This window comes from Streptomyces sp. NPDC002328 (assembly GCF_042890065.1).
GTDB lineage: Bacteria > Actinomycetota > Actinomycetes > Streptomycetales > Streptomycetaceae > Streptomyces.
In genome coordinates this window covers 114,570-225,246 of the sequence record NZ_JBIARQ010000011.1, presented here as the reverse complement: position 1 = coordinate 225,246, position 110,677 = coordinate 114,570, and the positions used below count along the sequence as shown (strand labels likewise).

At 71.1% G+C, this 110,677-nt stretch carries 109 protein-coding genes, 8 tRNA genes, 1 other RNA gene and 1 pseudogene (2 of these 119 only partly in view); 60 read left to right on the top strand and 59 right to left on the bottom strand.

From position 1 onward, the window contains the following. The 3 genes in view from purL to purS are tightly spaced (each overlapping or abutting the next) and all read right to left on the bottom strand, a layout consistent with a single transcriptional unit that may run on beyond the window. On the bottom strand, positions 1-1,838 hold the 5' portion of the coding sequence (purL, locus tag ACFYX4_RS26430) for a phosphoribosylformylglycinamidine synthase subunit PurL (protein ID WP_389338190.1). Its footprint begins 421 nt before the window's first position; only the first 1,838 of its 2,259 coding nucleotides appear in the window; it begins with the start codon at positions 1,836-1,838; the stop codon falls past the left edge of the window. Further along, positions 1,835-2,539, bottom strand: coding sequence for a phosphoribosylformylglycinamidine synthase subunit PurQ (purQ, locus tag ACFYX4_RS26425; RefSeq protein WP_389338187.1), 705 nt, complete (start codon positions 2,537-2,539; stop codon positions 1,835-1,837). The genes purL and purQ overlap by 4 nt, the downstream gene beginning before the upstream one ends. After that, a complete protein-coding gene (gene purS, locus ACFYX4_RS26420) occupies positions 2,536-2,799 on the bottom strand; it encodes a phosphoribosylformylglycinamidine synthase subunit PurS (protein ID WP_360835218.1) in 264 nt (87 codons plus the stop codon). The genes purQ and purS overlap by 4 nt, the downstream gene beginning before the upstream one ends. A gap of 333 nt (positions 2,800-3,132) precedes the next feature. Between purS and ACFYX4_RS26415 the strand changes: the two genes are divergently transcribed. From ACFYX4_RS26415 to ACFYX4_RS26380, 8 genes are all read left to right on the top strand, one after another. Next, on the top strand, positions 3,133-3,450 hold the full coding sequence (locus ACFYX4_RS26415; protein WP_389338183.1) for an Lsr2 family protein: 318 nt from the start codon (positions 3,133-3,135) through the stop codon (positions 3,448-3,450). A 191-nt stretch (positions 3,451-3,641) separates the two neighbouring features. Then, a tRNA-Gly gene (locus ACFYX4_RS26410) sits at positions 3,642-3,713 on the top strand. An 80-nt stretch (positions 3,714-3,793) separates the two neighbouring features. Then, positions 3,794-3,866 (top strand) — tRNA-Gly (locus tag ACFYX4_RS26405). Between the two features lie 167 nt (positions 3,867-4,033). Beyond that, positions 4,034-5,059 carry an ABC transporter ATP-binding protein gene (locus ACFYX4_RS26400; RefSeq protein ID WP_389338180.1) on the top strand — a complete coding sequence of 342 codons (1,026 nt, stop codon included), beginning with the start codon at positions 4,034-4,036 and terminating at the stop codon, positions 5,057-5,059. 59 nt (positions 5,060-5,118) lie between these two features. Further along, positions 5,119-5,928 (top strand): ABC transporter permease, encoded by an 810-nt coding sequence (locus tag ACFYX4_RS26395; RefSeq protein ID WP_389338347.1) that lies wholly within the window; start codon positions 5,119-5,121, stop codon positions 5,926-5,928. A 29-nt stretch (positions 5,929-5,957) separates the two neighbouring features. Continuing rightward, entirely contained in the window at positions 5,958-7,265 is a 1,308-nt protein-coding gene (locus ACFYX4_RS26390; protein ID WP_389338177.1) for a sensor histidine kinase, read from the top strand. Continuing rightward, positions 7,262-7,870 (top strand): response regulator, encoded by a 609-nt coding sequence (locus tag ACFYX4_RS26385; RefSeq protein WP_389338174.1) that lies wholly within the window; start codon positions 7,262-7,264, stop codon positions 7,868-7,870. The genes ACFYX4_RS26390 and ACFYX4_RS26385 overlap by 4 nt, the downstream gene beginning before the upstream one ends. Before the next feature lie 23 nt (positions 7,871-7,893). Next, positions 7,894-7,966: transfer RNA gene (locus ACFYX4_RS26380), tRNA-Gly, on the top strand. A gap of 57 nt (positions 7,967-8,023) precedes the next feature. Here the strand turns inward: ACFYX4_RS26380 and ACFYX4_RS26375 are convergent. From ACFYX4_RS26375 to ffs, 6 genes are all read right to left on the bottom strand, one after another. Continuing rightward, positions 8,024-8,923, bottom strand: coding sequence for a phosphoribosylaminoimidazolesuccinocarboxamide synthase (locus tag ACFYX4_RS26375; protein ID WP_389338171.1), 900 nt, complete (start codon positions 8,921-8,923; stop codon positions 8,024-8,026). Positions 8,924-9,070: 147 nt separating this feature from the next. Beyond that, complete coding sequence (locus tag ACFYX4_RS26370; RefSeq protein WP_389338168.1) at positions 9,071-10,675, bottom strand: N,N-dimethylformamidase beta subunit family domain-containing protein; 1,605 nt, start codon at positions 10,673-10,675, stop codon at positions 9,071-9,073. 224 nt (positions 10,676-10,899) lie between these two features. Further along, complete coding sequence (locus ACFYX4_RS26365) at positions 10,900-12,786, bottom strand: hypothetical protein (RefSeq protein WP_389338344.1); 1,887 nt, start codon at positions 12,784-12,786, stop codon at positions 10,900-10,902. Positions 12,787-13,186: 400 nt separating this feature from the next. After that, positions 13,187-14,476, bottom strand: coding sequence for a phosphoribosylamine--glycine ligase (gene purD / locus ACFYX4_RS26360; RefSeq protein WP_389338165.1), 1,290 nt, complete (start codon positions 14,474-14,476; stop codon positions 13,187-13,189). Positions 14,477-14,598: 122 nt separating this feature from the next. Continuing rightward, positions 14,599-17,109 carry a DNA polymerase III subunit gamma and tau gene (locus tag ACFYX4_RS26355; RefSeq protein WP_389338162.1) on the bottom strand — a complete coding sequence of 837 codons (2,511 nt, stop codon included), beginning with the start codon at positions 17,107-17,109 and terminating at the stop codon, positions 14,599-14,601. 88 nt (positions 17,110-17,197) lie between these two features. Further along, positions 17,198-17,294, bottom strand: an RNA gene (gene ffs / locus ACFYX4_RS26350) — signal recognition particle sRNA small type. 72 nt (positions 17,295-17,366) lie between these two features. Between ffs and ACFYX4_RS26345 the strand changes: the two genes are divergently transcribed. Beyond that, positions 17,367-17,454: transfer RNA gene (locus ACFYX4_RS26345), tRNA-Ser, on the top strand. Positions 17,455-17,639: 185 nt separating this feature from the next. On the opposite strand, the gene ACFYX4_RS26340 is transcribed toward ACFYX4_RS26345, so the two are convergent. The 7 genes from ACFYX4_RS26340 to ACFYX4_RS26310 all read right to left on the bottom strand — a co-directional run bounded on the left by ACFYX4_RS26340 (position 17,640) and on the right by ACFYX4_RS26310 (position 23,096). Next, positions 17,640-18,344 (bottom strand): HNH endonuclease, encoded by a 705-nt coding sequence (locus ACFYX4_RS26340; RefSeq protein ID WP_389338159.1) that lies wholly within the window; start codon positions 18,342-18,344, stop codon positions 17,640-17,642. A gap of 47 nt (positions 18,345-18,391) precedes the next feature. Continuing rightward, positions 18,392-18,871, bottom strand: a complete 480-nt coding sequence (locus ACFYX4_RS26335; protein ID WP_389338341.1) for an AAA family ATPase — start codon at positions 18,869-18,871, stop codon at positions 18,392-18,394. A 406-nt stretch (positions 18,872-19,277) separates the two neighbouring features. Continuing rightward, a complete protein-coding gene (locus ACFYX4_RS26330) occupies positions 19,278-19,865 on the bottom strand; it encodes a DUF4240 domain-containing protein (protein ID WP_389338156.1) in 588 nt (195 codons plus the stop codon). Positions 19,866-20,064: 199 nt separating this feature from the next. Next, positions 20,065-20,469 (bottom strand): NUDIX domain-containing protein, encoded by a 405-nt coding sequence (locus ACFYX4_RS26325; protein ID WP_389338153.1) that lies wholly within the window; start codon positions 20,467-20,469, stop codon positions 20,065-20,067. A 39-nt stretch (positions 20,470-20,508) separates the two neighbouring features. Continuing rightward, positions 20,509-21,423 carry an FAD-dependent oxidoreductase gene (locus ACFYX4_RS26320; protein ID WP_389338150.1) on the bottom strand — a complete coding sequence of 305 codons (915 nt, stop codon included), beginning with the start codon at positions 21,421-21,423 and terminating at the stop codon, positions 20,509-20,511. A 4-nt stretch (positions 21,424-21,427) separates the two neighbouring features. After that, on the bottom strand, positions 21,428-21,997 hold the full coding sequence (locus ACFYX4_RS26315; RefSeq protein WP_389338147.1) for an isochorismatase family cysteine hydrolase: 570 nt from the start codon (positions 21,995-21,997) through the stop codon (positions 21,428-21,430). 25 nt (positions 21,998-22,022) lie between these two features. Further along, positions 22,023-23,096 carry a helix-turn-helix domain-containing protein gene (locus ACFYX4_RS26310; RefSeq protein ID WP_389338338.1) on the bottom strand — a complete coding sequence of 358 codons (1,074 nt, stop codon included), beginning with the start codon at positions 23,094-23,096 and terminating at the stop codon, positions 22,023-22,025. A gap of 284 nt (positions 23,097-23,380) precedes the next feature. On the opposite strand from ACFYX4_RS26310, the gene ACFYX4_RS26305 reads away from it, so the two are divergent. From ACFYX4_RS26305 to ACFYX4_RS26270, 8 genes are read left to right on the top strand one after another with little or no spacing between them, the layout of a single operon-like run. Then, entirely contained in the window at positions 23,381-23,848 is a 468-nt protein-coding gene (locus ACFYX4_RS26305; protein ID WP_389338144.1) for an NUDIX domain-containing protein, read from the top strand. A 3-nt stretch (positions 23,849-23,851) separates the two neighbouring features. Further along, entirely contained in the window at positions 23,852-24,499 is a 648-nt protein-coding gene (locus ACFYX4_RS26300) for a hypothetical protein (RefSeq protein WP_389338141.1), read from the top strand. Next, positions 24,496-26,295, top strand: coding sequence for a DUF4254 domain-containing protein (locus ACFYX4_RS26295; protein WP_389338138.1), 1,800 nt, complete (start codon positions 24,496-24,498; stop codon positions 26,293-26,295). Before ACFYX4_RS26300 ends, ACFYX4_RS26295 begins: the two co-directional genes overlap by 4 nt. 41 nt (positions 26,296-26,336) lie before the next feature. After that, positions 26,337-26,912: a phosphoribosyltransferase family protein gene (locus ACFYX4_RS26290; protein WP_389338135.1), complete on the top strand. Its 576-nt coding sequence runs from the start codon at positions 26,337-26,339 to the stop codon at positions 26,910-26,912. Further along, positions 26,909-28,066: a glycosyltransferase family 9 protein gene (locus ACFYX4_RS26285; protein ID WP_389338132.1), complete on the top strand. Its 1,158-nt coding sequence runs from the start codon at positions 26,909-26,911 to the stop codon at positions 28,064-28,066. Before ACFYX4_RS26290 ends, ACFYX4_RS26285 begins: the two co-directional genes overlap by 4 nt. Then, positions 28,063-29,199 carry a hypothetical protein gene (locus ACFYX4_RS26280; protein WP_389338129.1) on the top strand — a complete coding sequence of 379 codons (1,137 nt, stop codon included), beginning with the start codon at positions 28,063-28,065 and terminating at the stop codon, positions 29,197-29,199. Before ACFYX4_RS26285 ends, ACFYX4_RS26280 begins: the two co-directional genes overlap by 4 nt. Continuing rightward, positions 29,184-29,945 (top strand): SDR family NAD(P)-dependent oxidoreductase, encoded by a 762-nt coding sequence (locus ACFYX4_RS26275; RefSeq protein ID WP_389338125.1) that lies wholly within the window; start codon positions 29,184-29,186, stop codon positions 29,943-29,945. Before ACFYX4_RS26280 ends, ACFYX4_RS26275 begins: the two co-directional genes overlap by 16 nt. Beyond that, positions 29,938-30,531 carry a histidine phosphatase family protein gene (locus ACFYX4_RS26270; RefSeq protein WP_389338122.1) on the top strand — a complete coding sequence of 198 codons (594 nt, stop codon included), beginning with the start codon at positions 29,938-29,940 and terminating at the stop codon, positions 30,529-30,531. The genes ACFYX4_RS26275 and ACFYX4_RS26270 overlap by 8 nt, the downstream gene beginning before the upstream one ends. Before the next feature lie 39 nt (positions 30,532-30,570). Here the strand turns inward: ACFYX4_RS26270 and ACFYX4_RS26265 are convergent, their stop codons facing one another. The 4 genes from ACFYX4_RS26265 to ACFYX4_RS26250 form a co-directional block, all read right to left on the bottom strand. Continuing rightward, positions 30,571-31,470: a restriction endonuclease gene (locus tag ACFYX4_RS26265; RefSeq protein ID WP_389338119.1), complete on the bottom strand. Its 900-nt coding sequence runs from the start codon at positions 31,468-31,470 to the stop codon at positions 30,571-30,573. Between the two features lie 552 nt (positions 31,471-32,022). Next, positions 32,023-32,814: an IS3 family transposase gene (locus ACFYX4_RS26260; RefSeq protein WP_389338116.1), complete on the bottom strand. Its 792-nt coding sequence runs from the start codon at positions 32,812-32,814 to the stop codon at positions 32,023-32,025. Positions 32,815-33,251: 437 nt separating this feature from the next. Beyond that, the gene (locus tag ACFYX4_RS26255; protein WP_389338113.1) at positions 33,252-33,533 is read right to left on the bottom strand and encodes a type II toxin-antitoxin system RelE/ParE family toxin; all 282 of its coding nucleotides are present in this window, start codon (positions 33,531-33,533) and stop codon (positions 33,252-33,254) included. 4 nt (positions 33,534-33,537) lie between these two features. Beyond that, a complete protein-coding gene (locus ACFYX4_RS26250; RefSeq protein ID WP_389338110.1) occupies positions 33,538-33,819 on the bottom strand; it encodes a type II toxin-antitoxin system Phd/YefM family antitoxin in 282 nt (93 codons plus the stop codon). A gap of 621 nt (positions 33,820-34,440) precedes the next feature. Between ACFYX4_RS26250 and ACFYX4_RS26245 the strand changes: the two genes are divergently transcribed. After that, complete coding sequence (locus tag ACFYX4_RS26245; protein WP_389338107.1) at positions 34,441-34,935, top strand: carboxymuconolactone decarboxylase family protein; 495 nt, start codon at positions 34,441-34,443, stop codon at positions 34,933-34,935. A gap of 348 nt (positions 34,936-35,283) precedes the next feature. On the opposite strand, the gene ACFYX4_RS26240 is transcribed toward ACFYX4_RS26245, so the two are convergent. After that, positions 35,284-36,168: a sigma-70 family RNA polymerase sigma factor gene (locus ACFYX4_RS26240; protein ID WP_389338104.1), complete on the bottom strand. Its 885-nt coding sequence runs from the start codon at positions 36,166-36,168 to the stop codon at positions 35,284-35,286. A gap of 492 nt (positions 36,169-36,660) precedes the next feature. Between ACFYX4_RS26240 and ACFYX4_RS26235 the strand changes: the two genes are divergently transcribed. From ACFYX4_RS26235 to ACFYX4_RS26220, 4 genes are all read left to right on the top strand, one after another. After that, positions 36,661-39,090, top strand: a complete 2,430-nt coding sequence (locus ACFYX4_RS26235; RefSeq protein ID WP_389338101.1) for a helicase-associated domain-containing protein — start codon at positions 36,661-36,663, stop codon at positions 39,088-39,090. A 91-nt stretch (positions 39,091-39,181) separates the two neighbouring features. Continuing rightward, positions 39,182-39,397, top strand: a complete 216-nt coding sequence (locus tag ACFYX4_RS26230) for a type II toxin-antitoxin system VapB family antitoxin (RefSeq protein WP_389338098.1) — start codon at positions 39,182-39,184, stop codon at positions 39,395-39,397. Then, entirely contained in the window at positions 39,394-39,816 is a 423-nt protein-coding gene (locus tag ACFYX4_RS26225) for a PIN domain nuclease (protein ID WP_389338095.1), read from the top strand. The genes ACFYX4_RS26230 and ACFYX4_RS26225 overlap by 4 nt, the downstream gene beginning before the upstream one ends. Before the next feature lie 343 nt (positions 39,817-40,159). Continuing rightward, a complete protein-coding gene (locus ACFYX4_RS26220) occupies positions 40,160-40,339 on the top strand; it encodes a hypothetical protein (RefSeq protein ID WP_389338092.1) in 180 nt (59 codons plus the stop codon). 108 nt (positions 40,340-40,447) lie between these two features. On the opposite strand, the gene ACFYX4_RS26215 is transcribed toward ACFYX4_RS26220, so the two are convergent. From ACFYX4_RS26215 to ACFYX4_RS26175, 9 genes are all read right to left on the bottom strand, one after another. Further along, on the bottom strand, positions 40,448-40,729 hold the full coding sequence (locus ACFYX4_RS26215; protein ID WP_389338335.1) for a DUF3027 domain-containing protein: 282 nt from the start codon (positions 40,727-40,729) through the stop codon (positions 40,448-40,450). A gap of 121 nt (positions 40,730-40,850) precedes the next feature. Next, positions 40,851-41,378, bottom strand: a complete 528-nt coding sequence (locus tag ACFYX4_RS26210) for a DUF6584 family protein (protein WP_389338089.1) — start codon at positions 41,376-41,378, stop codon at positions 40,851-40,853. 304 nt (positions 41,379-41,682) lie between these two features. Continuing rightward, the gene (locus tag ACFYX4_RS26205) at positions 41,683-42,177 is read right to left on the bottom strand and encodes a DUF6928 family protein (protein ID WP_389338086.1); all 495 of its coding nucleotides are present in this window, start codon (positions 42,175-42,177) and stop codon (positions 41,683-41,685) included. A gap of 223 nt (positions 42,178-42,400) precedes the next feature. Further along, positions 42,401-42,724, bottom strand: coding sequence for a hypothetical protein (locus tag ACFYX4_RS26200; protein WP_389338083.1), 324 nt, complete (start codon positions 42,722-42,724; stop codon positions 42,401-42,403). A gap of 1 nt (position 42,725) precedes the next feature. Beyond that, positions 42,726-44,678 (bottom strand): copper resistance CopC/CopD family protein, encoded by a 1,953-nt coding sequence (locus ACFYX4_RS26195; RefSeq protein WP_389338080.1) that lies wholly within the window; start codon positions 44,676-44,678, stop codon positions 42,726-42,728. Positions 44,679-44,895: 217 nt separating this feature from the next. Continuing rightward, on the bottom strand, positions 44,896-45,693 hold the full coding sequence (locus tag ACFYX4_RS26190) for an SDR family NAD(P)-dependent oxidoreductase (protein WP_389338077.1): 798 nt from the start codon (positions 45,691-45,693) through the stop codon (positions 44,896-44,898). Between the two features lie 185 nt (positions 45,694-45,878). Further along, positions 45,879-46,352: a cupin domain-containing protein gene (locus tag ACFYX4_RS26185; protein WP_389338332.1), complete on the bottom strand. Its 474-nt coding sequence runs from the start codon at positions 46,350-46,352 to the stop codon at positions 45,879-45,881. 17 nt (positions 46,353-46,369) lie between these two features. After that, on the bottom strand, positions 46,370-46,963 hold the full coding sequence (locus ACFYX4_RS26180) for a GNAT family N-acetyltransferase (RefSeq protein ID WP_389338072.1): 594 nt from the start codon (positions 46,961-46,963) through the stop codon (positions 46,370-46,372). Then, the gene (locus ACFYX4_RS26175) at positions 46,956-49,193 is read right to left on the bottom strand and encodes a penicillin acylase family protein (protein ID WP_389338069.1); all 2,238 of its coding nucleotides are present in this window, start codon (positions 49,191-49,193) and stop codon (positions 46,956-46,958) included. The genes ACFYX4_RS26180 and ACFYX4_RS26175 overlap by 8 nt, the downstream gene beginning before the upstream one ends. Positions 49,194-49,271: 78 nt before the next feature. On the opposite strand from ACFYX4_RS26175, the gene ACFYX4_RS26170 reads away from it, so the two are divergent. From ACFYX4_RS26170 to ACFYX4_RS26155, 4 genes are all read left to right on the top strand, one after another. After that, complete coding sequence (locus ACFYX4_RS26170; RefSeq protein WP_389338066.1) at positions 49,272-49,994, top strand: siderophore-interacting protein; 723 nt, start codon at positions 49,272-49,274, stop codon at positions 49,992-49,994. A gap of 142 nt (positions 49,995-50,136) precedes the next feature. Continuing rightward, on the top strand, positions 50,137-50,733 hold the full coding sequence (locus tag ACFYX4_RS26165) for an HhH-GPD-type base excision DNA repair protein (protein ID WP_389338063.1): 597 nt from the start codon (positions 50,137-50,139) through the stop codon (positions 50,731-50,733). 92 nt (positions 50,734-50,825) lie between these two features. Then, positions 50,826-51,161 (top strand): hypothetical protein, encoded by a 336-nt coding sequence (locus ACFYX4_RS26160; RefSeq protein WP_389338060.1) that lies wholly within the window; start codon positions 50,826-50,828, stop codon positions 51,159-51,161. A 75-nt stretch (positions 51,162-51,236) separates the two neighbouring features. Then, positions 51,237-51,386 carry a hypothetical protein gene (locus tag ACFYX4_RS26155; protein ID WP_389338057.1) on the top strand — a complete coding sequence of 50 codons (150 nt, stop codon included), beginning with the start codon at positions 51,237-51,239 and terminating at the stop codon, positions 51,384-51,386. A 25-nt stretch (positions 51,387-51,411) separates the two neighbouring features. Here ACFYX4_RS26155 and ACFYX4_RS26150 read toward each other — a convergent pair whose 3' ends face one another. Continuing rightward, positions 51,412-53,034, bottom strand: coding sequence for a helicase HerA-like domain-containing protein (locus ACFYX4_RS26150; protein ID WP_389338055.1), 1,623 nt, complete (start codon positions 53,032-53,034; stop codon positions 51,412-51,414). Positions 53,035-53,140: 106 nt separating this feature from the next. On the opposite strand from ACFYX4_RS26150, the gene ACFYX4_RS26145 reads away from it, so the two are divergent. Together ACFYX4_RS26145 and ACFYX4_RS26140 are read left to right on the top strand one after the other, a co-directional pair. Then, positions 53,141-53,437, top strand: coding sequence for a type II toxin-antitoxin system VapB family antitoxin (locus tag ACFYX4_RS26145; RefSeq protein ID WP_004943146.1), 297 nt, complete (start codon positions 53,141-53,143; stop codon positions 53,435-53,437). A gap of 120 nt (positions 53,438-53,557) precedes the next feature. Beyond that, complete coding sequence (locus ACFYX4_RS26140) at positions 53,558-54,223, top strand: LytR C-terminal domain-containing protein (protein WP_389338052.1); 666 nt, start codon at positions 53,558-53,560, stop codon at positions 54,221-54,223. A gap of 139 nt (positions 54,224-54,362) precedes the next feature. On the opposite strand, the gene upp is transcribed toward ACFYX4_RS26140, so the two are convergent. Further along, a complete protein-coding gene (gene upp / locus ACFYX4_RS26135; RefSeq protein WP_389338049.1) occupies positions 54,363-54,998 on the bottom strand; it encodes a uracil phosphoribosyltransferase in 636 nt (211 codons plus the stop codon). Between the two features lie 99 nt (positions 54,999-55,097). Here upp and ACFYX4_RS26130 point away from each other — a divergent pair, with 99 nt between their 5' ends. The 8 genes from ACFYX4_RS26130 to ACFYX4_RS26095 all read left to right on the top strand — a co-directional run bounded on the left by ACFYX4_RS26130 (position 55,098) and on the right by ACFYX4_RS26095 (position 59,744). After that, a complete protein-coding gene (locus ACFYX4_RS26130; RefSeq protein WP_389338046.1) occupies positions 55,098-55,292 on the top strand; it encodes a hypothetical protein in 195 nt (64 codons plus the stop codon). A gap of 356 nt (positions 55,293-55,648) precedes the next feature. Continuing rightward, positions 55,649-56,167, top strand: a complete 519-nt coding sequence (locus ACFYX4_RS26125) for a hypothetical protein (protein ID WP_389338329.1) — start codon at positions 55,649-55,651, stop codon at positions 56,165-56,167. A gap of 104 nt (positions 56,168-56,271) precedes the next feature. Beyond that, positions 56,272-56,703: a tRNA adenosine(34) deaminase TadA gene (gene tadA / locus ACFYX4_RS26120; RefSeq protein ID WP_389338326.1), complete on the top strand. Its 432-nt coding sequence runs from the start codon at positions 56,272-56,274 to the stop codon at positions 56,701-56,703. 99 nt (positions 56,704-56,802) lie between these two features. Beyond that, positions 56,803-56,887, top strand: a tRNA-Ser gene (locus ACFYX4_RS26115). An 84-nt stretch (positions 56,888-56,971) separates the two neighbouring features. Further along, the gene (locus tag ACFYX4_RS26110; protein ID WP_360343015.1) at positions 56,972-57,148 is read left to right on the top strand and encodes a hypothetical protein; all 177 of its coding nucleotides are present in this window, start codon (positions 56,972-56,974) and stop codon (positions 57,146-57,148) included. An 18-nt stretch (positions 57,149-57,166) separates the two neighbouring features. Continuing rightward, positions 57,167-57,460, top strand: coding sequence for a Dabb family protein (locus ACFYX4_RS26105; protein WP_389338042.1), 294 nt, complete (start codon positions 57,167-57,169; stop codon positions 57,458-57,460). Between the two features lie 228 nt (positions 57,461-57,688). Beyond that, positions 57,689-58,564, top strand: a complete 876-nt coding sequence (locus ACFYX4_RS26100) for an RNA polymerase sigma factor SigF (RefSeq protein ID WP_389338323.1) — start codon at positions 57,689-57,691, stop codon at positions 58,562-58,564. Between the two features lie 268 nt (positions 58,565-58,832). Beyond that, positions 58,833-59,744, top strand: a complete 912-nt coding sequence (locus ACFYX4_RS26095) for an RNA polymerase sigma factor SigF (protein ID WP_389338039.1) — start codon at positions 58,833-58,835, stop codon at positions 59,742-59,744. Between the two features lie 309 nt (positions 59,745-60,053). Here ACFYX4_RS26095 and ACFYX4_RS26090 read toward each other — a convergent pair whose 3' ends face one another. Both ACFYX4_RS26090 and ACFYX4_RS26085 read right to left on the bottom strand, forming a co-directional pair. Further along, positions 60,054-60,251, bottom strand: a complete 198-nt coding sequence (locus tag ACFYX4_RS26090) for a hypothetical protein (RefSeq protein WP_389338036.1) — start codon at positions 60,249-60,251, stop codon at positions 60,054-60,056. A 62-nt stretch (positions 60,252-60,313) separates the two neighbouring features. After that, positions 60,314-60,955 carry a DUF7003 family protein gene (locus ACFYX4_RS26085; RefSeq protein WP_389338033.1) on the bottom strand — a complete coding sequence of 214 codons (642 nt, stop codon included), beginning with the start codon at positions 60,953-60,955 and terminating at the stop codon, positions 60,314-60,316. 216 nt (positions 60,956-61,171) lie between these two features. Between ACFYX4_RS26085 and ACFYX4_RS26080 the strand changes: the two genes are divergently transcribed. The 4 genes from ACFYX4_RS26080 (at position 61,172) to ACFYX4_RS26065 (ending at position 65,710) form a co-directional block, all read left to right on the top strand. After that, positions 61,172-61,693 (top strand): MarR family winged helix-turn-helix transcriptional regulator, encoded by a 522-nt coding sequence (locus ACFYX4_RS26080; protein WP_389338030.1) that lies wholly within the window; start codon positions 61,172-61,174, stop codon positions 61,691-61,693. A gap of 13 nt (positions 61,694-61,706) precedes the next feature. Beyond that, positions 61,707-64,271: an MFS transporter gene (locus ACFYX4_RS26075; protein ID WP_389338027.1), complete on the top strand. Its 2,565-nt coding sequence runs from the start codon at positions 61,707-61,709 to the stop codon at positions 64,269-64,271. Between the two features lie 91 nt (positions 64,272-64,362). Next, complete coding sequence (locus ACFYX4_RS26070) at positions 64,363-65,184, top strand: YceI family protein (protein WP_389338024.1); 822 nt, start codon at positions 64,363-64,365, stop codon at positions 65,182-65,184. Between the two features lie 55 nt (positions 65,185-65,239). Continuing rightward, positions 65,240-65,710, top strand: a complete 471-nt coding sequence (locus ACFYX4_RS26065; RefSeq protein ID WP_389338021.1) for a PPOX class F420-dependent oxidoreductase — start codon at positions 65,240-65,242, stop codon at positions 65,708-65,710. A gap of 40 nt (positions 65,711-65,750) precedes the next feature. On the opposite strand, the gene ACFYX4_RS26060 is transcribed toward ACFYX4_RS26065, so the two are convergent. The 9 genes from ACFYX4_RS26060 to ACFYX4_RS26020 form a co-directional block, all read right to left on the bottom strand. Further along, a complete protein-coding gene (locus tag ACFYX4_RS26060; protein WP_389338018.1) occupies positions 65,751-66,512 on the bottom strand; it encodes a TetR/AcrR family transcriptional regulator in 762 nt (253 codons plus the stop codon). Positions 66,513-66,652: 140 nt separating this feature from the next. After that, a complete protein-coding gene (locus tag ACFYX4_RS26055) occupies positions 66,653-68,209 on the bottom strand; it encodes an MFS transporter (RefSeq protein ID WP_389338015.1) in 1,557 nt (518 codons plus the stop codon). A gap of 125 nt (positions 68,210-68,334) precedes the next feature. Continuing rightward, positions 68,335-70,560 (bottom strand): ArnT family glycosyltransferase, encoded by a 2,226-nt coding sequence (locus tag ACFYX4_RS26050; RefSeq protein WP_389338012.1) that lies wholly within the window; start codon positions 70,558-70,560, stop codon positions 68,335-68,337. After that, the gene (locus ACFYX4_RS26045) at positions 70,557-72,122 is read right to left on the bottom strand and encodes a glycosyltransferase (protein WP_389338009.1); all 1,566 of its coding nucleotides are present in this window, start codon (positions 72,120-72,122) and stop codon (positions 70,557-70,559) included. Before ACFYX4_RS26045 ends, ACFYX4_RS26050 begins: the two co-directional genes overlap by 4 nt. A 14-nt stretch (positions 72,123-72,136) precedes the next feature. Further along, positions 72,137-73,798 (bottom strand): sensor histidine kinase, encoded by a 1,662-nt coding sequence (locus tag ACFYX4_RS26040; protein ID WP_389338006.1) that lies wholly within the window; start codon positions 73,796-73,798, stop codon positions 72,137-72,139. Continuing rightward, positions 73,795-74,535, bottom strand: a complete 741-nt coding sequence (locus ACFYX4_RS26035) for a response regulator transcription factor (RefSeq protein WP_389338003.1) — start codon at positions 74,533-74,535, stop codon at positions 73,795-73,797. Before ACFYX4_RS26035 ends, ACFYX4_RS26040 begins: the two co-directional genes overlap by 4 nt. A 189-nt stretch (positions 74,536-74,724) precedes the next feature. Then, the gene (locus ACFYX4_RS26030) at positions 74,725-75,201 is read right to left on the bottom strand and encodes a hypothetical protein (RefSeq protein ID WP_389338001.1); all 477 of its coding nucleotides are present in this window, start codon (positions 75,199-75,201) and stop codon (positions 74,725-74,727) included. 31 nt (positions 75,202-75,232) lie between these two features. Next, entirely contained in the window at positions 75,233-76,105 is an 873-nt protein-coding gene (locus ACFYX4_RS26025; protein WP_389337998.1) for a DUF2797 domain-containing protein, read from the bottom strand. Further along, on the bottom strand, positions 76,026-76,463 hold the full coding sequence (locus ACFYX4_RS26020) for an HGxxPAAW family protein (RefSeq protein ID WP_389337995.1): 438 nt from the start codon (positions 76,461-76,463) through the stop codon (positions 76,026-76,028). Before ACFYX4_RS26020 ends, ACFYX4_RS26025 begins: the two co-directional genes overlap by 80 nt. Positions 76,464-76,601: 138 nt before the next feature. Here ACFYX4_RS26020 and ACFYX4_RS26015 point away from each other — a divergent pair, with 138 nt between their 5' ends. Continuing rightward, complete coding sequence (locus ACFYX4_RS26015) at positions 76,602-77,117, top strand: MarR family winged helix-turn-helix transcriptional regulator (RefSeq protein ID WP_389337992.1); 516 nt, start codon at positions 76,602-76,604, stop codon at positions 77,115-77,117. 724 nt (positions 77,118-77,841) lie between these two features. On the opposite strand, the gene ACFYX4_RS26010 is transcribed toward ACFYX4_RS26015, so the two are convergent. The 3 genes from ACFYX4_RS26010 to ACFYX4_RS26000 all read right to left on the bottom strand — a co-directional run bounded on the left by ACFYX4_RS26010 (position 77,842) and on the right by ACFYX4_RS26000 (position 78,614). Next, positions 77,842-78,138: a hypothetical protein gene (locus tag ACFYX4_RS26010; RefSeq protein ID WP_389337989.1), complete on the bottom strand. Its 297-nt coding sequence runs from the start codon at positions 78,136-78,138 to the stop codon at positions 77,842-77,844. A gap of 125 nt (positions 78,139-78,263) precedes the next feature. Beyond that, positions 78,264-78,336, bottom strand: a tRNA-Arg gene (locus tag ACFYX4_RS26005). A gap of 187 nt (positions 78,337-78,523) precedes the next feature. Further along, positions 78,524-78,614: transfer RNA gene (locus ACFYX4_RS26000), tRNA-Ser, on the bottom strand. Between the two features lie 168 nt (positions 78,615-78,782). On the opposite strand from ACFYX4_RS26000, the pseudogene ACFYX4_RS25995 reads away from it, so the two are divergent. Beyond that, positions 78,783-79,310, top strand: a pseudogene (locus ACFYX4_RS25995) (SSI family serine proteinase inhibitor); the annotation flags it as partial. Positions 79,311-79,670: 360 nt separating this feature from the next. Beyond that, a complete protein-coding gene (locus tag ACFYX4_RS25990; RefSeq protein ID WP_389337986.1) occupies positions 79,671-84,395 on the top strand; it encodes a PAS domain-containing protein in 4,725 nt (1,574 codons plus the stop codon). A gap of 137 nt (positions 84,396-84,532) precedes the next feature. Here ACFYX4_RS25990 and ACFYX4_RS25985 read toward each other — a convergent pair whose 3' ends face one another. From ACFYX4_RS25985 to ACFYX4_RS25960, 6 genes are all read right to left on the bottom strand, one after another. Next, positions 84,533-86,188, bottom strand: a complete 1,656-nt coding sequence (locus ACFYX4_RS25985) for a long-chain fatty acid--CoA ligase (protein ID WP_389337983.1) — start codon at positions 86,186-86,188, stop codon at positions 84,533-84,535. 143 nt (positions 86,189-86,331) lie between these two features. Further along, positions 86,332-86,880 carry a SigE family RNA polymerase sigma factor gene (locus ACFYX4_RS25980; RefSeq protein WP_389337980.1) on the bottom strand — a complete coding sequence of 183 codons (549 nt, stop codon included), beginning with the start codon at positions 86,878-86,880 and terminating at the stop codon, positions 86,332-86,334. 853 nt (positions 86,881-87,733) lie between these two features. Then, positions 87,734-88,900, bottom strand: a complete 1,167-nt coding sequence (locus ACFYX4_RS25975) for a lipid-transfer protein (protein ID WP_389337977.1) — start codon at positions 88,898-88,900, stop codon at positions 87,734-87,736. Next, on the bottom strand, positions 88,897-89,331 hold the full coding sequence (locus ACFYX4_RS25970; protein WP_389337974.1) for a MaoC/PaaZ C-terminal domain-containing protein: 435 nt from the start codon (positions 89,329-89,331) through the stop codon (positions 88,897-88,899). The genes ACFYX4_RS25975 and ACFYX4_RS25970 overlap by 4 nt, the downstream gene beginning before the upstream one ends. After that, positions 89,328-90,290 carry a bifunctional MaoC family dehydratase N-terminal/OB-fold nucleic acid binding domain-containing protein gene (locus tag ACFYX4_RS25965; RefSeq protein ID WP_389337971.1) on the bottom strand — a complete coding sequence of 321 codons (963 nt, stop codon included), beginning with the start codon at positions 90,288-90,290 and terminating at the stop codon, positions 89,328-89,330. Before ACFYX4_RS25965 ends, ACFYX4_RS25970 begins: the two co-directional genes overlap by 4 nt. A 197-nt stretch (positions 90,291-90,487) precedes the next feature. Beyond that, complete coding sequence (locus ACFYX4_RS25960) at positions 90,488-90,802, bottom strand: hypothetical protein (RefSeq protein WP_389337968.1); 315 nt, start codon at positions 90,800-90,802, stop codon at positions 90,488-90,490. A gap of 379 nt (positions 90,803-91,181) precedes the next feature. On the opposite strand from ACFYX4_RS25960, the gene ACFYX4_RS25955 reads away from it, so the two are divergent. Then, positions 91,182-92,063 (top strand): bifunctional DNA primase/polymerase, encoded by an 882-nt coding sequence (locus ACFYX4_RS25955; RefSeq protein WP_389337965.1) that lies wholly within the window; start codon positions 91,182-91,184, stop codon positions 92,061-92,063. A gap of 161 nt (positions 92,064-92,224) precedes the next feature. Next, on the top strand, positions 92,225-92,530 hold the full coding sequence (locus ACFYX4_RS25950) for a hypothetical protein (RefSeq protein ID WP_389337962.1): 306 nt from the start codon (positions 92,225-92,227) through the stop codon (positions 92,528-92,530). A 108-nt stretch (positions 92,531-92,638) separates the two neighbouring features. On the opposite strand, the gene ACFYX4_RS25945 is transcribed toward ACFYX4_RS25950, so the two are convergent. Beyond that, a tRNA-Ser gene (locus ACFYX4_RS25945) sits at positions 92,639-92,725 on the bottom strand. A 185-nt stretch (positions 92,726-92,910) separates the two neighbouring features. Then, positions 92,911-93,366 (bottom strand): ATP-binding protein, encoded by a 456-nt coding sequence (locus tag ACFYX4_RS25940; protein WP_389337960.1) that lies wholly within the window; start codon positions 93,364-93,366, stop codon positions 92,911-92,913. A gap of 111 nt (positions 93,367-93,477) precedes the next feature. On the opposite strand from ACFYX4_RS25940, the gene ACFYX4_RS25935 reads away from it, so the two are divergent. From ACFYX4_RS25935 to ACFYX4_RS25920, 4 genes are all read left to right on the top strand, one after another. Then, the gene (locus tag ACFYX4_RS25935; protein WP_389337957.1) at positions 93,478-94,665 is read left to right on the top strand and encodes a tyrosine-type recombinase/integrase; all 1,188 of its coding nucleotides are present in this window, start codon (positions 93,478-93,480) and stop codon (positions 94,663-94,665) included. Continuing rightward, on the top strand, positions 94,655-95,527 hold the full coding sequence (locus ACFYX4_RS25930) for a hypothetical protein (RefSeq protein WP_389337953.1): 873 nt from the start codon (positions 94,655-94,657) through the stop codon (positions 95,525-95,527). The genes ACFYX4_RS25935 and ACFYX4_RS25930 overlap by 11 nt, the downstream gene beginning before the upstream one ends. Positions 95,528-95,746: 219 nt before the next feature. Continuing rightward, positions 95,747-96,811 carry a tyrosine-type recombinase/integrase gene (locus ACFYX4_RS25925; RefSeq protein ID WP_389337950.1) on the top strand — a complete coding sequence of 355 codons (1,065 nt, stop codon included), beginning with the start codon at positions 95,747-95,749 and terminating at the stop codon, positions 96,809-96,811. Beyond that, on the top strand, positions 96,808-97,257 hold the full coding sequence (locus ACFYX4_RS25920) for a DUF6262 family protein (protein WP_389337947.1): 450 nt from the start codon (positions 96,808-96,810) through the stop codon (positions 97,255-97,257). Before ACFYX4_RS25925 ends, ACFYX4_RS25920 begins: the two co-directional genes overlap by 4 nt. Before the next feature lie 2 nt (positions 97,258-97,259). Here the strand turns inward: ACFYX4_RS25920 and ACFYX4_RS25915 are convergent, their stop codons facing one another. Together ACFYX4_RS25915 and ACFYX4_RS25910 are read right to left on the bottom strand one after the other, a co-directional pair. Further along, complete coding sequence (locus ACFYX4_RS25915; RefSeq protein ID WP_389338320.1) at positions 97,260-97,625, bottom strand: hypothetical protein; 366 nt, start codon at positions 97,623-97,625, stop codon at positions 97,260-97,262. Between the two features lie 86 nt (positions 97,626-97,711). After that, on the bottom strand, positions 97,712-98,014 hold the full coding sequence (locus ACFYX4_RS25910) for an ATP-binding protein (RefSeq protein ID WP_389338317.1): 303 nt from the start codon (positions 98,012-98,014) through the stop codon (positions 97,712-97,714). Here ACFYX4_RS25910 and ACFYX4_RS25905 point away from each other — a divergent pair. The 8 genes from ACFYX4_RS25905 to ACFYX4_RS25870 all read left to right on the top strand — a co-directional run bounded on the left by ACFYX4_RS25905 (position 97,907) and on the right by ACFYX4_RS25870 (position 104,544). Next, positions 97,907-98,233 carry a hypothetical protein gene (locus ACFYX4_RS25905; protein ID WP_389338314.1) on the top strand — a complete coding sequence of 109 codons (327 nt, stop codon included), beginning with the start codon at positions 97,907-97,909 and terminating at the stop codon, positions 98,231-98,233. The two genes, ACFYX4_RS25910 and ACFYX4_RS25905, sit on opposite strands and share 108 nt — an antisense overlap. Continuing rightward, positions 98,230-98,436, top strand: coding sequence for a hypothetical protein (locus ACFYX4_RS25900; RefSeq protein WP_389337944.1), 207 nt, complete (start codon positions 98,230-98,232; stop codon positions 98,434-98,436). The genes ACFYX4_RS25905 and ACFYX4_RS25900 overlap by 4 nt, the downstream gene beginning before the upstream one ends. After that, entirely contained in the window at positions 98,437-99,843 is a 1,407-nt protein-coding gene (locus ACFYX4_RS25895) for an FtsK/SpoIIIE domain-containing protein (RefSeq protein ID WP_389337941.1), read from the top strand. A 53-nt stretch (positions 99,844-99,896) separates the two neighbouring features. Continuing rightward, positions 99,897-100,628, top strand: a complete 732-nt coding sequence (locus ACFYX4_RS25890; protein ID WP_389337938.1) for a DUF2637 domain-containing protein — start codon at positions 99,897-99,899, stop codon at positions 100,626-100,628. A gap of 151 nt (positions 100,629-100,779) precedes the next feature. Continuing rightward, the gene (locus ACFYX4_RS25885) at positions 100,780-102,243 is read left to right on the top strand and encodes a replication initiator (protein WP_389337935.1); all 1,464 of its coding nucleotides are present in this window, start codon (positions 100,780-100,782) and stop codon (positions 102,241-102,243) included. Beyond that, complete coding sequence (locus ACFYX4_RS25880; RefSeq protein ID WP_389337932.1) at positions 102,240-102,446, top strand: helix-turn-helix transcriptional regulator; 207 nt, start codon at positions 102,240-102,242, stop codon at positions 102,444-102,446. The genes ACFYX4_RS25885 and ACFYX4_RS25880 overlap by 4 nt, the downstream gene beginning before the upstream one ends. Before the next feature lie 202 nt (positions 102,447-102,648). Next, complete coding sequence (locus ACFYX4_RS25875; RefSeq protein ID WP_389337929.1) at positions 102,649-103,161, top strand: hypothetical protein; 513 nt, start codon at positions 102,649-102,651, stop codon at positions 103,159-103,161. A 375-nt stretch (positions 103,162-103,536) separates the two neighbouring features. Further along, a complete protein-coding gene (locus ACFYX4_RS25870; RefSeq protein ID WP_389337926.1) occupies positions 103,537-104,544 on the top strand; it encodes a hypothetical protein in 1,008 nt (335 codons plus the stop codon). A gap of 646 nt (positions 104,545-105,190) precedes the next feature. Here the strand turns inward: ACFYX4_RS25870 and ACFYX4_RS25865 are convergent. After that, positions 105,191-106,852, bottom strand: a complete 1,662-nt coding sequence (locus ACFYX4_RS25865) for a S1C family serine protease (RefSeq protein ID WP_389337923.1) — start codon at positions 106,850-106,852, stop codon at positions 105,191-105,193. 304 nt (positions 106,853-107,156) lie between these two features. Between ACFYX4_RS25865 and ACFYX4_RS25860 the strand changes: the two genes are divergently transcribed. After that, positions 107,157-107,993, top strand: coding sequence for a glycerophosphodiester phosphodiesterase (locus tag ACFYX4_RS25860; RefSeq protein WP_389337920.1), 837 nt, complete (start codon positions 107,157-107,159; stop codon positions 107,991-107,993). Between the two features lie 186 nt (positions 107,994-108,179). Then, positions 108,180-108,818, top strand: a complete 639-nt coding sequence (locus tag ACFYX4_RS25855) for an ATP-binding protein (RefSeq protein WP_389337917.1) — start codon at positions 108,180-108,182, stop codon at positions 108,816-108,818. On the opposite strand, the gene ACFYX4_RS25850 is transcribed toward ACFYX4_RS25855, so the two are convergent. After that, the gene (locus ACFYX4_RS25850) at positions 108,744-109,139 is read right to left on the bottom strand and encodes a hypothetical protein (protein ID WP_389337914.1); all 396 of its coding nucleotides are present in this window, start codon (positions 109,137-109,139) and stop codon (positions 108,744-108,746) included. The two genes, ACFYX4_RS25855 and ACFYX4_RS25850, sit on opposite strands and share 75 nt — an antisense overlap. An 88-nt stretch (positions 109,140-109,227) precedes the next feature. Here ACFYX4_RS25850 and ACFYX4_RS25845 point away from each other — a divergent pair, with 88 nt between their 5' ends. Then, positions 109,228-110,193 (top strand): DUF5926 family protein, encoded by a 966-nt coding sequence (locus ACFYX4_RS25845; protein WP_389337911.1) that lies wholly within the window; start codon positions 109,228-109,230, stop codon positions 110,191-110,193. A 276-nt stretch (positions 110,194-110,469) separates the two neighbouring features. Here ACFYX4_RS25845 and ACFYX4_RS25840 read toward each other — a convergent pair whose 3' ends face one another. Next, on the bottom strand, positions 110,470-110,677 hold the final stretch of the coding sequence (locus ACFYX4_RS25840) for a hypothetical protein (protein WP_389337908.1). The gene runs 635 nt beyond the window's last position; the window shows 208 of its 843 coding nt (coding positions 636-843); its start codon lies off the right edge, out of view — the gene reads right to left on this strand; the stop codon is at positions 110,470-110,472.

Here is a 110,677-nt window from a genome sequence, read left to right as displayed (position 1 = left end):
TGGACGACCTGGGACCAGGCCGAGCCGCCGAACTCCTCGCGGGTGTCGCCGAGGAGGTAGATCAGCTGGCCCTCCTCCTGGAAGGCGACCGGCGTGCGGCGGGCCACGTCGTCGATGACGCCGAGGACGGCCACGACCGGCGTGGGGTGGATGGCGACCTCGCCCGTCTGGTTGTAGAGCGAGACGTTGCCGCCGGTCACCGGGGTGCCGAGCTGCTGGCAGGCGTCCGCGAGGCCGCGGATGGCCTCGGCGAACTGCCACATGACCGCCGGGTCCTCGGGCGAGCCGAAGTTCAGGCAGTCGGAGACGGCGAGCGGCCTGGCGCCGGTGGTGGCGACGTTGCGGTACGCCTCGGCGAGGGCGAGCTGGGCCCCGTGGTACGGGTCGAGCTTGGCGTACCGGCCGTTGCCGTCGGTCGCGATGGCGACGCCGAGGCCGGTCTCCTCGTCGATCCGGATCATGCCGGAGTCCTCGGGCTGGGCGAGGACGGTGTTGCCCTGCACGAAGTGGTCGTACTGCGAGGTGATCCACTTCTTGGAGGCCTGGTTGGGCGAGCCGACCAGCCTCAGGACCTGGCTCTTCAGCTCCTCGGACGTCTCCGGCCGGGGCAGCTTGTTCGCGTCGTCGGCCTGGAGGGCGTCCTGCCAGTCCGGGCGGGCGTAGGGGCGCTCGTAGACCGGGCCGTCGTGGGCGACCGTGCGCGGGTCGACGTCGACGATCTTGCCGCCGTGCCAGTAGATCTCCAGGCGGTCGCCGTCGGTGACCTCGCCGATGACGGTGGCGATGACGTCCCACTTCTCGCAGATCGCGAGGAAGCGGTCGACCTTCTCCGGCTCGACGACCGCGCACATGCGTTCCTGCGACTCGCTCATGAGGATCTCCTCGGGCGAGAGCGTGGAGTCGCGCAGCGGGACGTCGTCCAGGGTGACGCGCATGCCGCCGGAGCCGTTGGAGGCCAGCTCGGACGTAGCGCAGGACAGGCCTGCCGCACCGAGGTCCTGGATGCCGACGACCAGCTTCTCGGCGAACGCCTCCAGGGTGCACTCGATGAGGAGCTTCTCCTGGAAGGGGTCGCCGACCTGCACGGCGGGGCGCTTCGACGGCTTGGCGTCGTCGAAGGTCTCACTCGCCAGGATGGACGCGCCGCCGATGCCGTCGCCGCCGGTGCGGGCCCCGTACAGGATGACCTTGTTGCCCGCGCCGGACGCCTTCGCGAGGTGGATGTCCTCGTGCCGCATGACGCCGATCGCACCGGCGTTGACCAGCGGGTTGCCCTGGTAGCAGGCGTCGAAGACGACCTCGCCGCCGATATTGGGCAGGCCCAGGCAGTTGCCGTAGCCGCCGATGCCGGCGACGACGCCGGGCAGGACGCGCTTGGTGTCGGGGTGGTCGGCCGCACCGAAGCGCAGCGGGTCGACCACGGCGACCGGCCGCGCGCCCATCGCGATGATGTCGCGGACGATGCCGCCCACGCCCGTGGCCGCGCCCTGGTAGGGCTCGACGTAGGACGGGTGGTTGTGCGACTCCACCTTGAAGGTGACCGCGTAGCCCTGGCCGACGTCGACGACGCCGGCGTTCTCGCCGATGCCGACGAGGAGGGCGTCGGACTGGGGGGCCTTCTCGCCGAACTGGCGCAGGTGGACCTTGGAGGACTTGTACGAGCAGTGCTCGGACCACATGACGGAGTACATGGCGAGCTCGGCTCCGGTGGGCCGGCGGCCGAGGATCTCGACGACCCTCTCGTACTCGTCCTTCTTCAGGCCGAGTTCGGCCCAGGGCAGCTCGACGTCGGGGGTCGCGGCCGCGTGCTCGACCGTGTCCAGAGGCGTCCGGCTCATGCGTTGACCAGCTTCTTGAGGATCGAGGTGAAGAACGGGAGGCCGTCGGTGCGGCCGGTGCCGATGAGCGGCTCCACGGCGTGCTCCGGGTGCGGCATGAGGCCCACGACGTTCCCGGCCTCGTTGGAGATGCCGGCGATGTCGCGGAGCGAGCCGTTGGGGTTGCCGTAGCCGTCGGCGGCGTCGCCGTGGACGAGGTAGCGGAAGGCGACCCGGCCCTCGGCCTCGAGCTTGTCGAGGGTGTACTCGTCGGCGACGTACCGGCCGTCCATGTTCTTCAGCGGGATGCCGATCTCCTGGCCCGCGGTGTAGTCGCTGGTCCAGGAGGTCTCCGCGTTCTCCACCCGCAGCTTCTGGTCGCGGCAGATGAAGTGGAGGTGGTCGTTGCCGAGCATCGCGCCCGGGAGGAGGTGCGCCTCGGTGAGGATCTGGAAGCCGTTGCAGATGCCGAGGACCGGCAGTCCGGCCTTCGCCTGCTCGATGAGGGGCTCCATCACCGGGGAGAAGCGGGCGATGGCGCCGGCGCGCAGATAGTCGCCGTAGGAGAAACCCCCGCACAGCACCACGGCGTCCACCTGGTGGAGGTTCTTGTCCTTGTGCCAGAGAGCGACCGGTTCCGCGCCCGCGATCCGGATCGCGCGCTGGGTGTCCCGGTCGTCCAGACTGCCCGGGAAAGTGACGACGCCAATACGAGCGGTCACTTCGCGGCCTCCGCGACTTCATCCACGCGGACCGTGAAGTCCTCGATCACGGTGTTGGCGAGGAAGGATTCCGCAAGATCGTGGATGCGGGCGAGCACGGCCTCGTCGACCGGGCCGTCAACTTCCAGTTCGAATCGCTTTCCCTGACGTACGTCGGAGATCCCCTCGAAACCCAGCCGCGGCAGTGCGCGCTGCACCGCCTGGCCCTGGGGGTCGAGGATCTCCGGCTTGAGCATGACGTCGACTACGACGCGTGCCACTGGCACTCCCGGTGTTGTGGTGCTGAGCAGGTGCCCGCAGGTGTCTCCAACAGGTGTCTTCAGACTACCCGCACAAAATTTCTACGCGGGTAGATTTGTAGGAAGCTACGTGATGGCCATCACGATCGGGTGTCAGAAGGCGGCGTTCACGAAAAGTTACGGGAAAGATCCCCGATGAACCACGGATACCTATTGCACTCGGACACGCGGGAAGATTTAGTCGGGCTTCCCAATGCATTGCCGGGCACTGTACAAATGAATTGGAAATAGCCGAGACTCGGCACGTCATCGCAGCTGAGCTGTATCTCGTGCCGGACGAAGGGACCGATATTCGTGGCGCAGAAGGTCGTGGTCACTCTCTTTGACGACATCGACGGCTCGGAAGCGGCGGAAACGATCGCCTTCGGACTCGACGGCAAGTCGTACGAGATCGACCTGAATGAAGCCAATGCCAGGAAACTGCGTAAGGCGCTCGCGCCCTACCTGGAGGCCGGCCGCAAGCGGTCCAGGTCCGGCAAGGCGTACAAGCAGACGGAGGTCGCCCCGGACCCGGCGGCGGTCCGGGCCTGGGCCCAGGCCAACAAGCTGGAGGTGCCCGCCCGCGGGCGGATCCCGAAGAAGGTCTACGAGGCGTTCGCCGACGCGCAGTGAGGCTCGGCGCCCCCGTGAGGCTCGGCGCTGGTGAGCCCCGGCGCGGGGTGATCCTCGGCGTCCCTCCCGGTCTTCCCAGGGGCCCTCAGCGGGCCCTGGGGGCAACCGACTTGCGCTACCCCCCACATGGTCGGCTAATGTCTGGAGCACGCCGCCGGGCAGGGCCGAAAAGCCCAGCTCACGGAGGCCACGCGGGTGTAGTTCAGTAGCAGAACATCCCCCTTCCAGGGGGAAGGCGCAGTGTGCAATTCCTGTCACCCGCTCTGCATCGCCGTCCCGATCACGCTGTTCGATCGGGTAGGCTGGTGCCCGCGCCGATCGGTGAGAGCCGGTCGGAGGCAATGCGGACGTAGCTCAGTTGGTAGAGCGCAACCTTGCCAAGGTTGAGGTCGCGAGTTCGAGCCTCGTCGTCCGCTCGGGAATGAGACCCCGGTCCATCGGACCGGGGTCTTTTCGTGTCCCCGATCTCCCCGATCTCCCCGATCTCCCCCGCCTCCCCTGCCGCGCGCCTTCTGACATTTGTCATGGCGAGTGATGACAGCGCGCACTGCCGACGGCGTCCGTCCGCCGGAATCCTGGAGTCATGGAAGCCAGGGACACGAAAGAGCACGTGATCGAGGTCACCGACCTCCGGCGTGTGTACGGGGGCGGGTTCGAGGCGGTCCGCGGGATCTCCTTCCACGTCGGCCGCGGCGAGGTCTTCGCACTGCTGGGGACGAACGGGGCCGGCAAGACGTCGACGGTCGAACTGCTGGAGGGGCTGGCGCGGCCCGACGGCGGACGGGTGCGGGTCCTCGGACACGACCCGTACGCCGACCGCGCCGCCGTACGGCCGCGCACCGGGGTGATGCTGCAAGAAGGCGGCTTCCCCTCGGAGCTGACGGTCAAGGAGACCGCGCGGATGTGGGCCGGCTGCGTGAGCGGCGCCCGCCCGGTCGACGAGGCGCTGGGTTTCGTCGGGCTCGCCGGGAAGGCCCGCGTACGGGTGAAGCAGCTGTCCGGCGGTGAGCGGCGGCGGCTCGACCTCGCGCTCGCGCTGCTCGGCGAGCCGGAGGTGCTGTTCCTCGACGAGCCGACCACCGGTCTGGACGCCGAGGGCCGCCGCGACACCTGGAACCTGGTCCGCTCGCTGCGCGACGCCGGGACGACGGTGCTGCTGACCACGCACTACCTGGAGGAGGCGGAGGGCCTCGCCGACCGGCTGGCCATCCTGCACCAGGGGCGCATCGCGGCCGCCGGCACGCCCGCCGAGGTGACCGCCGCGCAGCCCTCCCGGATCGCCTTCGAGCTGCCCGAGGGGTACTTCGTCGGCGACCTGCCGCCGCTGGGCGAGCTGGGGGTGGGCGACCACGAGGTCGAGGGGCGGGTCGTCCGGCTGCGGACGCAGGAGTTGCAGCGGGCGGCCACCGGGCTGCTCGTCTGGGCCGAGCGGGCCGGGGTCGAGCTGCGGGGACTGGACATCCGGTCGGCCTCGCTGGAGGAGGCGTTCCTCGGGATCGCCCGGGACGCGGCGGGTGCGGCGGGTTCTGCGGGCGCGGTGGGCGCGGTGGGCGCGTCCGGTACGGCGGGTGCGGTGGAGACTTCTTCGGAGCGGGAGGTCGCGGCATGAGCGGCGCGACGGTCAAGGGTTCGACGAACGCGGGCACGGGTGTGGGCTCGGGCACGGGCATGGGCTCAGCGAGGGGCTCGGGCAAGAGTTCGAGCAAGGGTTCGGTGACCACGCCGGCCAGCCGGATGGCGGCTCTCGCCCGCGCCGAGCTGACGCTGCTCGGGCGGAGCAAGGCCACGGTCGTCACGGCCGTCCTGGTGCCGCTCGCGCTGCCGTTCAGCGTGCGGCCGTTCGTCGACGACATGGACATCAAGGACGCCGGGCTCACCGTCGGGCTCGTGCTGCTGCCCGCCGCGATCGGGTTCTCGCTGCTGTTCGGCGTGTACGCCGCGCTCACCGCCATCTACACCGCCCGGCGCGAGGAGCTCGTGCTGAAGCGGCTGCGCACCGGTGAGCTGCGGGACGCCGAGGTCGTGGCCGGATCCGCGCTGCCGGTGGTCGTCATGGGGCTGATGCAGTGCCTGGTGATGGCGGTGGGCTGCGTCGCCTTCCTCGACGTCCCCGCTCCCGAGGCACCCCAACTCGTCGTGCCGGGCGTGCTGTTGGGCCTGGTGATGTGCGCGGCGCTGGCGGCGGTCACGGCGAGCCTGACCCGCACCGTGGAGAGCGCTCAGGTGACCACCCTGCCGTTCCTGCTGCTCTCGATGATGGCCTCCGGCATCACCGTGCCGCTGGAGCTGCTGCCCGACCGGGCCGCCTCCTTCCTCGAACTGCTGCCGCTCACCCCGGTCATCACCCTCGTCCGCGGCGGCTGGTCCGGCGATCTGCCGGCGTACGAGGCGCTGGGCGCCCTGGCGACGGCGCTGGCCTGGACCGTGCTGGCGGTGTTTGCTGTACGGCGGTGGTTCCGGTGGGAGCCCCGGCGCTGACGGACCGCGGGGACGGGGGAGACGCACGGATGGGCAGGGCAGGCGGCTGGTGGGGGCGCAAGAGCACGCCCGCGAAAGTGGAGACGTACACCCGGTGGACGTTCCACTTCTTCGCCCTGGTCGAGTTCACGTCGGTGGGCATACCGTTCGGCAACGGGCTGTGGACGACGGCCGCGCTGTGGCTGCTGTTGCTGATCCTCGGGCACTGCGTGCTCTGCGCGGTGCTGGCGTCGCGGGCGCTGGACTGGACGCGCGGACGCCGTCCCCAGCCCGTCCGGCTGATGTGGGCGCTCGCCGCGGCCACGGCGGCGGTCGGCGTCGTCGCCCTGTGGATCGGCAAGCACAGCGGGGGCGACGACAATGTCGAGACCGCCGTCGGCGGGGTCTACGGGATCACCCTGACCTTCGCTGCGGGCAACTCCACGCTGGCCGTGCGCGGCCGGCGGCGCGTGACCGCGGTCGTCGTCGGCTACACCCTGGGCAGCGGGGCTTTGCTGCTCGCCTTCGGGGCGCCCGCGGCGGCCGTCCTGGGCGCGACGGTGGCGGTGCTGTTCGGCGGCGCGTTCCTCGCCGCCACCTTCGTCTTCTCCGTGTGGCTCCTCGACGCCGTGTACGAGCTCGACGAGGCCCGCGAGACCCGGACCCGGCTCGCCGTCGCGGAGGAGCGGCTGCGGTTCGGGCGGGATCTGCACGACGTGCTGGGACGGAACCTGGCCGTGATCGCGCTGAAGAGCGAGCTGGCGGTGCAGCTGGCCCGGCGGGAGCGGCCGGAGGCCGTGGAGCAGATGGTCGAGGTGCAGCGGATCGCGCAGGAGTCGCAGCGGGAGGTGAGGGACGTCGTCCGCGGCTACCGGGAGGCGGACCTCGGGGTCGAACTCACCGGTGCGCACGGGGTGTTGACGGCGGCGGGGATCGACTGCGAAGTGCGCGGGGAGGCCACGGGGCTGCCCGCCGAGGTGCAGTCGGCGCTCGGCTGGGTGGTGCGGGAGACCACCACCAACGTGCTCCGGCACGGCGACGCCGCGCGGTGTTCGGTGGAACTACGGGTGATGAAGGGGCTTGTGGTGCTGACGGTGGAGAACGACGGGGCCGGCGGAGCGGGTTCCGCCGGGACCGGCGACGCCGAGAGCGAGGGCGGTGGCGGCGAGGGCGGCGGCGAGGGCAGTCGTGGCCGCGAGGGAAGCCGCGGCGGCGGGTCCGGGCTCGCCGGGCTGCGGGAGCGGCTGCGGGTGGTCGACGGCACGCTGGCGGCCGGGTTCGCGGAGGCCGGGACGTTCCGGGTGGTGGCCGAGGTGCCGCTGACCGGGACCGCCGCTCTGAGCGAGGTCACGTCATGACGATGCGGGTGCTGCTCGCCGACGACGAGCACCTGATCAGGGGCGCGCTGGCCGCGCTCCTCTCGCTGGAGGACGACCTCGTGATCGTCGCCGAGGCGGCCACCGGCCCGGAGGCGCTGGCGATGGCGCGGGCGCACCGGCCGGACGTCGCCGTCCTGGATCTCCAGATGCCGGGCGCGGACGGTGTGAAGGTCGCCACATCGCTGCGCACCGAACTGCCCGACTGCCGGGTGCTGATCGTCACCAGTCACGGCCGGCCGGGGCATCTGAAGCGGGCGCTCGCGGCGGGTGTGCGCGGATTCGTCCCGAAGACGGTGAGCGCTCAGCGCCTCGCGGAGATCATCCGCACGGTGCACGCCGGAAACCGTTATGTCGACCCCGAGTTGGCCGCCGACGCGATCGCCTCCGGGGACTCGCCGCTGACCTCGCGGGAGACGGAGGTGCTGGAACTCGCCGCCGACGGGGCGCCCGTGGCGGAGATCGCGGAGCGGGCCGCGTTGTCGCCGGGAACCGTGCGCAACTATCTCTCCTCGGCCGTGTCCAAGCTCGGGGCGGAGAACCGGCACGCGGCGGTGCGTCTCGCACGGGAGCGCGGTTGGGTATAGTTGCTCTCGCGCCACGGCGCACTGCGGACGTAGCTCAGTTGGTAGAGCGCAACCTTGCCAAGGTTGAGGTCGCGAGTTCGAGCCTCGTCGTCCGCTCCGCTGAGAAGGCCCCGGCCCACTGGACCGGGGCCTTCTTCGTGCCCGCGCCGGGGGCTAGCTCCAGGGCATGCCCGTCAGACGCTCATAGGCCTCGACGTACTTCGCCCGGGTCGCCTCGACGATCTCCTGGGGCAGGGCGGGCGGCGGCTCCTCGCCCGTGCGGTCCCAGCCGGACTCCGCCGAGGTCAGCCAGTCGCGCACGAACTGCTTGTCGTACGACGGCTGCGCGCGGCCCGGCTGCCAGCGGTCGGCCGGCCAGAAGCGGGAGGAGTCCGGGGTGAGGACCTCGTCGGCGATGACGAGCGTGTCGCCCTCGTAGCCGAACTCGAACTTGGTGTCCGCGAGGACGATGCCCCGCTCGCGGGCGATGTCGCGGGCCCGGCCGTACACGGCGAGGGTCGTCTGCCGCAGCTCGGCGGCGGTGTCCGCGCCGACCTGGCGGGCGACCTCCTCGTAGGAGACGTTCTCGTCGTGGTCGCCGACGTCCGCCTTGGTGGCCGGGGTGAAGATCGGGGCGGGCAGCTCGGAGCCGTCGACCAGGCCCTCGGGCAGGGCGAGGCCGCAGACCGTGCGGGTCTCCCGGTACTCGGCCAGGCCGGAGCCGGTGAGGTAGCCGCGCGCCACGCACTCGACCGGGACCATCCGCAGCGACTTGCAGACGAGCGTGCGGCCCGCCCAGTCGGCGGGGGCGCCGGCCGGGAGCTCCGTGCTGAGGACGTGGTGGGGGACCAGGTCGGCGAGCTGGTCGAACCACCACAGGGAGAGCCGGGTGAGGATGCGCCCCTTGTCGGGGATCTCGGTCGGCAGCACCCAGTCGTACGCGGACGTACGGTCGCTGGCGACCATCACGAGGTCGCCCGCCTCGTTCCGGTACAGCTCGCGCACCTTGCCGGTGTGGAGGTGCACCAGGCCCGGGACCTGAAGGGGCTCGGGCTTTTCTACGAATCCGGACACGGTTCCTCCCCGTGGTTCTGTCCAATGGCTTGATTGTCCCGTACACGGGGGTGGGCCGGGGACAGAGGGTCGGGGGCGGAGGGTCGGGGGCGGTGGTATCGGGCCCGGTGTGGAGGGGCGGGGGGCGGTCGTGTCAGGCCGCCCGGGTCAGTGGTGCTTGCAGATGCGGTCCAGGAGGTTGGCCGTGGCGCGCTGGACGCGGGGGTCGGCGTGGCCGGGGCGGTCCAGGGCCGGGGACCAGGCGAAGGTGCCGGCGGCGAAGACCAGGGCGCCGGAGGGGGCCTGGTAGAGGGAGGTCTCCTGGTGGCGCGGGACGCCGTCGGCGTCGGTGTACGGGGAGTGGGCGAGGAGGGTGCGCTCCTCGTGGGGCGGGAGCGCGGTGCGCGGGAAGTAGCGGTCGGCCTCGCCCGCGACCAGGCCCTCGATCCCGTCGCCCTCGTGCGCTCCGGTCGCCTCCCACAGCCAGTGGCCGGCGTTGCGGACGATCAGCGGGTGCGGCTCGGGCACCCGGCCCGCGTACTGGATGCCCATCAACTGCTGCTCGGCGCGGTCGATCTCCCGCCACAGGACCGGCTTGCCGGGCCCCTTGCGCTTGCGGCAGGTGAGCAGCCGGCCCGGGACACCCGACGGCGACGGCCCCAACTCGACCTGCCAGTACAGGGTGTTGGCGGAGAGGAAGACGAGCGAGGTGCCTCGGTCGCGGGCGTGTTCCACGGTGCGGCGCATGGCCTGGGACCAGTACTCGTCGTGGCCGGGGAAGATCAGGCCGCGGTAGCGGGTGGGGTCGATCCGGCCGGCGTGCAGGTCGCGGGCGTCGGCGTAGGCGAGGTCGTAGCCGTAGCGATCGGCCCAGCGGATGACGTCGTAGGCGTGGCCGACGTGCAGGGGGAGGCCCGCGCCCGCGTACGGACGGTCGAAGGAGACCGTGGTCGCGGCGTCGGCCTCGCCGAGGAGGCGGCCGTCCTCGTCCCAGGCGTGGTAGAGGCTGGCGCCGGTGCGGCCGTCCTCCGGGTAGAGGTTGTACGCCTGCCACGTCACGTCGGGGAGCACGAGCAGCAGGTCGGCGGGGCGGTCGTCGCCGACCGTGAAGGGGATGTGCGAGCGGTACCCGTCGACGGTGGTGAGGACGGCGACGTACGCGCCGACGTTCCAGTACGACGGCACCTGGAGCCGCCAGGAGAGCCACCAGTGGTGGCAGGAGACCGTGCGGTCGGCGGTGAGGGGCGGGGGCTGGACGATGCCGGAGAGACGCGGGCTGGTGGTGATCTTGGCGGCGCCGTCGCCCTGGTAGTGGCCGATGCGGTAGATGTCGACGCTGAATTCCTGGGGCGGGTCGACGGTGATGTGGAAGTCGGCGGCCTCGCCGGGGGCGACCGTGCCGGTGGAGACGAACCCCTTGATCTGGCGGCGTACGTCGTCGGCGGAGCGGGGGCCGCCGACGGCGGCTCGCGGGAGGGGGATGCGGGGAGCGGCGGTGCGGGTGGCGGCGGTCGGCGCGGTCGCGTGGGCGGCGGAGGCGGCCGGCGTCGAGCTCGCCGACGGGGCGGGGCGCGAGGACGGGGAGGGGGAGGGGGGTCGGGACAGGTCCGGTAGCTGTGTCTGGTCGACGTACCAGGGGACGATCCGGCCGGTGTCGTCGAAGTACGTCTCCGCGCCGCGCAGCCAGGGGACCGGGCCCTGACCGAAGGGATCCGTCACGGCGTGCGCCAGCGCTCCCGATTCCCATCGGCGGATGTGCTGCTGTCCTCCCATGGTGCTCCCCTCCCCGGCGGCCGGCGTTCGTGTGCTTGTCCTATGTCGCGCGCCCATGCCAAGGGCGCGATCGGTCCCAGCACATCACATAACGCGCGCAGCCAGTCACTATTCGTTGCGAATTGGCTGAAAGTGGAATCAATGACTCCGAGCGGATGCGAGGGGGACTTCGGGAGGGACTCCGCGTGCGACTCCGAACGAGGCTCCGACAAGGGCGTGTCGCCTCAGCCGAGCCGCACCGGTTTCTCCGGGCGTATCCCCAGTTCGATCAGCCAGGTGCGCAGCGGGGCCGCGTCCCCGTCCTCGACGAGGCTGAGCACTCTGGGCGTCAGGTCGGCCACGCGTTCGCCGTCCAGGAGGAGGGTCGGGCCGTCGAGCCAGTCGAGGCCCGGGGTGGCTCCCACGATGTCCATCGCGGCGCAGCAGACCATCGCCGTGACGTGGTCGGCGAGCAGTTCGCGCTCGGTGCGCGGGGGCTGGAGGGGGAAGAGCGGGAGCGCCCCGTCGTCCCAGTGGGCGGTGTCAGGGCCCTGACCGGCCGCTGCCGTGGCTCCGGGGGGCGCGGGAGGCGCGGCCTCGGCTTCCTCCCGCGCGAGTTCGACGCCCAGGCGGGCGGCGAGGGCGGGGCAGGGGGCTGTGTTCTCGCCGCGGGGGCTGTCGGACTCGTTGCCGGGAAGGTTGGCGGGCTCGCTGTCCGGGCCGTCGGCCTCGGGCGCGGGTGTGCTTCCGGTGGCGTCACCCTCCGACGGGGTGGCCGGGTTGGCCGGGGTTGCCTGGGCGGCCGTGGTGGCCTCCGGTGGGGCCGGCTCCGCGTCCCAGCGGGTGCCCTCCGTGAGGTGGTCCAGGACGCGGGCCAGGGTCGGACCGTCCGACGCCGGGGACAGGGGGTCGGGGGTGCGGCGGACGCCTAGGGCGTCGAGGACGCGGTGCAGGCGGGCCGCGTCGGTGCGCCACTTCCGGTCCACGACCTCGTCGGGATACTCCTGCCAGGCCACCGGCGACCAGTCGGGACCGGACTCGGCGGGGCCGCCGTGGAAGAGACGGGCGGCGAGGAGGGAGGCGGCCTCGTCGATCGCGCCGGGCTCCTCCAGAAGGTCGCAGGCGGGACGCTCGCCGAGCCGGGAGGCGAAGCCCTCGGCCAGCCGGTCGCGCCGGGACAGCTCGGTGAGGGCGGCGACGACCCCCGCGTCCAGCCGGGAGGGCCAGCGGCCCATCCGCCAGGCGGGCAGCGCCACGCGCGTGAGGAGACGGTCCCAGCCCGCGTACGCCAGGCCCACCTGCTCCTGGGCGACGATCCGCAGCCCGTAGTCCACGGCCTGTGCGCGCTCCGCCGCCGCCGCGGCCACCCCGCGCTCCATCTCGGCGACGTGCACCTGGCAGGCGCGCAGCATCACGCGCGCGACCCAGCCGACGCCCGCGCACACCAGGCGCACGCCGGGACAGCGCCCGCGGTCGCCGGAGACGGCCACCGCGGCGTCCAGCCCGCGCACGAACCGCCGGGCCGCCGCTATGTCGGGGTGCGCGGACGGGCCCGTACCGGCGACGACCGGCGCGAGGACGGCCCGCAGCTCACCCACCCGCATCCACCACAGGAACGGCGAGCCGATGACGAGGACGGGCGCGGTGGCCGTACGACGGTGCAGGTGGTGCTGTACGGACGAGCCCGCGTCGGCTATCTCGTCGCGGTGCCGGGGCGGGGGCGGGGCGTGGGACGGGTGGGTGCGGTCCTCCAGCCAGCTGTCGCAGTCCGGGGTGAGCGCTATGGCGGACGGCGCGGGGACGTCCAGCCGGTCGGCGAGGTCGCGCACCATCCGGTACAGGTCGGGGGCCGCGCTCTCGGCGATGGCGACGGTCGGGCTGACGGCGGGACGGGCGCGCGCGACGACCAGGGCGATGACGCCGGCGGCGAGCAGGACGAGGACCGCGAGGACGGAGACCGTCCAGCGGGCGGCGTCCCACCCGGGGCCCACGAGATGCCCGGCAGAACCTCCGGCGAGCAGGATCACGGCGGCCGCGGCGGGCAGCAGCGCGACGGCGAGCGCGCGGCTGCGGATGCGCAGCACGGCCAGCGCCCGGGCCCGCGCGCCCTGCGCGCCTGCCTCGACTCCCATTCCGGTCACGACCGGTCGTCACCCCCTCCCCGCGGTCCCGGCGGTGCGCGCCGTCCTGGCACGCCCAGCCGACTCGGTAGTGCTCACTCCCCCACTGTGGCACCCGCCACTGACATCGCAATGCCGGTGAGCCAAGTGCCGGAACGCTTGCGCCGCACCCTAGTTGGCACTTCGGCCCCCGTCAGCCGGATGGGGCAGCGCTCACACGATGGAATGGCTCTGGGGAGAGGTGGATGCCGGTGGGCAAAGGTCAGGCCCCGGATTCCGCGGCTGACGCCGTACGGGTTCCGGGGCCTGGGTGAGGCGTGTCCGGGCCTGTGGGACGCGTGGTGAGGCCTGCGGGGTGCAGGGCGAGGCAGGGGTGAGGCCTGCGGGGTGCCGGTGGGGAAGGAGGAGCGGGTCAGGCTCCCGCCGGGGCCTCCGCCCCCGCCGCTCCTGCCGCCTCCGCCGCCGCCTTCGCCGCGATGTCCGTGCGGTGCTGGGAGCCGTCGAGGCCGATGCGCGCGACCGCCCGGTACGCCCGCGCGCGGGCCTCGGTGAGGTCCTCGCCGCTGGCGGTGACGGACAGGACCCGTCCGCCCGCGCTGACCACGGCGTCGCCGTCGCGCTTGGTGCCCGCGTGCAGCACGTACGCGTGCGGGGCGTCCTCGGCGGCGATCTCGTCGAGACCGGTGATCGGGTCGCCGGTGCGCGGGGTGTCCGGGTAGTTGTGCGACGCGACGACGACGGTGACGGCGGCCTCGTCGCTCCACCGCAGCGGCGCGAGGTCGCCGAGGTTGCCGGTGGCGGCGGCCATGAGGACGCCGGCGAGCGGGGTCCGCAGCCGGGCCAGGACGACCTGGGTCTCGGGGTCGCCGAAGCGGGCGTTGAACTCGATGACGCGGACGCCACGGCTCGTGATGGCGAGCCCGGCGTAGAGCAGGCCGGAGAAGGGGGTGCCGCGGCGGCGCATCTCGTCGACGGTGGGCTGGAGGACGGTCTGCACGACCTCGTCGACCAGCTTCGGGTCGGCCCAGGGCAGCGGGGAGTACGCGCCCATGCCGCCGGTGTTCGGGCCCTCGTCGCCGTCGAGCGCGCGCTTGAAGTCCTGGGCGGGCTGGAGCGGGACGACCGTGTCGCCGTCGGTGATCGCGAAGAGGGAGACCTCCGGACCGTCGAGGAACTCCTCGATGACGACCCGCTCGCAGGCGGCGGCGTGCGCCGCGGCGGCCTCGACGTCCTGGGTGACCACGACGCCCTTGCCGGCGGCGAGACCGTCGTCCTTGACGACGTACGGGGCCCCGAAGGCGTCGAGCGCCTCGGAGACCTCCTCCGGCGTCGTGCACACGTAGGAGCGGGCGGTGGGCACGCCGGCGGCGGCCATCACGTCCTTCGCGAACGCCTTCGACCCCTCCAGCTGCGCGGCCTCGCCGGACGGCCCGAAGACCGGGATGCCAGCGGCGCGCACGGCGTCGGCGACCCCGGCGACGAGCGGCGCCTCGGGGCCCACGACCACCAGCGCGGCGCCGAGCTCCGTGGCCAGCGCGGTCACGGCGGCGCCGTCCAGGGCGTCGACCTGGTGCAGCTCGGCGACCTCGGCGATGCCGGCGTTGCCGGGGGCGCAGTGCAGCGCGGTGACGGCGGGGTCCAGGGACAGTGAGCGGCACAGGGCGTGTTCGCGGGCGCCGCTGCCGATGACGAGGACGTTCACGGGGGTCAGCCTAACGGGCTGCGGGGGCAGCGGTTTGTGCGGGCTTCCTAAGAGTGGGGGGCGGGAGAGCTGTGCGTTCCTCCAAAGCCACGGCGCAAGCGATGGTGGCCTCCCCGGCCGCCCTACTCGTTGGTGAACTCCTCCACGACCGTCGCGCCCAGCTCGCGCACGATCAGTTCGTAGCCGGAAAGGGCGGATTCGTTGAGGTCGGGGTCGTCGTCCTCGGGGATGTCGTCCTCGATGGCCACGGGATCCGGGGCGGAGCGCTGCGGGGCGGGGGTCGGCGGCCGCTGGGCCGGGGCGGGGCCGGAACCCGACGTGGAGGCGGACGCGCCGGGGCCGGCGGAGGACGCGGAGTGGGCGGAGTGGGCGTTCGGGGCCGTACCGCTGCCGTAGCCCCCGTGCCCGCCTTGGCCGCCCCCCTGTCCGCCGTAGCCGCCGGAGCTGCCGGGGCTCCCGGAGCCACCGCCGCTCGGAGCGCCCGAGCCGCCGTGGGCCGGGCCGGAGGAACCGGAGTACCCGGACGAACCCGCGTAACCGGAGGACCCCGGACCGCCGAAACCGCCGCCCTGCGGGGCCGCAGCCGATCCGCCGCCGGACGGGTCGACGACCGCCTCGATCTTCCACTGGACGTTGAACTGCTCGGTCAGCGCCTGCCGCAGCACGTCCTCGCTGCCGCTCCCCGCGAAGTTGTCGCGCGCGCCGGCGCTGACGAAGCCGAGTTGGAGTGTGGTGCCGTCGAAGCCGGTGACCTGGGCGTTCTGGCTGAGCAGGATCCAGGTGAAGCGGCGGCGGTTCTTGACGGCCTCGAGGATGTTGGGCCAGAGCATGCGCGGGTCGAGCCCGCCGGCGGGGGGTGCGTACGCGGCGGGGGCGGACGCGTTGGGCGAACCGGCCGGGGCAGGCGCCTGGGCGGGCGGTGCCGCGGGAGCGGGAGGCGTGGGCGGACCGGAGGGTGCGGACCCGGATCCGGAGGCCGCCGGTGGCCGCCCGCCGCCTGTGGGAGCGGCCGTGGGCCAGCCACCGGGCCGACGACCGCTGCCGGCGGCGGTGGGAGTGGGCCAGGCGCCGGGGGCGGGGGCGGGTTCCGCAGGGGCGGGGGCAGAGGCAGGGGCGGGCGCCGGCTCGTGCGAGGCAGGCTGCTGCTGCTGCTGCTGCTGCGCAGGCTGGACGGGGTGAGCGGGTTGCACGGGTTGCACGGGTGGGGCCGGCGGCTGAACGGGCTGACCACCCGCCGAAGCACCCCCACTGCCGCCGGGACCACGCACCGCAGCCCGAGCAGCGGCGGCCCCACCGCCCGCAGGGATGGACACACCCCCGACCGAGTCAGCGCCGGAACCGGAACCGGGCCCTGAACCGAAACCGGACTCGGAACCGGAACCGGAATTGGCAGGGGCCCCGGAACCGGGAGCCCCATGCGCCTCAGCCCCCGGCATGTACCCCATCGCGGGCATACCGCCGCCCCCGGAGAAGTTCACGCCGCGCTCGATCCGGTCGAGGCGGGCCATGAAGGACCGCTCGTCGCCGTAGGCGGCGGGAAGCATCACGCGCGCGCAGATCAGTTCGAGCTGGAGGCGGGGCGAGGTGGCGCCGCGCATCTCGGTGAGGCCCTCGTTGACGAGATCGGCGGCGCGGCTGAGCTCGGCGGCGCCGAAGACGCCGGCCTGGGCCTGCATGCGCTCGATGACGTCGGCGGGGGCGTCGATGAGCCCCTTCTCGGCGGCGTCCGGGACGGCGGCGAGGATGACGAGGTCGCGCAGCCGCTCCAGCAGGTCGGCGACGAACCGCCGAGGGTCGTTGCCGCCCTCGATGACCCGGTCCACGACCTCGAAGGCGGCGGCGCCGTCACCGGTGGCGAAGGCCTCGACGACGGAGTCGAGCAGCGAGCCGTCCGTGTAGCCGAGCAGGGAGGTGGCCATGGCGTACGTCACACCGTCTTCGCCGGCGCCGGCGAGGAGCTGGTCCATGACGGACATGGAGTCACGAACGGATCCCGCTCCCGCGCGCACGACGAGCGGGAGGACCCCCTCCTCGACGGGGATGTCCTCCTGCCCGCACACCTGGCCGAGGTAGTCCCGGAGGGTCCCGGGCGGCACGAGGCGGAAGGGGTAGTGGTGGGTCCGCGACCGGATCGTCCCGATGACCTTCTCGGGCTCCGTGGTGGCGAAGATGAACTTGAGATGCTCCGGCGGCTCCTCGACGACCTTGAGGAGCGCGTTGAAGCCGGCCGACGTGACCATGTGGGCCTCGTCGATGATGTAGATCTTGTAGCGGCTGCGGGCGGGCCCGAAGAAGGCCTTCTCACGCAGGTCACGCGCGTCGTCGACACCACCGTGGGAAGCGGCGTCGATCTCGATGACGTCGATGGAGCCGGGCCCGTTGCGGGCCAGGTCCTTGCAGGACTCGCACTCCCCGCAGGGGGTCGGCGTGGGCCCCTGCTCGCAGTTCAGGCACCTGGCCAGGATGCGCGCGCTGGTCGTCTTGCCACACCCGCGCGGCCCGCTGAACAGGTACGCGTGATTGACCCGGTTGTTCCGCAGCGCCTGCTGCAACGGGTCGGTGACATGCTCCTGCCCGATGACCTCGGCGAACGACTCCGGGCGATAGCGGCGGTACAGCGCGAGAGACGACACGCTTACGAGGTTATAGGCGAGCACCGACAACCAGCCCCGCCCGCCGGCCCGGCCCCGGGCCCCCGGCCTCCCCGTCTTCACCCGAAAACGAAGACGCCCCCCACGCACCCGCCAGAGCCGACCTACCCTTGCTGCCTTCCGGCCCTGGGGGAGTTCAGTCAGATAGCGCCGCGTGGGGAGCTGCGCTCAGGTTACCTGATGCGGGCGGCAGGCAACGAGTTCGCGAGCACTCCTCTCGGTCATGTAATGTTCCTGGCGGAGGATTCGCCTAGAGGCCTAGGGCGCACGCTTGGAAAGCGTGTTGGGGGCAACCCCTCACGAGTTCGAATCTCGTATCCTCCGCCAGTGCCTCACCGGGCACGATGTCGAAGGGCCCCACCGTTCGCGGTGGGGCCCTTCGACGTGTGTGGTCTCAGTTTTGGTCTCAGTTGCCGTTCGCCCCTGATCTGGGGGCCCTGTCCCCGCTCAATTCGGCATGGCTCGTGGCGCACACGCTGAGGAACAGAGGCGCCACCACCGTGTGCGCTCCCTCACAGAAGGAGGAGCTCACGCAGCTCCTCGTCTCTCAGCAGGGCGAGGACGTGAGGGTCCGTATCCACGAAGATGGCGTCGGCGTTTTCGGAGACGGCCTTGTGCAAGGCCGCGTAGCAGACATCGGCGAAGGGCTGGTCGCGCATGCGCCAGAGATGAAAGCGCATGTCGTCCGGTCGACCCTCGTCCCGCGCCCGTGCCCACCCCTTGAGGTCGCCACCCAGGCTCCGCCAGGCACCCTCCCGGGCCCTTGGGCGCTTCCCCTCATTGAGCCCGCACACGTCGATCGTCCACTGGCCCTTCTTCGAACCCTCGACCGCGCGGTAGAGGCCACTCTCCAGCTGTAGATCGAGATGCTCGATGGGGTCGTCGCGCGTCGGATCCACAAGGAGGGAGCCGACAAGCCCATCGCTCCTGTGCTGATCTCTCTTGAACCGAGAGTTACAGGTGGAGCAGGCGAGCAGCAGGTTCGGCCAGTAGAACGTCCGGAGAGCGCACCGAGACTTGGGAACGAAGTGGTCGACCGTGTCGGCCATGTGGTTGCCGCAGTACATGCAACAGTCCAAGCCCGGGGCCATGGTCTCAAGCTCGTCCTTCACTGGCCGGTAGACGTCCCGGCGTACGGTTCTCCGGTCCCACATCCGGTCGGCGTGCTCGATACGTTCGGCTATCGGAGTGCCCGCGAGTTCCTGGGTCAGCCTCACGAGGGAGGATTCCAGTTCGGAGGACAGGCGCTGCCGTACGAGTTTGATCACGTACTGCTGGCCCCCCGTCTCCTTGCCCCCAGATCGAGCTCGTCCAGGCGGGTGGACTGTGAGCTGGCCAGCTTCCTGCGCAGTTCACGGAACCTCTGCATCGTCGCGGCGTCGGCCCGCCCTGTCGCAACCTCGTACTCCAGGTCTGCCAGTTCCTCCCTCATCTCCTCGGCTCGGCGGGAGAATGGCGATTCCAGTCCGAAGAAGTCCGACAGGACCGCATCGTCACCGGTCCCGTAGACGACCCTGCCGTAGAGCTCGTCGTCCACTACCTCGGGCGGGACCTGCTCATTCGGCCCGGGAAGCCTGATCAGTCCGCCCGGGTCGGCGGCCTGGCAGATGTAGGGGCTGTGCGTGGAGACGATGAACTGCACGGCGGGGAAGTGGGCCTTGAACCACTCGCCGATGCGCTGCTGCCAGGAGACGTGGAGGTGGGCGTCGACCTCGTCGATGAGGACGACGCCGGGGTGGGGCAGGTACGGCCGATCGCCGTCTCGGCGGAGGTCCAGGGTTCCGTAAGCGGCGTGAGGGCAGGCGCTAAGGACTCCCGCCTGTTGTGGTCGCCCTCACCCCCGTCAGGCTGGTTCCACGCCGCGTATGGTCCCTTCCGGAGGCTCGCCGGCACTGGGGTGTTCGAACGAAACGCGCAGAACCGCGACCGCGCCGAGGCCATGCGCACTCTCTTCGAGGAGGAGTCGGCTCTCACCGAGTCGGTCGACTGGCTCAGTCCGCGCGAGGTGACCTCCTCGACACGGAAACCGCCAGGCAGCAATTCGTCGTTTAGCAGTGCGAGGACCGTTTCGAGTAGCCGGTCCGCCCCGGGCTCGCCTTCGAGCTGGCGCAGACGGACGGAGACCCGGCGTGTAGACCATGGACAGGTCGTCACGGTTGCGGATGGGGTGCTTCATTCGGCCCGAGAGACAGCCGTGCGAGGTGGGGAAGCCGTCGGTGCATCTCCTCGGCGGCGTCGAAGTCGAAGTCCTCGCCCATGTCGGCTTCCGTGCCGACGTGTTCATCGGCCGGCTTGTACTCGGCCCAGGCTTCGTAGAAGGCATCCGAGTCTCCAGTAAGAAGCTCGAAGGCGCCGCCGGCCACGTAGTTCATCTCCTCGTAGAACAGGGCCTCGTCGCGGTGATCCTGTATCGCCTCCACCACGGCAGGGTGCCCGGCAAGGCTGTCCGGCTCGGCGGCGACCCGCTCGTACCACTCGCGGCCCAAGGTGATCACCCCGGCCCGAAAGTCGATGAAGCTGTCGTCGGAGCACCCCCCGCCGATGAGGTACGCGGCGGCCCAGACGTCCCACCGGTACAGACCGTCATGTACCTCGTCGAACCGCTCCGCGTACTCCAGGATCTCCTGGGGTGAGCGTTCGGCGAGCAGCCCCACCAGCACCTCGTCCAGGGGCTTGCCGACGGCGGTCGCGGAAGAACGTGCGGATTCGATGAGCTGCCAGAACCGGTCGATGTCCATGGCCGGCACTCTGCCATCTCGGTATGACACCGCCTGTGAGAGTTCTCCTCTCCGCCCGACCGGGTACGTCCCCCGCGTCTCCCCCGCCCGCCAGCGGCGGGAAGCCAGACGTCTATTGCGGTGAGAGTGACAGCGGCGGTGAAATCTGCTGCACCAGCAACACGCTCCTTACACCTCAAGAGCGCTGGCCCTACAGGGTTCAACCAAGCAGAGCCTCGTCGAGGTAGTCCTGCACCGGATCAAACAGCCCGTACGGCACGTACTGCGGAATCTCGCTGTGCGCGGCCCAGGTCAGGCCGGCCACTTCGCCCTCACTCGCGATGATCGCCTCGCCGCCGACGGGACGGCATGCGACGTAGTGGATCTTTTTACCCGTCATGGGGTGCACCCGTTGTCCCAGTGCTCTCTGCGGGGTCACGAGGAGTCCGGTCTCTTCCTCGGTCTCACGTGCTGCGGCTTCTCCCGGGGTCTCCTCCGGTTCGATCTTCCCGGCCGGGAACTGCCACGAGAGTGCGCCTTCCGCCACACGCCGTCGTACGAGAAGAACCCGCCCCTCCTGAACGATGACGGCTGCAGCGACCGCCGCCTTGCCCTGACTGGTCATAGAGGTTCCCTTCCGAGCGCCGTCGTCGCCCCGTATGCCTCAGCCCTCAGCAAGCAGCTCCCTGGCCGCGTAGTAAGCCTGCAGCGCGGCCTCGCTGCCAGAACCCAGAGCGGTCATGATCCGTTGGAAGCGGGCGGAGCGGAGGTCGCCGGCCACGATGACGCGAGGGTGCTGGTCGGTGGGCGAGCAGTATCCGTCCGTGCCACGGGTCAGGTCTCCGGGTGGGGCGGTGGGCGCGTTTCCGATGCTGAGGTAGGCGGCGTCCGCCGTGACCGTCCGCCGGGTGCCGTCCCAGACCACCACTTCCGCTGACACCTGGGTGCCTTCTTCGCAGCTCAGCGTCAGGTGATCGACGGGGAGGAGGGTGACCCGGGGGTCCTCGCGGATCTCCTCGATCTTGTACGCGTCGGTCGCCGGGTAGGCCACCAGCAGACGGGTGTCGGTGGTCGGGTGGGCGCGCAGGAAGGTGCCGATCGGGCGGTCGCCGCCGAGGACGAGGAGGGTGCGGCCCTCGGCGTCGTCCGCCTCGGCCTGCCAGAGCGGGGGCAGGGTCAGGCCCTCGGGGGCGGTGATCCAGGCGGCATCGCGGGGCTGGAGGGGACCGACGCCGGTGGCGACGATGGCGTACGGGGCGGTGAGGCGACTGCCGGTGTCCACCGTGGCGGTAACCCGGTCGTCGTCGGCGTGGAGTGCGGTGACGTGCCGGCCGAGTTCGAGACGGCACAGCTCCGTGCTCTTCAGTTCCGCGACGATGGAGTCGGCGAGCTCGGGGCCGCTGGTGTAGCCGCCGAGGACGTTGTTCAGGGCCGGGATCCGGTAGAGGTTGCGGCACAGCTGGTCCGGCTCGATCAGGATCGAGCGCATGCCGACGCTGGCAGCCATGCGAGCGGCGGCGCAGCCGGCCGGGCCGCCGCCGATGATGATCAGGTCGGTGTCGTACAGCGTGTCGGCCATGGGGCTATTCCAGCACCGGGGTCCCTGCGTACGCAGTGAGTTGGCTCATCACGTGGTCGCTGGTGACGAGTTGGCCGGTTCCGATCAGGCGGCGGGCGACGAGGAGGCCGGCGTCGTGGACGTCGGGGCCTGCGTCGCTGGCGCAGGCGTCGGTGACGATCCACGGTGCGTAGCCGTGCTCAAAGGCGTCGGCCGCGGACTTCAAGACGCAGCTCTCGGTGGCGATCCCGCAGAAGACGAGGTCGGTCCAGCCTGCCTGGCGGATCAGTTCGGCAGCCTCGGGGGTGAGGAGCGTATAGCCGGTCTTGTCGACGACCGCGTGTGCGCGGAGGGCTGCTTCCGCGAGCTCGGGGACGATGTCGGTCTCGGGCGGTTCCTGGAGTCGGCTCCACTGGAAGAAGCGCTCGTAGGGGCTGTCCGGATAGTTGAAGTACCGGGTGAAGAGCACAGGGCGGCCGGCGGCGGACCACTGGGCGACCAGGTTGGAGACCGCGCGCACGGCGTGACGGCTGTGGTGGTTCACGAAGCCGTTCTGCATGTCGATCACAACCAGTGCGGCGCTGCCTATGTCCATCCGCTGTCTCTCCTGCCCCGTGTTCTCAGCCAACGCTCTCGCGCAGAGCGTCCTGTGCGGCGCGCAGCCTTTCGGCCAGCCCACTGGTCTTCATGATGGCCTCCCGCATCAGGACGTGCTGCGCGGTCTCCTGGGCGCGGGCGGTGGTGAGCCGGGAGGAGGCGGCGCGCAGGAAGCGCCAGCCGTACTGCTCGGGCATGGAGGGGTCCTGGCCGCCCTCGATCATCTGCTGGACCTGGCGGGTGAAGCACCACAGGGCCTGGACGGTCAGCTCGCAGGCGACGAGCTCGTCGACGGTGAGGCCGCGCTCTCGGGAGTGGGAGGCGTAGGCGACGCCGGACCAGCCGGCGTAGCCGGTGGAGACTCCCCGTACGCCGAAGGACACGATGTCCGGATGGTCGAAGCCAGTGGCGAGGAGCGATGCCTCGACCGTGCCGTCCAAGGGCGCGGGACCGCCCGGGGCGCCGCGGTCGACCAGGACCGAGGGCGTGGACAGCAGGCGCAGGGCGGTGTCGTAGGCGTCTCCGGCCCAGGGCGCGGAAGTGAGCCAGTACAGGGAGAGGACGTACTCAGGATTGGGGATGCGGTCGTGGTCCTCGTCCAGGAGGTCGCGGAGCTTGTTCCGTGCCCAGGGCAGGTCGGAGGCGTACGAGCGGTAGCGCCAGACGGCGAGATCGGTGAGCGCGGGGGGCTCGTGCGGTTGAACGAGGTGAAAGACGGCAGCCCCGCACGCAAAGACATGCAGGACGCAGTCCTGCGCTTCGGGGTGGTCCACGCGGGCCGAGGAGGACTCCAACCATTGGTCGTCCCCGCTCGGTTTCATGTGTGCGCGGAGCCGGCCGGCGCGCTCGACGCCGATAAAGACTGGCAGGAACTTGTGGGAGTCGACTCCGATCCGGCCTGCGACGGCTGGAGCAGTGCCGTTCGTTCCCAGGGCTGCCGCGAACCGGACCTTCACGTCCTCCGACGCGCGGCCGAGCGCGGTGTCGAGAACGGCTTGGGATTCACCACGAGGCTGATAACTCGCGCCACCGCCTTCCCAGTTCGACACGGTCCGGTCGCTCACGCCCAGGTAGGCGGCGAAGTCCCGCAGGCTCATGCGCAGGGCGTCGCGTAACAGCCGGGCTTCCCGGCCGGACCATCGCTGCACCGTGACCACCGTCGTACCCCCTGTCCGTCACCCGGTGGAACGCCGAAACGTCCAGCGTAGCCAGCCTTGTTCAGCAGTGGTGCGGCATTGCTGCAGCACCCGTACGTCACACCCCGCCATCGGTCTCCACCATGCTGGGTCCACCGAGCCGGGGAGGTTCCCACCACCACCAGGTGGCCCTCCGCCCGTTCTCTCCTGTATCACCACCACCACCACCAGAAGGAGCAAACGGCATGACCGACATCGTCAAGCGCAACGCCCGCGCGATCCTCCTCGACGGCGACGAGCTCATCCTCATCAAGCGGACCAAGTCCGGGAGGGAGCCGTACTGGGTATCCGTCGGCGGAGGGGTCGAGGCTGACGACGCGACCATCGAGGCGGCCCTGCACCGGGAGGTGTTCGAGGAGCTGGGCGGCAAACTGGAGCGCGCCGAGCTCGTCCACCTGATCACCGACGAGCTGGAGGGCGGCGTGGGCGTCCAGCACATCTTCGCCGCGCGCCTGGAGTCGATGGACCTGGCCGCGCGGACGGGGACGGAGTTCTCCAAGCCGGAGCGCGGCGGGTACGAGGTGGTCCGGGTGCCGTTCACCGCCGAGGCCGTCTGCGAGCTGAACCTGATGCCGCCGGAACTCGCCGACTTCATCTCCGCGAACGCGGACGCGATCGTCTCCGTCCTCGACACCCCGATCCGCGAGGCGTGAATGATGGCTCGGGTCCCGGACTTCGTCAGCCTCAACGGCCCTGACAACGCGGGCAAGACGACCCACCTGGTTCGACTGGCCGAGCGGTGGGACGGCTTCCAGCCGCTGGGAGCGGTCCACGAGCACGACTCCGAGCCGTGGGCGCGGGTGGCAGCCGGCGACTACGCCCAGTGGTGGTTCGAGACCTCCACGACCGTCGAGCTCACCGAGATGCTGCTCACCGGTCACGCCAAGCGGGCCGCAGCCCGCGAGGCCGGGCGCACGGGTCTGCTCGACCGGGGCCTGCCCATGCTCCTCGCCGTGGCCACCGCGACCTGCGTGGTCAAGGACGGGCTGACGGTCGGCGAGGCGTTCAAGACCGTCACGGGCATCGCCGGTTCGCGAGCCGTCGCACCGGAGACCTCGATCCTCCTGCTCCCGTCGCTCGACGTCGAACGCAGCTACGCCATCACCAGCGCCCGCGAGGGCCGCCCCTGGACCGGGATCTACCCGGCCTACCAGAAGACGCTGCACGCGGTCCTGCTCCACCAGGCCGATCACGGCGCGTACACCGCGGTCGTCGACTGCGAGGACCGCTCCCTGGACGACGTACACGGCGACGTCCACGATCGCCTTGGCCTCAGCCGACTCACTGACGGGAGTCCCCGATGACCCAGAACTCCCCGCCCCTGGTCCTGCCCTCGGGTCTCGCCCGCGCCATAGCCACGCTCCAGGACAAGGACCTGCACCGCCTGGACGACACCGTCACCCGGCTCCACACCGTCAACGGCCGCTTGTGGGACACCGAGGACCGGGTGCGCGGAGCCTTACTCTCCGCCGCCCAGGTCGCCGACTGCAAGCGGGAGATCGACCAGCTCAACGCCGAACGTAACGCCCTCGCTGAGCGGGCCGACGAGGTACTCGGCTCGCTGGCGGACGCGGGCCGCGCCGACGCGCCGCTGCACACCGAGACGCTCGCCTCCGTCGTCGACCGCCTGTCGGTGCTGACGCTGCGGATCTGGCACAGCGAACGGGCGGCGGCCGGGGACGAGCTGGCCCGCCGGCGCGTCCCTGCCCTCCACGGCCAGCGGGAGGAGCTGTGCGCCGCCCTCGACGCGCTGGTATCCGACGTCGTCGCCGGCCGCCGCCGGCTTCCCGCACCGGCCCGCTTCAAGCTGTACGGGCGGGACGACGCCGCCCCCGCGGAGATCAAGCCGAGCCGACACCTGCGCCGGGTCCTCGCCTTCGGCGGGCTGAGCGAGTGTGGCAAGAGCACCAGCGCCGGATTCGTCCAGCGCACGTGCGGTGCCCAGCGTCTCAAGATCGGCTTCCTCCTGCGGCAGGCGGCCCACCGGGAGGGCCTTGCGGACCCGTACGCGTTGTCGGCCCGTCGGCAGGCCGAGCTACTGCTCGGCGAGTTGAACCGGTTCGCGGACGCCCACGTCGACACCTGGCTGTTCACCATCGAGTCCGTCCACGACGACGCCTCGATCGCCGAACTCAAGCAGCTCATGGGCGACACGCTCCAGATCGTCTACCTGGACGCCTCCTTCGCCGTACGCGTCGAACGGTCCGGTACGCTGGCCCAGGCCGTCGCCGCGAAGGACGAGATCAAGATGAGCCGTGGGGCCCACCAGGTCGCTGCGCTCGCCGACCACGTCATCGACAACACCGGCAGCATCGCCGCCCTCCGGGCCCGCCTCCGGCGCATCGCCGCCCCGCCCGCCGCCACGGCGCTGCGTGTAGCCACCCCGTACGGGCTGGGCCTGCCAGCCGCCGTCGCCTCGGCGACGGCCGACTTCACGGACGCGGTACGGGCATACGGGCCCGGCGTGCGGCTCGTCGCCCTGACCGGCAGCCCCGGCGAGGGCTCCTGGATCGCCGGCTGGTCCGATCTGGACCTGCTCGTGGTCGCCGAGCACGAAGCCATCGACCGGGTCCACGGGGCCCTGGAGCAGTACCGGACCGCTCTGGGCGGTGCGGTCTCTCTCGGCCCCACCCTCGTCACCCCCGGCGAGCTGACCGCCCGGCACCTCACCTCGCGCCTGGCGTTCGTCCTCCACCAGCTCCAGCAGGGCAGCCCCGTCCTGCACGCCGCACCCGACCTCGAACTGCCGACGATCAGCCGAGACGAGCTCGCGCTCGCCGCCGTCCGGGAAATCCCCCAGGTCATCCTGACCATGCGCCGCCTGCGCGCCGATGCGGGTCCGACAACTCTGCGGCAGCTCTACAAGCACCTCGTGCTGGCCTGCCGTCTCCTCCTGCGTGAGCACAACCAGTGGGAGTGCGGGCCCGACCGGATCCTCGCCGCAGCCTCCCGCATGCCGGGCCTGCCCGCCGTGTCGGTGCCCTCCCTGGCCGAGATCGCCAGTGCCTGGCGCGACAACGACACCGAGCTCGTCCTGAAGCCCGTAACCGCAGCAGTCGACCAGCTCCTCGCCTGGTACGCCGCCCAGCTCGCGGCCTGAATAGCCCCCTTCTTCCTTCCCCATCCGACAGGAGCTTCGCCATGCCCGAAATCACCGCCGTGCCGTCCTTCTCCGCCCGGATCGTCGAGCGCCTCAGCGTCGGGGCCACCAGTCGTCGCGAGCGCGTCATCCACTCCCTCGACGGCTTGGAAGACCCGGTCCACCCCGACACCCTCGCCCACACCGGAGCCGACCTGTGGCGTCGGCTCCAGGAGCAGGTGCCGGACGGACTCGACTCCGTGGACTTCCTCCTCGGCCTGGACGCCGGTGGCATCCTGCCGACCGTCTCCCTCGCCGGCGCCGGCCACCTCACGTACAAGATCGCCTGGAAGCTGCACCTCCCCCTTGACGGCGCGGTCCGTTTTAGCGAGCCCCACGCGATGCGCACCGACGTCTTCGCGTACGGCATCGTCCCCGGCCAGCGGATCGTCATCGTGGACGACGAGATCACCACCGGCCGGACCTTGGCCGACCTCACCCGCTGCCTCCGCGAGGCCGGCGCCGTCCCGCTGGCGGCGGCCTGCCTGGTGGAGGACACCACCCGCGGAGCCCGCGACCTCCTCGCCAACCTCGGTCTGCCGCTCGTCTCCCTCACCACTATCGAGGGCCCGGCGTGACAGCGGTCGCCCCGGCGGGGATCCGGTTCCACCACGGTTCCCTGGACATCCCCGCCGGGGCCGTCCACACGACCCCGCTCGGGTACGACCGTGACAGCGTTCCCATCGGCGCGCCGCTCCCGCTTGCCCCTTCCACCGAGCTCGTCCACCGCCTGAGCGGGTGTGGCGAGATCGTGGTGGCCTTCGAGGGGAAGCTCGGCGACTCTCTCCTCGCGCTGTCTGGGGTCCGCGCGGTCCTCGACTGGTTGCGGCTGCGGTCGGTTCGCGCGGCCGTTCGGGCGGTCGGTCCGTACGCGGGGCTGATCGCCCGCGCCGGGTTGATCACGACGCCCGAGGCCGCCACGCCCAGCGGCTGGCGTGCAGTGATCGGAGACCGGATGGGAATCGAGTCCCACAGCTCGGAAGCGGCGGTGTGCCTGGTGCTGGACCCGGCTGCCCCACCGTGCTGGTCGACCGACGGCCGTGCCCACCCGGACCTGCCCGCCCGCCACTACCTGGCGCTGGAGCGCCGCCTCGGCATCCGTCTGCCCGGCACGGCACCATTCGCTCCCACCTTCGCGACCGGTCCGAACAACCTCGTGGAGGAACTGCGCTCGGTGGGCTGGCTGGGCGGCCTGACCATCGGGGCCATCACCGCCACCAGTTGGCCGGAACGCAAGGACTACACGACCCAGCGCTACGTCGAGCTCGCCAAGCACATCGCCGAGGCCCAGCAGACCCAGGCCCGGCTGCTGCTCATCGGCGGCAACCCGGGCGAGGGCCTCCGCATCACCGCAGAGGCCCCTCGACGCCATGTGCAGGTCCTCCGCCTTGACGGGATGCCGGCCGACCACCTCGTCGACCTCTTCCCGCACTGCCACCTCATCGTCGGCAACGACACCGGTCTCACCCACCTCGCTGCGATGGCGCGCGGCAGGGAGTACAGCTGCCCGCCGGTCATCGGTCTGTACGCGCGCCACAGCCACAGCAAGTGGCGCACCGGCCTGCCGCACCACCACGCCGTAGCCACCGACCTGTCCGACCGCATGCACCAAGGCGACCTCTGCCCCGTCCGCGACTCCATCGCCCCGGACACGGACGTGCACATGGACGCCTTCTTGCCCACAGCGCTGGCCCAGATCGGCCTGGAACTCCTCGACGGGGTAAGGCCATGACCATCCGGCCTCTCCTTCGGTTCGGTCCGGTACGGCGCTTCACCCGCAACCTGCTTTGCCCCGTCGACCTCCTCGGTCGCCCGCTGCTCCTGAAGTACACCCGCGATGCGGCCGAAGCCCGCAAAGAGGTCCGCGGCCACGCTCGTCTGGCCCGGCACTACCGCGTCCCCGCCTGCCACGCCCACCTGCGCGTGCCCGGCGGGCACCTCTTCGCGTACGAACGCCTCCCCGGCGGCACCGACCAGGGCCTCCTGCTCGACCTCCTCAACGCGGACGAGCCGAGCGACGACCTCCGTACCTACATGGACCGGCTCACGGCCGCGTATCGCGAGGTCATCCTCGGGACGGCATGGCCGGCCGATCCGGTGCACGTCGTCCGCAAGCTGTACTGGGACCGTGCGGCCCCCGGCGGCCGACTCGACACGTACTACGCCGGCAAGGATTTCCTGACCGCCGATGGCCTCATCGACATCCCGGTCTCTCGCCTCGACACCTACACCCTGAACATCAATGGCCGTCGGCACCACCTGGACTGGGCCGCCACCCTCCGCTGGCTCCGAGCCCACTTCGCCACGAGCGAGCCGGTCTGGGCGGCCCTCACCCAGGGCGACCCCACCGACGTCAATCTCGCCCACCCGCTCGCCTGGTTCGACTACGACACCGCCGGGATGAACAGCATCCCCGGCGAGTTCGCCAACTTCCTCTGGTACGCCTCCGCCCTCGGCGGCTGGCTCGTGCCCACGTACAACCCGGCCGCCTTCGCCGACCACCCGGCCACCTTCGACCACGTCCCGGCCAATACCCCCGAGATCCGACGAGCGGACGTCGATCACACCACCAGCACCATCCACATCGACTACACCCCGCGCGTCTCAGCTCCCCGGCGAACCGCCATGACCACGTACTGGAACCAGCTCGTACAACCGATCGCCGACCGCCTCTGGCCCGGCGAGGACCTGGCGAACCTGCTCCGCCCGTATCTGGCCATGCGCATCCTCGGCGTCTACAACCTGGCCGACCTGGTCCCCGAGGACCGGCTCGTCCTCCTCGCCCGGCTCGCCGAGGCCATGAGCCCAACCTTCGACCCCACCGCCTATTTCTGCCCATTGGAGTCGCCATGCCCGGCCCCCTGAACGGCCGCACCGCCCTGGTCACCGGAGCCACCGGCGGCCTCGGCTCGGCCATCGTCCGCCGACTCGCCGCCGACGGCGCCACCGTCGCCCTCGCTCACCTCCACGACGACCAGGCCGCAGCCGAGCTCGCCACCCACATCACCGACAGCGGCGGCACCGCGATTCCCCTGGCAGCCGACGTCCGCAACGCCGAGGCCGTGCGTACCCTCTCCCACCAGGCCCACGACCGGCTCGGCCCGGTCGACATCCTGGTCAGCAATGCCGGCGCCTACCCCCGCCAGCCGTGGATGGAGACGACACCGGCCCACTGGGACGAGGCCCTGGCCACCAACCTGACCAGCCACTACCTCCTCGCCCACGAGCTCACCCCCGCCATGACGGCCGCCGGCTGGGGCCGGATCATCACGATCGGTTCCGTCCTCGCCGCGGCGGGCCGCCACGACCTCTCCGGCTACATCAGCGCCAAGGCCGGCCTCGAAGGACTCACCCGCGCCCTCGCCCGCGAACTCGGCCCCGTCGGCATCACAGCGAACTGCGTCGCCCCCGGCTCCATCCGCGTCCCCGCCGAGGACACCGTGGTCGACGACCCAGAGGCCCTGACCCCCCGCCAGCTCGCCCGCCAGTGCGTCCAGCGCCGAGGCCGCCCGGACGACGTCGCCGCGGCCGTCACCTTCCTCGCCACCGACGACGCCGGCTTCATCACCGGCCAGACCCTGCGCGTCGACGGAGGCTGGATCCTTGGCTGACATCTGGCTCATGCGCCACGGCGCCTACGAAGGCCACCGCCCCGGCTACCACGCCCCGCACGAGGCCACTCTCACGCAGGAGGGCCGCGACCAGGTACGCCGCTCCCTCCCCCTCCCCAACGGCATCACCGCCATCGTCACCAGCCCCATCCCCCGCGCCCGCCAGACCGCCACCCTCGTCTCGCACCTCACGGACCTGCCGATAGTGGGCACCTCCGGCCTCCTCGCCGAATGGAGAGCCCCGAGCATCGTCCTCGGTCGCACAGCAGAGACCTACCCGCCGGCCTACCGCGCCTGGCGAGCCCGGCGCCTCGCCAACCCCTCACTACGCTGCGAAGACGGCGAAAGCCTCACCGACCTCCACACCCGTGCCCGCCACTGCGCCGCCTTCCTCCACCACACCGCCCAGCGCCACGGTCCCCTCCTGGCCGTCTCCCACACCCTCTTCCTTGGCGTCCTCACCCACCTCCCAGAGGGCCCCGCTGCCTTCACCACCGCCGCGAAGACGCCCTGGCACTTCGCCGAACTCCGCCTTCTGCCCGCCCATCAACGAGCCGCACCCGGCCTTCAGCGACCTGCCCAGTAAGTGGCTGCCCCCAGCCACTACGCCTGCCGGGAGGCCCTCCTATTCGTACGTCTCCTTCCAGCGCGCCCGATGCCGTCGATCCCCTTGCCCCAGCCCGTTCACCGCGCCGAGCGACAGCAACGAGGCACCGTTGTTCCACAGCCCGAGGTGATCGCGATGGACGGCGAGGATGTCGTTCTCCGTGGCGAATTTCTCGGCCGGCCCGCTGAAGTACGTGGTGGCCACGAAGATCGCCACGTCAGCCTTGAAGTGCACACTCGCACCCAGCAGATCCCGCATCTCCCGGCTGGGGATCTTGCTCTTGGGCGTGTACCGCTTGCACTGGATCACCATGGTCCGCCCGTCGGGGAGGCACCCCAACACGTCAGCCCCGTTGTCGTGGGAGCCGCCGACCCTCCGCACGTCGCTGCACCCATCTCGCCGACACAACTCCACGACGAAGTCCTCGAACTCCGTTCCCGTCATCGCGTCGACCTCAGCGAGCGTCCGATGCCCCGCCTTTACGGCCTCGTCATGCCTCCATTGCCGATCGCCGCCCTTGATGAACCGATCGGTGCGCCACAGCCACCACCCGCCGCTGACGGCGCCGCCAAGCACGAGCGCACCCACCAGATAGGGCCAGACCTCGCTCCAGAAGGCCACCAGCACGACAACGCTCACGCCCCCAGCAAGGATCCGATCTTGAGCCGCTGCTGGCGACGCTTGCGCGCAGCCGATACACGCCGCTTCCGTGCCGCCGCCATGACCCTCCCTGTAGTCCAGCACAGCAGGATCAAGGAGGAGGCACCGAACCGTAAGGGCGCCGATCAGCCAATGGCTGGCAACCGGTGCTCCGCTCATCTTGCCTATGAGGGACGGCTCATCCGCCCGGTAGCGGCGACCGATATCGCGATGGGGCACGCCGGCTTCCGCTCGTTCCCGATCACTGCCGGCGTCCATCCGACGCAAGCTGGGCAGCTGGGCGACATGGGCGCCCGATGCTTGCGCATCGCGACTCGAAGTCTGCTGGCAGCCACCCTCGCCCAAGTAGACGGGGGTGAGCTGGGAACGCCGCAACAGCAGCGACGACGAAGATGAGCGATGCCCACGGCGTATGCACACGGATCGTCGCGTGTTGCCCGCGGGTGTTAAGGAAGCTTGTCTGGAACACATCCGGGGCTACGAGATCGATCGTGCTGAGCGCCCTCCAGTCGAGGTCAAGCTCAGCTACCGGATGGGCGAAGAACAGCCTCCGCAGGGTGATGGTCACCTCTCCCGCGCCGTCCAGCACCCACCGCGGTTGTGCATCGCGCTCCGCTTGACGACGCCGAGAGGAGTTGCCGAGCGCGGAGCCCACCAAACTGCCGATGACGAAGGCCGGACTACCGGCCGCGACCACGTTGCTGTGTTGATATCTCCCGTTTCTCAGGACTCGCCAGGTCGAACGTTGCCCGGGCCCGACGGCAAGGGCGCGGTCTCCTTGAGGTTCCCCCGCTGCGCGGGAGGGGCTGACTAGCAGGTCAGGGCGGGTTGACGTGGTTTCAGGTTCACTGGTTCGGCCGCTGCCTGGTCGGCGTAGTGCTTCTCCTCGAACTCGATGGGGCTGAGGTAGCCGAGCCGCTTCTGGATGCGGCGGGGGTTGTAGAAGCCGTCGATGTACTCGAAAAGCGCGAGATTCGCCTCGGCCCTGGTCGCGAAGACGCGGCCGCGGATGCACTCGGTCTTGATCAGCATCCACAGGTTCTCCGCCAGGGCATTGTCGAAGGAGTCGCCGACCGAGCCCATGGACGCCTGAACTCCTGCTCTGACCAGGCGTGTTGTGAGCTTGATAGACGTGTATTGCGTGCCGTGGTCGGCGTGGTGGACGAGTTCGCCAGGGGTGACCTCGCGGCTGGCCAGCGCGTACTCGAGGGAGGTGAGGACCAGGTCGGCGTCCGCGCGGGCGGAGGTCTCCCAGGCCACGACTCTCCGGGAGAAGGCATCGCGGATCGCCGACAGCCACAGTGGCCCCTCCAGGGTGGGGATCATGGTCAGATCGGTGACCCACAGCCGATTCGGCGCGGGTGCCGTGAAGTCGCGTTGCACCAGGTCAGGGGCGAGGTCGGCGTCCGGGTCGCGGCGGGTGAAGCCCTTGCTCCTGCGGGGGCTGATCCCGGCCAGGCCGGCCTGGCGCATGAGCCGCTCGACCCGCTTGCGGCCGACGTGGACGCCCTCGCGCTTCAGGACGGCATGGATCCTGGGCGATCCGTAGATCCCGCCGGCTTCGCGATCGACGGCGAGGCATACCGCTGGATCGTCGACCACGTCGGGCTGAAGTTGTACGGCCTGTCCTGACCCGGTCGGCTGCGGAGCCGTAACGGGGGTACCGTCAGTAGAGGCCGAAGGGCTCGGCTGGTCTCAGTCCTGGTCTCATTCGCCCCCGTCCGGCCCGGTCCGGACAGGGCCACCCCGAACGCTCCGCCCCAGGTCAGGACACCTACGACCCCCGCCGGACCCCCGTACGAAACATTTGGAAAGCGTGTTGGGGGCAACCCCTCACGAGTTCGAATCTCGTATCCTCCGCAGCCGCCTGAACAGGCGAAACGAGAAGCCGAGCCGCAATCGCGGCTCGGCTCCTCGGCATGCATCGGTTGCAGTTCTGGTTGCATCTAGAGGCGACATTCGGGGTACTCGACAATCAGGCAGGCGCACGCCCCGCAACTCCCGGCGGACAATCGACACGAGTCGGCGCCGCGGGCGGTCTACCCGACTTGGCGGTAGACGTCGCGACGATTGCCGGCGGTCAGGACCCACACGATCAGCCGACCGTCCTCAACGGTATAGACGACGCGATAGTCGCCGACCCTGAGCCGCCAGCGGGCACTGTGCCCTTGGAGCGCCTTGACGTCGAACGATGCGGTGTCCCCCGCATCCATCGCCTTCTGGAGTTCGCTGAGGCGGTGCAGGATGCGCAGGGCATCCGGGCGCGGAATCTTGAGCATGTCCCGCTGAGCGTGCGGTGTGAAGCGCGTGGCGTACCCCATGGGATCAGCCCTGACGAGCGCGCAGCAAGGCGGCCATTTCTTCGAGCGAGACCGACCCCTCCGTACCCTCGGACTCGGCTTCGTCGGCCAGTTGGTTGAGCCACGCTTCTTCGGCGCTCTCCGCGATCTCACGCAGGCGCTGGTACTCCTGGATGTCGATCACGACGGCTTCGTGTTTGCCACGTCGAGTGATGATCGTCGGGGTCTCCTCCCGGCGAGCACGATCGATGACGTCGGCGAGGTGGCTGCGCACCTCAGCCATGGATTCGACCACCGGGTCACTCATGTCATGAATGTAGCAGATGTACATGAAGGGGGAAGGGTGCTGCCGCGCGACCTGCACCGCCCCTTAGAGATCTGGCGGTTTCGGTACTTTCACAGCTGGAGCGGGTCGCTGCGCAGGATCTTCTCGAGCCGCGATGGCCGTAGCCGTCCGGCTGCGGAGTGCTTGAGAAGTACGCTGCCGAGTCTGTGCTGGGGAAAAGCCACGCACAGCACAACGAAGGTGCGGCACGTAGGCGCCGTCGCGGTGTGCCCCACCGCCGAAGTCGGTCGCCAGTCCTTGCGACGCATGCCCTTATGGTCGCCACGGCGCGGGTTCCCCGGGGAACGCCTGGGGTCGAGCCCGAGGTGCGACCCATGCGCGGTCCGACAGCAAGACAGCGATCAGTACCCACTGCACCGTATTGACCTGTGCAAAGCGCTGCCGATGGCGCGCGGACGCGGCCCGCCACCACGACACCTATGCCGAATTGACCGCTGCCCAGCAGCCACCGACAGTGCGCGTGCTGCTTCCACCAGGCCGCAGCACGCCGAAAAAGTCTTGCCGGATTCCTGTCACATCTCCCTGCCCCCGTCCGTCGGTGTGATGAAGACGCCAACCGGGCCGATGTGAAGGAGAACAGCCATGACGAAAACGAACACCTCGATCTCCCGGATGCCCAACCCGGGCGAGTTCGTGCCCGAGCTGACGGACATCAGCGCCGCCCTGTTCCGAGCCACGGGCAACCAGTCGGTGCCGCGCACCACGATCAACCTCATGCACCTGCGCGCCGGACAGATCGTCGGCAACACCTACCTGACCATCCTGAACGCCAGCTTTCTGCGAAAGGCCGGCGAGTCCGAGGAGCGCATCACCGCCGTCTCCTCCTGGCAGGACGCGCCCTACTTCACCGACGCCGAGCGCGCCGCCCTCGCCCTGGTGGAAGCCACCCTCCAGCCCGCCCCGCACAGCCGGGAACGCGTCACCGACGAGCTGTACACCGCGGCCGCCAAGCACTACGACAACAAGGCCCTGGCCACCCTCACCATCGCGATCGGCCAGATCAACTTCTTCATCGCCCTGGCCGTCATCGGCAAGCCCCAGCCCGTCACCTCCCTCGCCGACGACCAGTGGGACTGACCCGCACTGCTCGTCAGCCGCCAGCCCGACTGCGCGCGCAACGGCGTGCCGGGTGAGAGACGGCATCTCGTTGAAGTCGATGTGTGCCGTTTCGAAGCGCAACAGGCAAGGCGCGAAGGCAGTCCGTGCGTGCGGGGAATGGCCGGGGTTGCCCTGGCCTCGGCGGGGTGCGCGAGCACCGCCCTGGAGCACGCACCCGACCTCGTGGACAGGATGATCAGCGGTCCAATGAGGCTGACCCGGGCATACGCACTCTCGCTCCTCAGACCTGCTCTTGCTGCGGTGGGCCCCAACTCACCTGATCCTGCGGTATGCCCCGGCGGCCGGTCGGCCGCCGGGGCATACCGGTCAGGGAGCCAGGCTGAGGGCGGCCAGGCGCGACGGGTCGGTGAGGATGTCCAGGCCGGTGATCCGGCCGTCCAGGATCGTGAACGACATGACCGACAGCGCGCGGGCGTCGACGAAGGAGACCACCCCGGGCGTGCCGTTGACGAGCACCGGGCGGGTGTCGGCGGCGAAGCGGGCGAAGGTGATCGCCTGGGAGGCGACATCCGCCGCACCGCGCCGCAGGAAGCTCGGCACGAGCGCGCCACCGTCCGAGCGGGCCACCACCGCGGGGTCGAGGACATCGAGCAGCGCCTCGAAGTCACCACCGCGCGAGGCGGTCAGGAACGCGTCCACCACCTCACGCTTGCGGGCCAGGTCGGTGTCGGCGACCGGGGTGGCGCCCTGGACCCGGCGGCGAGCTCGGCTGGCGAGCTGCCGGGTGGAGGCGGAGGTGCGGTCCAGGACCGGTGCGATCTCGTCGAAGGGCACATCGAACATGTCGTGTAGGACGAACGCCAGGCGCTCCGCCGGGGAGAGCGTCTCCAGGACGACCATCAGCGCTATGCCGACCGAGTCCGCGACCAGGATTTCCCGCTCCGGGTTGATCGCGGCGAGGCCGCTGACGACCGGGTCCGGCAGCCGGACGTGCCCGTCCTGCTCGGGCAGCGGGTCCTCACGGCGCGAGGCACGTGAGCGCAGCTGATCCAGGCAGACCCGGCCGACAACGGTGGTGAGCCAGGCAGCGAGGTTCCTCACCTCGTTCACATCGCTGCGGCTCAGCTTCAGCCACGCCTCCTGGACCGCGTCCTCGGCCTCGGCGATCGTCCCCAGCATTCGGTAGGCCACCGAGCGCAGTTGGGCCCGTTCCGCCTCGAAGCGCTCGGCCAGAAGAATTTCCCCGTTCACCTGTCACATCCTCGCGTCGGATCCGTCGGTTCGGTGACGGACGCTAACCGATCACGATAGAGACACCGCGTTGAACGCTCGCATCGCCGCCCTCGTGAAGAATCTCGCCAGAGCACACCCCGCTCCCCCTTGGTTGCAGTTCTGGTTGCTCACCCCCCCGTCCAGCGCCGTCCACGCTCCACCTACAGCCCCGCTTCGCCGCAGGTCAGACTGTTGCTGATCAGTCCCGAACCCTCGGACGAAACATTTGGAAAGCGTGTTGGGGGCAACCCCTCACGAGTTCGAATCTCGTATCCTCCGCAGCCGCCTGAACAGGCGAAACGAGAAGCCGAGCCGCAATCGCGGCTCGGCTCCTCGCCCGCGGCGGGGAGGTGCCCCGGACTCTGTCTTCGTACGGCATCCGCAGATCATGGAACTGCGCCATCCTTGACCTTGGCGCCGAAGCTGCTTCGGCGCGCCTGTGACGCTCCCTGTCTGTCGAGGTGCACCCTCATGAAGTCCCGATCGACGCTTGCGACTTGGCTGAGCGAACTCGATGGTTCCCGCCTGGCACGCGTACTCGCCATGCGGAAGGACACAGCCTCCTCCCCGGAACCACGCTCGGTGGGGGAACTGGCGGACCGTCTCCAACGTCCCGGGTCCGTGGCACTCGTCCTGCCGCAACTCACGCTCCCGTGCTTGCAGGCTGCCGAGGCGCTGGCGGCCCTGGGAGCACGAGCGACCCGGGAGAGACTCGCGGAGTTGCTCGGCTCGACGTCCCCTGCCGCGGTGCACGCGCTGGACGCGACACTGGAGGAGTTGTCGGATCGGGCGCTCGTGTGGCACGACGGCAACGAGGCACTTCGTATGGCTACACCCTTGCGGCAGGCGTGGAGCACGCCCCTGGGACTTGACGCCCCTCTGGAGGAGCTGCTGGCCGGCACCACCTCGGAGGAACTGCGCGGGATGCTGGCGGTCCTGGGTGTCAAGCCACCCGGCACCAAGCAGCAGCGACTCGCGGCTCTGGTGGAGCATCACAGTGACGCGGAACGGGTCGCCGCGTTGGTGGCGGGGGCACCGGCGGCCACACGGAAGTTGCTTGAGCAGAGCGCCAGGTCCACGCCGCGTCAGTCACTGTTCGTCGTGTTCGGGGCTCCCGGCCACGACCTCCAGCCAGGCGCCCGCTGGGCACTCGACCGCGGACTCCTGGTCCAGGACCGTCACCGGTACGGGCCCGTCCGGATGCCGGTCGAGGTGGCCCTGGCTCTGCGGGGACCCGATTGGCACGCGCCGTTCGAACCTCTGCAGCCCGTTCCACACTTGGTGCCCATCACCTCGGCGGAGGTGGAGCGGGAGGCCGCGGTAGCCGCCACCGCGTTCGCGGCCCATGCCGCCTCCGTCCTTTCGGCGTGCGCAACCGCCCCACCGACCCGGCTGAAGTCGGGCGGGATCGGCGCGCGTGAACTGGCCCGGCTCGGCAAGGCCGCCCAAGCGGACGACGCCGTCGTACGCATCGCCCTGGAGACCGCGTACGCTGCCGGGCTGCTGGCCCGCGACGGCGATCGCGTACCTCCCACCGAGGCGTACGACACCTGGGCCGAGCAGGAGCCCGCAGAACAACTCGCCGTACTGCTCCGGGCATGGCGGGACCTGCCGCTCACCCCCACCCGGGCGCGCGACGAAGACAACAAGGCGCTTCCCGCGCTCGCCGGTGCGCCTGACTGCGGCGGCTGTCTGCAGGCCCGTCACGGGCTGCTCACCGCGGCAGCGGGGCTCCCGGCAGGACAAGGCGCGAAGGTCGCTTCGGAGCTGGGGCCGCTGGTGGCCTGGCACCGTCCGCTCGCCGACGACGCCTCGCCCCAGGACACGGCACCGTTCAGCACCGTGATCCGCGAAGGCGAACTGCTGGGCGTGCTGGCACGGGGTGCGCTGTCCCCGCTCGGTGCCCACCTGGCGGCCCACGCCGACGAAGAGCTCGACGTCACGGCCCGGCGACTGTTGCCCCCCGCGACCACGACGGCCCGGATCGGCGCCGACCTCACCGCCGTCGTCACCGGCACCCCGTCCGCGCGACTCACAGCGCTGCTGGATTCAATGGCCGACCGGGAGACCAGTGGCACGGCGTCGGTATGGCGCTTCAGCGTCGGCAGTATCCGCCGGGCCCTGGATGCCGGCCGCACCCCGGACGACATCACAGCCGACCTGGCAGCCGGCTCCGCCACGGCCCTGCCACAGCCGCTGACCTATCTCATCGCCGACACAGCACGAGGTCATGGACGGGTACGCATCGCCCCCGCCGCCTGTGTCATCCACGGCGACGAACCCGCGCTCCTGGCCGAACTCGCCGCACACCGCGCACTGTCCAAGCTCGGCCTGCGGCAGCTCGCCCCGACGGTCCTGGTCAGCGGCAGTCCACCCGCGACGGCTCTCGCCGCGCTCCGTGCCGCGGGCTACGCCCCGGTCACCGAGACCGCCGGGGGAACGGTACGCATCGAAAAGCGCGTGCCGCAGAGGGCCGCCGCTGCCGTCCCACCACCGCGAAGGAACGCCGGGCGGCGCGGGCTCCGGACCACCGCAGCCCGTGCCGCGGACATGCCCGCCGACGCCGGGATGGACGTCCTGGCCGACCGGCTGCTCAAGGCCCCGCCGACCACACCGGAACCCGACCCGTTCGGCAGCGGGGTGCCTTTCGCGACGGACACCGAGGAGATCGTCGCCGGATACGCGAAGCACCTGTCGTACAGCGACGTCCGCCAGGTCGCCCATGCCATCGACACCGGTGCGGCCATCACGGTCGAGTACATCGCCACCTCGGGCAACCGGACCGTACGCACCCTCAGCGACCTGGAACTCGACCCGCCCTACCTCGACGCCTGGTGCCACCTGCGCGAAGCGGAACGCGTCTTCACGCTCTCCCGCATCCACGGCGTGATGCCCGCGTAGGACTCGGCGGCCAAGGCCGGTGCCCGAGTGCGCCACCCCGCGGGCACCTCACGAGATTACTTGACCCCACGTTTGATATCAGGAGGCACCCATGAGTCGGACGGTTATCGACCTGGACGACGACCTGGTCGCGGACGTGGCTAAAGCCCTCGGGACGAGCACCAAGAAGGAGACGGTCAACACCGCTCTCCGCGAGGTGTTGGAGAGCCGGCGTCGTGCCCTGGCTCTCGCCCGGCTGCGAGCCGCGGCCGGGGACGGCGCATTCGATATGGAGCTGTTCGAAAACAAGGGGAGCTACCGCGGGTGAACGCGGCCCAGTTCCTGATCGACACCAGCGCGCTCGCTCGGTTCATGCGCGAGGACGCGGAGCAGTACGGCTGGGACCAGGCGGCAGCCGCTGGGCTCATCGCCACCTGCCCGATCACCGAGCTTGAGTTCTTCTACGGCGCCCGGTCGGCCGCCGACAGGGCTCGCAGCGTCGAGGACATGCGACTGATCTTCAGTTGGGTTCCCGTCGACGACCGCGCCTACGACCGCGCCTGGCAGGTCCAGGAAGCTCTCACCAAACAGGGAAAGCATCGCAGTGCGGGCGCGGTGGATTTCGTCGTCGCCGCGACAGCCGAGCTGCAAGGACTCACCCTCCTGCACCGCGACCACGACTTCGCCTGCATCGCGGCAGTCACCGGCCAGGCTCTTCAGTGGTACGGCCCGGAGAGCGGCAAATAGGCGGGCGATCCGCCCCCGAGCGTCCCAGAACCCCCGGACGAACATTTGGAAAGCGTGTTGGGGGCAACCCCTCACGAGTTCGAATCTCGTATCCTCCGCCAGTGCCTCACCGGGCACGATGTCGAAGGGCCCCACCGCTTGCGGTGGGGCCCTTCGTCGTTGCCCGACGGATCAGTACGCCCGAAGCGACGAATAAGCAGAGCAGGCAGAAGTTGCGGCGCTAACCCCCGCACCGATCAATCTCGCCGTGCTGCCGGGGACCCCCGCAGCCCTCGGAAGGGATGGAGCCCGCGCGCTCCACCTCTCACGTGCGGGTCGCACGCCTACTCGAAGGTTGTTCTTGATGATCCTGATCACGCTCGTGCTCGCCATGGTGGTCGTCGTTCTGACCCTGCTCGTGGCATCGGCGCTCGCCGCATTGGTGCGCTTCCGCCCCGCGCTGACGGCGCCGGTCCAGGTCGCGATGACCGGCATCGCGACGATGACGACGCTGATGACCGTTCTCGTGACCGCCACGCGCTGACAGTCGCAGAGCGCATCTCGACCTGCGAGCCCCTGCGTCTGTCCGCTCAGGCAGTAGAAAGCCCCGGCCCATGATGGGGGTCGGGGCCTTCGGCTTCGCCCGTCCCGGTCACCCGAAGGACCCGTCCTCACGGAGGGCGAAGGAATCGCAGCCGTCATGCTCGAAGCGCACCCGCCCGTCGAACGCCGAGCCAGGATCAGAGCAGACTCCCCAGTCCCGCCCCAGCTCACCGCTCAGCGCGACCCAGAAGCGGCAACCGCCGCACTGCTCGTCAAACCACTCATCCCGGTAGCCGGGCTGATCAGTGCGCCTGTTCCGCCCCCGCGACCAGCGCTCGTGACAGGCATCGTTGTGCTCGTGGTCATCGCCTGTCCAAGCTCCGCCAGGCATCGGGCGGTCCGCGCTGCGGTCCGCTGCCGCCGACTTGGACACCCCAAGACCCCTTCACGGCAGTTCTGGACGATCTCACCGAACCTCGAGCGGCGCTCCTCGCAAGTCCCGGTGACCTGAGTCAGTCGAAGAGGGCGACGAGTCCATTCACCCAGATCGCGACCAACGCGAGGGCCGCCACCAGGCAGCCGGCGCCCGTCAGCACATCGCCGACCGTCCACGGCTCGTGAGGCGCCTCGTACTGCCCTTCCAGGTCGTCCTGGTAAGAGGCGGGGTCGTTCCAGTCGACGAGGTGTCCCAACTCCTCGGCGCAGGCGGTCCGCACCGCGGTCAGCTGCCCCTCCGCGAAAGCGGTGGCGGCTTCCGCCTCTGGGCCCTGCCAGGCGAGGGCCTTCATCCGCCACCTGGGAGATCCGTACCGCGCCTCGAAGGCAGCGGTCTCTTCGGCGTTCCGGTCCTCTTCGAGGTACATCCAGCGTCCAGCCTCGGCGGCGTCGCCGTAGAGCCGGTACACCTCGGCCAGCCGACGGCGGAGCGTCAGGTCGTGCGGGAAGGACGAGACGAGACCGCGCAGGCGCTGGCGCGCGACGGGAACCCGGCCGGCAGCCAGGTCTGCATCGACTCGGGCAAGGGTCTCCGTCAGGGGCATGGACGCATGATCGGATACCGCACTGACGTACGTCGACCTCGTTTCGTCGCTCGGTACCCGCTCGCTCTCACGGCCTCGTGAAGCCAGACGTCGTGATCTCGCTTACCTATCTGCACCGTGTCGAGACAGGAGCCGCTCTTCCGATCTCCCCGAGTTGGTGCGGCTCCGGATCGCAGGGCCTTCGGAGGTTGACGTCGTCGCATCCTGCCTCACCGTCTACACCGCGATGAGCGACGACGAAGCGAGCTTGCCGCTGCATGGCTGAGCAAGGCCCAGGCGGTTGCTGCACCGCAGCGGCCCGGGACTAGGGGCGGTGAGCCGAGAGCCTGGTCCTCAAGCGTCTCCATCGGCCTGTCTTCGGCCGGTAGCCGTGCAGTTCGACGCTCCAGGGGTTCATCGTCGGCTCGGGCGGGGCGTCTTCGGCGTCGAGGCCGAAGAACTCCCGCAGCGCCCGCTCGCCCAGGTCGAGCGGGCAGAACGGGAGGGTGGGCTCCTCGTCTTCGTAGGGTGGGCAGGGGTCCCCCTTCTGCCGGCCCTGCCAGTAGGGGAGTTCGAACGGGAGTCGGTCGCCGGTGTCTTCCGTGATGCCGTGGTCCGGGGACGCGCTCAGGGAGCGGATCAGTCGGCCGTCTTCCCAGATCGCGAAGGCCAGCCAGTCGGCGACGCTGTGCGTGGCGTGGAGGTAGAGGCGTCGTCCACGGCCGGCTTGCACCAGGTGCTCCGGCAGTTGCGAGGGGCGTTCGAGCATGAGGGCTTGGTCGCAGATGATGTCCAGGCCTGGACGCGACAGGACGCACACCGTCCCCTTCGGCGGGCAGACAATGTCCAGGGGACCTCGCCGTCCTCCAGGAGGAGTTCTCCCGGCCGGTACCGGGCCGCCAAGGCTGCTGCGCGGGCGTGGTCCGTCGGCGGTGTCGCAGTCCGGAGCAACTCGGCCGCCTCGCCGTCCGCGTAGACCAGGATTGCTGACCTTGCCCCCATGCGTTCGCCCCCTCCGCGCGCCTGCCGATTGCCGGTCGACGCTACCGAGCGGGTCTGACAAGGTCAGGGCCGTCCGGGTCCGTGAGCGTGTCGTCGATGCCCGTTTGGAGCCAGTCGGCCTGGGTGTCGTCGGCCTTTGCCATCGCGTCGGCGATGAGGCGTCGAGCGGTCTCCGTCCCCAGCCGGGCCAGGGCCTCCGCCGTCTGGCGGATCACCGCCATGTCCTCGGTGTCCAGCAGCAGGCCTGCCAACGCTTCCGCGGCCTCGGGAACTTCGGCGAAGGGGGCCAAGTCGCGTCCTGCGCGGACGCGTCGAGAAAATGAGGGGGACGACGCCTCGGCCAGGGCCGTCTGCAATGACGTCATCTCAGCGCTCGATCCGTACCGGCCTCGTCACGCTCACCTGGTCGATGTCCGACACCCGCACCGTCAGCTTCATCTCCCAGGTGCCCGGGATGGGCAGGTTGACGGAAGGGGTGCTCCAGTAGCCGCCTCGGTCGGTGAGTTTGGCGTCCAGGGGGCCGATGTCCTGGCTGGGGAGGGTGAAGGTCATGCGGAGTTCGGGGAGGGAGACGAAGCCGCCGTCTCGGCCGTAGGCCACGGCCTGGATCGAGTTGCCGCCGACGCGGGCCGGGTCGAGGGTGACCTGGACCTTGCCGCTGGCGCCGCCGACCGCGAAGGGGACGTCCGTCACGGAGGCGACCGGCAGGCCCGAGGACTGTTCGGCGGACGCCGCCTCCGCCGCCGCCCGGCCGGGGAGCGTGGCGGTGAGGATCGTCGTGAGCAGCAGGACGACCACGGAGACGGCGACCTCCGCCAGGACGGAGCGGCGCAGGGCTCGGCGGTGGGCGTCCTCGGAGGGGGTGAGGGGCGGGTCGTCGGGGGTGGTGACCCGGGGTGGTGAGGTCGGTGCGTGGGACGAGGGGGCGTCGGACGAGGAGGCGTCGGACGTCGGCTTCGGGGGCGAATCCGGGTGCGGGATCCGGGCTGTCGTCTCGAGTGGCTCGCGCTTCGCGCCTACCGTTGCCAGGCTCGCTTCCGGCTTCACCGCCGTCGTTCCTTCCGTCGTCGTCTCCGTCGTCTCCGTCGTCTCCGTCGTCTCCGTCGTCTCCGTCGTCTCCGTCGTCTCTGCCGTCTCCGTCGCCGGCGTCGTCGTTCCCGACTCCGCTCTCACCCAGCGTGCCGTCCAGCGGCGCGACCACGCGCCCGCCAGGAGCAGCAGGGTCACCGCCGCCAGCTTCGCCAGCAGAACGCGGCCGTACGTCGTGGTCGTCAGGGTGTCGAGGGTGCCGAGGCCGCGCCAGGACTGGTAGACGCCCGTCGCCGCCAGGACGATCACCGAGGCGGTGGCCAGGCGGCTGAAGCGGGCGGCCACGGCGGCCGGCAGGGCGGTGCGCTGGAGGAGGACGAGCAGTGCCGTCAGGCCGCCGAGCCACGCCGCCATGGCGAGCAGGTGCAGCACCGACGAGGTGATCGCGGCCGGGACCTGGATGCCGGCCGACGCGTGTTCGGCGGCGGCCCAGGTCAGGGCCAGGCCCACGGCGAGCACGGCGCCGGCGGCGAGGGACGCGCGCGTGGGTCGTACGCGGTCGCGGTGTCGCAGGAGGAGGGCGGCGGTCGCCGCGAGGAGGGCCAGTCGGGCGAGCAGGGCGAAACCGGGGCGGCCGGTCAGGGTGCGGCGCAGGCCGTCGAGGTCGAACGCCCCCGCCGGGCCGGTGCCCTCCTCGTAGGGGGCGCGCAGCAGGAGCAGGAAGACCGATGTGCCGACGAGGATCCAGAAGCCGGCCAGCAGCGGCTTGCGCAGGGGGCGTACGTCCGGCGGACGGCAGACCGCGACGAAGATCCCGATGCCGATGACGACGGTCGCGGCCCCGTACGCCAGATAGCGGCCGATCTTGAACAGGCCGCCGGTGGCCGGGTCCTCGGTGGGACCGGCGTTCAGGGCGGCCGTGGTCGGGGACGGCTTGCCCACGGAGAACGTGAAGGCGCCGGAGACCGGGTGACTGTCCGCCGACACCACCCGCCAGGCCACCGTGAACGTGCCGTTGCCGAGCTTCTCGGGCAGGGTGACCTGCGCCGTCTCCGCGCGGCCGGCCGCGTGCCGGGCCTCTCCGGTTTTGACCCGCTGGTTGTCCGGGTCGAGGAGGCGGAACGAGTCGTCCAGGAGGCCGACGGACTCGGTGAAGGTCAGGGTGATGCCGGCAGGGGAGGTCTTGAGGACGGTTCCGTCAGCGGGGTCGGTGGAGCGGAGGGCGGCGTGAGCCGACGCCGTGCCCGCGCCTCCGAGGAGGAGCAGGACCAGCATGGCGCCCAGCAGCACCAGCCCTTGAAGTCGCCGGACGCCGCTTCCCGTGCCGCTTCCCGCGTCACGTCCCGCATCACCTCGGGCGTCGCTTCCCGCGCCGCCTGTCCCACCGCGCTGTCGTCCGCCATCGCGCCCTTCGCTCACGTCACCGCTCCGTACCTCGGACTCGTGTGCTCGGGGATACGTACGGAGCGAACGGCGCTCCTGCTCACCCGGCGCTTCTCGCGTCGCGTCACCACGTCGGGCGCGCGGTCGCGCCGCCGTCGACCACCAGGTCGTGGCCGGTGATCCAGGAGGCCAGCGGCGAGGCGAGGAAGACGCAGGCGTCGCCGACGTCCTCCGGGCGGCCCAGGCGGCCGACCGCGACCGCCGCACGCCACCGTTCTACGCCCTCGGGCCAGGCCTCGGCCAGGCCCTCACGTTCGATGAGTCCGGGCGAGACGGAGTTGACGCGGATGCCGTACGGGCCGTACTCGCCGGCCGCCGCACGCGCGTGCATGACGACGGCGGCCTTGGCCGCGGAGTAGTGGGCGTGGCCGGGGGACGGCAGGCCCGCCTCGACGGACGCGATGTGGGTGATGCTCCCGCCCCTGGCTCCGCCTCCGCCTCCCCTGCCGCCTCCGCTCTCGCCTCCGCTGCCGCCCTGGTCCCGCATGACCTCGGCCGCCGCCTGCGTGCAGGCGAACACACTGGTGAGGTCGGCGTCGACGACCTCGCGCCAGTCCGCCACCGTCATGCCGGGCAGGGGCTGCACGGGTTGGACGCCCGCGTTGTTGACCAGCGCCGTCAGACGGCCGACTCCCCCGCCCCACTCCGCGGCCTCCCGCACGAGTCGGCGGCACTCCTCCTCCACCGTCAGGTCGGCCCGCAGGACGATCGCCCGGCCGCCCGCCTCCCGGACGAGCGACTCGACCTCGCGTGCGGCCTCGACCCCCGTACGGCAGTGCAGGGCCACCGCCGCGCCCTCCTGCGCGAACCGCAGCGCGATGCCGCGCCCGAGTCCGCCGCTCGCGCCCGTGATCAGGGCCACCTGGCCCGCCAGCAACCCCGCCGGTCCGGGCGCATCACCCGTAGTACTTCTGGGGTCGCCCCTGAGACCCGCGGGGCCCGACGACCCCGCGGAACCTGCCGAACCCGTAGACCCCCTAGGCCCCCTGGACCCACCCGTAGACCCCGTAGGCCCGGTAGACCCCGTAACCCCCGCAGCACCCGTCCTCATGGACGGCACAGTCCCCTGATCAGCGCCGCCCGGTCCGGGTGGCGCGCCGTGAGGGTGGTCGCGTCGCCGTGTTCGTAGTCCCCGTACGTGAAGCCGGGGGCCATGGTGCAGCCGAAGAGGGTCCACGCGCCGCCCGCCATGACCCGCGCGCCCATCCAGGTGTGCGCGGGGACGGTGAGCTGCGGGTGCTGGCCACCGAGGACGTCCGGGCCGAGGACGGTCGTGCGGGAGGCGCCGTCGGGGGCGAGGAGCAGCAGTTCCAGCGGGTCGCCGAGGTAGTGGTGCCAGACCTCGTCGGTGGGCAGGCGGTGCAGGGCGGAGAAGTCGTCCGCGGTGAGCAGGGCGACGATCGCGGAGCCCGCGGGGCGGCCGTCCGGGCCCTCGGGCCCGGCCCAGGTGCGGCGGAACAGGCCGCCCTCACGGGGGATCGGCTCCAGCCCGTAGTGGGCGACGAGGTCTTCGGGGGTCACCGGACGGTCACGGAAGGTCACCCGGGGAAGGCTACCTCCCGGCGCAGGAACGCCAGTTGGGCCTTCTTCTCCGGCAGGTACACGTCCGGCAGGTCGATCTCCGGGAGCGTGACGACGGGCCCGGCCTCGAAGCCCTGCCGCAGGAAGCGGGCGATCGCCTTCTCGTTGTGCACGTCGGGATCGACCACGACCCGTCGCCGGTCCAGGCCCACCATCACGTACGTCACGAGGACGCCCATCAGCAGCGCCGACCAGCCCGGCCGTACGCCCTCCGCGCCGGCCGGGGCGAGGAACAGGTGGACGCCGATGTCGCCGGGCTCGACCTCGTAGCACTCGCTGACGCGGTCCGCGTCCGGGTCGTAGGTCTGGAGCAGGGCGACGGGCCGGCCGTCCAGTTCGACCAGGTGGGCGTGGTGGGTGTCGAGGCCCGCCATGTGGGCGTAGATCTCGGCGACCTGGTCGCGGGTCAGGCCGTTCATGCCCCAGAACGCGGCCCGTTCCTCGCTCACCCAGCCGTGGACGACGTCCGCGTCGCGCTCGGCGTCGAGGGGCCGGATGCCGACGGTCCCGAATCCGTCGACGGTCTGCTCGTGCAGGTACAGGTCAGACATCGCTCTCCTTCTTCAGCAGCGTCCAGTCGGTGACGACCGGCGCGAGCTCGCCCGTGAGCCAGAGGGGGAGCTGATCGTGGTGGTGGGGACTGTCGGGGCGGCCGGAGGCGCCGTAGGGCACGACCCAGCGGCTGTCCTCGCGGCGGGCCAGGTCCCAGACGTAGCGGGCGGCCGGGCCGCGCGCGGCGAGGTCGGTCCAGCCGGGGACGGCCGAGGTGCACAGCACGCAGTCGTGGTCGCCGGAGAGGGCCGGGGCCCCGTACGAGGGGTCGGGCAGGGCCCGCCAGGGGGCGAGGCGGTGGGTGTCGCCCCAGCGGGCGGCCGGCTGCCCGGCGACCTCCTCGACGGCCTCGCGGACCAGCGCGCCGCGGTCGACGCCGTACAGGTCGTCGGCGCTCAGGAGGTGCGGGAGCGCGAAGCCGATGCGCGGGACGAGGGCCAGCCAGGGGAGGAGGACCTCGGGGTAGGCGGGCGGCGCGGTCAGGGCGGCGAAGGCCGGGTGGGCGGCGAGGCGGCGGACGAGCGCGCTGCGCAGGGCGGCGTAGACGGCCGCCTCCTGGCTGTCGGCGTCCATGCGGCGGTCCCAGCGCAGCAGGCGGTCGCGCAGGCCGGCCGCCGGTCCGGTCAGGTCGTCGAGCGCGGCGAGGCGGTCGAGCAGGGGGCCGGCGGAGGCGAGGTGGGTGTCCGTGTGGATGGCCGGCATGTCGGCCGCCGACCACTCCCGGCGTTCGTCGAGCAGGTGCCGGATGCGGTCGGCGCGGTGCGGCGGGGCGAACTCGACGCCGAGCGGGGTGGCAGGTCCGCGCTGGTTGGCCATGACCGCGACGCCGTCGGTCAGACCGGCGCGGGGCGTCTCGTGCCAGCCGGTCCACTCGTGTCCGGGTTCCCAGGCGGGGACGAGGCGGAGGCGGTTGGCCTCGGCCCGCACGGGGACGCGGCCGGCGACCCGGTGCAGCAGTCCGCCCTCGCTGTCGGCGGCCTGGACGACGTTGACCGGCTCGGCCCATCGGTCGAAGGCGGCGTCGACATCGGCGACCCTGCGGGCGCGCAGCAGAGGGAGCAGGGCGCTGAAGCCGAGGTCGCCGGTGACGCGGGGCGGGTAGCGCAGGGCGAGGGCGAGCGGGGCGACATCGGCGGCGTCCGCCGCGTGGCCCTCGGCGTGGCCCTCCCCGGTGTCGTCGGTCCCGTCGGTCCCCTCGTCGAGGCCCTCGGGGCCGCCCGCGATCACGGGGCCGCGCTCGGTCTCCAGGACCTCGACCTCCACGGTCTCCTCCCCCGCGACCCGGATCAGCTCGGTGTGCCGGGCGACCCGCCGCCAGACGCCGTCCGGGCCGAGCGCCTCGACGCCGGCGCCGGTGCGGCGCAGGCGTTCGCGGTAGAGGTCCTGGTAGTCGGCCATGGCGTTAGTAATGGCCCAGGCGACACCGCCGGTGTGCCCGAAGTGGGCGATGCCGGGGATGCCGGGGACGGCGAGTCCCACGACGTCGAACTCGTCGCAGGCCAGCCGGATCTGCTGGTAGACGCCGGGGTCCTCGATGAAGCGGTGCGGGTCTCCGGCGATGACGGCCTGCCCGGTGCGGGTGCGCTCGCCGGCGACCAGCCAGCCGTTGCTGCCGGAGGTGCCGGGGCCGTCGGTGGCGAAGAGGCCGACGGCCTCCGGGCCGAGGTGCCGGATCGCTTCCTCGCGCCACAGCTTGGCGGGGAAGCCGGCGAAGAGGATGTGGGTGGAGAGCCAGACGGCGAGCGGGGTCCAGGGATCCCAACGGCCGGGGGCGAGGTTCAGGCGGGCGAATTCGGGGGCGGTGGCGGTGGCTGCTGCGAAGGCGGAGCCGGTGCCGGTGCCGGTGCCGGTGCCGTCGGCGTCGGCGTCGGCGTCGGCGGGGGCGGCGGTCGTCGTGGCCGCCAGGCCCTCGTTCACGCCGTCGACGTAGGCTCGCACCCAGTCGGCGGTCTCCGGGTCGCGCTCCTCCAGGGCGGCGAAGCAGCGCCGGGCCGTGTCGTCGAGGCGGGCACGGCGGACGAAGCGGTCCCAGGGGAGGGCGTCGGGCCCGAGGAAGGACGCGGAGGTGCCGCGGGCGCGGTGCCGTTCGACCTCCAGCTGCCAGGCTCGGTCGTGCGCGGTCACCCGGCCCTGGAGCCGGGCGAGGTCGCGGGCGCTTCCGGCGCGCAGGTGCGGAATGCCCCAGGCGTCCCGGAAGACACCCTCAGGTCCGTCGGTCTCGGTCGTCACCCTGTGACCCCTCTAGCTTTTAGGTTAGCCTTACCTAATCAATCGGTGCAGGAATCGTACGCGAGAGGTGAAGAGGTCATGGCGCAGGGGCGGGGCTGGGAGGGCGCGGTCCTCAAGTTGATGCGGGCGAAGGACTTCACGTTCACGGTCACGGGCGCCGAGGACGTCACCCCGCACTATCGCCGGCTGCATTTCACCGACGGCGGGCTGCTCGCGGCGGCCGGCGTCCACCCGACGATGTGGGTACGCCTGTGGTTCACCAACGCGGGCAAGCCGCACCAGCGGGCGTACACCCTGGTCGACCCCGACCCGGCGGCCGGCTCCTTCTCGCTGGAGTTCGCCCTGCACGAGGGCGCCGCGAGCGACTGGGCGCGGGGCGCGAAGCCCGGCGACACCATCGAGGCGACCGTCCAGGGCACGGGGTTCGAGGAGCCCTCGCCGTCCCCCTCGCACCTCCTCGTGGTCGGCGACCCGGCCTCCCTCCCCGCGATCAACTCCCTGCTCGGCGCGCTGGGCTCCGCCCCGGCCACCGTGTGGTTCGAGGGCGACGCGGACGGCCTGCCCTTCCGCAACGACCCGTCCCGGCACGAGATACGGCACGTGCCCCGGCGCGACGGCGGGGCCGACCTCGTCGAACGGGTGAAGGCGGAACTCCCGGAGATCCTCCGGCTCACGCCCGACCCGTACATCTGGATCGCCTGCGACACGCGCACCACACGCGTGCTGTCGGCGTACGTCCGCAAGGAACTCGGCATCACGAAGGACCGCGCGCACGCCCTGGGGTACTGGCGGGCGGACTGACGCGGAGGGGGTAGGGGGACTACGGGGCGTACCCGGGGGCGGGGCGGGTCTCCGGGGCTTACGGGGCGTACCCGGAGGGCAGCCGGGGAACGGCCGGGGGCACGGCGGGCATGCCCGGCCCGTACGCGGGATGATCGGGACCATGGACGTCACCCTTCACCTCGCCCAGGACACCGAAGCCGACGAACTCCTCGGACGCTCGCCGCTCGCCGCGCTGGTCGGGATGCTGCTCGACCAGCAGGTTCCGATGGAGTGGGCGTTCAAGGGGCCCCGGACGATCGCCGACCGGCTCGGCGCGGACGACCTGGACGCGCACGACATCGCCGCCCAGGACCCGGAGGCCTTCTCCGCCCTGCTCTCCGAGAAGCCGGCGGTGCACCGCTACCCGGGTTCCATGGCCAAGCGGATCCAGCAGCTGTGCCAGTACCTCGTCGAGCACTACGACGGTGACGCCGGCGCGGTCTGGAAGGACGTCGGCGCCGGCAAGGAGCTGCTCAAGCGGCTGGAGGCGCTGCCCGGCTTCGGCAAGCAGAAGGCGCAGATCTTCCTGGCGCTGCTCGGCAAGCAGCTCGGCGTGCGCCCGACGGGCTGGCGGGAGGCCGCGGGCGCCTACGGCGAGGCGGAGTCCTTCCGCTCGGTCGCGGACATCACCGGCCCGGAGTCGCTGGTGAAGGTGCGGGCGCACAAGCAGGAGATGAAGGCGGCGGCCAAGGCCAAGAAGCAGGCCTCGACCGGCTGAGGTCACCCGGCCGGCTCAGTCGCTCCGCCGAACGGGCGGTTCTCGGCCCCGGTGTGCTGGACCGTCAGCGTGTCGCGGGCAGATCACCTCCCATGAGCACCGCACGAGGCCTCCCGAGCAGCCGCCTCCGGCTGCCGCGCAGCCGCCTCTGGCTGCGGGCCTTCGTGCTGCTGCTCGCCGTACTGGTGCCGGGCGCGCCCTGCGACGGGGCCGCGATGCCCGTCGCCTCCGTCGAGGTCGTCGAGTACGACGCCTTCGACACCGCCCTGCGTCCCCCCGCCGGCGGCGCCCACCGCGCCGTCGCGCCTCCCCGGCCGGCCTCCCGTCCGGCCCGGCCGCCCGGTGTCCCGCCGGGCCGGCCCCTCCCCCCTCCGGCCGAGCCGCCGTACGCCCTGGACGTCCTGCGCACCGTCGTTCTGCGCTGCTGACGGGTCCTCAGCAGAAGACCCGCCAGCAGCACGACGTACGTACGTGCGAACGAACGAGGAACACAGGACTCCGCCATGCCGACAGACCCCTACGCCGTCCTGCGCGCCCTGCTGCGCGCGGAGGCGGCCCGCAGTACGCCGAAACCGCAGTCGACGATCGATGAGCACGAGAAGACGCGGCAGGTCCCGGGACGCGAACCACGCGGCCGGGGCCGGGGCCGCTGACCCGACGGATGTGGCGGAGGCGGATCTACCGCCTCCGCCTCCGTCGTGCGGTGCCGAAGAGGGAGCGGGTGACCTCCCGGCCGATCTGTGTGCCGAGGGAACGCGCCAGGGACTTGAACACACCGCTGGAGACGACCTGTTCGACGAGGGAAGGGTCCTCGCGCCGACTCTCGTGCTCGTCCCCTCGCTCTTCCCCGCGCTCGTCCCTGCGCTCGTTCGCGCTGTCGTGGCTGCCGGGGCTGCCGGGGCTGCCGGGGCTGCCGGGGCTGCCGGGGGCGGCTGCGACAGGGGGCCGGGCCGACGGCGTCAGCCGCTCGTACGCCGACTCTCTGTCCACAGCCTGTGCATACCGTTCGAACAACGCCGACTCCCGTACCGCCCGCTCCAGGGCCGCGTCGGCGACCGGCCCCATCAGGGACTCGGGGGCGTACAGCCGGGTCGCGGCGACCGGCGTGGGGGCGCCGTTCTCGTCGAGGACGGTGACCACGGCCTCGCCGGTGCCCAGGCCGGTGAGCAGTTCCTCCAGGTCGTAGGGGGAGTCGGGGAAGGTCCTCACCGTGGTCCGCAGCGCCTTCTGGTCGTCCGGGGTGAAGGCGCGCAGGGCGTGCTGGACGCGGTTGCCGAGCTGGGCGAGGACGTCGGCGGGCACGTCCTTCGGGGTCTGCGTGACGAAGAACACGCCGACCCCCTTCGAGCGGATGAGCCGGACGGTCCGGGTGAGGGCCTCCAGGAACGCGCGGGAGGCGCCGTCGAAGAGAAGGTGCGCCTCGTCGAAGAAGAAGACGAGCTTCGGCTTGTCGACGTCGCCGACCTCGGGCAGATCGTGGAAGAGGTCGGCCAGGAGCCACATCAGGAAGGTGGAGAAGAGCTGCGGCCTGTCCTGGACGGCGGGCAGTTCCAGCACGGAGACGATGCCGCGTCCGTCGTCCGCCGTGCGCAGCAGCTCGCCCGTGTCGAACTCCGGTTCGCCGAAGAAGTCGGCCGCGCCCTGCGCCTCGAACACGGTGAGGGTACGGAGGATCACGCCGGCCGTGGCCGCCGAGACGCCGCCGATGCCCTTCAGCTCGCCCCTGCCCTCGTCGGAGGTGAGGAAGGCGACGACGGCCCGCAGGTCCTTGAGGTCGACCAGCTCCAGGCCCTTCTGGTCGGCGTAGTGGAAGATCAGGCCGAGCGACTGCTCCTGGGTGCGGTTCAGCTGGAGCACCTTGGCGAGCAGGACCGGGCCGAAGCTGGTGACGGTCGCCCGCAGGGGGATGCCCTGGCCGATGCCGCCCAGGGCGTAGTACTCGGTGGGGAAGCCGGACGGCGTCCAGCTCTGGCCCACCTCGGCCGAGCGGGAGGCGACCTTGGCGTTCGACGCGCCCGGTGCCGCGATCCCGGACAGGTCGCCCTTGATGTCCGCGAGGAACACCGGCACGCCCTGCGCGGAGAGCTGCTCGGCGATGAGCTGGAGCGTCTTGGTCTTGCCGGTGCCGGTGGCGCCGGCCACGAGTCCGTGCCGGTTCAGCACGGTCAGGGGGACGCGGATCTTGGCGTCGGGCCGGCACGTCCCGTCCCACAGGAGGGCGCCCAGGTCGAGGGCGGGACCGGTGAAGGCGTACCCGGCGGCGATCTCGTCGGCGCTCGTGGCGGTTCCGCTGGCACTCATCGACGGTCCCTCGCTCCTGTTTCGCCCCCGTTCATTGCTTTTTTTCCAGCGTCGCACTCGCCCGCCATGGCTGCGCCCGGAAGGTCTGGGCCGGTAGGCTTTCCGTGTGATCTTCAAGCGCATCGGAAACGGCCGGCCGTACCCCGACCACGGCCGGGAAAGCACCCGGCAGTGGGCGGACGTCGCGCCGCGCCCGGTCCGCCTCGATCAGCTGGTGACCACCAAGCAGCAGCTCGACCTGGAAACACTGCTCGCCGAGGACTCCACGTTCTACGGCGACCTCTTCGCGCACGTCGTGAAGTGGCAGGGCGACCTGTACCTGGAGGACGGCCTGCACCGCGCGGTGCGGGCGGCGCTTCAGCAGCGTCAGGTGCTGCACGCGCGAGTGCTCGAACTGGACTGACGCCGGGGCCGGTCGTCCCCCGCTTCCGCGCCGCCGCCGGTTGCCCCTTTCGGGTTGTCCTGCGCGACGTCGAATGATCATCTAGTAGGCATGGCCGCTCCGGCGCACTACGCTGCGCTCATGAGCATGCTGACTCCCCCCGGCATGGGCGGTAAGTACCGGATCACGGGGGACAAGTACCCGCGCATGCGCCCGCCCCGGCGGCGCGGCAGGCTGGTCGTCGTGGTCGTCGCCTGTGGTGCCGTGCTCGGTGTCGGCGGCTGGGGGACATTGCAGCTCATCGACGTCTTCACGGGCAGCGGTGGCTCCGACTCGGCGTCCGGTTCAGGAACGGGCTGCACGACGAAGTCGAGCCCCGTGGCCAAGTCGAGTCCCTTGCCCAGCGCTGCGCCCGCCGCGCTGCCCGCGCCAGCGCAGATCACCGTGAACGTCTTCAACGCCACCACCCGCGGGGGTCTCGCCAAGACCACCGCGGACGAGCTGAAGAAGCGCGGCTTCAAGATCGGCCAGGTGGGCAACGCGAGCAAGGAGTACGACAAGAAGGTCCCCGGGACCGGCGTGCTGCTCGGCCCCGCGGCGTCCCTCAACTCGTCGCTGCCGGTCCTCGCCACGCAACTCACCACCGCCGAACGCCGCACCGACGCCGCCCGCACGGGCCCGACGATCGACCTGATCCTCGGCAACGGCTTCAAGACCCTGACCACCCCGGCAGAGGCCACCCGAGCCCTGACGGCCCTGACGGCCCCACAACCGACGGCGACCCCGACCACGAAGAAGAGCTGCTAGCCGACGCCGCTGATGAGCGCCGGCCCCGCAGCTCGGCGTGCCCGGTGGCAGTGGTCCCGCGTAAGTAGGGCGGGCGGCCGGGGGAGAAGGGGGGCGGCCGGGGGAAACCCCGGCGCGGACCCCGTGGCCGCCCGGAGGGTTACTCCGCGGCCCCGTACAGGCGGTCTCCCGCGTCGCCCAGGCCCGGGACGATGTAGCCGTGTTCGTTGAGGTGGTCGTCAACCGCTGCGGTGACCACCGTGACCGGGGTGCCCGCGAGGTCGCGTTCCATGATCTCGACGCCCTCGGGGGAGGCCAGCAGCACCACGGCCGTGACGTCGTCCGCGCCGCGCTTGATCAGTTCGCGGATCGCCGCGACCAGCGTGCCGCCGGTGGCCAGCATCGGGTCCAGGACGTACACCTGACGGCCCGAGAGGTCCTCCGGCATGCGCGTGGCGTAGGTGGAGGCCTGGAGCGTCTGCTCGTCGCGGATCATGCCCATGAAGCCCACCTCGGCGGTCGGCAGCAGCCGGACCATGCCGTCCAGCATGCCGAGGCCGGCCCGCAGGATCGGCACCACCAGCGGGCGCGGGTGGGAGAGCTTGACGCCCGTGGTCTCGGCGACCGGCGTCACGATGTCGACCCGTTCGGTGCGCACGTCACGCGTGGCCTCGTAGGCGAGCAGGGTGACCAGCTCGTCGGCCAGGCGGCGGAAGGTCGCGGAGTCGGTGCGCTGGTCGCGCAGCGTGGTGAGCTTGTGGGCGACCAAGGGGTGGTCGACGACGTGGAGACGCATGTCCACAACAGTAACCGGGGGCGGCGCCCCCGCCGTCCGCCCGCATCAAACCGCCCGTCGCCGGGAAGGCGGAGGAAACGGACCAGGGTGGTGGATGCAATGCCTGACCTGCCTGACCGCCAGGCACGAGACACGGACGAGGCCCCGCGGACCGAGGCCGAGCGCCGACGGCGGCGCGCCCAGTTCCTCCGCGAACTGGCCGAGGCCCGCGCGCTGCGGGACCGGGTCCAGCCGCGCCGCGCCAAGGTCGCCCGCCTGCGACACGCGATGCGCATGCGAACCTTCCGCTGGTAGTCCCGACGGACGCCCGCCCGTTGCCCGTACGGGGAGGATCGTTGCCCCTACGGGGAAGATCACCGGCGTCATGGGCGTTCCGGGGGGTGGGCGTGCGTGGGCCCACGGGAAACCCGCGTACGATCCCGCTCGTGGCGGCAACGAGTGCGCTGGTGGGTTGCTTGCGGACGTCCGCGCGCGAATGCGCGTCGCCCGCGATCAAAACGACCGGACACAGGGAGCGGAAGACGTCCCCTGAACGCTTTGTTTCTGCCACGATTCCGAGTGGGCGGGGCTCGGAGCACAGCTCTCTCCGCCCGTAACCTCCGCCGGGGGGACCCCCAACCGGCACGCCTATGACCAGTGGGAGAGTCACGGTGTACTTCGCCGCACTGCTCGCGCGCACCGAAGACGGGTGGGAAGCGAGCGACACAGAGCTCGACGATGTGGAGACCCTGTCGGATCTGGCCGACCTGGCCCGGGAAGCCTCTCCCGACGACGACACGGTGCTCGTGCTGATCGAGCAGGAGGACTCCTGGTTCGGGGTCGTCCGCATCGACGGCGAGGACGACCCTCGCATCTACGTCTCCGACGCCGCTGCCGCCGCCCGCAGCTCGTACGGCGAGATCCTGCTCACCGACGAACTGCTGGGCCGGAATTCCGACGACGACGACCTGGACGCCCTCGACCTCGACGGTACCGAGGACGGTGAGGACGACGACGCCGAGGACGACGGCTCCGCCGCCGAGGCGGTGCCGCACGGCCCGCTCGGCGACACCGCCATCCTCGACGACCTCGGCGTCGGCGAGAAGGAGCTGAAGTCGCTGTCCGACGACGCGCTCACGGAGATCGCCGAGGCCCTGGGCGCCTCGGAGGTCCTGGAGACCGTCCGCTGACCGCACCCGACCCCGGGCCCGCCCCGGGGCCCGACCCCGTAACCGAACCCGTACCCGTCCCTGACGCCGTCCCCGACCCGGTGCGCGACCGCTGGCGGGCCGCGATGCGGCTCGCCCTGGCGGAAGCCGCGCTGGCCGCCGGGGGCGGGGACGTCCCCGTCGGCGCCGTCGTACTGGCCCCCGACGGCGTCACCGTCCTGGCCGCCGGTCACAACGAGCGTGAGGCCGGCGGCGATCCGACGGCCCACGCGGAGATCCTCGCACTGCGGCGGGCCGCCGCCGAGGTCGGCGAGTGGCGGCTGACCGGCTGCACGCTCGTCGTGACGCTGGAGCCCTGCACGATGTGCGCGGGCGCGCTCGTGCAGTCCCGCGTGGACCGTGTCGTCTACGGCGCCCGCGACGACAAGGCGGGCGCGGCCGGCTCCCTCTGGGACGTCGTCCGCGACCGGCGGCTCAACCACCGGCCCGAGGTGATCGAGGGCGTCCTCGCCGACGAGTGCGCGGGCCTCCTCACGGAGTTCTTCCGCTCCCGCTGAGACGGCGGGGACGGCGCTCCGGGCCGCTCCGGGCCGCTCCGGCGGCAGCCGGGGATATGGATTTCGGAGCACGCCCCGGCGTGCTGTAAGGTCTCCCTCGGTAGCGTGTCCGAGCGGCCGAAGGAGCTCGCCTCGAAAGCGAGTGTGGCGCAAGTCACCGAGGGTTCAAATCCCTCCGCTACCGCTTCAGAAGGGCCTCGTCGAAAGACGGGGCCCTTCGTGCGATCATGTGCGCTCGTTGGGCCCATCAGTGACAGGGGAGGCCGCGGTGGCGGTGAACGCCAAGAAGATCGCCGTCTACGTGCTCGTGGTCTTCGTGCTGTATGTCATCATCACGGACCCGGCCAAGGCCGCGGACTACGTCCAGATAGGCTTCGAGGGCATATCGGACGCCGCCAAGGCCATCGGCGACTTCTTCACCTGGCTCGCCGACGGGGCGCAGTAGCACGCATCGGGAGTGCCCATGATCCGCCACCTGGTCCTCTTCAAGCTCGACGAGGGCGTCCGGCGCGACGATCCCCGGGTGGTGGAGGGCGAGGCGGCCTTCCGGGCCCTGGGCGGGCAGATCGACGAGCTGCGCTTCTGGGAGCTGGGCTGGAACATCAGCGAGCGCCCCATCGCCTACGACTTCGCCATCAACTCGGCGGTCGAGGACGCGGACGCGCTGAAGCGGTACCTCGAGCACCCGGCCCACCAGGCGGGCGTCGCCCTGTGGCGGGAGTTCGCCACTTGGGTGGTCGCCGACTACGACTTCTGAACCGCTTCCGAACCGCGCGCCTGCGGACACGGTAAGCCCTCCGCCGCGACGGCGGGGGGCTTTCGCGTGCGGCCGACGGCTTTCGCGGCTGTTCGAACCCCTTCCCGCCCCCTCCTCGCCCCTCAACTTGTCCCTCAACACGGCGTTATGGGGTGCTTGCACACAGTGCACATGTCTTGTGATGCTATGACCGCTTTTGACGGATGATTGACCGATGAAGAGGTGGCGTTGACCGTGTCGGCCAGTACTGCGCCGCCCCAGGAGGAGGCACCCGCCGCTCCGGATCCCGATCACCCCACCCTTGATCCCGCCGCCGACCCGGCCCCCGTCCCCGAGAAGCGCCGCGGCGCCGACACCCGGGCGCTGACCCAGGTGCTCTTCGCCCAACTGAAGGAGCTCACGCCGGGCTCACCGGAGCACAACCGGGTGCGCGGGGCGCTCATCGAGGCGAACCTCCCGCTCGTGCGCTACGCCGCCGCCCGGTTCCGCTCCCGCAACGAGCCGATGGAGGACGTCGTCCAGGTCGGCACCATCGGGCTGATCAACGCCATCGACCGCTTCGACCCCGACCGGGGCGTGCAGTTCCCGACGTTCGCCATGCCGACCGTCGTCGGCGAGATCAAGCGGTACTTCCGCGACAACGTGCGCACCGTCCATGTTCCGCGCCGGCTGCACGAGTTGTGGGTGCAGGTGAACAGCGCGACGGAGGACCTGACCACCTGCTTCGGCCGCACGCCGACCACCGCCGAGATCGCCGAGCGGCTGCGCATCGGCGAGGACGAGGTCCTGTCCTGCATCGAGGCCGGGCGCTCGTACCACGCCACCTCGCTGGAGGCCGCACAGGAGGGCGACGGGCTGCCCGGCCTGCTGGACCGCCTCGGGTACGAGGATCCCGCGCTGGACGGGGTGGAGCACCGGGACCTGGTCCGCCACCTCCTCGTCCAACTCCCCGAGCGGGAGCAGCGCATCCTGCTGCTGCGCTACTACAGCAATCTGACCCAGTCGCAGATCAGCGCGGAACTCGGCGTCTCCCAGATGCACGTGTCCCGGCTACTGGCGCGTAGCTTCCAGCGGCTACGCTCGGCGAACCGCATCGACGCCTGACCGAACAGAGGGTCGATCGGTCACCGTCGCGAGCGAATCGCTCACCAGGTCGGATCCCGACAGATCTGTGCTGATAGCCCGTCACACCCCCTCTTTCCAGGCGTGTTTCGTCACTCTGATGTCGACATGTCACTACAGCGTGTTGCCGACATGTGACATTCTGCGGGAAGCGCGTTTGCCGAGGCTTCGGCTCCGGTATTCAGGTGAAGGCTGACCTTCCTCTCCGGGAGTGTCCGCCGCGACCGTCCCGCGACCCAAAGGGGGTGGCATGTCCGCAGACCAGGGCAGCTCGAAGGTGCTCACGCTCACGAAGAGCGACTCCGCGCCCGCAGAGCCCGTCACGCCGGTCGAGCCCGACCCGCTCGACGACGTCACGGCCCTCGAGGCCGCGCCGACCCCGGCCCTCCCGGCCACGGGGGCCATCGACACCCGCACCCTGTCCCGCTCCCTGTTCCTGCGGCTCGCCGCCCTCGACGAGGACAGTCCCGAGCGCGCCTACGTCCGGGACACGCTCATCGAGCTCAACCTCCCGCTCGTGCGCTACGCGGCGGCCCGGTTCCGCTCCCGCAACGAGCCGATGGAGGACATCGTCCAGGTCGGCACCATCGGCCTGATCAAGGCGATCGACCGCTTCGACTGCGAACGGGGCGTGGAGTTCCCGACGTTCGCGATGCCGACGGTCGTGGGCGAGATCAAGCGCTTCTTCCGGGACACCTCGTGGTCGGTGCGGGTGCCGCGCCGGCTCCAGGAGCTGCGGCTGGCCCTCACCAAGGCCAGCGACGAGCTCTCCCAGAAGCTGGACCGCTCGCCGACGGTCGCCGAACTGGCCGCCGTGCTGGGCGTGTCCGAGGAGGACGTCGTCGACGGCCTCGCGGTCGGCAACGCGTACACGGCGTCCTCGCTCGACTCCCCGGCCCCCGAGGACGACGGCGGCGAGGGCTCCCTGGCCGACCGCCTCGGCTACGAGGACACGGCCCTGGAGGGCGTCGAGTACCGCGAGTCGCTCAAGCCGCTGCTCGCCAAGCTCCCGCCGCGCGAGCGCCGCATCATCATGCTGCGCTTCTTCGCGAACATGACCCAGTCTCAGATCGGCGAGGAGGTCGGCATCTCCCAGATGCACGTCTCCCGGCTGCTGACCCGCACGCTGTCCCAGCTCCGGGAAGGGCTGATCTCGGACTGACCTTCCCGTCCTGACGGGACGTCGGTCACGCGCGGAGCGATTGCGCCGACCGGCACGGACACACCGACACATGGCCGCCGGGGCGCCCTCACAGGCGCGTCGGCGGCCGTCGTCGTGTGCACGGGGTGGCGTCGGCGGGCGGGAGGACCGGTCACGGCCTGACGGCGATGCGTGCCGACGCCGGTCGCGGCCCGACGGTGATGATGCCGACGCCGGTCACGAACCGGCGTCGGCGTGTGCCGACGCCGAACTCCCCCGGCGCACGCGGGTGAAGGGTGCGAGGGGGAGTGAAGTCGCCTGCGGCGGGTGCTACTTGAGCGCCAGCCAGGCGACCGCCGCGACGATCGCCACCGCCACGACGACGCCCACGATCAGGCCGATGCGGGGGCCGGCCGGAGCGGAGGCCTGGCGGAAGGACTGGGGCGCGCCCTCGTCGACGAACGCACGGAACATCTGGGTGCTGCCGGCGGGGTCGTGGTTGCCCTGGGGGCCCTGGGTGTTAGCCATGCCCCGAGACCCTAGCGAAAACGCCCGGCCCGTCCCAAGCGGGGGTCCTCCCGGCGGTTCCGTCACAGCGTTCCCGCGTCCGGCCAGTGGGACCAGTGGGTGTTCGGGGGCAACGTCGGCCGGTAGCGGGACGGGTCGCCGGAAGCGAGGACCTCGGCGAGCTGACGGAAGGTCTCGTGCTCGCTGGGCAGGCGGTCCCAGAAGTCGTCCGGCTGGTTCCACTCGTCGAGGCGCAGCAGCACCGGCAGGCCGGCGGGGATGTCGGCCCGCAGCTCGCCCTCGTCCGCCAGGAGCAGGTCCCGGTGGCGTGGGACCAGGAGCCGGAACGCGTCCTGCAAGGGGGCGCCCGCCTCGGCGGCCGCGCGCAACGGCGTCCCGCGGACGACGAGCGGAACGTCACCGGCGTACTCCTCGCGCCCCTCCTTCTCCACCTCCCCCATGTTCTCCACCCGGTCGAGGAAGTCCCCGAAGCCCGGCTCGCCGCGGGGGGCGAGGCAGTTGCCGTAGCGGTGCAGGACGTCGGTGAGGTTGCCGGCACGGGGGGAGTAGCCCAGAAGTTCGACGACCATGGCCCAGCGGGTGGCGTCGCCGAACAGATGGAGGCGGACGTCGACCGGGTAGTAGTAGCCGTTCTGGAGGTCGGCGAACGTCGCGTCCTCCGCGCAGCGGTCGAACTGCCCGAGGATCGAAGAGGTCGTCATCATGGGCGCACGCTAGAGCGAGCCACTGACACGTGCGCCCGGAGTCACCGCCCACTGCCCCGGCCGCCCCTCCGGCGATCGGGCCGGCAGCCTCACCTGCGCGTTTACTGCCGCAATACTTGCCTTTGCCAACTTTTTGCGGCTCTCACCCCCTATTTATTTGCCTGTAGCAACCAAGCGCTTCTATGGTTGCCCTAAGCAACAAACACGGGAGGTGTGATGGCCGAGCAGGCGCAGTACGCGCAGTACGCGGAACTCGCGCGTCAGCTCAGCGGCGTAGGAGCCGTGAAGCGGGACCTCGGGCGGATCCTGCCCGCGGACTGCTCCGCGGGCTCGGCGGCCGTGCTGACGCTGCTCGGGCGCCACGGCGACCTCCGGATGAGCGCCCTCGCCGAGCTGCTCGCCGTCGACATGTCGGTGACCAGTCGGCACGCCGCGCATCTCGCCGAGCGGGGCTGGATCGAACGCTCCCCCGACCCCGCGGACAAGCGCTCCCGCATCCTGCGCCTCACCCCCGAGGGCAGCGCGATGCTCCTCGAACTGTCCCGTCGCAGCACCGATCTGCTGGCCGAGCGGCTGAGCGACTGGACCGACGAGGAGGTGGGCCAGCTCATCCGGCTGATGACCCGTCTGCGCGCCAGTTTCGGCGACTGCCGGACGGCCCCGCACCGACCGCCGCCCACACCCCCTCCCGTTCCCGGGAGCGAACCGACCACCCGTACACCCGCACGAGCGACGTAAGAGAAGGAAGCCCATGGCAACGACCACACCAGCCGGTGTGCGGGCGCACGCGAAGCACGCCGGGGGGTCCGGCGACGACGCTCCGATGACGCACCGGCAGATCATGGAGGCCCTGTCCGGGCTGCTGCTCGGGATGTTCGTGGCGATCCTGTCGTCCACGATCGTCTCCAACGCCCTCCCCGAGATCATCGGCGACCTCGGCGGCGGCCAGTCCGCCTACACCTGGGTCGTCACCGCCACCCTGCTGGCGATGACCGCGGCGACCCCCCTGTGGGGCAAGCTCGCCGACCTCTACAACAAGAAGGCGCTCGTCCAGATAGCGCTGATCATCTATGTGCTCGGCTCGATGGCCGCCGGTCTCTCGCAGAACTCCGGCATGCTCATCGCCTGCCGCGTGGTGCAGGGCGTCGGCGTCGGCGGTCTGTCCGCCCTCGCGCAGATCGTGATGGCCGCGATGATCTCCCCGCGTGAGCGCGGACGCTACTCCGGCTACCTGGGCGCGACGTTCGCGGTGGCGACCGTCGGCGGTCCGCTGCTCGGCGGCGTCATCACCGACACCAGCTGGCTCGGCTGGCGCTGGTGCTTCTACGTCGGCGTGCCCTTCGCCGTCATCGCGCTGATCGTGCTCCAGAAGACCCTGCACCTGCCGGTCGTGAAGCGGGACGTGAAGGTCGACTGGGCCGGCGCGTTCTTCATCTCGGCGGCGGTCTCCCTGCTGCTGGTCTGGGTCACCTTCGCGGGCGACAAGTACGACTGGCTGTCCTGGCAGACGTACGCGATGGTCGCGGGCTCGGTCGTCCTCGCGTTGATCTTCGTGCTCATCGAGTCCAAGGCCAGCGAGCCGATCATTCCGCTGCGGCTGTTCCGCAACCGCACCATCACGCTGTCGTCGATCGCCTCGATGTTCGTGGGCGTCGCGATGTTCTCCGGCACGGTGTTCTTCGCCCAGTACTTCCAGCTGGCCCGGGACGAGTCCCCCACCATGTCCGGCGTGCTGACCATCCCCATGATCGGCGGTCTGTTCGTCTCCTCCACCGTCTCCGGGCAGCTCATCACCCGCACCGGCAAGTGGAAGGCCTGGCTGGTCAGCGGCGGCGTCCTCATCACGGCCGGCCTCGGTCTGCTGGGCACGATCCGCTACGACACGGAGTACTGGAAGACCGCCGTCTTCATGGCGCTGCTGGGCCTCGGCATCGGCATGATGATGCAGAACCTGGTGCTGTCCACGCAGAACCAGGTCGACCCGCGCGACCTCGGCGCGGCCAGCTCGACCGTCACCTTCTTCCGCTCCCTCGGCGGTGCGATGGGCGTCTCGGCGCTGGGCGCCGTCATGGCCCACCGGATCACCGACTACGCCCAGGACGGCATCGCCGGCCTCGGCCCGAAGTACGCCTCCCTGGCGTCGGGTTCCAGCTCCACCGGCGAGATCCCGGACATGGACAAGCTGCCCGTGCCGCTGCGCACGGTCATGGAGAGCGCGTACGGCCACGGCATCGCCGACGTCTTCCTGATCGCGGCGGTCATGGCGCTGCTCGCCTTCCTCATCACGCTGTTCATCAAGGAGGTCCCGTTGCGGACGAAGGGCGCGCTGGCCCAGGCGGCGACGGACTCCGAGGGCGCTCCGGCGCAGGCTTCCGCCGAGACGGCCGTCGAGACCTCCGCCGGCACCTCTGTCGACACCTCCGTCGAGGAGAGGGTCCCGAGCTGGGCCGTCGCCGCCGCCGAGGCGGACGGCGGGGCGGACGGCAGGGCGGCCGCCACCGAGCGGATCCCGGCCGTCGCCAGTGCGGCCGGCGGGTACGGCGGTGACGCCGGCGCGGGCATCCCCGTCCACGGCCATGTCCGCGGCGCGGAGAGCGCGCCCGTCCCCCGGGCCGCCGTCACGCTGATCTCCCTCGCGGGCCGGCAGCTCGGCCGGTCGGTCGCGCAGGCCGACGGCTCCTACGCGCTGGACGCGCCGGGCGCGGGCTCGTACGTCCTGATCGCCTCCGCCGACGGCTTCCAGCCGCAGGCGTCCACGGTCGTGGTGAACGACGAGCCGGTCGCGTACGACATCGTGCTCAGCGGCACCAGCGGGCTCGGCGGCGTCGTGCGGGCCGCGGTGTCGGGGGAGCCGGTCAAGGACGCGATGGTGATCGTGACCGATGTGCGCGGGGACCTGCTGGCCACCGGCACCACCGGTGAGCGGGGCGAGTTCGGCTTCGCGGAGCTGGTGCCGGGCGCCGTCACCGTCGCGGTGAACGCCGCCGGGTTCCGGCCGCGCGCCCTGCCCGTCGAGATCGCCGTCACCGGGGTGACCCGCACGGAGGTCGTCCTCGACGCCGGGGCACGGCTCCAGGGCGTCGTACGGGCGCCGCACGGGCCGCTGGCCGACGCGCGCGTCACACTCGTCGACGGGGCGGGCAACGTGGTCGGCACGGCCACGACCGGCGCCGACGGGGCGTACGCCTTCACCGACCTCGACGGCGGCGAGTACACCGTCATCGCGACCGGCTACCCGCCGGCGGCCACCGCGCTGACCGTCAGCGGTCCGGGCGTCGACGGCCACGACATCGAGCTCGCGCACCCCGGCGAGTAGGACCGACGGGTCCGAGCAGGACGACAACCGGTGCCGGCCCGTGGCGGGCGATCCCCGCCACGGGCCGGACCTTCAGGAGGAGCTGCACGAGATGGGACTGACCGCCAGGATCCGCACCAGGGACGGGTGGGCCGTGCCGCACGCGATCGTCACGGTGACCGACATGACGGGCACGCAGGTGCTGCGCGCCGAGGCCGACGCGGAGGGTGCCGTCCGGGACGCGACAGCGCTGGCCCCCGGGGCGTACACGGTGATCGTCACCGCGGTCGGGTACGCGCCCGCCGCGTCCAGCGCGATCGTCACCGCGAGCCGACGGGTCGAGGTCGGCACGGTGACGCTCGCCCGGCAGGGCGGGGCCGAGCTGCCGCCGCCCGGTCCCTGGACCGTCGACCCGGCGCACTCCACGGTCGGCGCGGTCGCCCAGCACCTGGGGATCTCCAGCGTGCGCGGCCGGTTCACCGACTTCTCGGCGTCGGTCGAGATCGCCCCGGACGACGTCGCCAAGTCGCGGGTGGAGGCGGTGATCCGGGCCGCGTCCATCGACACCGGCAACGGCGTGCGCGACACCCACCTGCGTTCCGCCGACTTCCTCGACGTCGAGTCGTACCCGGAGATCACCTACCGCTCCACGGGGCTGACGTCCGCCGGCCCCGACCGCTGGACGGTCCACGGCGACCTCTCCCTGCGCGGGGTCGTCCGTCCCGTCGACCTCTCCCTCGCCTACCTCGGCACCGGCGCGGACCCCTGGGGCGGCACCCGGGCCGCCTTCCGCGCCACGGCCGACCTGCACCGCGAGGACTTCGCCATGAACTACAACCAGGTCGTCCAGGCGGGCATCGCCGCCATCGGCACGACGCTGAAGGTGGAGCTGGACGTGCAGGCGGTGCAGGGGGAGTCACTGCCCCAGGCGTAGTCGTAGTACTGGCGGGGTCAGCCTCAGGAGCCACTCCTGCGCCTACGCTGACGTCATGGCACCGAACATCGCGACGAACACCTCCGTCACCCTCGACGAGCTGCTGGACTTCGTGCGCCCCCGGCACCGCGCGATCCTGCTGACCCGGCGGGCCGACGGCAGCCCGCAGGGGTCGCCGCTGACCTGCGGGGTCGACGACTCGGGCCGGATCGTCGTCTCCACCTACCCGGAGCGGGCCAAGACGCGCAACGCCAAGCGGGACGAGCGGGTCACTCTGATCGTGCTGAGCGACGAGTGGAACGGGCCGTGGGTCCAGATCGACGGCACGGCCGAGGTGATCGACGCGCCCGACTCCGTCGACGCGCTGGTGGAGTACTACCGGAACATCGCGGGCGAGCACCCGGACTGGGACGAGTACCGGGCGGCGATGGTGAAGCAGGGGAAGTCGATCATCCGGGTGTCGCCGGAGCGGTGGGGGCCGATGGCCACCGGAGGGTTCCCCGCACGGCTGGCTCCGCAGGAGTAGGGGGTGCCCCTGGGGGCCGCGCCCCTAAGGGACGTAGCCCCTAGGCCCGTTTCACCATCGCTTCTATGCCCGCGATCAAGAGATCCAGGGCGAAGGTGAAGTCCCGGTCGAGCATTTCCGCGACCGTGTCGCCGCCCCGGGCCGCCATGATGTCCTTCGACTGTTCGACCATCTCGGCCGCCTGCGGAGCCTCCGTCACCGAGCTCATGGCGTGCCGGAAGTACTCGTCCGCGCTCATGCCCGTGTCCGCGGCCCGGCCGAAGAAGTGGCTCTCGATCGTGCCGTAGCCGTACACGAACTGGAAGACGGCCGAGATGGCGCTGGTGATGCGGTGGGCGGGCAGGCCGGTGCGGCGGATGACCTGCTGGACCGTGCGGGAGAACGCCAGGGAGTTCGGGCCGATGTTCAGGTACCGCCCGGCCAGCGGGGACAGCCAGGGGTGGCGCACCAGGAGCACGCGGTACACCGTGGCCAGCGTGCGCAGCTGCTCGCGCCAGTCGTCGCCGTCGGCCTCCAGGTCGGGCAGCTCCATCTCGCCGAAGGCCGCGTCCAGGGCGAGTTCGAGGAGGTCGTCCTTGGTGTCGACGTACCAGTAGACGGACATCGCCGTCACGTTCAGCTCGGCCGCCAGCCGCCGCATGGAGAACTTGTCCAGCCCCTCGGCGTCCAGCAGCCGCACGGTGGCCTCGGTGATGCGCTCCCGGTCCAGCCCGGAGGGCTGCCCACCGCCCCGCCCCCGCCGAGCCTTCCCCTCCAGCCACACACTGGCCCGCGCGGCTTTGCCGGCAGCAGCCTTCACCATCACGCACCTTCCGAAGTCCCGGTCACTTGTAAGAATGCCAGCTCGCAGCCGACCAAAAAGGGGCGCGGGGAACGGCGCGGCCAGCCAAGACGTCGGCGCACCCGCCATGAGTCCGCATCCCCCCTTGCATAGGCGCCCCCCTACTCCGGCGGAGCCACTCGCGCAGCCCTCCGCAGGAGACCCGCCGCGACCACACCCCCCAGCAGCACAGCCCCCGCCCCCACCAGCAGACTGGTCTCCAGCCCGGCGGAGAACGCGTCGACGACGCTGCGCCGCTCGCCCGCGGACCCCGCCGACGCCAGCGCCGCCGGCAGTGAACTCGCCGCCACCGGAACCAGCGCCGCGAAGCGGGAGTTGAGCACCGCGCCGAGCACCGCGACGCCCAGGCCGGTGCCGAACTCCGCCAGCGTGCCGTTGACGCCCGCGCCGGTGCCGGCCCGCTCCCGGGGTATCGCGCTCATGATGGCGTGCGCCATGGCCGGGCTGGCGAACGCGGCGCCCGCACCGATCGACACCAGCCCCAGCAGCGTCCCGGCATAGCCGCCGGAGCCCAGCGTCGCGATCGACACCAGGCCGCACGACATCACCGCCAGGCCGATGAGGATGGCCTGCGGCGTGCCCAGCTTCGCCGTCCACTTCGCCGCGAGTCCGGAGAAGTTGAGGACGACGATCACCAGGGCGAGCGGAGCGGTCCGCAGGCCCGCCTCCAGCGGGCCGTAGCCGAGGACGAACTGCATGTGCTGCGTGAGCAGGAACAGCGAGCCGCCCATGCCGAAGGTGATCAGCACGGCGCCGGCGACCGCGCCGGTGAACTGGCGGTTGCGGAAGAACCGCAGATCCAGCATCGGGTACGGGATACGGCTCTCCCAGTAGGCGAACAGGCCCAGCACGACGAGCGCGCCGCCCCCGGCGACGAGCACCCGGCCCGACGTCCAGCCGTGCTCGGGGCCGGAGATGATCGCGTACACCAGGGAGGCCATGCCTATGGTGGAGAGCAGCGCGCCGAGCAGGTCGGGGCGGTCGCCCTGCTCCGGGGGTCCGGGGGTGGTCCCCCGGGAAAACGCAGCCTTCGACTCGGGGACGAGGGCCACGACGGCGGCCAGGCCCAGGGCCACGACCGGCAGGTTGATCAGAAAGATCGCGCCCCACCAGAAGTGGTTCAGCAGGAAGCCGCCGATCAGCGGACCGGTCGCGAAGCCGAGGGAGTTGACGGCGGCCCAGATGCCGATGGCCCTCGGCTGCTCCGCGGGCGTGAAGATCTGCATCGCCACGGCCAGGGTGGTGGTCATCAGCAGCGCGCCGCCGACGCCCATGCCGGCCCGCGCGGCGATCAACTGGCCGCTGGACTGCGCCAGTGCGGCGACCAGCGAGCCCGCCCCGAACAGGGCGAGACCCGCGACCAGCATCTTCTTGCGGCCGTAGCGGTCGGCCGCGCTGCCCGCGGTGAGCAGCAGGCCGGACTGCACGAGCGAATAGGCGTTGATCATCCACTGGATGTCGGAGGTGGCGGCGTCCATCTCACGGGTGAGGGAGGGGATCGCCACGTTCAGGATGGTGTTGTCGAGCAGCACCGTGAGCTGCGCGAGGCAGATGACGCCGAGGATCAGCCAGCGTTGGGGGTGGCCTTCCTGGCCTGGACTTTCTTGGTCTACGGGGTCTTGTTGGCGTACGGGAGCGGGGGTCTCGGGAGCGGGCATGCTGTACACCGTAGAACAGTTCCCATACGGTGTACAACGAATAGCCCGTGCGGGCATGACGAAGGGCGGCGACCGCACGGTCACCGCCCTTCCTTCCGGCTGCTGGAGGCTGCGCCTCGTGTGGGCTACGCCTTCTGCGTCAGGTCGTAGAAGGTGGTCGAACCCACCGTGACCTGCTTGAAGTTGGCCTCCACCCATTCGGTGATCTGCGAGGACGTGCCGTCGCTGCTGCCGCCCATGCCGCCGCCGGATCCGCTGCTGATGAAGTAGTGGATCTTGCCGTCGGTCACGTACTGCTTGAACTGGGCCAGCGTCGGGGACGGGTCGGTGCCGTTGAAGCCGCCGATCGCCATCACCGGGTCACCGGTGGCCAGTTGGTAGCTCGCGGCGTTCTGCGCGCCGATCGCCGCGGCGACCCACGTGTAGTCGCCCGAGTCGGTCTCCAGCAGCTGCTTCGCCTCGTCGGTGACGTTGGCGCCGTTGATCAGGCCGCCCATTCCGCCACCGCCACCGCCGCCGCCCATGCGACCGCCGTCGCCGTTGGTCTGGCCGCCGGGAGCGCCGTTGCCGTTCTGCGTGCTGCCGTTGCCGTTCTGCGTGCTGCCGTTGCCGTTCTGCTGGTTCTGCTGGCCGGGCATCCCGCCGCCGGTGCCGCCGGTGCCGCCGCCAGGGAAGCCGTTGCCGTTCTGCTGGCCCTGCTGGTTCTGTCCGCCGCCGGGGAAGCCGCCCATGCCGCCTCCGCCGCCGCCACCGGGGCCGCCCCCGCCGCCCGGACCGCCGCGTCCGCCCGCGACCGCCGGGCCGGCCGTGACGATCGAACCGGTGTGGCCCTCGTTCAGCGTGGTGAGCGTGTACGCCGTCGGACCGGCCAGCGCGGCGACGACGCCGAGGCCGGCGACGCCCAGGGCCAGCCGACGTCCCAGCCGGCTGACGAAGATCAGGCCGAGGGCGGCGGTCAGGCCGCCGACCAGCACGAACCACTTCAGCCAGGGCAGGTAGTCGGAGGAGCGGTTGAGGAGGACGTACCCCCACACCGCGGTGGCCGTCGTCGCGCCCGCCAGGGTCAGCGACGCCCACGCCTTGCCGCGCAGCTCCCACAGCTGGGCAGCGCCCATGCCGATCAGCGGCGCGATGTAGGGGGCGAGGGCCACCGTGTAGTACTCGTGGAAGATGCCCTGCATGTAGCTGAAGACCACCATGGTGATCAGCAGCGCGCCGCCCCACACCAGGAACGAGCCGCGGGTCACCGAGGTCCGGCCGGCCTTGCGGGAGGCCACCAGGCCCGCGACGAACAGGATCAGCGCGGCCGGGATCAGCCAGGAGATCTGGCCGCCGATGCCGGAGCTGAACAGCCGGTCCCAGCCGGTCTCGCCCCAGTTGCCGCCGCCTCCGCCGCCACCGCCGACGCTGCCGGTCTCCTCGCCGTTGAGGCGGCCGAGACCGTTGTAGCCGAAGGTCAGCTCCAGGAAGGAGTTGTTCTGCGAGCCGCCGATGTACGGGCGGGAGGAGGCGGGCCACAGCTCGACGATCGCGACCCACCAGCCGCCGGAGACGACCAGGGCGACCGTGGCGAGGGCCAGCTGTCCGAAGCGCTTCTTCACGCTCACCGGGGCGCACACCGCGTACACGATCGCCAGCGGCGGCAGGATCAGGAAGGCCTGGAGGGTCTTGGCGAGGAACGCGAAGCCGATCGCGACCCCGGCCCACACCAGCCACTTCGTCCGGCCGTCCTCCAGGGCGCGGATCACGAAGTAGCAGGCCACCGCCATCAACAGGGCCAGCATCGCGTCCGGGTTGTTGAACCGGAACATCAGCGCGGCGACGGGGGTGAGCGCGAGCACGGCGCCCGCGATCAGGCCGGCCGCTGCGCTGAACCGGCGGCGCACGGCCGCGTAGACGACGGCGACCGTGCCGACGCCCATGAGGACCTCGGGGGCCAGGATCGCCCAGGAGCTCAGGCCGAAGATCTTGACGGACAGCGCCATCGGCCACAGGGAGGCCGGGGGCTTGTCGACGGTGATGGCGTTGGCCGCGTCCAGCGAGCCGAAGAAGAGGGCCTTCCAGGACTGGCTGCCGGCCTGGACGGCCGCGGAGTAGAAGGAGTTGGCGTAGCCGGAGGCGCTGAGGTTGTAGAGGTAGAGGACGAGGGTGACGGCCAGCAGGGCGAGGAAGGCCGGGCGGGCCCAGCGGGGGTCCTCGGGGCGGCCGCGCCAGAGTCTGCGCGCGTAGGGCTGCTTCGGCTCACCCGACTCGGGGGCCGGGACGACCGGTTCCCGGGCGGCGTCGGCATCCGCCGTCGGCGTGTCCGGCGGACTCCAAGGGGTCGTCGTCGGGTCGAGGTGGGTGGTCATCGGGCGTCCCCCGGGTCGGTGTCGTGGGGGCGCACCGGCTGCAACCGCATGGTGGCGTCCCTCCAGGTGCCGTCCGCGGCTTCGCCGGCGCGGAACTGGGTCTTCGGGTCGTAGGAGTCGTACGGGTCGTACGAGCCGTGCGGGTGCTGGGCCTGCTGTGTGGGCTGCGGGGTCTGCTGCGGGTGCTGGGCCTGCGGGGTCTGGGAGGTCTGCGGGGTCTGCTGCGGGTGGATGAGCCGGCGCTGTCGCAGCGGGGCCGTCGCGTCGTACGGCGCCGAGGAGCCGTCGGGAGAGGCAGCCGGTGCCGGCTGTTCCTCGTCCCCCCGCCGGTCGGCGAACACCCACACGCGGAAGAGCAGGAAGCGCAGGACGGTCGCCGCGAGGTTGGCCGCCACGAGGACCGCCAGCTCGGTGGTGTGCGCGGGGTCGGAGGTCGCCGCGTCGAGGGCGACGAGCGAACCGCTGGTCAGCGCCAGACCGATGCCGAAGACGACCAGCCCCTGGGCCTGGTGGCGGACGGCTCCGCTGCGGCCGCGCACCCCGAAGGTGAGCCGGCGGTTGGCGGCCGTGTTGGCGATCGCCGAGACCAGCAGGGCGAGCGCGTTCGCGGTCTGGGAGCCGGAGAACTGCCGGAAGCCGCTGTAGAGCAGCAGGTAGAAGAGCGTCGAGAGGCCCCCGACGACGCAGAAGCCGACGAGCTGACGGGCCAGGCCCTTGGGTACGTCCATGATCTCGCGGTCGCGGGGGTCGTCGCCGAACGGCCTGGTCAGCCGGTCCAGGGAAAGCGAACCGGTGGCCAGCGCCCGGCCCACGCGCCACACCCCCTTCAGGTCGTCGGTCGCCGTCTTCACGATGTGCACCGTGGAGTTCGGGTCGTCGACCCAGTCGACCGGCACCTCGTGGATACGGAGGCCGGCACGTTCGGCGAGCACCAGCATCTCAGTGTCGAAGAACCAGCCCGTGTCTTCCACCAGCGGGAGCAGAACTTGTGCGACGTCACGGCGGATCGCCTTGAAGCCGCACTGGGCGTCGGAGAAGCGGGCCTGGAGCGAGCCGCGCAGGATCAGGTTGTACGAGCGGGAGATGAACTCCCTCTTCGCGCCGCGCACGACGCGCGAGCTGCGGGAGAGCCGGGAGCCGATCGCCAGGTCGGAGTGGCCGGAGATGAGCGGCGCCACCAGCGGCAGCAGCGCGTTGAGGTCGGTGGACAGGTCCACGTCCATGTACGCGAGGATCGGGGCGTCCGAGGCGGACCAGACGGTCCGCAGCGCACGGCCGCGGCCCTTCTGGTCCAGCCGGAAGGACCTCACCTCCGGCATCCGCGACTCCAGCAGCCGCGCCACGTCGGGGGTGGCGTCCGTGGACGCGTTGTCCGCGATCGTGATGCGGAACGAGTAGGGGAACGTCCGCGTCAGGTGGTCGTGCAGTCTCTGGACGCACGGCTGGAGGTCCTTCTCCTCGTTGTAGACGGGGATCACTACGTCCAGGACAGGCGTACCGGCTGTGGCGGCCGGGAGGTGCTCCCGCGCCGGCAGCGTGCCGGGAGAAGAGTCGGTTCGCATGTCAACGACTTTCGTCAAGCGCCCTGTTGCACCCATGTGCTGGCCCTGTGCTGGTCCTGTGAGTCCAGTTGCCAGTTCGTTTCGGGCGCGGGGTGGGGCACGGCGGGGCCGAGGGCGGGCAGGTGCACGGTGAAGACGGTCCGGCCGGGCACGCTGTCGACGGTCACCGCGCCGCCGTGCGCGGTCGCCACGGCCTGCACGATGGCGAGGCCGAGACCGGTCGAGCCGGAGGCGCGCGAGCGCGAGGAGTCGCCGCGGGCGAAGCGTTCGAAGACGTGCGGGAGCAGGTCCGGCGGGATGCCCTGGCCGTTGTCCTGGACGTCCACGCACAGCCACGGGCCGCGCCGCTGCACGCGCGCGGTGACGGTGGTGCCGGGCGGGGTGTGGGTGCGGGCGTTGGCGAGCAGGTTGACGAGCACCTGCTGGAGACGGGCCGAGTCGGCGGACACCAGGGCGGGCTCGTCGGGCAGTTCGAGCCGCCAGACGTGCTCGCGGCCGGCGGCGCGGGCGTCGCTGACGGTGTCGATGACGAGGGGGACGAGGTCGGTCTGCTCGAACTGGAGCGGGCGGCCCGCGTCGAGGCGGGCGAGGAGGAGGAGGTCCTCGACGAGGAGGGTCATGCGTCCGGCCTCGGACTCGATCCGGCCCAGCGCGTGCCGGGTGTCGGGCCCGACCTCCTCGCGCCCGCGGCGGGTCAGCTCGGCGTAGCCGCGGATGGAGGCGAGGGGGGTGCGCAGCTCGTGGCTGGCGTCCGCGACGAACTGGCGGACCCGCGTCTCGCTCTCCTGCCGCGCGTGCAGGGCGCCGTGCACGTGGTTCAGCATCCGGTTGAGCGCGGCCCCGACCTGCCCGACCTCGGTATGCGGATCGGTCTCGGACTCGGGCACCCGCTCGCTGAGGTTGACCTCGCCGGTGTGCAGGGGGAGTTCGGAGACCCGGGTGGCGGTGGCGGCGACCTTGCGGAGGGGGCGGGTGGCTACGCCGACCATGACGTAGCCGGCGATGCCCGCGGCCACGAGTCCGGCGGCGGTGACGCTCAGTTCGACGAGGATCAGGGTGGTGATGGTGCTGTCGGTGTCCTTCGTCGGGATGGCGACGTAGTAGGAGCCCTTGTCACCGTCGACGTATACGACGAGGTAGTCGCCCAGTCCGGGAATCTCGATGCTGTGCGCCGACAGATCCTGGGCGACGGTGCCCAGGGCGGCCTCCTGCGACTCGCTCAGGTCGTCGGCCACCATGGGGTTGATCTCGACGCTGTTGTCGTCCTTCTGGCCGACCTTGGAGTCGGTGATGCTGCCGTTCACGACCTTGGCGATCAGCGTGCCCTGCGGCTGGGGTCCGCGCGTGACGAATTCCTCCAGGTCGACGGTTCCGGCGGAGCCGGTGGTGGCGACCTGCCCGGGCTGATCCTGCTTGATCCCGCCCGGCGGGCCGCCCATGCCGGCGGCGCGGTTCGACACGTCCTTCAGCTTGCCCTCGAGCTGGTCGTACAGATGTGACCGCAGCGCGAGCGTCGTCACCGTGCCGATCACGGCGCAGACGACGGCGATCAACACCACGGACGCGACGACGAGCCGTGTCCGCAGGGTGCGCGGCTTTCCCTCCCCCACTCTCGACTTCGCTCGAGCGGGGGGACCCCCACGTCTCTTCTGCGGACGCGGCCGTCGTCCGCTCATGACGCGGCGGGCTTGATCAGATACCCGGCGCCACGCCGGGTGTGGATCATCGGCTCACGGCCCGCGTCTATCTTGCGCCGCAGGTAGGAGATGTACAGCTCGACCACGTTGGCCTGCCCGCCGAAGTCGTACGACCACACGCGGTCCAGGATCTGCGCCTTGCTGAGCACGCGCCGCGGATTGCGCATCAGGAAGCGCAGCAGCTCGAACTCGGTGGCGGTGAGGTGGATGTTCTGCCCGGCGCGCGAGACCTCGTGGCTGTCCTCGTCGAGGGTGAGGTCCCCGACGACGAGCACCGAGTCGGAACGCCGGTCGGCCGCGCCCGAACGCCGGATCAGCCCGCGCAGCCGCGCCACGACCTCTTCGAGGCTGAACGGCTTGGTGACGTAGTCGTCGCCGCCGGCGGTGAGCCCGGCGATGCGGTCCTCGACGGCGTCCTTGGCGGTGAGGAACAGCACCGGGACGTCCGGCAGTTCACGCCGCAGCCGCCCCAGCACGGTCAGACCGTCCATGTCGGGCAGCATCATGTCGAGGACGACCGCGTCGGGCCGGAACTCCCGCGCCGTCTGGATGGCGCCGGTGCCGTCTCCCGCGCTCCGGATCTGCCATCCCTCGTAGCGCAGGGCCATGGACAGCAGTTCGGTGATCGACAGCTCGTCGTCCACCACAAGCACTCGGACGGGGCTCCCGTCCGGCCTCAGCAGTTCGGTGCGCCCCTGGGGCGAGGTCGTGGTCATGCAGCACACCTTGTCGGGGTCCTCTGAGAGCACGCTTTCGGCTGTCTGTGATTTTCCTGAGAAACACACAGCCGGCTCTCAGGGAACCCCCTGACCACGGCCGGAACCTCCGCCTACGCCCCTATTCACCCCCCCGGGAAGATCACATGGACCTCCGGATTCCCCGATGAAGATCCTTTGCAAAACCTGTCACCTGACCGGCCCTCTCTCATCCACGTCATAGACGGGCGCGCCGAGGAAGACCCGCTCGGACACCGGCCCGTAGGCGATGTTGAACGTGTCCGTCCAGTACGACCATCCCCGTACGCCGGCCGCGCTGCTGAACCGGTAGTTCAGCCGCCACCGCACCCACTCGCCCGGCGCGAGCCGCACCGCCGGCGGCCGGCGTCGCCGCGGCGGCAGCCCGAACAGAGGCTGCACCCGGGGGAGCACCCGCAGCCGGCCGTCCGACTCCCGCAGCACGACATCGACCTGCCTGACCTCGACTTGCCCGTCGTACGGCGTGAAGTCGTCCCACTCGTCGATACGGACCGTGTGCGCGAGCGCGGGCGTCACGCCGTGCGGCAGGACGAACCCGACCGGTACGGCGTTCCGGCGGGCGGCGGCCTCGCCCCCGCGGGACTGCTTGGTCCAGGACGTACGGACCCACTGGACGGTGACGTCCAAGGCGCTTCCCTCCCGTCTCTTACTCTCACCCTCAGAACAGGCCGTCCTGAGGTTGGGACCTCTTGAACTCCCTCACCGGCAAGCTGAGTTGTTCCCCTTCCTCCGCCGGGACGAGTTCCCAGCCCCTCATCAAGCGGGTGTCGAGGACCACCGCTCCTGCCGGGGTCGACAGGTGCAGGTCGGGGCCGGCGGCTGCCAGCAGTTCTCCGTTCAGCGCGCCGCCGGGGGTCAGTTCGCTCACCTCGCCCACAGGGGCCGGGGTCCCGGCCAGGCCGAACGCCCGCATGTGGTCCACGGGGAGGAAGGGCTCCCGGGTCAACGACTCGGGCCAGTCGGCCAATGCGGTGGCCCGTGCGTGCAACTCCCGCAACTCCGAGCCTCGTTCCGACTCCTTCGCGGGCAACTCCGCCCGCACCGCCCGCTTGTCGGCGTACGGAATCCGGTCCGGGACGCGCAGGGCGGCGCGCAGCAGTTCCTCCGTGCGCCGGGCGGCCATCAGCGGGCCCGTGCCGAGCAGGCTGAAGCAGACCGCGCCCTGCTCCAGCAGCCGGGCCGACCCCCGCTCGGCCGCCGTGATCCCGACCTTGACCATGCCGGGCCCGAACCACGCCAGGTACACCCGGTACGGCCGCGGATCGTCGGCGATCCCGTCGGCCGCCACCGAGTGCGCCCGGTCCAGCCGCGCGCACTCCTCGCACCGGCCCCCCGTACTCCGCCCCGGCACCCCCGCCCGCACCGGGCACGGATGCCCCCGAGCCCCGACGCACTCCCGCACACCCCCCTCCACGACCCCGAAGGCCACCCGCTTCCCCCAGGACAGCGGGCTACGACGCCCCCCGTCCCACATCAGCACGGGACCCTGCTCCGACCACCGCAGTCCCGCGCACTTCCATGCCTGTGCCATCGCTCACCACCGTAGGCCCCACCACTGACAACGCCTCCGCGCTCCGGCTCCTCCGCCCTCGCTCTCGCCCCCGCCCGGCGAGCCGGCACCCCAGGCACTCCGGGTGCCCGCCCCTGGCGTGCGGGTCCCGTACCCGCATCCCCCACTCCCCGCGGGGCCGCACTCCCGGCGGCTTGCCCCAACCCGCCAGGTGCAGCACCCACGTGACCAGCGCACTCAGGCCGACGATCAAGAGCCCCACCCCGATCAGCGCGCCGGAGGAGACGCACACCCCCACGCCCGCCACCGAGCCCCCGACGGCCGTGATCGCGACCCCGGTCCAGCCGGCGATCGTGTGCCCTTCGTCGTACAGAGACATGAAACCCTCACCTTCTAAGAAGTTGATGCACCTAACCTCTTACAAGGTAAGAGAAACCGAAAGCGGATAACAAGGAGCCAGCACGAACGAACGACGAGAAACGAACGACGAGCACCGGAAAGGAAGCGACCCCCCGCGATGACAGCCGCCCAGCCCCCTCGCCCCGCCGCGACCCCCGCCCAGGCGCTGGCCGCGATGGACGACCTCATCGCGACGCACCTGGTCGGCCAGCAGGAGATGGCCCAGCGCCTGGGCCTCAACGTCAGCGATCTCACCTGTCTCGGCTACGTCCTCCAGGCCGGCGAGGACCTCCTCACCGCGGGCGACCTCGCGACCCGCGTGCACGTCACGACCGGCGCGGTCACCGGCATCCTCAACCGCCTCGAACGCGCCGGCTACGTCACCCGCCGCCCCGACCCCCGGGACCGCCGCCGCGTCCGCGTGGCCGCGCAACCCGACGCGGCGGCGCGGGTGTACGCCCTGTACGAGCCGTACTACGCCCGCCTCAACGCCCTCTTCGCCGACTACTCCCCCGCCGAAATCGCCGTCCTCACCGACTGGTTCACCCGCGCGACGGGGCTGGCCCACGCCTACCGGGAGGAACTGCGGGGCCAGGAGGGGACGGACCGAGCAGCGGGCAGGGCCGGCGAATAAGCGATCGCGCCGGAGTGCCGATCTGACGATGATCTGTCGCGTGACAGAGACAGCACGCTCGGGCGTCGGCGTCGGCGACGACGACGGGTGGACCGAGCGAATGGCGTGGGCTCACGGCCTGACAGCACCGGCCCCCGCCGAACGAGCCGCCGCCCTTGATCGACTGATCAGCGCCCGCGAGGACGTCGAGTCTGCTCGTCTCCGGATCGACAAGGCTCGGCTCCGGATCCCTCGGCTGAGGTGGAAGGCGCGCCGGAAGGCTTACGACGAGGCCGCGAGCCGCTGCCTGCCCGAGGCCTTGTCGAGCAGACGGTCCTCCGGGCAGATCGACACCTGGCCGGGACTGCCGTTCGCCCTGCTGTTCCTGGAGTGGGAGGCCCGGTATCCACAGGAGTGGACAGAGCACGCGAAGGCGTGGGGCATGAAGCAGTCTCTGATCCGGGAACTGGCCACCGCCGACCACGAAGACCAGGTGCGAATCAAGCTCATCGACCTGGTCGAACTGGCTGTCCTGCGGCCGTACCGGTGCAAGGACCGCGAGTACGTGCGCGTGGCCCGAGCCGTGGACGGAGACGAACTACGCGACAGACTCCACGAAGCTCATCGCTCGCGCCACTCATGGGCCCAACTCCACGCGGGCTACGTCCTCCGGCTCCTGGACCACCCCGAACTCCCGAACACCCGGCACGTTTGGCGAACTTGGCTCGCCGGCACGCGCACCTGGTCAGGCCGTGGGACGGCGGCGGGCCCGGAGCAGGTGAACGCCCTTCACGGCGTAGCCGACAGCCATGATCACGAAGCCGAAGACACTGATCCACAACCAGGATTCCGCCACCACGGCACTCAGTAGCCCGCCGCTGAAGAGCAACAGGGCGCCGATGGTCTCCACCAGGTCGAAACGAGCCTTGGAGCGCGCCGCGGAGTCGATTTCGCGGAGTCGGTGGATGACGGGCACGAGACCGAGGACCTGCAAGACGACCAGGCCGAGAAAGATCCAGACGGACCAATCGGGTATGTCCACGGTGCGCACCGTAGCGCCCACTCGGAACTCCCGGCACGAAGATCCGAAAGGAACGCCCGGCCGTTGATGTCAGCGGTTGATGTCAAAGGCCCCACCGGGCGAACCGGCGGGGCCTTTGACCTGTGTGCACTCGGCAGGATTCGAACCTGCAACCTTCTGATCCGTAGTCAGATGCTCTATCCGTTAAGCTACGAGTGCTTGTCTGTTTTCAGTTTTTGTCTTCGCTCTCGGCCCTTCCGGCCCGCTCGCGGCGACAGGAAGAACATTACATGACTGCCGCCGCCATGTGAAATCCGATTCGCATACCCCTTGCGACCTGCGGAAACGTCCAGATGACGGGGTAACGACGAAGCCCCGGTCGCGGGGACCGGGGCTTCATGGTGAGCGGAGGCGGAGGGATTTGAACCCTCGATGGGCTTTAAGGCCCAAACCGCATTAGCAGTGCGGCGCCATAGACCGGACTAGGCGACGCCTCCAGCACAGCCGCTCGCGTGTGTGCGAGTGGTGCGTGCAGATGATGACACAGTCGAGCGTCGTGTCACCAATCGGCATCCACGGTACTAGGCAGGCGGGCCACAGGGCAAAGCCATTGAGGGCCGCAACGTCCGCGAGCCGGTCGCGTTGGTCAGGGCATGCACCAGGTCATGCCCCAGTCCACGCCCCACGTCAGGTCAGAGGTCACGGCACAGATCGCGCCGCAGGCCGTGCCGCACGTCGCGCCGTTTCGGCGGCTCGTCCTCGCCGTCTCCGTCGTCCTCGCCTTCGCCGCCGCTTCCACCGTCTCCACCGCATCCACCGCCTCCGCCGCTCCCCTCGTGCCTCCGCCCCCGCGCGACGAGGACCGGGGCTCCGGCGATCACCTCACCGTCACCGTGCGCGGTGCGGGCGAGGGCGTGGACGGGACGTTCGAGCTGTACTGCCATCCGGGCGGCGGGAGTCACCCGGACGTGTCGCGGGCGTGCCGGGCGGTCGAGCGGAACACCCGCTGGGGGAGGGACGCCTTCGCCCCGGTGCCGAAGGACAGCCTGTGCACCCTGCGGTACGGCGGTCCGGCCACGGCGCACGTCACCGGGCGGTGGGCCGGACGTCCCGTCGACACGACCTTCGACCGCGCCGACGGCTGCCGCATCGAGCGGTGGGACCGCTTCGTCCCCTTGCTCCCCGCGGTGGGGACGACGAATGGTGAGCAACCCGAGGAGCGGGAGACCCCAGGCAGCGGCGGCCTGGAGGCCTGGGCGGGCATGGTGATGCCGGCGTCTGGGGCGGGGGACCCGGTTCCGTAACCGGGGCAGGTCGGGCGGGTGCCGGTCCGCGGGAGCAGTAGCGCCCTTCCTGTAAACGTCACGCGAAGGTCGCGCGAAGCCGTGGCGGGCGGTCACATGTTCTGCGTCACTTCGTCGTGCGAGCTCCCCCTCATCCGGCACCGAGAGCGCGATCCCAGCCCTTAGACTCCCTCGCGTGACACGCTGCGGGACGGTTGGCAAGATGGCCCGAGCGGTCGGCAAGGTGCGGTAACAGGGAGGAAGCGACTCGTGAGCAGCAGGCCATCCCGAGGCGCTGCTCGCCTCGCAGCCATACTCGACGCTCTTCCGGACGCGTTGGTGCTGGTCAACGCGAACGGGACAGTCGTCAACGCGAACACCATCGCGCTCGAGGCCTTCGAAGCGCCCGGGACCGCCCTCGTCGGACGAGGACTGCTCGATCTGCTTCCGCAGTTCGACTCCAAGCTCATCCCCGGCTCCATGCGACGCCCGGACCACATGGATCCGCGCGGACGCACCAAGCCGACCCGGATGGTCGCCCGGCGCACGGACGGCACCGAGTTCCCCGTCGAGGTCACCAGCGCCAACCTCGAGAACGGCCAGCAGGCCTACGACGGCTCCGGCTACGCCGGCGACGAGCTGCTGATGCTCGTCGTCCGCGACCTGTCGGGCACAGTGGACACCGAGGCCGAACTCGCGCGGTCGCAGCGGCAGACCGAGATGATCCTGCGCGCCGCGGCCGAGGGCGTCGTCGGCACGGACACCGACGGGCGGATCGTGCTCGTCAACCCGGCCGCCGCCCAGATCCTCGGCTACCGGGCGAGCGACCTCGGCGGCAAGGAGCTGCACACCCTGGTGCTGCACTCCCGCGCCGACGGCTCCCCGTTCCCGTACGACGAGTCGCCGCTCGCCGACACCCTGCGCTCCGGGCGCAAGCACCGGGTGCGCGGGCAGGTGCTGTGGTCGAAGGGCGGGGACAGGGTCTCCGTCGACCTGACCACCGCGCCCGTGCGCGACGGCGACCAGCTCGTCGGCGCCGTCATGACCTTCACCGACCGCCGGCCCTACGACTCGCTCGCCGAGGAGAAGGCCGCCGTCGAGAAGCGGCACACGGAGGAGCTGGAGAAGCTCTCCGAGGAGCACGCCTCCGATCTCACCGCGCTGCGCCAGCAGCACGTCACCGAGCTGGAGGAGCTGCGCGAGCAGCACGAGGAGGAGCTCGCCGCCGGCGAGGAGCGCTACGCCGCGCTGGGCGAGCGTGAGAAGGACCGCTACGAGGCCCTCGCCGCCCGGCACGAGCAGCTCCTCACGCTCCTCGCCCGGTCGCTGCGCGGCCCGCTCGACGAACTCCGCCGCGAGCTGTCCGCGCTCGCCGCCGACGACGCCGGACAGCTGTGGCCCGAGGCCAACCAGGTCCTGCACCACCTGTCGGCGGGGTACGCACGCATCACCACCCTCATCGACAACGTCCTCGGCTACCAGCGGCTCGACGCCGGCGGCGAGGGGATCAGCCGTACGAAGGTGATGCTCGACGCCGTCGTCGCCGCCGGTGTGGACGGGGCCGTCGAACTCGTCGGGCCGGGGCGGGTGCAGTTCGCCGTGCACGCGCCGCCCATCGAGGCCGAGGTCGACGCGCGGCTCCTCGCGACCGCGCTCGCGCACCTGGTGGCCGACGTCGCGGGCGTCGACGCCACGGGCAACGCGCCCGTCTCGGCGGGCGGTTACATGGACAACACGGTCGTCGTGGCCGCCGCGCAGCGCGGTGAGGTCGTCCGCATCGAGGTGCGCGGGCCGTACGCCGGGGGCGACCCGGTGCACGAGCCGATCGTGCGCGGGATCGTGCGGGCGCACGGCGGCGTGCTCCAGACCCATGAGGTGCCGGGGATGAGCGGCAACGCGTACGTCCTCGAAGTGCCGTTGGGCGGTGGGGCCGGGGCCGTGGTCGCCGCCCCGACAGCCGTCGTGGGGTCGGCGCTCGCGCTGCCCGCGCAGGTGAGTGCTGAGGTTCCGGAGGCTCAAGGGGATCTGGGGGCTCAAGGGGCACGAGGGGCTCAGGGGATTCCCGCCATCGCGGGCGTGGTTGACGGTGTCGAGGGTGTCGAGGGTGTCGAGGCCGGTGGGGGCGCCGATGTCGTAGGTGCTGGGCGGCGGCGGGCGCGGCGGTCCTCGACCGACGCGTTCCTGGAGAGCGAGGTCCCGGCTGCGGCTGTGGACGGGGCCGAGGCGGAGGCCTCCGCTCCGACCGGGCGGCGACGCCGACGGGGCCCGGCCGCCGAGGAGACGCCGGCCCCGCCGGCCGAGGCGCCGGCGGAGCAGACGGATGCCTCCGGCGGTACCGGACGGCGACGCGGGCGGTCCGCCGAACTGCCGGGCGGAGACGCGGAGAACGCGGGTGCGGACGCCGAGGCCGGTGCCGGTGCCGGTGCCGGTGCCGGTGCCGGTGTCTCCGAGGGTGCCGTCGTCACCGCCGCCGAGCACGCGGCGGGGACCGCCGCCTCGGGTACGGGGCTGGGCGGCACCGTTCCGCCGCAGGGCGTGCCCGCGTCCGGTGGACGGCGGGCCCGGCGTGCCGCCGACGAACAGCACGCGCTGCCGCCCGCCCTGCCCGCGGTGGCGAGCGAGCCGGCCGCCGCGGAGGACGGCGCACAGCCGACGGGACGCCGTCGGCGTGCCCTGGCCGCCGCGAACGAGCGCGCCGCGGCGCAGGAGGCCGGGCCCCGTACGGTGTTCGCCCTGCCGCCGGCCGAGGCGGACCGGACGTCCGAGGACGGAGCCGACGCGGCCGGGGGCCCCGACGGGGCCGAAGGGGCTGTCGGCGGTGCGGGGGCGCAGGCCGTGGGGCAGGTGCCGGGTCCGGACGGACAGCCGGTTCCCGCTCCGATGCCGGGTCCGATTCCGGTTCCGGGTCAGATTCCGGTTCCGGTTCCGGTGACTGGGCAGCAGGTTCCCGTGCCTGGGCAGTCGGTTCGGGTGCCCGTGCCCGGGCAGCAGGGGCCGATTCCGGTTCCGGTTCCCGTTCCGGGGCAGTCGGTGCCGGTGCCGGTGGCTCAGGTGCCCGCGCAGGGCACCTCCGAGGAGGCCGTGATCGACCACGGTCGTCATGACGCCGCCCCGCTCGACCAGTCCGACGACCACACCCCGCCGCAGCCGCATCCGACGAGCGCGCCCACGGGACGTCGTCGGCGTGCCGTGGCTCAGCCGGCGGCGGAGGCTGCCGTTCCGGCACAGGCGCAGGCACAGGCACAGACGCAGGAGAACGGCGGGCAGCCCGAACACGCCGCAGCGCAAGCCGAGCAGGCTGGGCAGCCCGCGGCAACTCCCGTGGCCGCCAACGGTTCCGGGCAGGTCGGTCAGGCCGTCGCCCCGGGTCAGCCGCTCCCCGCCGAGGCGGCAGCCCCGGCAGCCCCCGCGGCAGCCGCCACGCCGGCCACGCCGGCCACTCCGGTTCCCGCTCCCGCTCCCGTGAACGAGGCTCCGCCGACGTCCACGCCGAGCACGGGCACCCCGTTGCCCCCCGAGGCCGCCGCGGCCCAGGCGCGGGTCGCGCAGCCGCTGCCCGCCGAATCCGCCGCCCAGCCCATGGACCCCAACTCCACGCAGGGGCGGGCGATCAGCGTGCGGACGCTGGGCCAGGGCGTGCCCTTCACCCGGCAGGCCGCCCAGGTGCAGCAGGCGGCGCCGGTGCACCAGCCTCCCGGCACTCCCGCTCCGCACACCCCGGGCGGGGGCGGGCGCCGCCGCAAGCTGGGGACGCCGCCCGACCCGGCGGCGCGACCGGAGCAGACGGCACGTCCGCACCCGCAGAACGAGCAGCCCGCCGTGCCGCAGATCCCCGCGCCGCAGGCTCCGGCGGCCCCGGCAGCTCAGGTGCCGCAGGCAGCTCAGGCGGCCCCGGCGGCGTCCGTTCCGCAGACCGCGCCCGCCCCGCCGCACAACGGCGCGCCGCAGCCGTCCCTCGCGGGCCAGTCGCTGCCCGGCCAACCGCTGCCTGGTCAGCCGCAGCCCGGCCAGCCCGTGCCCGGCCAGTCGATGGCCGGCCAATCCATGGCGGCGGGGCAGCCCATGGCCGGCCAGTCCCTGGCAGGGCAGTCCATGGCAGGGCAGTCCATGGCAGGGCAGATGCGGCTCGCGCCCGGTACCGAGGGGATCGGGCGGTCGTACGCCATAGGCGCGCCGGACAAGAACGCCGCCGAGGGGCCCGAGCCGCTCGACGGGCCGGGCGGGGCCGTCGAGGTGGCGGACCACCCGCGCCCGCAGCCGATGGACGACGAGCTGCCGCCTGAGCCGCTGGACAACCCGCGTCGACTGCTGGTCTGGCCGGCGCCGGACGTCAGCACCCAGCAGGCGCTGAGCGACCGCGGCTACCGGCCGGTGATCGTGCACTCCCGCGAGGAGGTCGACGCGCAGATCGCCGCCTTCCCTGCCGCGCTGTTCGTGGACCCGCTGACCGGGCCCATCACGCGCACCGCGTTGCAGTCGCTGCGGCAGGCGGCGGTGGCCGCCGAGGTGCCGGTGCTGGTCACGGCCGGACTCGGACAGGCGACGCGCGAGGCGGCGTACGGGGCCGATCCCGCCGTCCTGCTGAAGGCGCTCGCCCCGCGGGACAGCGAACAGCATCCGCCGCGGGTGCTGCTCGTCGAGGAGCACGCGGAGATCGCGCTGGCGCTGACCTCGACGCTGGAGCGGCGCGGGATGCAGGTGGCACGGGCGGCGAGCGACGCGGACGCGGTCACCCTGGCCTCGCAGCTGCGGCCCAACCTGGTGGTGATGGACCTGACGCAGGTGCACCGCGGCCGGGCCGGGATCGTCGACTGGCTGCGGGCGAACCAGCAGCTCAACCGGACCCCGCTGGTCGTCTACACCGCCGCCGTCGACCAGGCCGACCTGCCGCGGCTGGCCTCCGGGGAGACGGTGCTGTTCCTCGCGGAGCGGTCCACCAGCACGGAGGTCCAGGACCGGATCGTGGACCTGCTGGCCCGCATCGGCACCAACTGAGACCGACACTGACGGACGGTCCGCATCGACGCACGCCGGGCGGGGAACCCGAAGGCTCCCCGCCCGGCGTGCGCGTATGTGCGGTCAGGTGGTGCGGCGGTGAGGTGGTGAGTGGTGAGGCAGTGAGGTGGCGGGGCTCAGAGCTGGGTGACGTCCAGCTCGCCCTCCGCGTACTGCCTGCGCAGCACCTTCTTGTCGAACTTGCCCACGCTCGTCTTCGGGACCGCCTCGACGATCGTCCAGCGCTCCGGGAGCTGCCACTTGGCGATCTTGCCCTCGTCGGCGAGGAAGGCGCGCAGGGTCTCGAAGTCGGCGTTCGAGCCCTCCTTGAGGACGACCGTGGCCAGCGGGCGCTCGCCCCACTTGGCGTCGGGGACCGCGACCACGGCGGCCTCGGCGACGTCGGGGTGGGCCATCAGCGCGTTCTCCAGCTCCACCGAGGAGATCCACTCGCCGCCGGACTTGATGACGTCCTTGGCGCGGTCGGTGAGGGTGAGGAAGCCGTCGGGGGAGATGGTGCCGACGTCGCCCGTCTTCAGCCAGCCGTCCTCGCTGAACTTGTCGGCGGGGCGCAGCGGTTCGGCGTCCGGGCCGTTGTAGTAGGCGCCGGCGATCCACGGGCCGCGGACCTCCAGCTCGCCCGCGGACTCGCCGTCCCAGGCGAGGCGTTCGCCGCCGGGGCCGGTGAGACGGGCCTCCACGGCGGCCGGGAAGCGGCCCTGGGTGAGGCGGTAGGCGAACTCCTCGTCCGTGCCGACCGCGGCGGCCGGCGGGCGGGCGATGGTGCCGAGCGGGGAGGTCTCCGTCATGCCCCAGGCGTGGCAGACCCGCATGCCCAGGTTGTCGAAGGCCGTCATCAGGGAGGGCGGACAGGCCGAGCCGCCGATGGTCACCTGGGTGAGGGAGGAGACGTCGCGCGGCTTGGCGGTGAGCTCGGCGAGCAGGCCCTGCCAGATGGTGGGGACGGCGGCCGCGTGGGTCGGCTTCTCGCTCTCGATCATCTCGGCGAGCGGGTCGGGCTGGAGGAAGCGGTCCGGCATCAGCATGTTCACGCCGGTCATGAAGGTGGCGTGCGGGAGGCCCCAGGCGTTGACGTGGAACTGCGGGACGACGACCAGCGAGGTGTCCTGGTCGGTGAGGCCCATCGACTGGGCCATGTTGACCTGCATGGAGTGCAGGTAGATGGAGCGGTGGCTGTAGACGACGCCCTTGGGGTCACCCGTAGTACCTGAGGTGTAGCACATCGCGGCGGCCTGGCGTTCGTCGAGCTCGGGCCAGTCGTAGCCGGTGGGCTTTCCGGCGACGAGGTCCTCGTACTCGTGGACCTGGGCGCTCGCGCCCGCGAGGAGGGAGCGGTCGCCGGGGCCGGTCACGACGACGTGCTCGACCGTCTTCAGGTGCGGGAGCAGCGGGGCCAGCAGCGGCAGCAGCGAGCCGTTGGCGATGACGACCTTGTCGGCCGCGTGGTTGACGATCCAGGCGAGCTGCTCGGGGGGCAGACGCAGGTTCAGGGTGTGGAGGACCGCGCCCATGGAGGGGATCGCGAAGTAGGCCTCGACGTGCTCGGCGTTGTTCCAGGCGAGCGTCGCCACCCGGTCGTCGCCGGTCACCCCGAGGTCGTCGCGCAGGGCGTGGGCCAGCTGGGCCGCGCGGGCGCCGATCTCGGTGTAGGTGCGGCGTTGCGGCGCGCCCTCGCCGGTCCATGTGGTCACCAGCGATGTCCCGTGGATCGTGGACCCGTGGGTCAGGATCCTCGAGATCAGCAGCGGTACGTCCTGCATGGTGCTCAGCACGGCGTCCTCCCAGGTGCGGCGACATTGCCTACGCGGTGGTAACGGTTGCGCTGATTCTGCGCACATACCGATCGGTATGTCACTAGGGAGCGATGATCGATCAGGTCACGTTAAAGCGCGGACCAAGTCCTCACTACGGCGCTTTATCGAACAACGTCCAGCTCAGGGTCCTCGCGGAGCTTGCCGAGGGCGCGGGACACCGCCGACTTCACCGTACCCACGGAGACCCCGAGAACCTCCGCCGTCTGCGCCTCGCTGAGATCCTCGTAGTACCTCAGGACTACCATCGCTCGCTGCCGCGCGGGCAGTTTCGTGATAGCCCGCCACATCGCGTCGTGCAGGGCCTGCTGCTCGGCGGCGTCCATCCCGCCGGGCAGCGGCTCCGGCTCGGGCAGTTCGTCGCACGCGAACTCGTCGACTCTGCGCTTGCGCCACTGCGACGTGCGCGTGTTCACCAGGGCCCGGCGGACGTAGCCGTCGACCGCCCGGTGGTCCTCGATCCGCTCCCACGCGACGTAGGTCTTGGTGAGCGCGGTCTGCAACAGGTCCTCCGCGTCGCTCGGGTTCGCGGTCAGCGACCGGGCGGTGCGCAGCAGCACGGGCTGACGGGCCCTGACGTACGACGCGAAGGACGGGTACGCAGCGGGCCGCCTCATGCCGTTCGAAGCGCTGGAGCAGACGGGTGTGGTCATGGCTCCACGCTAGGTTCGCCCCCCGCCACGGCGGATCGCCCGCAGGTGCCGAAGCCGGATCCGCCTCAGGTTGTAGGGGCGCTGCCGCCTCCACCTCCTGAAGGTGGACGAGAGACGGAGGGCTGGTACGGGTTTGCCCTTGGGGGGTGGTGAGGGGCGGGCGGTTGGGGTGCCGGGGGCGGGGGCGGGGGGCCTGGGGGCCTGGGGGTAGGGCGGCCGGGGAGCCCAGAGGGCGGGGAGCCGGGGGCCGGGAGCCTGGGTGGCCAGGTGGCCGAGGAGCCGGGAGCCTGGGTGGCCAGGTGGCCAGGTGGCCAGGTGGCCGGTGGCCAGGTGGCCAGGTGGCCGGTGGCCAGGTGGCCAGGTGGCCGGTGGCCAGGTGGCCAGGTGGCCGGTGGCCGGTGGCCGCGAAGCCGGGCGGCCGGGGAGCGGGAACCTGGGTGGCCGGGCGGCAGGGCCGCCGGGGAACTGGGTGGCCGGGGAGCCGGGCCGCCGGGGGCCGGAGAGCCGGGAGCCGGAGAGCCGGGAGCCTGGGTGGCCGGGAAGCCGGGCCGCCGGGAGCCTGGGTGGCCAGGTGGCCGGGAAGCCGGGCCGCCGGGAAGCCGGGCCGCCAGGGAGTTGGGCCGCCGGGGACCGGAGGGCCGGGAGCCTGGGTGGCCAGGTGGCCGGTGGCCGGTGACCGGTGACCGGTGACCGGGGAGCGGGGAGCGGGGAGTGGGGAGCGGGAACCTGGGTGGCCGAGCGGCAGGGCCGCCGGGGAGCCGGGAGCTTGGGGGCCAAGGGCCAAGGGCCCGGGGCCAGGGCCGGGGGCCAGGGCCGGGGCCCGGAGGGCCCCGGTCGTACAGTTTCGCGTGGCTCACCCGTCGGAGACGAGGACCAGACCCGACGTCGGGACCCCCGTCCCCGCTGTCACCAGGGCTCGGGACGCGTCCGGGATCTGGTTCACCGACGTGCCTCGCAGTTGGCGTACGGCCTCCGCGACGCCGTTCATGCCGTGCAGGTACGCCTCGCCGAGCTGGCCCCCGTGGGTGTTGAGCGGGAGGCGGTCCTCGGCGACGAAGGCGGCGGCCTCGCCGGGCGGGCAGAAGCCGAACTCCTCCAACTGCGCCAGCACGAAAGGCGTGAAGTGGTCGTACAGGATCCCCACGTCGATGTCGGCGGGCGCGAGCCCCGAGGTCCGCCACAGCTGGCGGGCGACCACGCCCATCTCCGGCAGGCCGGTCAGATCGTCGCGGTAGAAGCTGGTCATCTGCTCCTGCGCCCGCCCCGCTCCCTGGGCGGCGGCCGCCACGACGGCGGGCGGATGCGGCAGGTCCCGGGCGCGCTCCACGGAGGTGACGACCAACGCCTGCCCGCCGTCGGTCTCCTGGCAGCAGTCCAGCAGCCGGAGCGGCTCGACGATCCAGCGGGAGGCCGCGTGCTCGGCGAGGGTGATCGGCCGCCCGTGGAAGTACGCCGCCGGGTTGGCCGCCGCGTGCCGGCGCGCGGTGACGGCCACGTGCCCGAACGCCTCCGGGGTCAGCCCGTACGCGTGCAGGTACCGCTGCGCCGCCATCGCCACCCAGGAGGCCGGGGTGAGCAGCCCGAACGGCAGGGTCCAGCCCAGCGCCGTGCCCTCCGCCGACGGCTCCCGCTGCCGTACGCCCGCGCCGAAGCGGCGGCCCGACCGCTCGTTGAAAGCGCGGTAGCAGACGACGACCTCGGCCACCCCGGCGGCGATGGCGAGCGCCGCCTGCTGGACGGTCGCGCAGGCCGCGCCGCCGCCGTAGTGGACGCGGGAGAAGAACGACAGCTCGCCCATGCCGCAGGCCTGCGCCACGGTGATCTCCGGGCTGGTGTCCATGGTGAACGTCACCAGCCCGTCCACGTCCGCCGGCACGAGCCCGGAGTCGTCCAGCGCCGCCCGCACCGCCTCCACCGCCAGCCGCAGCTCACTGCGCCCGGAGTCCTTGGAGAACTCCGTCGCCCCGATCCCGACGACGGCGGCCCGACCCCCGAGGAAGTCCCGCGCACGGATGCTCATACGGTGCCCTCGCTTACGCTGCCTTCGCTCGGGTGGGAGTGTGAGGCCGGGACGGAGACGGAGACGGTGACCGTGGCGGTGACGTGGCGTCCGGTGCCGTTCTCCCCCAGGACCCGCACCACCGCCGTCTCCCCGTCGACCTCCTCCACCCTGCCCGTCAACACCATCGTGTCACCGGGGTAGTTGGGCGTCCCGAGCCGGACGGCGACCCGGTGCAGCACGGCCGTCGGCCCGAAGTGGTCGGTGACGAAGCGGCCGACCAGGCCGTTGGTGGTGAGGATGTTCATGAAGACGTCGGGAGACCCCTTGGCTCGCGCGGCCTCCGGATCATGGTGCACGTCCTGGAAGTCGCGCGAGGCGACGGCGCCGGCGACGATCAGCGTGCGCGTGATCGGAACCTCCAGCGGACCCAGCTCGTCCCCGGCCCTCACGCGACTGTCCCCTCGAACACCGGCAGCACCAACTCCTCGTCGTACCGCCGGAATTCAAGCCGCACCGGCATCCCGATGCGCACCTTGTCGTAGGGCACGCCGACCACGTCACTCACGATCCTCACGCCCTCGGCGAGTTCGATCAGGCCGACCGCGTAAGGCGGTGAGAAGGCGGGAAAGGGCGGGTGGTGCATCACGACGTAGGAGAAGACGGCGCCCTCACCGCTCGCCTCGACCGTGTCCCACTCCTGCGCGCCGCAGGCGTTGCACCCGGGCAGCCACGGGAAACGGAGGGTGTCGCAGGCGGTGCAGCGCTGGATGAGGAGCCGGTGCTCGCGAACACCTTCCCAGAAACCGGCGTTGTCGCGGTTGATCACCGGGCGGGGGCGGCGCTCCTTGGGTTTCCTGCGCGCCGGCGCGTACTTGAGGATGCGGAAGCGGTGCGTGCCGACCAACTCCCCGGCCACGCGCACGTCCGTACGGGTCGTGACGAAGTGCCCGGCGCCGAGGGCGGTCGTCTTGCGGCCGGACACCGACTCGATGACCGTGTCGAAGGCGACCTCGTCCCCGGGCCGCAGGGGGCGGAGGTACTCCTGCTCGCAGTCGGTGGCGACGACGGCGGTGCAGCCGGCCGCGTCGAGGAGCCCGAGCAACTCCTCGTACTCCGCAGCCCGCCCACCCGTACGGCCGCCGACCCCTTCCCCGACCCCGCCCTGCCCACTGGAACCACCCGAGCCTTCCAGGGCGGTCACCAGCCCTCGCATGATCCACGCCTGAAGCATGGTGGGCGGCGCGATGGCGTCCGCCCCGGTGTAGGCCGGGTTGGCGTCGCCCATCGCCTCGCACCAGTGCCGGATCATGGGCAGGTTGACCGGGTCCCGGCCGACGCCGGCGACCGCGGCGGGCCGGCCCTCGTAAGCCCGCAGCCGCGCCTCCAGCCCGTCCGCCTCGTCGCTCATCCCGGCCACCGCCCCTCGTAGAACCGCGAGCCACGGAGTTTCTGACTGTCCGTCAGACAGTAAGAACTGTCAAGGTGGATCACCCTCCCGAAAACGCCTGCGCGGCGATGCCGAAGCACCGCCGCGCAGACGCGTGACCCCCCACAGAGCACCCCCGGCCCCGACTCCCAGCCCCCTTCCTCCCCCTCCCCCTCACCTCACCCGAACAGCGGCGAGAAGGTGACCGCCACGTTGCTGTTGCCCTGGTTGACGGCGGTGAAGGCGGAGCCGTTGACCTGCGCGGTGTTGCTCTGGTTCGAGGCGCCCGCGCCGACGGCGTTCTGCTGCGTGGTGGACGAGTTGCCGTTGTTGTCGTTCCCGACACCGCTGCCGACGACGCTCGCGACACCCGCGTTCGATCCGTCGTCCGCGAAGCCTCCGTTGTCCGCCGCCGCGATGCCGGTGAACAGGGCGGCTGCCAGCGGGAGGGCGGAGACGGCGGCGATGACGCGGGCGGTACGGATGCTTGCCATGTTGTTCCTCCAGAACGGGGACTACGCACCGGCTCGTGACCGGTCCAGGCATGAAGTACGGCTTTTAGCAGGGCAGTTGGCCGACCGCCCGTACTGCGACGACGTCGTGTGACCAGAGTTGCCCACCGCCCCGCGGCCAACCACCCCGGACGCCGCGATTAGCACGCAAGCGTGATGACAAGTCGATAAACCCCCGCGGCCGACCTTCCGGCCCGCGAGGCCATAATCCCCGGCAAGCCAGACATAGCCCACCCAACCCCGCCAAGCGAAGAAGCGTTCCGCCGCGACTCACCCCATTCCGCCGCCTCCACCCTCCCCCTCGGCGCGTCGCCACTCGCACCCCCTTCCCTTTTTCGAACACACATACGAAAATAAACGCATGGCCACCACCGACCGGTACCACCGGCAGGCCACCACGCTGGCCCTCGCCCACGCCCTGTCGGCCGCCGAACGCGGCCTGGCCGTGATTCCCCTGTCCCGGACGAAGCTCCCGGCCCTGCGTTCCCCCCACCGCGACGACCCGACGGCCCCGCCCTGCCACGGCGAGTGCGGCCGTCCCGGCCACGGCGTCTACGACGCCTCCACCGAACCGGCCCGCATCCGCGACCTCTTCGCCGCCGCCCCGTGGTCCACCGGCTACGGGATCGCCTGCGGCCTGCCCCCGCACCACCTGATCGGCGTGGACCTCGACACCAAGTCCGGCACGGACTCCACGACGGCACTGCGCGAACTGGCCCTGCGCCACCTGTTCACGATCCCGCCGACGGTCGTCGTGCTCACCCCGTCCGGCGGCCGTCACCTCTGGCTCACCGGCCCGCCGGACGTCACGGTCCCCAATTCGGCCGGCCGCCTCGCCCCCGGCATCGACATCCGCGGCGCCGGCGGCTACCTGGTGGGCCCCGGCTCCCGCACCGCCCACGGCGTCTACACGACCGCCCCCGGCTCGGCGCACCTCCCCCCGGCCCCCTGCCCCCGAGCCCTCCTCCGCCTCCTGCTCCCGCCGCCCCGCACACCCACACCACCCCTCACCGCGAGCGACGCCCAAGGCCGCGGCCTGATCAACTTCGTCCTCACCGCCCACGAGGGCCAACGCAACACCCGCCTCTTCTGGGCCGCCTGCCGAGCCTACGAAAACGGCCTGGGCCCCACCCTGAAGGAACCCCTGATAGCCGCAGCGATCCACACAGGCCTGACCCCCCAGGAGGCCCACTCCACAGTGACCTCAGCCGCCCGAATGACCCGCCGTCCCGGGTGCACCTGAGACCGCTGGCGCGCAGCGCCCGAAAGCAGGCCCCGGTCGTTCCCCCTTCCGATAACCTCGCCGCGCCAAGATCACCGGCCGATGTCAGGGCGTCGAGCCGGCCATGCGGCGGGGCTGTGCGTCACCGCGGGCCCGCGTCGCCTCACGGACTGGAGAGCACCATGCCCCGATGGGCCGTCCTGCGAGCTGAGGGCGAGGCGGAAGCCTTCCGCTACACCGTTCGCCGTGAACTCGAAGGGACCGAGGCGGAAGCGCTGGCCGCGATGCCGCACCTCGTCGATACGTTCGCGGAGGCCGCCACCTCAGGAGGGCGCCGACGCCAGAGAAGACAGGTCTTCCGCGTCTCCGAACGAAGCTGCTTCGTGCGCGTCCAGAACCCGATGTCGACCGAGGAAGCCCACTTCACCCTCGCCGAACTCATAGCCGACACCCACGACGACGCCCTCCCCGACACCGGGTCCGGCTGACGGCGGGACCGTGGATTCCGGCCGCAGAGCGGCCGCAAGGGGGCACACCGAAGGGGTGCCGCTCCGGAGAGTGGCACCCCTTCTGACCTGCAACGCTGTGACCTGCTGCGGTGGGTGTGGGATTTGAACCCACGGTGACATCGCTGCCACGACGGTTTTCAAGACCGTTCCCTTAGGCCGCTCGGGCAACCCACCTCGGCCCCGTCCCACCTGGGGCGGAGCGGCTACAGACTACCGGCCTCTGGCCTCGCCCGGGGCTTGCGGTCCACACGGGGTCCACTGGCTGTCTTCCACGCCTCGGGGCCGTGTCGGCGTCGGCTGAACTCGGACCCACTTTGGGCGGTTGAATTCTGACCCGGTTGGTGTCGGTGGGTGGTGGTTCAGTCGTTGTCGGGTGCGTCGGTGGGGACGCGTCCGAGTTCGCGTCCTCGCATGCGGTAGGAGTCGCCCTTGAGGGAGTGGACCTCGGCGTGGTGGACCAGGCGGTCGATCATGGCGGCGGCCACGGTCTCGTCGCCGAAGACCTCTCCCCAGCGTCCGAAGGGTTTGTTGCTGGTGACGATCACGGATGCGCGTTCGTATCTGTTCGAGATGAGCTGGAAGAACAGGTTCGCGGCCTCCGCTTCGAAGGGGATGTAGCCGACCTCGTCCACCACGATCAGCGGATAGCGGCCGAGCCGGGTGAGCTCGGCCGACAGGCGGCCGGTCTCGTGGGCGGCGGCGAGCTTGTCGACCCATTCGGCGGCGGTGGCGAAGGCGACGCGGTGTCCGGCCTGGCAGGCTCGCACTGCCAGGCCGATCGCCAGGTGCGTCTTGCCGGTGCCGGGCGTTATCAACGGGGCCTGAGCCCCTCTCTTCTCTGTCTGCAACGAGCGTCACCGTGAGCGTTCTGCGTCGTTGATGCATTGCTATCAACGGGAGTTCTTCAACGAGACGGAACGGCATCAGTGGCACACAGCTTGGCGGTCCGGCCCGTGAACGGGCAGCGGACGTGGACCGTGATCGACGAGAAGTACCGGACCGTCGCTCCGGTCGAGGACTGGCTGGAGGCCCATCGGCAGCTGTGGTCGCCGAACACCGTCCGCGGCTATGCGACCTCGCTGGCCCAGTGGTGGACGTTCCTCGAACAGCGCGACGAGACCGGAAGGTGGGGTGATCTCGGGGTACCGGCGGTCGCGGGGTTCCTGGCCTGGCTGCGCAACGGCCGCACCGTCGAGCACGCGCTGGTCGAGCCCGAACAGGCGCCGGAGGCAGGGACGTTGGAGGCGAGGCTGGCTGCGTTGATCTCCTTCTATCGCTGGCAGGAGGCGGTCTTCTCGGTGCCGGTCGCGGGCCGGCTCATGCGCGGGACGCCGCGCCGGGCCCCGGCCCGGGGACTGCTCGCGCATCTGGACGCCCGCACCGCTCCCGCTCTGTCCTCGCTGGTGAGGGTCCGGCGCCAGCGGCTCCGTGGGCACCCGCCGCTGCTGTTGCCCACCGAGATCCAGGCGATTCTGGACGGCTGCGCGATGCCGGACGCCATGGTCGGCGAGTGGGCGGGCAACCTGCGCGACCGGCTGCTGTTCGCGCTGCTCGCGGAGACCGGGATGCGCCTTGGCGAGGCCCTTGGCCTGCGGATCTGCGATTTCGTGATGGGCCGCGGCTCCACTCCCTATGTCGAGATCGTGCCCAGGGAGGACAACACGAACGGGGCCAGAGTGAAGATGATGCGCCCGCGGCGGGTCTACGTCGGCTGCGACCTGGAGCGACTGTTCGCCGACTACCTCACCCACCTCGCCTGCCGGGCCGCCGGGTTCGGCATCGAGATCGATACCGAATCACCGTTGCTGGTGAACCTGGAACGGCCGCCGCTGCTGGCCGCCCTGCGTGAAGGGACGGTGCGGGACAAGGTGTCCGCCCTGCGCAAGAAGGGCATCGGTCCGGCGTCCTGGACGCCGCACTGGTTCCGCCACAGCCACGCGACGGCACTGCTGCTGGCCGGGACGCCGGAGTGGGTGGTCTCCCGCCGCCTCGGTCACGCGCACGTGCAGACCACGCTCGACCTATATGGCTGGGTTCGTGAGGACGAGGCCCTGCGGGCCGCGGCGAACTGGAAGTCGTACATCTCCGCCTGGCAGGTCGACGATGGCCGGTGAACAGCGTCATCTGCACACAGCCGGCGACGAGGACCCGTTCTGGCGACTCTGGCTGGAGCTGCCCGAGCCCTGGAAGGGGCCGGTGATCGGTGACGGCATCGACGACTGGGACAGAATCACCGAGAACGGTGACCGCCGCATCGACCTGACCGGGCTGCCCGACCTGATCGCCGCAGAGCTGGCCTGGATGGCGCACTGGCAGGCCCTGGACGGGACCCGCTCGTCGGTGCTGGGCACCAACCAGTTCGCGAACATCCTGCGCCGGGCGATCCGCGACAACCATCCCTTCCCGATCTCCATCCGTGCCAAGGGCTGGGAAACGGCGGCCGCTTTGCAGCGGTGGTTCTATGCCACCCGCTGGGGCCGGCTCCCGCCCCGCGGCAGCGTCGCCCGCCTGCGGGTGATCTTCCGCTTCTCCCGTCTGGCCCTGCTGGCCCGCTGCACCAACGGCCCCTGGTGGTCCCTGGACGAGTGGCATCCCCGTTGCGACCCGCGAATCCCGCTGGCCGAGCACGAGCCCCAGGCCCACTACGGCTGTTCGCCCTCGAAGATCGGTCAGCCGTGGCTGCGGGAGGCCGTGAAATGGTGCCTGGGCACCCAGCTGGAGGCCGGCACCCTGCGCTGGTCGACGGTGAGCCAGGAGAGGATGCGGTGCTTCGTCCGCTTCGACCGGTGGCTTGAGACCTTCACCGACCCGCTCGACGTCCTGGGCGATCCCGCCCACGCGGTCCAGCTGGCCGCCGCCTTCCGGCGCTGGGACGCCGACCCCGCCAACCGGCTCCTTCGCCGGAACGAGAAGCGGTTCGCCGGGCAGCCCGTCCACCCCCGCCTGGTCAACGACGACCTGCGGGCCGTCGCCTAACTCTTCGCGTTCGTCACCGCCAACCCCGCCGAGGCCCACCAGGTCCTCGGGCTCCATCCGTGGTCCCGGGTCACGGACGCGCATGCGGCCGGCTGGTTCTGCCAGGTCTCCCGCATTCCGCACCAGCGGGAACTCAATGACGAGCACTACGTCGACGACCACGCGCTCGCCCAGATTCCCGCCGCACTGCCGCTGCTCGGCCTCGGCCGCAGAGAGCAGATGCTGGTCACCCGCGGCGACGGGCAGCAGGTCACCGTCGACGGCTTCGATGACCCGCAGGCCATGCGCATGATCCTGCTGCAGATCCTCACCGGACGGCGGTCCAGCGAGATCCGCACCTGTCTCTTCGACTGTCCCTCCCCAGTCCCCGACCGGGCGGTGGACGCCGCCGAGGGCGAACAGATCGCCCGCTTCCACTACGCACAGAGCAAGATCGATATCGCGCCGGACAACATCCTCGTCGACGCCGAGGTCGTCGCGGTCATCGAGGAACAACGACATTGGGTCCGCGACCACTTCCCCGGCATCATCCCGCGCCATCTGTTCCTGCAGCGGACCGGCAACCGCCAGGGCGACAAGCCCTACCCGTCGGGCACCTACAACTGGATGCTTCGCGAGTTCAGTAAGCTCGTGAAGATCACCGACAGCAAGGGCAAGCCCGTCGGGCTCAGCCACACTCACCGCTTCCGCCACACCAAGCTGACCCGACTCGCCGAACTCGGCCTGCCCGTCCACGTGTTGATGCGCTATGCCGGACATGCCACCCCGTCGATGACGATGCACTACGTCGCCGCCCGCCAGGAGCATGCCGAGCAGGCGTTCCTGGCCACCGCGAAATTCCGCGCAGACGGCACCCAGGTGGCTTTCTCCCGCGACGACCACGACAGCCTCCACCTGTTCGACCGCGCCGACCGGTTCCTGCCCCACGGCTGGTGCCTGCTGCCGCCCCTGCAAACCTGCGACAAGGGAAACGCCTGCCTGACCTGCTCGGTCTTCGTCACCGACGCCTCCCACCAGACCGCACTTCAGCGGCAGTTGGCCGAGACCGAGGCCCTGATCAACCGCAACACCACCGCGTTCCAGGAACGGCACGGCCGCCCGATGCCCGAGGACAACGTCTGGCTGATGCAACGCAGAGCCGAACACGCGGCCCTCATGAAGCTGCTGGACACCATCCACTCCAAGCCGGGACGCGCGGTCCAAGGCGCCGGCTGCGGCGCCGCCCCCACCGGCCCCGTCCCTCTCACCCTCGATCTCGACCGTCACCGAAGGACCCGGCCATGACCGACGACGCTCGCGCCAAGCGCACCCAGACCCTTGCCGCCGCCGCGAAGGCCAAGTCCCAGGCCAAGACCGACGCGGCAGAGAAGGCAATCCGCACCCTGGTCAAACGCAGTGAGCCGATCACCTTCCAGGCCGTCCAGCGCGAGGCCGGCGTCTCCCACGCCTTCCTCTATAACCACCCCGACTTGAGAGGACGTATCGAACGACTCCGGGCCCAAGCCCGTCCCGCCCCCACACCGGCCGCTCCGGCCGACGAGCAGAGCACCCTCGTCCTCGCGCTGACCAGCCAGATCACCCGCCTCAAGAAGCAGCACCGAGAAGAAGTACAGGCACTGCGGGACGCCCTGGAGCAGGCACACGGCGAGAATCTCGACCTCCGCCGCGAACTCGCCCGCCGCGGCGGAGACACCCCACCGCCACAAGCCCGAGTCATCGGGCCCTGCTGACCTCACCCAGCGGTCATCAGGCCGATGAGCTCGGCATCCGTGCTCCCGGAGCGCAGCCGGACGTCGAAGTTATAGCCCTCGTCGCAATACACCAGGTCAAAGCCCGCCGGAGCGAGCCTGCGGAACACCACCGCCAACCTCACAGCGTCAGCCTCCGGGACATCCAAGTACAGACACGTCCCGTCCCGATGCAGATATGCCTCACCGGCGCCGTCTTGCGCCTCGAAGGACCAGCAAAAACTCCGTGCCTCGCTGCGAGGTGTCGCATCGATCTCGACACCAGCCCACCCGGCTCGGATCGCCGCGGTCAGAGCGTCACGATCGACCTGCCACCCACCCGCGTCTCCATCGACCATCACCATGAACATCGCCACAGCGACTGTCTATCACTACCGCCCAGGCACGGACTGCTTCTCACACTCCATCGATCGCAGAAGCGTCCTGAGCTGGACTGTCAGCCAGAAACAGAAACCAAACCGGGGATAACGCCGGGTCCCAGGAAGACGACGTTCTCCTTGCCCGCGATGAAGTCCAACGTGCCCAGATGCGCGAGCTGTTGGCGCGTCATGCCGCGCAGATGGGTGACGTCGAGTTCCTCGATCGTCTTGATCGCGGGGAATCGGGCGGCGCGTACTCGTGCCTCGCCGCCGTGCGATTCGCGGGCGGAGACCTCGCGCTGGAGGCAGGCGACCAGGTATTCGGCGTGGGTCCAGGACTCCTTGCGGGCCCGTTCGGCGAGCCGGTCGGCAGCGGCCAGAAGGGCCGGAGGGAGGACCGCGCCGAGGCGCTGAAGATCACCGTTCCGGAGACCGGTCTTCCCAACGGCCTCAAGCCGGGTCTGCCGGTCATGCCGGTGGAGCTGTTCGCCACCCCGTGGGCCCGGATCTTCAACGGCCAGCTCTCGGACGGCATCGCCTACCGCGCCGACCGCGTGGACCTGGTCGGAGGCCCCGCCCCCGCCGCTGACGCGGCGTGAGCGGCACAGCTTTCCGGTTCGGCGCTGAGCGCAGCTACCCGCTGGCTCACGCCGGGCCGGACCCCCGGTTCACCGAGTCGCTCGTCACCTCGGTGACGGCCGTGCTCGTCGGCTACGGCTACCCCCGTCTGGCGGCCGTCGACGACTGTGCGGCCCTCGAATCGGCCCTTGTGGCCTTCCTCTACAACCCCAAGGAGCAATGAATGTCTGTGCAGGAGGTGTTCGGCCTGGCCCCGCTCGTCGCGCTGCTCGGCCTCGCCGTGTTCGCCGTGTGGGCGGTGGTGTGGGTGGCCCGCTACGTGCGCGCCGACACCATGACCCGGCAGTCCATCCGGCAGGCCGTGCGCGTACGGCGGGGCTGGAAGCGGCTCGCGCCGATGCTGAAGCTGGCGGCCACGGACAAGACGCCCACCCCGATGGCGTCGCTGGCGAACACGGACGGCAAGCTCGTCAAGCCCCGCGTCCTGATCCCGGCCCTGAAGGTCACGCACGACGCGTGCGGGGTGATCGCGCGGGCGAGCTGCCTGCCTGGCGTGGGCCTGGAGCAGTTCCAGAAGGCGGCCCCGCACCTGGCCGACGCCTGGAAGTGCACGCGGGTCGCTGTCACCCAGGACAAGCCCGGACAGGTGGTCATCCGCGGTGTGCGACTCGATCCGCTGAAGTTCACCACCGAGCACCATCCCTCGGGGGAGGTGCCGGAGGAGATCGCCCGGTGGGACCTGGGCTTGGACGAGTACGCGCAGCCAGTGTCTGTCGACCTCACGCAGGTGCCCGGCGTGACCGTGGCCGGCCTTCCCGGCTTCGGCAAGACCTCGCTCATCAACCGGCTGATCTGCGACTGGGCACCTTCGCCCGCGATTCAGTTCGTGTGCGCCGACGGCAAGGTGTCCACCGCCCGGGAGGGCGACTATGCCCACCTCGTGAAGCGGATGTTCGCCTTCGTCGGTGACGACCTCGAAGATGCCAACGCCCTGTTCCGGCGGCTGGTGGAGCTGCGCCGCGCCCGTGTCTCGGCCGCGGAACGCATCCTCGGGGTGCAGAGCATGTGGGAGGTCGGGCCGTCCGCCGTGTGGCCGCTCGTCGTCGTGATCATCGACGAGGCACACACCTACTTCCGCGACCACAAGGGCAGCGACCCGAAGACGAAGAAGCTCGCCGCGCTTGCCGCCGAGAACGCCCGGCTGGTTGAGGACCTGGTGAAGAAGGGCCGCAGCATGGGCATCCTCGTCATCCTCGCCACCCAGAAGTCCACCGGTGACGCCATCCCGACGTTCATCCGCGACGTGTGCCCCATCGGCCTGTCCTTCGCGCAGAAGACCGCCGAAGCTGCCGTCGCCGCGCTCGGTGAGGACATCCGGGAGTGGCCGGACGCCAACCCGATCAACCTCCAGGATCGTGCCTACGTCGGCGTCGCCTCAATGAACCACCAGTCGCAGCCCGGATTCACCCGTATACGTACGCCCTTCGTGTCCGGCGGGGACTCCGCCGACATCGCCGCCCGTACCGCCCACCTCACCGCCGACCCGGCCGACCTGCTCACCGCCGAGCTCCCTGGCGTCGAACTCGGCAAGTCCGGTCCGGATGACACCACTCCGCCCATGGCGGCCTGACCATCTGTCGGCCATCCCCCTCGCGGCTTCACCCGGAAAGGAGGTGAACACTCATGACTGAGGACCGGATCACTCAGCGCACCATCACCGCCGTGATGATCGTCATCGCCGCGCTGGCGTTCGTCTTCTCCTTCGGCAACGTCTGGGCCCTGGCCCTGCGCCTGGGCGTCCCCGCCCCGATCGCACCGCTCATCGCCCCGATGGTGGACCTGTCTGTGGTTGGCCTCCTGGTGGCCCTGCGCTACCTCTCCCTGCGCGGCGTCCCGGCCGAGCAGATGAAAGCGGCCAACCGCCTCATGCACGTCTCCGGCCTGCTGACCCTGGCCCTCAACATCGCCGAACCCGTCGTCGCCGGGCACTACGGCCGCGCCGCAGTCGACGCCGTGGCCCCGCTGCTGCTCCTCGGCTGGGGAGCGGTCGGACCGCAGCTCCTGCGCTCCTTCCACGCGGTCTCCACCGAAGTCAGCGCCCCGGCAACCACTGCCGGGACGGAACCGGCCCAAGAGCCCGCCCCGGCCTCCATCGAGGCCGAATCCACCTCAACGCCCGTACCTCCGGCCCCTGTTCCGGCGCCTGCTCCCTCACAGCCCCGCCCTACCGCACCCGCTACGGCTCCCGCCCCGGTCGTGCCTGCGGTCAAGGTGCCTGAGCCGCTATTGACCGAAGCGCGCTCAATCGCCGCATCGCACCATGCCGAGCACGGAGAAACGATTACTCCGGCTCAGCTCAAGATGCGGCTCGGCATCGGCCTCCCCATGGCCACTGCGCTCCACGCCGCCCTGTAGAGCCGCGCTCCCCCCGCCGGCCTTCCCGGGCCCTTTTCCCTCGCCCGCCCCTGGGCCCGATCCGTCATGCCTGCGGGCAGCAGCCCGAGCGCACTGAATCGCTGCTGCCCGCAGGTCCCACCCTCGCGCCAGAAAGGACACCCCGCCACCCATGCGCCACCCCCTCGACCTGCGCCACATCGTCAGCCCCGGCCTGCGGGACTTGGTCGAACTGGCCAACACCCACGACTTCGACCGCGTACAGCAGCAGGTACGCGACCTGCGCGGCTGCACCAGCCCCGTCAACCTCCACGGCTTCACCATCACCACCGACCAGACCACCAAGGAAGTGGTCCGCTCCTACCGCTCCGAAGACGAACCCTCCGGACGCCTGCTGACCACCTGCGGCAACCGCCGCTCCTCCCGCTGCCCCGCCTGCTCCCGCGTCAACGCCGCCGACACCTACCACCTCATCAAGGCCGGACTCTCCGGCGGCAAGAAGGTCGCCGAAACCGTCCGCGACCACCCCCGCGCCTTTGTCACCCTCACCGCCCCCTCGTTCGGCCCGGTCCACAACCGGCCGACCACCGACGCAGGAAAAACCCGCCCCTGCGCATGCGGCGACACCCACACCGAAGACGCGCCGGAACTCGGCACCCCGCTGAAGCCGGCCACGTATGACTACACCGGTGCCGTGCTCTGGAACGCCCACGCCGGACAGCTCTGGGCACGCTTCACCACCTACCTGCGCCGAGCCCTCGCCAAGCACTTCGGCATGACGCAGAGGGCGCTGAACTCGGCCCTGCGAGTCTCCTTCGCCAAGGTCGCCGAGTACCAGAAGCGCGGCCTGGTCCATTTCCACGCCGTGATCCGCTTCGACGGACCCGATGGCCACACCACCGAGCCCCCGGCCTGGGCGACCTTCGACGCCCTCCGCGTCGCCGTGGGCCTGGCCGCCGAGAGTGCCCGGCTCACCATCGAGTCCGACTCCATCGGTGAACGCGTCATCGCCTGGGGCGACCGATACAAGGTCGACCCCATCTCCTCCCTCGGCGATGGCGAACTCACAGACGCCAAGGTCGCCGGATACGTCGCCAAGTACGCGGCCAAGAACGCTGAAGGCGCGGGGACCGTGGACCGCACCCTGATGTGCCGTCCTTGCGCCGGACGCGGCTACGTACGCGGCCCCGACCGCTTCCACGACCTGTGCGCCGACTGTGACGGCACCGGACAGGCCGAACCCATCAAGGCCCTGCCTGTACAGCAGCACGTACGGCAGATGATCCGCACCGCCTGGGCCCTCGGCCATCTGCCGGAGTTCGCCCATCTCAAGCTCTGGAAGTGGGCTCACATGCTCGGCTTCCGCGGCCACTTCTCCACCAAATCGCGCTCCTACTCCACCACCCTCGGTGCCCTCCGCGACGTACGCCGCGCCTGGCGCCTCGCCCAGGCCGAAGCTGCCCGTGCCCGTGCCGGCCTCCCCGTCAGCGACGGGAACACGACGCTCGTCACTGCCTCCTCGTGGGCCTACCTCAGCAGCGGCTACCGCCCCGGCGAAGAGCTCCTCGCCGCCCAGGTCCGCCACGACATGGCACACGCCGAACGCATCAAGTCCGAAGGAGACCCCTGGCTGTGACCACTCCGACCAAGGCCGACAGGCAGACGCTGAAGCTGGCCGATGTGCTGGCTGAGATCGGGGTGTCTCGCGCAGCCTTCTACCGCATGCGCGCTCGGGGCCAAGCGCCCAGGCACCTGAAGCTTCCCAACGGTCAGATCCGCATACGCCGGGCCGACCTCGACGCCTGGTTCGACGCTTGCGAGGTGCAGGAAGCGTGCTGACCTACGACGTTCAGATCTGGGGCATCCGCAAGCGGCCCAACCGTGCGGCGGCCTATCAGCTCCGGTGGCGCGTCGGTCCCCGGCCCTTCTCCAAGAGCTACAAGATCAAGGCTCAGGCCGACGGTCGACGCTCGGAGCGTGCCTCTACTACGCGGCCAACCGCCCTGGAGAGGCGGCCAATCTCCGGCAAGAGGACTTCACCTTGCCCGAACAGGGCTGGGGAGAAGTGTTGCTCTCGACGAGCACGCCCCGTGTCGGCTCTGGGTGGACCGACACGGGAGAGTCGTTCGATACGCGCGGCCTGAAGAAGCGGGCCCGCAAAGCGACCCGGCCTGTGCCGATTCCCCCGGTCCTCGTGCGCCTGGTCCGCGAGCACATCAAGGAGTTCGGCACCGCCGACGACGGCCGGCTGTTCCGCGCGGCCCAGGGGGGCGGCCTGCTGTCCAAGGAGTACGGGGAAGCTTGGAAAGCGGCTCGACACTCGGTGCTGACCGAATCTGAAGCGGCTTCCCCCCTCGCTGACGTGCCCTACTCGCTGCGTCACGCGGGCGTTTCACTCTGGCTTGAGTCTGGATTCTCCCCGGCTGAGGTCGCGCGGCGGGCTGGCCACAGCATCGCTGTCCTCTTCCGCTTCTATGCCAAGGCGATTCACCGGAATCAGCAGCGCTCGAACGAACAGATCGAGCGGGCCTTGGACGCCGCCGACAGCGCATAGACATTGGGATTCGTCTGACTGCAGGTGCCATCCTCACCACCCTTCGGGTAGGGGATGGCACCTGCACGCTGTACTGGAGTAAGGGGTGTCCCGGCAAATCAAAGCTCTGATGGGTTCAGGCCAACATGAGCCTGGGAAACAAGGCCGATTGGTGAGACCTGTCTGGAGAGGTCTCCGCAGTTCAACGCACTCCTCACCACTAGCGGTTACTGGCCGAATCAAGAGATCGCAAGGAAGTACGACACGCCAAGATGTTCGAATCTCACGGGCTCTCCCCAGAGTTAGCACATACGGTGACCCCCGAGTGACCACAGCCGTCGGCGCAGGACCAGCGTCAGATGACGGTCGGTCGAACTCTACGGAGGGGAAATCGAGTTGAAGAAGAACACCGTGCGCCGGGCTGCCAGAACGGGTGCCATTGGCCTGTTCACCGCGGCCCTTCTGGTCGGCGCGACTACCGGAGCGCTCGCGACCGACGGCTCTCAGAAGGACGACTCACCCACCTGGCCGCAGATTGTCAGCCCATCCGAATACGCGGATGAAGGCGGCAAGGACCCTCAGTCCATGGCACCCATCGGTGAAGCCGCTCCCGCGCAGGGCCCCAGTGTCCAGAAACTCACCGACCTGCTGACCGAGACGACCGGGCTTGAACTCTTCCAAGCACCTGCCGTGGAAGAGTATGAAGAGCTGGGGCAGACGCTCACGTTCAATCTCGGAGACGGCAACTACGAACACCCACTCAACATCACTCGCCTAACCGTCCACAACGACGTGCCGTCGTCGGTTCTTTCTTCGGACGGTGATGAGACGAGCACAACGACCCTCCCCAACGGAAGCCACCTGCTGACTGCTGTGGGCACTGACGGCATCAGAGTGAGCACGTTGTCCAAGGGCGGCCAGTTGACCGTCTGGGAGGCACCGGCCACCACCGAGCAGAACGCCTACGCCGCAGACGCGCTCGTACGTTGGGCCCGTACCGTCGACGAACAGGGAATCACCGCCTCGCACTCCCCGGTGCTTGCCATCGCGGCCGCCAAGCCCAAATGTCAGCTCACTCAGAGCAGGGCTCCATTTCGGCACGGAGGATCCCTGCGCATACAAGCTGACGCAGCGATGATCTGTGACCAGACGGGCAGGGGAAACTTCGCCGCGTCGCTGCGCCAGTACCACGGGCTTGGCATCTGGAGGACCAAGGACGTCCGGGGCTACACGAACGAGCAGGGGAGGTCGTTCCCGGTGATCTTGCGCTTCGAGTGCTCTCGGCTCACCATCAGCAGGTGGCAATACCGCAGCAACATAGGTAACGCGACGCTGCGCAACAGCAACGGTACCTGGGGTGCCAGTAACGTCTTCTCCCAGACGGCCGGCATCCACTGCGCATAGTCGGCCTATAACCGCCGTCACAGGCCGAACGGCGTACGGTTGAAGGCAGTGAAGTCGCGTGCGTCAGCTGTAGGCGGAAGCCTCGAATGGAGAACCGTGGAGAACGAGCAACCGCGCCCTGACGGCGCTCATCTCGCCGCGGCTGGGTGCGGATGGCTTCTGATCGTGGCCGGCATCGCGACGCCCGGGCTCATACTCAACGACGGGGCCTTGACGGCATATCTGGTTGTCGTGGGTGGCGTGATCGGGTCCTTGTGGGCACGCAAGAGGCTTCGCCGCTGAGGGCGGGACCCTCTGCGAATCGCGGCCATGCGACTTGGTTCATGCGCCGGGCCATAGAGGTTCGCTGACCAGCAGGTTCCTGTCCAATCACCGCAGGATCGTGGTCCACGCCTGGTCCACGGGCAGTGATCCGCAATGCGACAGAGCCGGGTCAAGGTGAGACAGCCCGCACACAGGAGGGGTGCCCCTAAGCGAGGGACACCCCTTCTGACCAGCACGTTTATGAGCTGCGGAGTCGGCGACATCTGCACCCACGAGGACGCTTCCACGTCCTCACGTTTTTCGCGACCGTTCCCTTAGGCCGCTCGGGCAACCCACCCCGCGCCGTCCGGTCTCGGGCGGCGCGGGGGTGCTCCCGGTCGGGTCAGCTGTCGCCCTTGCGGGAGCCGAGGGTGAGGTCGACCGTCTGGGTCTTGCCGCCCCGTTCGTAGGTGATCGTGACCTTGTCGCCGGGCACGTGGGTCCAGATCTCGCCGATGAGGGTGGGGCCGCTGTCGATCACCGTCTCGTCGAGCTTGGTGATGACGTCGCCCGGCTTGAGGCCGGCCTTGTCCGCCGGGCCACCGGCCTCGACGGCGGCGGCGCCGCCCGCGCCCTGGTCGGTGATCTTCGCGCCGTTCGTGGACTCCTCCAGGGACACGGACGCGCCGATCTTCGCGTACACCGGCTCGCCCGTCTTGATCAGCTGCTGGGCGACGTACTTCGCCTGGTTGATCGGGATGGCGAAGCCGAGGCCGATCGAGCCCGACTGGCTGGTGCCGCCCAGGCCGCCGCTGCCGGTGGACTGGATCGCGGAGTTGATGCCGATGACGTTGCCCTGCGCGTCCAGCAGCGGGCCGCCGGAGTTACCCGGGTTGATCGAGGCGTCGGTCTGGAGGGCGCTCATGTAGGAGGAGGAGCTGCCGGTGCCGTCCGACGAGGCCACCGGGCGGTCCTTGGCGCTGATGATGCCCGTGGTCACCGTGTTGGAGAGGCCGAAGGGCGCGCCGATCGCGATCGTCGAGTCGCCGACGGCCACCTTGTCGGAGTCGCCCAGGGTCAGCGGATTGAGGTCCGACGGCGCGTTCTTGAGCTTGATCACCGCGACGTCGTAGCCCTTTGCGTGGCCGACGACCTCGGCCTCGTACTTCTTCCCGGTCGGGAAGGTCGCCGTCACCTTGCCGCCGTCGACCGCCTCCGCGACGACGTGGTTGTTGGTGACGATGTGGCCTTCCCTGTCGAAGACGAACCCGGTGCCGGTGCCGCCCTCGCCGTTGCTGGACTCCGCCTCGATGGTGACCGTGCTGGGCAGGGCCTTGGAGGCGACCGCCGCGACCGTGCCCGGGTCGCGCTTGATGGAGCCGCCGCTGTCGGACGCGGAGACCGTCGTGGAACCGGAGCTGTCCTCGTTCTTGGCCAGGGTGTAGCCGAGCCCGCCGCCCAGACCGCCGGCGACCAGCGCGGCCACCAGGATCGCGGCGACGAGTCCGCCGCGCCCGCGGCGCGCCTTCGGCTCCGGCTGCTGGTAGGAGGAGCCCCAGGCACCGCCGTCGCCGCCGGAGTGACCGCCCGCGTGACCGCCGGAGTGACCGTCGAAGCCGCCGTCGTACGACGTCGTCCCGGGCGGCGGGGGCGGCCAGCCGCCCTCGGCCGCGCCGGTGTGCTGCGGGCCGACGCCGTGCTGCGCGCCGACGCCGTGCTGCTGCGGTGCGTGAGGCGGCGGCCAGTCGCCCTCCGGCGCGCCACCGGTGCCGTAGGGAGCGCCAGTGCCATAGGGGGCGCCGGTGCCGTAGGAGCCGGGCGGCGGCGGAGGCGTCGCCGGCAGCGGAGTGGTGGGGGCGCCCGCACCCACACCCGCGTCAGCAGCCGCCGGAGCCGGCGAGGCCGCCGGGGCCACCGGAGCCGCCTGCGGTGCGTGGGGGGCGGCGGGGGCAGGGGGCGTCTGCGACGCCTGGGAGGCCGAGGGAGAATCCACCGGCACAGGAGGTGCGGACGGGGCCGGGGGGACCGTGGCGCCCTCGTTGGTGCCCTCGTTCTCGGTGCTCACAGCTCTTCTCCTCGATCCACGGCTGTTGTCCTCGGTCGCACTTCGATCACGCTCGTTCGCGCTTTGTCGACGACCCGGCGCGCTGCAGCTGTGCATGTGCTTTTGTACATCTCAGCTTTTCCCACGGGCCGTCAGAGCACCATAAGCGGTGGCTGTGGGTCTACGGCCATTCTTTACATGGGACATTTTCCAGCATTAAGGGCACTTCCCCGAAACATCTCAGACGCTTCTCAGACGACCGGCCCTCATGACCGGGTTTCCTTCCCGCCGGACGCGTACCCCGCCCCGGTGGCACCATGACGCGGTGACCCAAGCACGGCAGCACCACATTCAAGTCGTCGCCCACCGCGGTGCCTCCGAAGAGGCCCCCGAGCACACCCTCGCCGCGTACAAGAAGGCGATCGAAGACGGCGCGGACGCCCTCGAGTGCGATGTACGGCTGACCGCGGACGGCCATCTCGTCTGTGTGCACGACCGACGTGTCAACCGTACGTCCAACGGCCGTGGTGCCGTCTCCGCCTTCGAGCTCGCCGATCTCGCCGCTCTGGACTTCGGCTCCTGGAAGACGCGCGAGGCGCGGGAGGCCTGGAGCGCGCGCGACGAGGAGCCCGACTGGGAGGTACGGCCCGAGGACCGCGAGGCGACCTCCGTCCTCACCCTGGAGCGACTGCTGGAACTGGTCGCCGACGCGGGACGCCGGGTGGAGCTGGCCATCGAGACGAAGCACCCCACGCGATGGGCGGGACAGGTGGAGGAGCGGCTGCTGACGCTCCTGAAGCGGTTCGGGCTGGACGCCCCCGCCACGGCCGCCGCCTCACCGGTGCGGATCATGAGCTTCTCCGCGCGCTCGCTGCACCGTGTGCACGCCGCCGCGCCGACCCTGCCGACGGTCTACCTGATGCAGTTCGTCTCGCCCCGGCTGCGCGACGGACGGCTGCCGGCCGGAGTGGGCGTCGCGGGCCCGTCGATCCGGGTCGTGCGCAATCACCCCTCTTATATCGAGCGGTGGAAGCGGGAAGGGCACCACGTGCACGTGTGGACGGTGAACGAGCAGGAGGACGTCGACCTCTGCGTCGAACTCGGCGTCGACGCCATCATCACCAACCGCCCGCGCGCGGTGCTGCACCGGCTGGGCCGCTGAATTCCGGACACGGAAAGATCCGTAGGAAATCACAGAAGTCACAGAAGTCCCATCCACACCTCTTGACCACACCGTCCGCCTGAAGCATCCTCCATTCCCGGCCACACCGAAGAAATCAAGCCACACGAGGACCGTCCCGTCACGGGGAGTGCTCCGGCGCGTTCGGTCCGTATTCGATCGTTGTGAATGCGTCCCCGGACCTGGATTGGCCGGTTTCCGGTACAGGCCAATGGGGCATCCACACCGTGGCGTGGGGCGAAGGAGGTCTCGGGGGTGGCGTTGGTGGTGGCACAGGAGGTGCCCACGTCGTCGAGCATGGCCGTACCCCATGGCCCTGCGGGCGTGGGCAAGGCGAGACACCGCATGCGCGATCAACTGCGCAGCGGCGGGGTCGCCGAGGCGGTCATCGACGACGCGCTGCTGATCCTTTCCGAACTGTTGAGCAACGCGTGCAAGCACGGTCGGCCGCTGGGCGACGCCCTGGCGGGAGACGGCGACGTGCGGGCCGCGTGGGGTGTGGACCCCGCCGGCCGGCTGGTCGTCGAGGTCACCGACGGCGGCGGCCCGACCAGACCGGCTCCCGCCACCCCGTCGGTCACCGCGCACGGCGGCCGCGGGCTCAACATCATCACGGCGCTGTCCGACGACTGGGGCGTACGGGACGACGCCCGCGGCGAGGTCACCGTCTGGGTCGTGGTGCACGCGGACGTCCACGATCCCGACGCCGGCTGCCGGCGCGACGACTTCGCCTCACGGGTCGCGGCCCCGGCGGTCTCGTCGATGGCGGGCCTGGACTTCGCGGACGCGTTCGACGACCTGGACTAGAGCGACCGCGACGGGGGCGCGGCCGGCGGCCTCGCCCGGGACGACGGGCGCGCGGGCGGCGGCCTCGTCCAGGGCGACCGGTGCGCGGGCGGCGGCCTCGGGCCGGAACGACCCGCGCGCGGGCGACGCGGCCTCGTCCAGGGCGACCGGCGCGCGGGCGGCGGCCTCGGGGCCTGACGACTCGCGCGCAGTCGACAGCTTCGGGGCAGGACGACCCGCGCGTTCGGCGAACCGGACGGGGCCTTCGTCGGCTCCACCGGCTCCACCGGCTCTGTCCCCGGAGCCGTCCCCGGAACCGTCCGCCTCGCCGTCCGTCGTCATGTCCGTTGTCCACAGGTCCCCATGACTCCCCGTACGAACGGCTAGGCTCCCGCCCGTACCAGACGAGCCGTACCCGGGAGACACCCAGATGGCCAAGAAGCGACACCAGACGACGGCCAAGCGGCCGCAGCTCACCGACGGCGAGATCCCGGTCGTCGGCGCTCGGGAGCCCTGCCCCTGCGGCAGCGGCCGGCGCTACAAGGCCTGCCACGGCCGGGCCGCCGCGCACGCCGCGACCGAGCTGGTGCAGCGTCCCTTCGAGGGCCTGCCGGGCGAGTGCGACTGGGTGGCGCTGCGCGAGCTGGTCCCCGCGGCCACGGTCGCGCTGCCGCTCAAGGACGGTCTGCCCGAGGGCGTCCCCTCGGTCACGCTCGCCACGGTGCTGCCGATGGCCTGGCCCGCCCTGCGCCGCGACGACGGCTCGGTCCTGCTCGGCCTCCAGAACGACACGGCGTCGGGCGACATCAGCCGTGACCTGGCCGACACCCTCCAGCGCGCCCTGGAGGCGGAGCCGGGCACGCCGATCCAGGCCCGCCGCGCCCCGGCCGACGGTCCGCGCATGCAGGATCTGCTGGACGCCGAAGGCGCCTTCGAGCCAGTTGTGCACAGCGGTTTCGAGTTCTGGGTGCCGGACCCGGAGAACGCGGCGCCGGAGGTGGCGGCCTCCCTGGAGCGCGCCAACGCGGCGGCGATCCCGACGGTGAAGCTCGCCGGCGTGGACAGCGCCTACTGGTGCGAGACGCCGGACAAGAACCATCTGCGGTGGGTCATGCCGCACCCGGAGGAGCAGCTTCTGGACGCCCTCGCGCGTCTGCACGCGGCGGGCCGTTCCAGCCTCGGGGAGGGCACGCGTCTGGTGGGCTCTTTCCGTGCGCACGGCCTGACGGTGCCGGTCTGGGACCTGCCGAGCGGCGTCTCGGCGGACGACGTGGAGAAGCCGGCCGCCGAGTTCGCCGAGCGGCTCGCCGCCGCGCTGGCCACGGACGCCCCGCTCACGCCCGACGAGCGTCGCGCGCGCGGCGGGCTGACCAACCGGCAGGTCACGCTGAGCTGAGGCGCAGGTCCGGGGCCCGGTCCGGCTGACCGAACGGTCAGCGCCCCGGACCGGGCGGCCGGCGTGGCTCTCCTCACAACTGCCGTGTGCGCAAGGTGAGTCGGCGCCGGAGGCGGCGATACGCCGGTGTCCGGAAAGCCGAGGAAAACAGGAGATCGAATTTGCTTGGAGCCGATCTCTTGTTACCGTTCGAGTAGCCCGGTTGCTGGTGCATCCCCCGTCGCCAGCAACCGGGTCTTTCCGTGCCCGGCCCTGTCCACGCACTGAGGCCGGACGTCAACTGCCGGTATCGGTCGCGGAGTTGCTGCCGGAACGCAGCAACAGCGGCCCGCCGCCCGCACTCCCTGAGCCTCTTGAGCCGCCTGAGCCTCCCGAGCCCCCTGAGCCCTCCGAGCTTCCTGAGGCTCCAGCGGCCGCCGCGAACTCCGCGATCGCCGTGTACGCCGCCGGGTCCCCCTGGCCGCGCTCGCGGGGCGTCTCGCAG

What these genes read in the sequence shown, in the direction of transcription:
- ACFYX4_RS26315 (WP_389338147.1), bottom strand. Translation starts at nt 21,997, where the DNA reads ATGGACATAGGCAGCGCCGCACTGGTTGTGATCGACATGCAGAACGGC.
- ACFYX4_RS25855 (WP_389337917.1), top strand. Translation starts at nt 108,180, where the DNA reads ATGCGTCCCCGGACCTGGATTGGCCGGTTTCCGGTACAGGCCAATGGG.
- ACFYX4_RS26400 (WP_389338180.1), top strand. Translation starts at nt 4,034, where the DNA reads ATGGAAGCCAGGGACACGAAAGAGCACGTGATCGAGGTCACCGACCTC.
- upp (WP_389338049.1), bottom strand. Translation starts at nt 54,998, where the DNA reads ATGCGTCTCCACGTCGTCGACCACCCCTTGGTCGCCCACAAGCTCACC.
- ACFYX4_RS26040 (WP_389338006.1), bottom strand. Translation starts at nt 73,798, where the DNA reads ATGAGCGGACGACGGCCGCGTCCGCAGAAGAGACGTGGGGGTCCCCCC.
- ACFYX4_RS26390 (WP_389338177.1), top strand. Translation starts at nt 5,958, where the DNA reads ATGGGCAGGGCAGGCGGCTGGTGGGGGCGCAAGAGCACGCCCGCGAAA.
- ACFYX4_RS26290 (WP_389338135.1), top strand. Translation starts at nt 26,337, where the DNA reads ATGCCCGAAATCACCGCCGTGCCGTCCTTCTCCGCCCGGATCGTCGAG.
- ACFYX4_RS26235 (WP_389338101.1), top strand. Translation starts at nt 36,661, where the DNA reads ATGAAGTCCCGATCGACGCTTGCGACTTGGCTGAGCGAACTCGATGGT.
- ACFYX4_RS25895 (WP_389337941.1), top strand. Translation starts at nt 98,437, where the DNA reads ATGTCTGTGCAGGAGGTGTTCGGCCTGGCCCCGCTCGTCGCGCTGCTC.
- ACFYX4_RS25890 (WP_389337938.1), top strand. Translation starts at nt 99,897, where the DNA reads ATGACTGAGGACCGGATCACTCAGCGCACCATCACCGCCGTGATGATC.
- ACFYX4_RS25975 (WP_389337977.1), bottom strand. Translation starts at nt 88,900, where the DNA reads ATGAGCATCCGTGCGCGGGACTTCCTCGGGGGTCGGGCCGCCGTCGTC.
- ACFYX4_RS26245 (WP_389338107.1), top strand. Translation starts at nt 34,441, where the DNA reads ATGACGAAAACGAACACCTCGATCTCCCGGATGCCCAACCCGGGCGAG.
- ACFYX4_RS25930 (WP_389337953.1), top strand. Translation starts at nt 94,655, where the DNA reads ATGGCCGGTGAACAGCGTCATCTGCACACAGCCGGCGACGAGGACCCG.
- ACFYX4_RS26080 (WP_389338030.1), top strand. Translation starts at nt 61,172, where the DNA reads ATGGCCGAGCAGGCGCAGTACGCGCAGTACGCGGAACTCGCGCGTCAG.
- ACFYX4_RS26250 (WP_389338110.1), bottom strand. Translation starts at nt 33,819, where the DNA reads ATGAGTGACCCGGTGGTCGAATCCATGGCTGAGGTGCGCAGCCACCTC.
- ACFYX4_RS26275 (WP_389338125.1), top strand. Translation starts at nt 29,184, where the DNA reads ATGCCCGGCCCCCTGAACGGCCGCACCGCCCTGGTCACCGGAGCCACC.
- ACFYX4_RS26280 (WP_389338129.1), top strand. Translation starts at nt 28,063, where the DNA reads ATGACCATCCGGCCTCTCCTTCGGTTCGGTCCGGTACGGCGCTTCACC.
- ACFYX4_RS26330 (WP_389338156.1), bottom strand. Translation starts at nt 19,865, where the DNA reads ATGGACATCGACCGGTTCTGGCAGCTCATCGAATCCGCACGTTCTTCC.
- ACFYX4_RS26130 (WP_389338046.1), top strand. Translation starts at nt 55,098, where the DNA reads ATGCCTGACCTGCCTGACCGCCAGGCACGAGACACGGACGAGGCCCCG.
- ACFYX4_RS26085 (WP_389338033.1), bottom strand. Translation starts at nt 60,955, where the DNA reads ATGATGACGACCTCTTCGATCCTCGGGCAGTTCGACCGCTGCGCGGAG.
- ACFYX4_RS25950 (WP_389337962.1), top strand. Translation starts at nt 92,225, where the DNA reads ATGCCCCGATGGGCCGTCCTGCGAGCTGAGGGCGAGGCGGAAGCCTTC.
- ACFYX4_RS26220 (WP_389338092.1), top strand. Translation starts at nt 40,160, where the DNA reads ATGATCCTGATCACGCTCGTGCTCGCCATGGTGGTCGTCGTTCTGACC.
- ACFYX4_RS26255 (WP_389338113.1), bottom strand. Translation starts at nt 33,533, where the DNA reads ATGGGGTACGCCACGCGCTTCACACCGCACGCTCAGCGGGACATGCTC.
- ACFYX4_RS25850 (WP_389337914.1), bottom strand. Translation starts at nt 109,139, where the DNA reads ATGACGACGGACGGCGAGGCGGACGGTTCCGGGGACGGCTCCGGGGAC.
- ACFYX4_RS26150 (WP_389338055.1), bottom strand. Translation starts at nt 53,034, where the DNA reads ATGAGTGCCAGCGGAACCGCCACGAGCGCCGACGAGATCGCCGCCGGG.
- ACFYX4_RS25920 (WP_389337947.1), top strand. Translation starts at nt 96,808, where the DNA reads ATGACCGACGACGCTCGCGCCAAGCGCACCCAGACCCTTGCCGCCGCC.
- ACFYX4_RS26325 (WP_389338153.1), bottom strand. Translation starts at nt 20,469, where the DNA reads ATGACCAGTCAGGGCAAGGCGGCGGTCGCTGCAGCCGTCATCGTTCAG.
- ACFYX4_RS26095 (WP_389338039.1), top strand. Translation starts at nt 58,833, where the DNA reads ATGTCCGCAGACCAGGGCAGCTCGAAGGTGCTCACGCTCACGAAGAGC.
- ACFYX4_RS26320 (WP_389338150.1), bottom strand. Translation starts at nt 21,423, where the DNA reads ATGGCCGACACGCTGTACGACACCGACCTGATCATCATCGGCGGCGGC.
- ACFYX4_RS26060 (WP_389338018.1), bottom strand. Translation starts at nt 66,512, where the DNA reads ATGGTGAAGGCTGCTGCCGGCAAAGCCGCGCGGGCCAGTGTGTGGCTG.
- ACFYX4_RS26165 (WP_389338063.1), top strand. Translation starts at nt 50,137, where the DNA reads ATGGACGTCACCCTTCACCTCGCCCAGGACACCGAAGCCGACGAACTC.
- ACFYX4_RS26015 (WP_389337992.1), top strand. Translation starts at nt 76,602, where the DNA reads ATGACAGCCGCCCAGCCCCCTCGCCCCGCCGCGACCCCCGCCCAGGCG.
- ACFYX4_RS26020 (WP_389337995.1), bottom strand. Translation starts at nt 76,463, where the DNA reads ATGTCTCTGTACGACGAAGGGCACACGATCGCCGGCTGGACCGGGGTC.
- ACFYX4_RS26045 (WP_389338009.1), bottom strand. Translation starts at nt 72,122, where the DNA reads ATGCGAACCGACTCTTCTCCCGGCACGCTGCCGGCGCGGGAGCACCTC.
- ACFYX4_RS26160 (WP_389338060.1), top strand. Translation starts at nt 50,826, where the DNA reads ATGAGCACCGCACGAGGCCTCCCGAGCAGCCGCCTCCGGCTGCCGCGC.
- ACFYX4_RS26215 (WP_389338335.1), bottom strand. Translation starts at nt 40,729, where the DNA reads ATGCCTGGCGGAGCTTGGACAGGCGATGACCACGAGCACAACGATGCC.
- ACFYX4_RS26055 (WP_389338015.1), bottom strand. Translation starts at nt 68,209, where the DNA reads ATGCCCGCTCCCGAGACCCCCGCTCCCGTACGCCAACAAGACCCCGTA.
- ACFYX4_RS26310 (WP_389338338.1), bottom strand. Translation starts at nt 23,096, where the DNA reads ATGAGCCTGCGGGACTTCGCCGCCTACCTGGGCGTGAGCGACCGGACC.
- ACFYX4_RS26155 (WP_389338057.1), top strand. Translation starts at nt 51,237, where the DNA reads ATGCCGACAGACCCCTACGCCGTCCTGCGCGCCCTGCTGCGCGCGGAG.
- ACFYX4_RS26295 (WP_389338138.1), top strand. Translation starts at nt 24,496, where the DNA reads ATGACCCAGAACTCCCCGCCCCTGGTCCTGCCCTCGGGTCTCGCCCGC.
- ACFYX4_RS25925 (WP_389337950.1), top strand. Translation starts at nt 95,747, where the DNA reads ATGCTGGTCACCCGCGGCGACGGGCAGCAGGTCACCGTCGACGGCTTC.
- ACFYX4_RS26070 (WP_389338024.1), top strand. Translation starts at nt 64,363, where the DNA reads ATGGGACTGACCGCCAGGATCCGCACCAGGGACGGGTGGGCCGTGCCG.
- ACFYX4_RS26050 (WP_389338012.1), bottom strand. Translation starts at nt 70,560, where the DNA reads ATGACCACCCACCTCGACCCGACGACGACCCCTTGGAGTCCGCCGGAC.
- ACFYX4_RS26265 (WP_389338119.1), bottom strand. Translation starts at nt 31,470, where the DNA reads ATGGACGCCGGCAGTGATCGGGAACGAGCGGAAGCCGGCGTGCCCCAT.
- ACFYX4_RS25955 (WP_389337965.1), top strand. Translation starts at nt 91,182, where the DNA reads ATGGCCACCACCGACCGGTACCACCGGCAGGCCACCACGCTGGCCCTC.
- ACFYX4_RS26140 (WP_389338052.1), top strand. Translation starts at nt 53,558, where the DNA reads ATGAGCATGCTGACTCCCCCCGGCATGGGCGGTAAGTACCGGATCACG.
- ACFYX4_RS26035 (WP_389338003.1), bottom strand. Translation starts at nt 74,535, where the DNA reads ATGACCACGACCTCGCCCCAGGGGCGCACCGAACTGCTGAGGCCGGAC.
- ACFYX4_RS26300 (WP_389338141.1), top strand. Translation starts at nt 23,852, where the DNA reads ATGGCTCGGGTCCCGGACTTCGTCAGCCTCAACGGCCCTGACAACGCG.
- ACFYX4_RS26075 (WP_389338027.1), top strand. Translation starts at nt 61,707, where the DNA reads ATGGCAACGACCACACCAGCCGGTGTGCGGGCGCACGCGAAGCACGCC.
- ACFYX4_RS26170 (WP_389338066.1), top strand. Translation starts at nt 49,272, where the DNA reads ATGGCGCAGGGGCGGGGCTGGGAGGGCGCGGTCCTCAAGTTGATGCGG.
- ACFYX4_RS25915 (WP_389338320.1), bottom strand. Translation starts at nt 97,625, where the DNA reads ATGTTCATGGTGATGGTCGATGGAGACGCGGGTGGGTGGCAGGTCGAT.
- ACFYX4_RS26305 (WP_389338144.1), top strand. Translation starts at nt 23,381, where the DNA reads ATGACCGACATCGTCAAGCGCAACGCCCGCGCGATCCTCCTCGACGGC.
- ACFYX4_RS26090 (WP_389338036.1), bottom strand. Translation starts at nt 60,251, where the DNA reads ATGGCTAACACCCAGGGCCCCCAGGGCAACCACGACCCCGCCGGCAGC.
- ACFYX4_RS26385 (WP_389338174.1), top strand. Translation starts at nt 7,262, where the DNA reads ATGACGATGCGGGTGCTGCTCGCCGACGACGAGCACCTGATCAGGGGC.
- ACFYX4_RS25960 (WP_389337968.1), bottom strand. Translation starts at nt 90,802, where the DNA reads ATGGCAAGCATCCGTACCGCCCGCGTCATCGCCGCCGTCTCCGCCCTC.
- tadA (WP_389338326.1), top strand. Translation starts at nt 56,272, where the DNA reads ATGCGGCTCGCCCTGGCGGAAGCCGCGCTGGCCGCCGGGGGCGGGGAC.
- ACFYX4_RS25845 (WP_389337911.1), top strand. Translation starts at nt 109,228, where the DNA reads ATGGCCAAGAAGCGACACCAGACGACGGCCAAGCGGCCGCAGCTCACC.
- ACFYX4_RS26395 (WP_389338347.1), top strand. Translation starts at nt 5,119, where the DNA reads ATGGGCTCAGCGAGGGGCTCGGGCAAGAGTTCGAGCAAGGGTTCGGTG.
- ACFYX4_RS26105 (WP_389338042.1), top strand. Translation starts at nt 57,167, where the DNA reads ATGATCCGCCACCTGGTCCTCTTCAAGCTCGACGAGGGCGTCCGGCGC.
- ACFYX4_RS26210 (WP_389338089.1), bottom strand. Translation starts at nt 41,378, where the DNA reads ATGCCCCTGACGGAGACCCTTGCCCGAGTCGATGCAGACCTGGCTGCC.
- ACFYX4_RS26025 (WP_389337998.1), bottom strand. Translation starts at nt 76,105, where the DNA reads ATGGCACAGGCATGGAAGTGCGCGGGACTGCGGTGGTCGGAGCAGGGT.
- ACFYX4_RS25965 (WP_389337971.1), bottom strand. Translation starts at nt 90,290, where the DNA reads ATGAGCGACGAGGCGGACGGGCTGGAGGCGCGGCTGCGGGCTTACGAG.
- ACFYX4_RS26200 (WP_389338083.1), bottom strand. Translation starts at nt 42,724, where the DNA reads ATGACGTCATTGCAGACGGCCCTGGCCGAGGCGTCGTCCCCCTCATTT.
- ACFYX4_RS25885 (WP_389337935.1), top strand. Translation starts at nt 100,780, where the DNA reads ATGCGCCACCCCCTCGACCTGCGCCACATCGTCAGCCCCGGCCTGCGG.
- ACFYX4_RS26365 (WP_389338344.1), bottom strand. Translation starts at nt 12,786, where the DNA reads ATGGGAGTCGAGGCAGGCGCGCAGGGCGCGCGGGCCCGGGCGCTGGCC.
- ACFYX4_RS26230 (WP_389338098.1), top strand. Translation starts at nt 39,182, where the DNA reads ATGAGTCGGACGGTTATCGACCTGGACGACGACCTGGTCGCGGACGTG.
- ACFYX4_RS26180 (WP_389338072.1), bottom strand. Translation starts at nt 46,963, where the DNA reads ATGTCTGACCTGTACCTGCACGAGCAGACCGTCGACGGATTCGGGACC.
- ACFYX4_RS26370 (WP_389338168.1), bottom strand. Translation starts at nt 10,675, where the DNA reads ATGGGAGGACAGCAGCACATCCGCCGATGGGAATCGGGAGCGCTGGCG.
- ACFYX4_RS26065 (WP_389338021.1), top strand. Translation starts at nt 65,240, where the DNA reads ATGGCACCGAACATCGCGACGAACACCTCCGTCACCCTCGACGAGCTG.
- ACFYX4_RS25980 (WP_389337980.1), bottom strand. Translation starts at nt 86,880, where the DNA reads ATGACCACACCCGTCTGCTCCAGCGCTTCGAACGGCATGAGGCGGCCC.